Origin of the sequence: Pseudomonas sp. N2-3-1-14, from assembly GCF_041228395.1 — a bacterium.
Lineage (GTDB): Bacteria > Pseudomonadota > Gammaproteobacteria > Pseudomonadales > Pseudomonadaceae > Aquipseudomonas.
In genome coordinates, this window is record NZ_CP166199.1 from 1,882,697 (window position 1) to 1,992,522 (window position 109,826).

The 109,826-nt window shown below is 59.9% G+C and carries 115 protein-coding genes and 3 pseudogenes (2 of these 118 running past the window's edge); 72 read left to right on the forward strand and 46 right to left on the reverse strand.

Annotated features, from left to right (window positions below):
• The 10 genes from AB5I78_RS08720 to AB5I78_RS08765 form a co-directional block, all read left to right on the forward strand.
• Positions 1–708, forward strand: partial view of a hypothetical protein gene (locus AB5I78_RS08720; RefSeq protein WP_369300570.1) — the 3' portion only. 171 nt of this gene lie to the left of the window's left edge; only the last 708 of its 879 coding nucleotides appear in the window; the start codon falls outside the window, past its left edge; it ends in the stop codon at positions 706–708.
• Positions 689–1,102, forward strand: a complete 414-nt coding sequence (locus AB5I78_RS08725) for a hypothetical protein (RefSeq protein WP_370004356.1) — start codon at positions 689–691, stop codon at positions 1,100–1,102. The genes AB5I78_RS08720 and AB5I78_RS08725 overlap by 20 nt, the downstream gene beginning before the upstream one ends.
• Positions 1,081–1,377 (forward strand): DapH/DapD/GlmU-related protein, encoded by a 297-nt coding sequence (locus AB5I78_RS08730; RefSeq protein WP_370004358.1) that lies wholly within the window; start codon positions 1,081–1,083, stop codon positions 1,375–1,377. Before AB5I78_RS08725 ends, AB5I78_RS08730 begins: the two co-directional genes overlap by 22 nt.
• A gap of 10 nt (positions 1,378–1,387) precedes the next feature.
• Positions 1,388–2,482: a glycosyltransferase family 4 protein gene (locus AB5I78_RS08735; RefSeq protein WP_369300567.1), complete on the forward strand. Its 1,095-nt coding sequence runs from the start codon at positions 1,388–1,390 to the stop codon at positions 2,480–2,482.
• Positions 2,472–3,578: a DUF1972 domain-containing protein gene (locus AB5I78_RS08740; protein ID WP_369300566.1), complete on the forward strand. Its 1,107-nt coding sequence runs from the start codon at positions 2,472–2,474 to the stop codon at positions 3,576–3,578. Before AB5I78_RS08735 ends, AB5I78_RS08740 begins: the two co-directional genes overlap by 11 nt.
• A 2-nt stretch (positions 3,579–3,580) precedes the next feature.
• Complete coding sequence (locus tag AB5I78_RS08745; protein ID WP_369300565.1) at positions 3,581–4,591, forward strand: UDP-glucose 4-epimerase family protein; 1,011 nt, start codon at positions 3,581–3,583, stop codon at positions 4,589–4,591.
• Complete coding sequence (locus tag AB5I78_RS08750) at positions 4,584–5,696, forward strand: acyltransferase family protein (RefSeq protein WP_369300563.1); 1,113 nt, start codon at positions 4,584–4,586, stop codon at positions 5,694–5,696. The genes AB5I78_RS08745 and AB5I78_RS08750 overlap by 8 nt, the downstream gene beginning before the upstream one ends.
• Positions 5,697–5,716: 20 nt before the next feature.
• A complete protein-coding gene (locus tag AB5I78_RS08755; RefSeq protein ID WP_106576857.1) occupies positions 5,717–6,277 on the forward strand; it encodes a sugar transferase in 561 nt (186 codons plus the stop codon).
• Between the two features lie 118 nt (positions 6,278–6,395).
• Positions 6,396–8,393 carry a nucleoside-diphosphate sugar epimerase/dehydratase gene (locus tag AB5I78_RS08760; protein WP_242193844.1) on the forward strand — a complete coding sequence of 666 codons (1,998 nt, stop codon included), beginning with the start codon at positions 6,396–6,398 and terminating at the stop codon, positions 8,391–8,393.
• Positions 8,394–8,551: 158 nt separating this feature from the next.
• Positions 8,552–8,884 carry a ComEA family DNA-binding protein gene (locus AB5I78_RS08765; protein WP_369300561.1) on the forward strand — a complete coding sequence of 111 codons (333 nt, stop codon included), beginning with the start codon at positions 8,552–8,554 and terminating at the stop codon, positions 8,882–8,884.
• 27 nt (positions 8,885–8,911) lie between these two features.
• Here the strand turns inward: AB5I78_RS08765 and AB5I78_RS08770 are convergent, their stop codons facing one another.
• A complete protein-coding gene (locus AB5I78_RS08770; protein ID WP_369300559.1) occupies positions 8,912–9,490 on the reverse strand; it encodes a TetR/AcrR family transcriptional regulator in 579 nt (192 codons plus the stop codon).
• Positions 9,491–9,622: 132 nt separating this feature from the next.
• Between AB5I78_RS08770 and AB5I78_RS08775 the strand changes: the two genes are divergently transcribed.
• Together AB5I78_RS08775 and AB5I78_RS08780 are read left to right on the forward strand one after the other, a co-directional pair.
• Entirely contained in the window at positions 9,623–10,267 is a 645-nt protein-coding gene (locus AB5I78_RS08775; RefSeq protein WP_369300578.1) for a GntR family transcriptional regulator, read from the forward strand.
• A gap of 14 nt (positions 10,268–10,281) precedes the next feature.
• Complete coding sequence (locus AB5I78_RS08780; RefSeq protein WP_369300557.1) at positions 10,282–11,130, forward strand: urea carboxylase-associated family protein; 849 nt, start codon at positions 10,282–10,284, stop codon at positions 11,128–11,130.
• Positions 11,131–11,138: 8 nt separating this feature from the next.
• Here AB5I78_RS08780 and AB5I78_RS08785 read toward each other — a convergent pair whose 3' ends face one another.
• Together AB5I78_RS08785 and eat are read right to left on the reverse strand one after the other, a co-directional pair.
• On the reverse strand, positions 11,139–11,306 hold the full coding sequence (locus AB5I78_RS08785) for a DUF2897 family protein (RefSeq protein WP_083359476.1): 168 nt from the start codon (positions 11,304–11,306) through the stop codon (positions 11,139–11,141).
• Between the two features lie 110 nt (positions 11,307–11,416).
• Positions 11,417–12,781 (reverse strand): ethanolamine permease, encoded by a 1,365-nt coding sequence (gene eat / locus AB5I78_RS08790; protein ID WP_369300556.1) that lies wholly within the window; start codon positions 12,779–12,781, stop codon positions 11,417–11,419.
• A gap of 393 nt (positions 12,782–13,174) precedes the next feature.
• Between eat and kdpF the strand changes: the two genes are divergently transcribed.
• The 6 genes from kdpF (at position 13,175) to AB5I78_RS08820 (ending at position 21,155) form a co-directional block, all read left to right on the forward strand.
• Positions 13,175–13,264, forward strand: coding sequence for a K(+)-transporting ATPase subunit F (kdpF, locus tag AB5I78_RS08795; RefSeq protein ID WP_369300555.1), 90 nt, complete (start codon positions 13,175–13,177; stop codon positions 13,262–13,264).
• A 9-nt stretch (positions 13,265–13,273) separates the two neighbouring features.
• On the forward strand, positions 13,274–14,968 hold the full coding sequence (gene kdpA / locus AB5I78_RS08800; RefSeq protein WP_145163185.1) for a potassium-transporting ATPase subunit KdpA: 1,695 nt from the start codon (positions 13,274–13,276) through the stop codon (positions 14,966–14,968).
• A gap of 20 nt (positions 14,969–14,988) precedes the next feature.
• A complete protein-coding gene (kdpB, locus tag AB5I78_RS08805) occupies positions 14,989–17,040 on the forward strand; it encodes a potassium-transporting ATPase subunit KdpB (RefSeq protein WP_370004737.1) in 2,052 nt (683 codons plus the stop codon).
• A 64-nt stretch (positions 17,041–17,104) separates the two neighbouring features.
• Positions 17,105–17,650, forward strand: a complete 546-nt coding sequence (gene kdpC / locus AB5I78_RS08810; protein ID WP_369300552.1) for a potassium-transporting ATPase subunit KdpC — start codon at positions 17,105–17,107, stop codon at positions 17,648–17,650.
• A 126-nt stretch (positions 17,651–17,776) separates the two neighbouring features.
• Positions 17,777–20,428 (forward strand): ATP-binding protein, encoded by a 2,652-nt coding sequence (locus tag AB5I78_RS08815; protein ID WP_369300551.1) that lies wholly within the window; start codon positions 17,777–17,779, stop codon positions 20,426–20,428.
• 37 nt (positions 20,429–20,465) lie between these two features.
• A complete protein-coding gene (locus AB5I78_RS08820; protein ID WP_242193825.1) occupies positions 20,466–21,155 on the forward strand; it encodes a response regulator in 690 nt (229 codons plus the stop codon).
• Between the two features lie 122 nt (positions 21,156–21,277).
• On the opposite strand, the gene AB5I78_RS08825 is transcribed toward AB5I78_RS08820, so the two are convergent.
• Positions 21,278–22,315: a patatin-like phospholipase family protein gene (locus AB5I78_RS08825; RefSeq protein ID WP_262207617.1), complete on the reverse strand. Its 1,038-nt coding sequence runs from the start codon at positions 22,313–22,315 to the stop codon at positions 21,278–21,280.
• Positions 22,316–22,530: 215 nt separating this feature from the next.
• Here AB5I78_RS08825 and AB5I78_RS08830 point away from each other — a divergent pair, with 215 nt between their 5' ends.
• From AB5I78_RS08830 to AB5I78_RS08840, 3 genes are all read left to right on the forward strand, one after another.
• Positions 22,531–22,809 (forward strand): hypothetical protein, encoded by a 279-nt coding sequence (locus AB5I78_RS08830; protein WP_010176194.1) that lies wholly within the window; start codon positions 22,531–22,533, stop codon positions 22,807–22,809.
• 43 nt (positions 22,810–22,852) lie between these two features.
• On the forward strand, positions 22,853–23,614 hold the full coding sequence (locus tag AB5I78_RS08835; protein ID WP_145163194.1) for a CHAD domain-containing protein: 762 nt from the start codon (positions 22,853–22,855) through the stop codon (positions 23,612–23,614).
• A gap of 89 nt (positions 23,615–23,703) precedes the next feature.
• Complete coding sequence (locus tag AB5I78_RS08840; protein ID WP_369300550.1) at positions 23,704–24,501, forward strand: acyl-CoA thioesterase; 798 nt, start codon at positions 23,704–23,706, stop codon at positions 24,499–24,501.
• A gap of 6 nt (positions 24,502–24,507) precedes the next feature.
• Here the strand turns inward: AB5I78_RS08840 and AB5I78_RS08845 are convergent.
• The 3 genes and pseudogenes from AB5I78_RS08845 to AB5I78_RS08855 form a co-directional block, all read right to left on the reverse strand.
• A pseudogene (locus tag AB5I78_RS08845) lies at positions 24,508–24,756 on the reverse strand (terminase); the annotation flags it as partial.
• A 109-nt stretch (positions 24,757–24,865) separates the two neighbouring features.
• Complete coding sequence (locus tag AB5I78_RS08850; protein WP_369300549.1) at positions 24,866–26,347, reverse strand: methyl-accepting chemotaxis protein; 1,482 nt, start codon at positions 26,345–26,347, stop codon at positions 24,866–24,868.
• Positions 26,348–26,443: 96 nt separating this feature from the next.
• Positions 26,444–27,250 carry a TatD family hydrolase gene (locus AB5I78_RS08855; protein WP_369300548.1) on the reverse strand — a complete coding sequence of 269 codons (807 nt, stop codon included), beginning with the start codon at positions 27,248–27,250 and terminating at the stop codon, positions 26,444–26,446.
• 236 nt (positions 27,251–27,486) lie between these two features.
• Here AB5I78_RS08855 and AB5I78_RS08860 point away from each other — a divergent pair, with 236 nt between their 5' ends.
• The 3 genes from AB5I78_RS08860 to AB5I78_RS08870 all read left to right on the forward strand — a co-directional run bounded on the left by AB5I78_RS08860 (position 27,487) and on the right by AB5I78_RS08870 (position 30,014).
• Positions 27,487–28,908, forward strand: a complete 1,422-nt coding sequence (locus AB5I78_RS08860; protein ID WP_145163202.1) for a transglycosylase SLT domain-containing protein — start codon at positions 27,487–27,489, stop codon at positions 28,906–28,908.
• Between the two features lie 104 nt (positions 28,909–29,012).
• Entirely contained in the window at positions 29,013–29,447 is a 435-nt protein-coding gene (locus AB5I78_RS08865) for a DoxX family protein (RefSeq protein ID WP_145163204.1), read from the forward strand.
• A gap of 258 nt (positions 29,448–29,705) precedes the next feature.
• Entirely contained in the window at positions 29,706–30,014 is a 309-nt protein-coding gene (locus AB5I78_RS08870; RefSeq protein ID WP_262207631.1) for a class I SAM-dependent methyltransferase, read from the forward strand.
• 4 nt (positions 30,015–30,018) lie between these two features.
• Here AB5I78_RS08870 and AB5I78_RS08875 read toward each other — a convergent pair whose 3' ends face one another.
• The 3 genes from AB5I78_RS08875 to AB5I78_RS08885 are packed head-to-tail and all read right to left on the reverse strand — an operon-like array spanning position 30,019 to position 33,428.
• A complete protein-coding gene (locus tag AB5I78_RS08875; protein WP_369300546.1) occupies positions 30,019–31,764 on the reverse strand; it encodes a Gldg family protein in 1,746 nt (581 codons plus the stop codon).
• A gap of 15 nt (positions 31,765–31,779) precedes the next feature.
• On the reverse strand, positions 31,780–32,505 hold the full coding sequence (locus tag AB5I78_RS08880) for an ABC transporter permease (protein ID WP_369300545.1): 726 nt from the start codon (positions 32,503–32,505) through the stop codon (positions 31,780–31,782).
• The gene (locus tag AB5I78_RS08885) at positions 32,502–33,428 is read right to left on the reverse strand and encodes an ABC transporter ATP-binding protein (protein WP_369300544.1); all 927 of its coding nucleotides are present in this window, start codon (positions 33,426–33,428) and stop codon (positions 32,502–32,504) included. The genes AB5I78_RS08880 and AB5I78_RS08885 overlap by 4 nt, the downstream gene beginning before the upstream one ends.
• Before the next feature lie 241 nt (positions 33,429–33,669).
• On the opposite strand from AB5I78_RS08885, the gene AB5I78_RS08890 reads away from it, so the two are divergent.
• Together AB5I78_RS08890 and greB are read left to right on the forward strand one after the other, a co-directional pair.
• Complete coding sequence (locus tag AB5I78_RS08890) at positions 33,670–34,668, forward strand: hypothetical protein (RefSeq protein WP_369300543.1); 999 nt, start codon at positions 33,670–33,672, stop codon at positions 34,666–34,668.
• 130 nt (positions 34,669–34,798) lie between these two features.
• Positions 34,799–35,272, forward strand: a complete 474-nt coding sequence (greB, locus tag AB5I78_RS08895; RefSeq protein ID WP_369300542.1) for a transcription elongation factor GreB — start codon at positions 34,799–34,801, stop codon at positions 35,270–35,272.
• A 45-nt stretch (positions 35,273–35,317) separates the two neighbouring features.
• On the opposite strand, the gene AB5I78_RS08900 is transcribed toward greB, so the two are convergent.
• Both AB5I78_RS08900 and AB5I78_RS08905 read right to left on the reverse strand, forming a co-directional pair.
• The gene (locus tag AB5I78_RS08900) at positions 35,318–37,828 is read right to left on the reverse strand and encodes an ABC transporter permease (protein WP_369300541.1); all 2,511 of its coding nucleotides are present in this window, start codon (positions 37,826–37,828) and stop codon (positions 35,318–35,320) included.
• Positions 37,828–38,511, reverse strand: a complete 684-nt coding sequence (locus AB5I78_RS08905; protein WP_016972350.1) for an ABC transporter ATP-binding protein — start codon at positions 38,509–38,511, stop codon at positions 37,828–37,830. Before AB5I78_RS08905 ends, AB5I78_RS08900 begins: the two co-directional genes overlap by 1 nt.
• Before the next feature lie 10 nt (positions 38,512–38,521).
• Here AB5I78_RS08905 and AB5I78_RS08910 point away from each other — a divergent pair, with 10 nt between their 5' ends.
• From AB5I78_RS08910 to AB5I78_RS08920, 3 genes are all read left to right on the forward strand, one after another.
• Positions 38,522–39,127 (forward strand): arylesterase, encoded by a 606-nt coding sequence (locus tag AB5I78_RS08910; protein ID WP_369300540.1) that lies wholly within the window; start codon positions 38,522–38,524, stop codon positions 39,125–39,127.
• 58 nt (positions 39,128–39,185) lie between these two features.
• A complete protein-coding gene (locus AB5I78_RS08915) occupies positions 39,186–39,479 on the forward strand; it encodes a hypothetical protein (protein WP_016972348.1) in 294 nt (97 codons plus the stop codon).
• Positions 39,480–39,574: 95 nt separating this feature from the next.
• Complete coding sequence (locus AB5I78_RS08920; RefSeq protein WP_145163219.1) at positions 39,575–40,546, forward strand: L,D-transpeptidase family protein; 972 nt, start codon at positions 39,575–39,577, stop codon at positions 40,544–40,546.
• Positions 40,547–40,680: 134 nt separating this feature from the next.
• On the opposite strand, the gene oprI is transcribed toward AB5I78_RS08920, so the two are convergent.
• The gene (gene oprI / locus AB5I78_RS08925; protein WP_003172710.1) at positions 40,681–40,932 is read right to left on the reverse strand and encodes an outer membrane lipoprotei OprI; all 252 of its coding nucleotides are present in this window, start codon (positions 40,930–40,932) and stop codon (positions 40,681–40,683) included.
• A gap of 612 nt (positions 40,933–41,544) precedes the next feature.
• Between oprI and AB5I78_RS08930 the strand changes: the two genes are divergently transcribed.
• Entirely contained in the window at positions 41,545–41,826 is a 282-nt protein-coding gene (locus tag AB5I78_RS08930; protein ID WP_122539620.1) for a GNAT family N-acetyltransferase, read from the forward strand.
• A 66-nt stretch (positions 41,827–41,892) separates the two neighbouring features.
• Here the strand turns inward: AB5I78_RS08930 and AB5I78_RS08935 are convergent, their stop codons facing one another.
• Both AB5I78_RS08935 and AB5I78_RS08940 read right to left on the reverse strand, forming a co-directional pair.
• Positions 41,893–42,969, reverse strand: coding sequence for a 3-deoxy-7-phosphoheptulonate synthase (locus AB5I78_RS08935; protein ID WP_145163221.1), 1,077 nt, complete (start codon positions 42,967–42,969; stop codon positions 41,893–41,895).
• A gap of 131 nt (positions 42,970–43,100) precedes the next feature.
• Positions 43,101–43,535, reverse strand: a complete 435-nt coding sequence (locus AB5I78_RS08940; RefSeq protein WP_106576830.1) for a PilZ domain-containing protein — start codon at positions 43,533–43,535, stop codon at positions 43,101–43,103.
• Between AB5I78_RS08940 and AB5I78_RS08945 the strand changes: the two genes are divergently transcribed.
• The 5 genes and pseudogenes from AB5I78_RS08945 to cysB all read left to right on the forward strand — a co-directional run bounded on the left by AB5I78_RS08945 (position 43,534) and on the right by cysB (position 47,456).
• Positions 43,534–43,920 (forward strand): thioredoxin, encoded by a 387-nt coding sequence (locus AB5I78_RS08945; protein ID WP_119739477.1) that lies wholly within the window; start codon positions 43,534–43,536, stop codon positions 43,918–43,920. The genes AB5I78_RS08940 and AB5I78_RS08945 overlap by 2 nt on opposite strands.
• Positions 43,917–44,879 carry a putative 2-dehydropantoate 2-reductase gene (locus AB5I78_RS08950; RefSeq protein ID WP_242193801.1) on the forward strand — a complete coding sequence of 321 codons (963 nt, stop codon included), beginning with the start codon at positions 43,917–43,919 and terminating at the stop codon, positions 44,877–44,879. The genes AB5I78_RS08945 and AB5I78_RS08950 overlap by 4 nt, the downstream gene beginning before the upstream one ends.
• 15 nt (positions 44,880–44,894) lie before the next feature.
• Positions 44,895–45,812 (forward strand): 5'-nucleotidase, encoded by a 918-nt coding sequence (locus AB5I78_RS08955; protein ID WP_145163225.1) that lies wholly within the window; start codon positions 44,895–44,897, stop codon positions 45,810–45,812.
• 66 nt (positions 45,813–45,878) lie between these two features.
• Positions 45,879–46,379: a universal stress protein gene (locus tag AB5I78_RS08960; protein ID WP_369300537.1), complete on the forward strand. Its 501-nt coding sequence runs from the start codon at positions 45,879–45,881 to the stop codon at positions 46,377–46,379.
• Positions 46,380–46,482: 103 nt separating this feature from the next.
• Positions 46,483–47,456, forward strand: a pseudogene (cysB, locus tag AB5I78_RS08965) (HTH-type transcriptional regulator CysB).
• 5 nt (positions 47,457–47,461) lie between these two features.
• Here the strand turns inward: cysB and AB5I78_RS08970 are convergent.
• Together AB5I78_RS08970 and AB5I78_RS08975 are read right to left on the reverse strand one after the other, a co-directional pair.
• The gene (locus AB5I78_RS08970) at positions 47,462–47,944 is read right to left on the reverse strand and encodes a GreA/GreB family elongation factor (protein ID WP_200623094.1); all 483 of its coding nucleotides are present in this window, start codon (positions 47,942–47,944) and stop codon (positions 47,462–47,464) included.
• Between the two features lie 5 nt (positions 47,945–47,949).
• Positions 47,950–48,321, reverse strand: a complete 372-nt coding sequence (locus AB5I78_RS08975; protein ID WP_369300536.1) for a hypothetical protein — start codon at positions 48,319–48,321, stop codon at positions 47,950–47,952.
• 132 nt (positions 48,322–48,453) lie between these two features.
• On the opposite strand from AB5I78_RS08975, the gene earP reads away from it, so the two are divergent.
• Together earP and AB5I78_RS08985 are read left to right on the forward strand one after the other, a co-directional pair.
• Positions 48,454–49,587, forward strand: a complete 1,134-nt coding sequence (earP, locus tag AB5I78_RS08980) for an elongation factor P maturation arginine rhamnosyltransferase EarP (protein ID WP_369300534.1) — start codon at positions 48,454–48,456, stop codon at positions 49,585–49,587.
• Positions 49,588–49,636: 49 nt separating this feature from the next.
• Positions 49,637–50,209 (forward strand): elongation factor P, encoded by a 573-nt coding sequence (locus AB5I78_RS08985; RefSeq protein WP_003218698.1) that lies wholly within the window; start codon positions 49,637–49,639, stop codon positions 50,207–50,209.
• A 266-nt stretch (positions 50,210–50,475) separates the two neighbouring features.
• Here AB5I78_RS08985 and AB5I78_RS08990 read toward each other — a convergent pair whose 3' ends face one another.
• The 3 genes from AB5I78_RS08990 to AB5I78_RS09000 form a co-directional block, all read right to left on the reverse strand.
• The gene (locus AB5I78_RS08990; RefSeq protein WP_223016187.1) at positions 50,476–50,895 is read right to left on the reverse strand and encodes an organic hydroperoxide resistance protein; all 420 of its coding nucleotides are present in this window, start codon (positions 50,893–50,895) and stop codon (positions 50,476–50,478) included.
• A 255-nt stretch (positions 50,896–51,150) separates the two neighbouring features.
• Positions 51,151–51,603, reverse strand: a complete 453-nt coding sequence (locus tag AB5I78_RS08995) for a MarR family winged helix-turn-helix transcriptional regulator (protein WP_179606946.1) — start codon at positions 51,601–51,603, stop codon at positions 51,151–51,153.
• A gap of 80 nt (positions 51,604–51,683) precedes the next feature.
• Positions 51,684–52,634 (reverse strand): LysR family transcriptional regulator, encoded by a 951-nt coding sequence (locus AB5I78_RS09000; protein ID WP_145165132.1) that lies wholly within the window; start codon positions 52,632–52,634, stop codon positions 51,684–51,686.
• A 108-nt stretch (positions 52,635–52,742) separates the two neighbouring features.
• Between AB5I78_RS09000 and AB5I78_RS09005 the strand changes: the two genes are divergently transcribed.
• Complete coding sequence (locus AB5I78_RS09005) at positions 52,743–53,492, forward strand: sulfite exporter TauE/SafE family protein (protein WP_145165129.1); 750 nt, start codon at positions 52,743–52,745, stop codon at positions 53,490–53,492.
• Here the strand turns inward: AB5I78_RS09005 and AB5I78_RS09010 are convergent.
• Positions 53,482–54,336: a LysR family transcriptional regulator gene (locus tag AB5I78_RS09010; protein WP_145165127.1), complete on the reverse strand. Its 855-nt coding sequence runs from the start codon at positions 54,334–54,336 to the stop codon at positions 53,482–53,484. The genes AB5I78_RS09005 and AB5I78_RS09010 overlap by 11 nt on opposite strands.
• A 97-nt stretch (positions 54,337–54,433) precedes the next feature.
• Between AB5I78_RS09010 and AB5I78_RS09015 the strand changes: the two genes are divergently transcribed.
• Together AB5I78_RS09015 and AB5I78_RS09020 are read left to right on the forward strand one after the other, a co-directional pair.
• Entirely contained in the window at positions 54,434–54,640 is a 207-nt protein-coding gene (locus AB5I78_RS09015; protein ID WP_234452476.1) for a DUF1127 domain-containing protein, read from the forward strand.
• Positions 54,641–54,685: 45 nt separating this feature from the next.
• Positions 54,686–55,903, forward strand: coding sequence for a winged helix-turn-helix domain-containing protein (locus AB5I78_RS09020; protein WP_369300533.1), 1,218 nt, complete (start codon positions 54,686–54,688; stop codon positions 55,901–55,903).
• A gap of 188 nt (positions 55,904–56,091) precedes the next feature.
• Here the strand turns inward: AB5I78_RS09020 and AB5I78_RS09025 are convergent, their stop codons facing one another.
• Positions 56,092–57,438: a class II 3-deoxy-7-phosphoheptulonate synthase gene (locus tag AB5I78_RS09025; protein WP_078047560.1), complete on the reverse strand. Its 1,347-nt coding sequence runs from the start codon at positions 57,436–57,438 to the stop codon at positions 56,092–56,094.
• A 124-nt stretch (positions 57,439–57,562) separates the two neighbouring features.
• On the opposite strand from AB5I78_RS09025, the gene AB5I78_RS09030 reads away from it, so the two are divergent.
• Positions 57,563–58,318 (forward strand): spermidine synthase, encoded by a 756-nt coding sequence (locus AB5I78_RS09030; protein WP_369300532.1) that lies wholly within the window; start codon positions 57,563–57,565, stop codon positions 58,316–58,318.
• A gap of 101 nt (positions 58,319–58,419) precedes the next feature.
• Here AB5I78_RS09030 and AB5I78_RS09035 read toward each other — a convergent pair whose 3' ends face one another.
• On the reverse strand, positions 58,420–59,211 hold the full coding sequence (locus tag AB5I78_RS09035) for a crotonase/enoyl-CoA hydratase family protein (protein WP_369300531.1): 792 nt from the start codon (positions 59,209–59,211) through the stop codon (positions 58,420–58,422).
• A 421-nt stretch (positions 59,212–59,632) separates the two neighbouring features.
• On the opposite strand from AB5I78_RS09035, the gene AB5I78_RS09040 reads away from it, so the two are divergent.
• On the forward strand, positions 59,633–61,306 hold the full coding sequence (locus AB5I78_RS09040; protein WP_053255160.1) for a DEAD/DEAH box helicase: 1,674 nt from the start codon (positions 59,633–59,635) through the stop codon (positions 61,304–61,306).
• A gap of 111 nt (positions 61,307–61,417) precedes the next feature.
• On the opposite strand, the gene AB5I78_RS09045 is transcribed toward AB5I78_RS09040, so the two are convergent.
• A complete protein-coding gene (locus tag AB5I78_RS09045) occupies positions 61,418–62,185 on the reverse strand; it encodes a class III extradiol ring-cleavage dioxygenase (protein WP_369300529.1) in 768 nt (255 codons plus the stop codon).
• Between the two features lie 104 nt (positions 62,186–62,289).
• Between AB5I78_RS09045 and AB5I78_RS09050 the strand changes: the two genes are divergently transcribed.
• Positions 62,290–62,946: a thiopurine S-methyltransferase gene (locus AB5I78_RS09050; protein ID WP_369300527.1), complete on the forward strand. Its 657-nt coding sequence runs from the start codon at positions 62,290–62,292 to the stop codon at positions 62,944–62,946.
• 172 nt (positions 62,947–63,118) lie between these two features.
• Here the strand turns inward: AB5I78_RS09050 and htpX are convergent, their stop codons facing one another.
• Positions 63,119–64,006: a protease HtpX gene (gene htpX / locus AB5I78_RS09055; protein WP_145165111.1), complete on the reverse strand. Its 888-nt coding sequence runs from the start codon at positions 64,004–64,006 to the stop codon at positions 63,119–63,121.
• Between the two features lie 304 nt (positions 64,007–64,310).
• The gene (locus AB5I78_RS09060; RefSeq protein ID WP_027607001.1) at positions 64,311–65,522 is read right to left on the reverse strand and encodes a pyridoxal phosphate-dependent aminotransferase; all 1,212 of its coding nucleotides are present in this window, start codon (positions 65,520–65,522) and stop codon (positions 64,311–64,313) included.
• Between the two features lie 202 nt (positions 65,523–65,724).
• On the opposite strand from AB5I78_RS09060, the gene msrB reads away from it, so the two are divergent.
• The 3 genes from msrB (at position 65,725) to AB5I78_RS09075 (ending at position 67,327) form a co-directional block, all read left to right on the forward strand.
• Entirely contained in the window at positions 65,725–66,117 is a 393-nt protein-coding gene (gene msrB / locus AB5I78_RS09065; protein WP_214246443.1) for a peptide-methionine (R)-S-oxide reductase MsrB, read from the forward strand.
• A 236-nt stretch (positions 66,118–66,353) separates the two neighbouring features.
• Positions 66,354–66,839, forward strand: a complete 486-nt coding sequence (locus AB5I78_RS09070; RefSeq protein WP_176998239.1) for a glutathione peroxidase — start codon at positions 66,354–66,356, stop codon at positions 66,837–66,839.
• Positions 66,836–67,327, forward strand: coding sequence for a MarR family winged helix-turn-helix transcriptional regulator (locus AB5I78_RS09075; RefSeq protein ID WP_369300524.1), 492 nt, complete (start codon positions 66,836–66,838; stop codon positions 67,325–67,327). The genes AB5I78_RS09070 and AB5I78_RS09075 overlap by 4 nt, the downstream gene beginning before the upstream one ends.
• On the opposite strand, the gene AB5I78_RS09080 is transcribed toward AB5I78_RS09075, so the two are convergent.
• The gene (locus AB5I78_RS09080) at positions 67,281–69,590 is read right to left on the reverse strand and encodes a response regulator (RefSeq protein ID WP_145165102.1); all 2,310 of its coding nucleotides are present in this window, start codon (positions 69,588–69,590) and stop codon (positions 67,281–67,283) included. The two genes, AB5I78_RS09075 and AB5I78_RS09080, sit on opposite strands and share 47 nt — an antisense overlap.
• 172 nt (positions 69,591–69,762) lie before the next feature.
• On the opposite strand from AB5I78_RS09080, the gene AB5I78_RS09085 reads away from it, so the two are divergent.
• Both AB5I78_RS09085 and AB5I78_RS09090 read left to right on the forward strand, forming a co-directional pair.
• Positions 69,763–70,653: an ATP-binding protein gene (locus tag AB5I78_RS09085; protein ID WP_369300522.1), complete on the forward strand. Its 891-nt coding sequence runs from the start codon at positions 69,763–69,765 to the stop codon at positions 70,651–70,653.
• Entirely contained in the window at positions 70,650–71,132 is a 483-nt protein-coding gene (locus AB5I78_RS09090; protein ID WP_145165098.1) for a GAF domain-containing protein, read from the forward strand. The genes AB5I78_RS09085 and AB5I78_RS09090 overlap by 4 nt, the downstream gene beginning before the upstream one ends.
• Positions 71,133–71,169: 37 nt before the next feature.
• On the opposite strand, the gene AB5I78_RS09095 is transcribed toward AB5I78_RS09090, so the two are convergent.
• The 8 genes from AB5I78_RS09095 to AB5I78_RS09130 all read right to left on the reverse strand — a co-directional run bounded on the left by AB5I78_RS09095 (position 71,170) and on the right by AB5I78_RS09130 (position 79,959).
• The gene (locus tag AB5I78_RS09095; RefSeq protein WP_369300520.1) at positions 71,170–74,808 is read right to left on the reverse strand and encodes a transporter substrate-binding domain-containing protein; all 3,639 of its coding nucleotides are present in this window, start codon (positions 74,806–74,808) and stop codon (positions 71,170–71,172) included.
• Between the two features lie 8 nt (positions 74,809–74,816).
• On the reverse strand, positions 74,817–75,440 hold the full coding sequence (locus tag AB5I78_RS09100) for a response regulator transcription factor (RefSeq protein WP_106576804.1): 624 nt from the start codon (positions 75,438–75,440) through the stop codon (positions 74,817–74,819).
• A 255-nt stretch (positions 75,441–75,695) separates the two neighbouring features.
• Positions 75,696–76,091: a response regulator gene (locus AB5I78_RS09105; protein WP_145165094.1), complete on the reverse strand. Its 396-nt coding sequence runs from the start codon at positions 76,089–76,091 to the stop codon at positions 75,696–75,698.
• A gap of 171 nt (positions 76,092–76,262) precedes the next feature.
• The gene (locus AB5I78_RS09110) at positions 76,263–77,594 is read right to left on the reverse strand and encodes a deoxyguanosinetriphosphate triphosphohydrolase (RefSeq protein ID WP_106576802.1); all 1,332 of its coding nucleotides are present in this window, start codon (positions 77,592–77,594) and stop codon (positions 76,263–76,265) included.
• Between the two features lie 71 nt (positions 77,595–77,665).
• Positions 77,666–78,829, reverse strand: coding sequence for an EAL domain-containing protein (locus AB5I78_RS09115; RefSeq protein ID WP_145165092.1), 1,164 nt, complete (start codon positions 78,827–78,829; stop codon positions 77,666–77,668).
• Between the two features lie 92 nt (positions 78,830–78,921).
• Complete coding sequence (locus AB5I78_RS09120; protein WP_145165090.1) at positions 78,922–79,257, reverse strand: hypothetical protein; 336 nt, start codon at positions 79,255–79,257, stop codon at positions 78,922–78,924.
• Positions 79,254–79,640, reverse strand: coding sequence for a phage holin family protein (locus tag AB5I78_RS09125; protein WP_064451560.1), 387 nt, complete (start codon positions 79,638–79,640; stop codon positions 79,254–79,256). The genes AB5I78_RS09120 and AB5I78_RS09125 overlap by 4 nt, the downstream gene beginning before the upstream one ends.
• 4 nt (positions 79,641–79,644) lie before the next feature.
• On the reverse strand, positions 79,645–79,959 hold the full coding sequence (locus AB5I78_RS09130; RefSeq protein WP_106576799.1) for a YqjD family protein: 315 nt from the start codon (positions 79,957–79,959) through the stop codon (positions 79,645–79,647).
• Between the two features lie 361 nt (positions 79,960–80,320).
• Here AB5I78_RS09130 and AB5I78_RS09135 point away from each other — a divergent pair, with 361 nt between their 5' ends.
• The gene (locus AB5I78_RS09135) at positions 80,321–81,529 is read left to right on the forward strand and encodes an ammonium transporter (protein ID WP_369300516.1); all 1,209 of its coding nucleotides are present in this window, start codon (positions 80,321–80,323) and stop codon (positions 81,527–81,529) included.
• Here the strand turns inward: AB5I78_RS09135 and AB5I78_RS09140 are convergent.
• On the reverse strand, positions 81,516–83,234 hold the full coding sequence (locus tag AB5I78_RS09140) for a cation:proton antiporter (RefSeq protein WP_369300515.1): 1,719 nt from the start codon (positions 83,232–83,234) through the stop codon (positions 81,516–81,518). The genes AB5I78_RS09135 and AB5I78_RS09140 overlap by 14 nt on opposite strands.
• Positions 83,235–83,578: 344 nt before the next feature.
• Between AB5I78_RS09140 and AB5I78_RS09145 the strand changes: the two genes are divergently transcribed.
• From AB5I78_RS09145 to AB5I78_RS09155, 3 genes are all read left to right on the forward strand, one after another.
• On the forward strand, positions 83,579–83,815 hold the full coding sequence (locus AB5I78_RS09145) for a glutaredoxin family protein (protein WP_145165084.1): 237 nt from the start codon (positions 83,579–83,581) through the stop codon (positions 83,813–83,815).
• Positions 83,816–83,889: 74 nt separating this feature from the next.
• The gene (locus AB5I78_RS09150; RefSeq protein ID WP_017529348.1) at positions 83,890–84,225 is read left to right on the forward strand and encodes a hypothetical protein; all 336 of its coding nucleotides are present in this window, start codon (positions 83,890–83,892) and stop codon (positions 84,223–84,225) included.
• Between the two features lie 72 nt (positions 84,226–84,297).
• Complete coding sequence (locus AB5I78_RS09155) at positions 84,298–85,188, forward strand: pseudouridine synthase (RefSeq protein ID WP_369300513.1); 891 nt, start codon at positions 84,298–84,300, stop codon at positions 85,186–85,188.
• Positions 85,189–85,244: 56 nt separating this feature from the next.
• On the opposite strand, the gene AB5I78_RS09160 is transcribed toward AB5I78_RS09155, so the two are convergent.
• Positions 85,245–85,466 (reverse strand): YgdI/YgdR family lipoprotein, encoded by a 222-nt coding sequence (locus AB5I78_RS09160; RefSeq protein WP_065901933.1) that lies wholly within the window; start codon positions 85,464–85,466, stop codon positions 85,245–85,247.
• A 79-nt stretch (positions 85,467–85,545) separates the two neighbouring features.
• Complete coding sequence (mobA, locus tag AB5I78_RS09165) at positions 85,546–86,148, reverse strand: molybdenum cofactor guanylyltransferase MobA (protein ID WP_262207475.1); 603 nt, start codon at positions 86,146–86,148, stop codon at positions 85,546–85,548.
• A gap of 76 nt (positions 86,149–86,224) precedes the next feature.
• Between mobA and moaB the strand changes: the two genes are divergently transcribed.
• On the forward strand, positions 86,225–86,764 hold the full coding sequence (moaB, locus tag AB5I78_RS09170) for a molybdenum cofactor biosynthesis protein B (protein ID WP_242193761.1): 540 nt from the start codon (positions 86,225–86,227) through the stop codon (positions 86,762–86,764).
• Between the two features lie 22 nt (positions 86,765–86,786).
• On the forward strand, positions 86,787–87,974 hold the full coding sequence (gene glp, locus AB5I78_RS09175) for a gephyrin-like molybdotransferase Glp (RefSeq protein ID WP_262207488.1): 1,188 nt from the start codon (positions 86,787–86,789) through the stop codon (positions 87,972–87,974).
• 238 nt (positions 87,975–88,212) lie between these two features.
• On the opposite strand, the gene AB5I78_RS09180 is transcribed toward glp, so the two are convergent.
• Both AB5I78_RS09180 and AB5I78_RS09185 read right to left on the reverse strand, forming a co-directional pair.
• Complete coding sequence (locus AB5I78_RS09180) at positions 88,213–88,542, reverse strand: EscU/YscU/HrcU family type III secretion system export apparatus switch protein (protein WP_145165073.1); 330 nt, start codon at positions 88,540–88,542, stop codon at positions 88,213–88,215.
• Positions 88,539–90,116 (reverse strand): flagellar hook-length control protein FliK, encoded by a 1,578-nt coding sequence (locus AB5I78_RS09185; RefSeq protein WP_369300510.1) that lies wholly within the window; start codon positions 90,114–90,116, stop codon positions 88,539–88,541. The genes AB5I78_RS09180 and AB5I78_RS09185 overlap by 4 nt, the downstream gene beginning before the upstream one ends.
• Before the next feature lie 200 nt (positions 90,117–90,316).
• Here AB5I78_RS09185 and ccmA point away from each other — a divergent pair, with 200 nt between their 5' ends.
• From ccmA to AB5I78_RS09235, 10 genes are all read left to right on the forward strand, one after another.
• Positions 90,317–90,952, forward strand: coding sequence for a cytochrome c biogenesis heme-transporting ATPase CcmA (gene ccmA / locus AB5I78_RS09190; protein ID WP_369300509.1), 636 nt, complete (start codon positions 90,317–90,319; stop codon positions 90,950–90,952).
• On the forward strand, positions 90,949–91,617 hold the full coding sequence (gene ccmB / locus AB5I78_RS09195; RefSeq protein ID WP_003189951.1) for a heme exporter protein CcmB: 669 nt from the start codon (positions 90,949–90,951) through the stop codon (positions 91,615–91,617). Before ccmA ends, ccmB begins: the two co-directional genes overlap by 4 nt.
• Before the next feature lie 81 nt (positions 91,618–91,698).
• Positions 91,699–92,454, forward strand: a complete 756-nt coding sequence (locus AB5I78_RS09200; protein ID WP_145165067.1) for a heme ABC transporter permease — start codon at positions 91,699–91,701, stop codon at positions 92,452–92,454.
• On the forward strand, positions 92,451–92,627 hold the full coding sequence (gene ccmD, locus AB5I78_RS09205; protein ID WP_369300508.1) for a heme exporter protein CcmD: 177 nt from the start codon (positions 92,451–92,453) through the stop codon (positions 92,625–92,627). Before AB5I78_RS09200 ends, ccmD begins: the two co-directional genes overlap by 4 nt.
• Entirely contained in the window at positions 92,624–93,079 is a 456-nt protein-coding gene (gene ccmE / locus AB5I78_RS09210; RefSeq protein WP_106576791.1) for a cytochrome c maturation protein CcmE, read from the forward strand. Before ccmD ends, ccmE begins: the two co-directional genes overlap by 4 nt.
• A 4-nt stretch (positions 93,080–93,083) precedes the next feature.
• Entirely contained in the window at positions 93,084–95,072 is a 1,989-nt protein-coding gene (locus AB5I78_RS09215; protein WP_145165063.1) for a heme lyase CcmF/NrfE family subunit, read from the forward strand.
• The gene (locus AB5I78_RS09220) at positions 95,069–95,605 is read left to right on the forward strand and encodes a DsbE family thiol:disulfide interchange protein (RefSeq protein WP_369300506.1); all 537 of its coding nucleotides are present in this window, start codon (positions 95,069–95,071) and stop codon (positions 95,603–95,605) included. The genes AB5I78_RS09215 and AB5I78_RS09220 overlap by 4 nt, the downstream gene beginning before the upstream one ends.
• On the forward strand, positions 95,602–96,075 hold the full coding sequence (locus tag AB5I78_RS09225) for a cytochrome c-type biogenesis protein (protein WP_065901641.1): 474 nt from the start codon (positions 95,602–95,604) through the stop codon (positions 96,073–96,075). The genes AB5I78_RS09220 and AB5I78_RS09225 overlap by 4 nt, the downstream gene beginning before the upstream one ends.
• Positions 96,068–97,258 carry a c-type cytochrome biogenesis protein CcmI gene (ccmI, locus tag AB5I78_RS09230; RefSeq protein WP_369300504.1) on the forward strand — a complete coding sequence of 397 codons (1,191 nt, stop codon included), beginning with the start codon at positions 96,068–96,070 and terminating at the stop codon, positions 97,256–97,258. Before AB5I78_RS09225 ends, ccmI begins: the two co-directional genes overlap by 8 nt.
• A 16-nt stretch (positions 97,259–97,274) precedes the next feature.
• On the forward strand, positions 97,275–97,670 hold the full coding sequence (locus tag AB5I78_RS09235) for a hypothetical protein (protein WP_145165056.1): 396 nt from the start codon (positions 97,275–97,277) through the stop codon (positions 97,668–97,670).
• 315 nt (positions 97,671–97,985) lie between these two features.
• On the opposite strand, the gene AB5I78_RS09240 is transcribed toward AB5I78_RS09235, so the two are convergent.
• Positions 97,986–98,261 (reverse strand): DUF3077 domain-containing protein, encoded by a 276-nt coding sequence (locus AB5I78_RS09240; RefSeq protein WP_369300503.1) that lies wholly within the window; start codon positions 98,259–98,261, stop codon positions 97,986–97,988.
• Between the two features lie 382 nt (positions 98,262–98,643).
• Here AB5I78_RS09240 and AB5I78_RS09245 point away from each other — a divergent pair.
• The 3 genes and pseudogenes from AB5I78_RS09245 to phnP form a co-directional block, all read left to right on the forward strand.
• Positions 98,644–99,008, forward strand: a pseudogene (locus tag AB5I78_RS09245) (alpha-D-ribose 1-methylphosphonate 5-triphosphate diphosphatase); the annotation flags it as partial.
• A complete protein-coding gene (phnN, locus tag AB5I78_RS09250; RefSeq protein WP_369300502.1) occupies positions 99,008–99,580 on the forward strand; it encodes a phosphonate metabolism protein/1,5-bisphosphokinase (PRPP-forming) PhnN in 573 nt (190 codons plus the stop codon). The pseudogene AB5I78_RS09245 and the gene phnN, both read left to right, overlap by 1 nt.
• Positions 99,571–100,320, forward strand: a complete 750-nt coding sequence (phnP, locus tag AB5I78_RS09255) for a phosphonate metabolism protein PhnP (protein ID WP_369300501.1) — start codon at positions 99,571–99,573, stop codon at positions 100,318–100,320. Before phnN ends, phnP begins: the two co-directional genes overlap by 10 nt.
• Positions 100,321–100,433: 113 nt before the next feature.
• Here phnP and AB5I78_RS09260 read toward each other — a convergent pair whose 3' ends face one another.
• Positions 100,434–101,129: an ArsR/SmtB family transcription factor gene (locus AB5I78_RS09260; RefSeq protein ID WP_369300499.1), complete on the reverse strand. Its 696-nt coding sequence runs from the start codon at positions 101,127–101,129 to the stop codon at positions 100,434–100,436.
• 75 nt (positions 101,130–101,204) lie between these two features.
• On the opposite strand from AB5I78_RS09260, the gene AB5I78_RS09265 reads away from it, so the two are divergent.
• Positions 101,205–102,323 carry a cytochrome P450 gene (locus AB5I78_RS09265; protein ID WP_369300498.1) on the forward strand — a complete coding sequence of 373 codons (1,119 nt, stop codon included), beginning with the start codon at positions 101,205–101,207 and terminating at the stop codon, positions 102,321–102,323.
• 324 nt (positions 102,324–102,647) lie between these two features.
• Positions 102,648–104,687, forward strand: a complete 2,040-nt coding sequence (locus tag AB5I78_RS09270) for a M10 family metallopeptidase C-terminal domain-containing protein (RefSeq protein ID WP_369300497.1) — start codon at positions 102,648–102,650, stop codon at positions 104,685–104,687.
• On the opposite strand, the gene AB5I78_RS09275 is transcribed toward AB5I78_RS09270, so the two are convergent.
• Both AB5I78_RS09275 and AB5I78_RS09280 read right to left on the reverse strand, forming a co-directional pair.
• A complete protein-coding gene (locus tag AB5I78_RS09275) occupies positions 104,644–105,558 on the reverse strand; it encodes a LysR family transcriptional regulator (protein WP_369300496.1) in 915 nt (304 codons plus the stop codon). The two genes, AB5I78_RS09270 and AB5I78_RS09275, sit on opposite strands and share 44 nt — an antisense overlap.
• A 14-nt stretch (positions 105,559–105,572) precedes the next feature.
• Positions 105,573–106,229, reverse strand: coding sequence for a peroxiredoxin-like family protein (locus tag AB5I78_RS09280; RefSeq protein WP_262206091.1), 657 nt, complete (start codon positions 106,227–106,229; stop codon positions 105,573–105,575).
• Between the two features lie 225 nt (positions 106,230–106,454).
• Here AB5I78_RS09280 and AB5I78_RS09285 point away from each other — a divergent pair, with 225 nt between their 5' ends.
• Together AB5I78_RS09285 and AB5I78_RS09290 are read left to right on the forward strand one after the other, a co-directional pair.
• Positions 106,455–106,643: a type II toxin-antitoxin system HicA family toxin gene (locus AB5I78_RS09285; RefSeq protein WP_065901605.1), complete on the forward strand. Its 189-nt coding sequence runs from the start codon at positions 106,455–106,457 to the stop codon at positions 106,641–106,643.
• Between the two features lie 11 nt (positions 106,644–106,654).
• Positions 106,655–107,059, forward strand: coding sequence for a type II toxin-antitoxin system HicB family antitoxin (locus AB5I78_RS09290; RefSeq protein ID WP_159955072.1), 405 nt, complete (start codon positions 106,655–106,657; stop codon positions 107,057–107,059).
• A gap of 6 nt (positions 107,060–107,065) precedes the next feature.
• Here the strand turns inward: AB5I78_RS09290 and AB5I78_RS09295 are convergent, their stop codons facing one another.
• Positions 107,066–108,262: an MFS transporter gene (locus AB5I78_RS09295; protein ID WP_242193729.1), complete on the reverse strand. Its 1,197-nt coding sequence runs from the start codon at positions 108,260–108,262 to the stop codon at positions 107,066–107,068.
• A 178-nt stretch (positions 108,263–108,440) separates the two neighbouring features.
• Here AB5I78_RS09295 and AB5I78_RS09300 point away from each other — a divergent pair, with 178 nt between their 5' ends.
• Positions 108,441–109,055 carry a DUF5666 domain-containing protein gene (locus AB5I78_RS09300; RefSeq protein ID WP_145165032.1) on the forward strand — a complete coding sequence of 205 codons (615 nt, stop codon included), beginning with the start codon at positions 108,441–108,443 and terminating at the stop codon, positions 109,053–109,055.
• Between the two features lie 136 nt (positions 109,056–109,191).
• Here AB5I78_RS09300 and AB5I78_RS09305 read toward each other — a convergent pair whose 3' ends face one another.
• Positions 109,192–109,826: the 3' portion of a sulfate ABC transporter substrate-binding protein gene (locus AB5I78_RS09305; RefSeq protein WP_262206088.1), read on the reverse strand. 370 nt of this gene lie beyond the right edge of the window; only the last 635 of its 1,005 coding nucleotides appear in the window; its start codon lies off the right edge, out of view — the gene reads right to left on this strand; the stop codon is at positions 109,192–109,194.

Genomic DNA, 109,826 nt, shown 5'->3' on the forward strand with positions numbered 1-109,826 from the left:
AATTTGACGTGGTTTGAGGGTGATAATAACGGTTTGGCTTATATTTATAATCGCGTTGCGGACATAGCTTTTGCAGGGGGCGCAACGCATTTCATGATCTCGGATGATGATACGGATTATTCAAACCAGAATTATGTTGAGGCGATTTCCCGAGCGCTTGAATATGAAGCCGCGTCGGCAGTTGATTTGTTTGGCGTCATGTTGCCAAAAATTTATTCAAGAGAGAAATTGGTAAGTCCGGGACTACGCTTCTGGTTCTTCGGCCGATTGTCCGACCACGTTGACAGTGGCATTAATTCATCACGTAATAAGTTGGCTATCAATAGTGGTGTGATTTTCAATAAGTCTTGTTACGAAAAAATGTCGCCGCTGTTTGATGAGCGTCTTAAGTTTTACGCGACGGATACCGCATTCTTTGTAAGGTACGAATCCTTTTATCCTCATTTTTATGTGTTGGACACTTGCCTGCAGCACGACCTTTCCGAACATACATCGGACAGCGCTGAACGAGCCATTTTTCGCTTTCAAGAAATGATCCGGGGGCTGCGCGTCATCTTTGAGCATAAGGGTTACCTCTTTCGTTGTGTCATGGAGGCCTATTTGCTTGTCTCATCGTTAAGAAAGAGCTTCTCGTATAAGAACGCAGGATTTTTCCATTCCTACTATTCGTCGTTTAAAGGAAAAAATAATGCTGATAGAATTAGTTGAATTTCTTTCTTTTAGAGTGAGAAAGCGTGGCATCAAAATTGACAAGCGTATTTCTGATGCCTATCTTTTGAATTTCGTTGTTTCAAAAGCGCTAATGGCATTTAACGGGTTTTTAAAATTCAGGAGGTTGTCAGTTATTCTTGTAGGAAAAGGCGTCACTTTAAAGGCCCGATCAATGATCACTGCAGGTAAAGGCTTGGTCATTGACGATGGATGCTTTATCGACGCATTAGCGGTCAAGGGCATTGTCTTTGGGCGGGGGGTTTCCTTAAAGAAAAATGTTACTATCGAGTGCACGGGTAGTTTGACCCAATTAGGCGAAGGACTCTCGGTAGGCAATGATGTAGGCATCGGCAGCGGTAGTTTTTTGGGTTGCGCCGGGGCGTTACTATAGGGAGTGACACAATTATCGGGAATTATGTTTCGTTTCATTCGGAGAATCATAATTTTTCTGATCCCGCACTACCTATTCGCCTTCAGGGCGTTAACAATGAAGGGATCCACATCGGCAATAATTGTTGGATAGGGGCTAAAGTGACTGTTCTGGATGGTGTTGTACTTGAGGACGGGTGCGTTGTAGCCGCAGGAGCAGTTTTGAAGGCTGGACGATACGCTGCCAACTCCATATACGCGGGCGTTCCGGCAAAGCGTATAAAAGAACGCAGTTAAAGGACTTGCAGTGAAAAAAATTATATTTTTCCATTTGTTGAATGACTATAGCGGGAGCCCAAAGGTTCTTTTGCAGGTTATTGAGGCAGTGGCAAAGAAAGGCTTCGAGGCCGAATTGTATGTGGGAGGAGGCGCGGAAGGTGGTTTTCTCTCCTTAGCGCCATGCGTACAAAAGCGCTATTTTTATAAAAGATTTGAAAATAAGTATTTGACGCTGTTGAGTTATACTCTTTCGCAGTTGATTCTGTTTATAAAATTATTACGCTATCGTCACGCCTCTGCGATTTTCTATGTCAATACGCTACTTCCCTTCGGCGCGGCGTTAGCAGGGAGAGTGCTCGGCATACAGGTTATTTATCATATTCATGAAACCTCCATCCGCCCTAAACCACTAAAGCTGTTTTTGCGGTGGATGGTTGAAAGGTGCTCCAGCAAAAATATTTTCGTCTCGCGCTTTCTAGCCAAGGCTGAATGTTTTTCAAACATAGAAAGCCGTGTGATTTATAATTCGATTCCACAGGATATGGCGAGTAGTGGTGCGAGTCACGTATATCCCTACGCGTCGGATAATAAATTCTGTGTGCTGATGATCTGTTCCTTAAAGTCTTACAAAGGTGTGAATGAGTTCGTACGTATAGCTGATCTGTTAAACGATCAAAAAGATATTGAATTCAGTCTGGTGCTCGGTGCCAGCGATTCTGAAGTGGACGATTTTTTTTCGACGGTCACATTGCCTGATAACTTGACTATTATTTCCCGGTGCAAGGATGTGATTCCTTATTATCAGAGGGCGAGTGTTTTACTGAGCCTTTCGAAGCCGCAGGAGTGGGTGGAAACGTTTGGCTTGACGATTCTCGAGGCGCTTTCCTTTGGCGTACCCTGTATTGTTCCTCCGGTAGGTGGACCTGTCGAACTGGTGTCGGAGGATAAGGAAGGTTATCTCATTGATTCAAATCGTGTGGAGGACATAGCCGCCAAACTGGCGTTTCTTCATAAAAATCCTGAGGTGTGCTTTCGCTTGTCTGAGGCTGCGAGAGTGAAGTCACTTAGTTTCTCAGTTGATAACTTTGAAAGTGACGTGATTGAGGTGTTTAATGGAGTTTAAGATAGCAGTGATCGGCACGGTCGGTCTCCCAGCCCAGTATGGTGGGTGGGAAACGTTATCGGAGCAATTGGTCACTTACCTGGATCGTGAATACGGGATCTCGGTCTATTGCAGCGCAACGTCATATCCAACGCGGCCTGCAAAGTATCGCAATGCCGATTTGATTTACCTTCCGCTAAAAGCTAACGGCGTGCAAAGTATTCCTTACGATATTGTCAGTATGTTACATGCCTACCGAAAGAATGATATTTTGGTGTTGCTGGGCGTTTCGGGTTGTATTGCGCTTCCTTTTTTAAAGCTGCTTACCAAGAAGAAAATTGTAGTCAATATTGACGGGTACGAGTGGAAGCGCGCCAAGTGGTCGACCCTGGCGAAAAAATTCCTGAAATTTTCAGAAGCCATGGCAGTTAAATACGCCGATGCGATTGTTACCGATAATAAAGTGCTTCAGGACTATGTCCGCGATGAGTATTCATGTGAAAGTACTCTCATTGCCTACGGCGGCGATCAGGCGGCTACCAGTGCACTGGGAGAGGCGGACTTTGAGCATTATCCGTTCCTTCGTAAGCCTTACGCATTCTCAGTCTGTAGGATCGAGCCGGAGAATAATATTCATATTATTCTCGAGGCCTTCAGTATGGGTTGTTTGCCGTTGGTGATTGTGGGGAACTGGAAACAAAGCGAATACGGTGTAGCGCTGCAGGATAAATACGCGAGCGTTGGACATCTTCACTTATTGGATCCTATCTACAAAAGTGAGGAACTAAGCCCGCTGCGCAGTAACGCGACCGTCTACATTCACGGTCATAGTGCCGGTGGCACCAACCCGTCTTTGGTTGAGGCCATGTGGCTGAGCTTGCCTGTGATTGCATTCGACGTGTCTTTCAATCGTGCGTCTACCGAGGACGGTGCAAAGTTTTTTTCGTCCAGCGAGGCACTGGTCGATTGCGCGTCACGTCTTTTTGCAAATGAAACCGAGCGCGCTGAGCTGGGCGTAAAAATGCATGAGATTGCGGTGCGTCGTTATCGTTGGGAAGGCGTCTCTTCTCAATACGACAAGTTATTTAAAACGCTTCTTTCATCTGAGAGGACTTAACAGTGTTGGATGAAATTAGCGTTGGTTCCGCTGCAGGCGCGCCCACAGTGCTTCTTACGGGCGGAACGGGTTTTGTAGGGCGCTCAGTGCTGGATGCGTTGGTTAAGGCTCAGTATCAAGTGGTGAATGTAACCCGCAAGACGAACACTTCGCCGCGCCCTGGCGTGCAGGATTTTGTTATTGAGTCGTTGACCGGGGACATTGACTGGACAGCGCCCCTGTCGGATGTTGACGTAGTCATTCACTCTGCCGGTCGAGCGCACATCATGAACGAAACCCATAGCAATCCGTTGCAGGCGTTTCGGGAAGTTAATGTGAACGCTACGCTCAATCTGGCTCGGCAAGCAGCTGACGCCGGCGTGCAGAGATTCATTTATATAAGCTCTGTTAAAGTCAATGGTGAAGAAACCAGCGCTGGCCGTGCGTTTACGTCAAAGGATGCCCCTGCGCCGCTTGACGATTATGGAGTGTCCAAGCTGGAGGCTGAGCAAGCGCTTTTAGAGCTGGCGCGTCACACCTCAATGGATGTCGTCATCATTCGGCCTGTCCTGGTCTATGGGCCTGGCGTGAAAGCCAATTTTGAACGAATGCTTTCTGTCGTTAACAGGAAGCTGCCACTTCCTTTTCGCACGATTGATAACCGAAGAAGCCTCGTCTTCATTGATAATCTGGTCGATCTGATTTGCGTATGCATCAAACATCCTGCCGCGGCGAACCGTGTGTTCCTGGTAAGCGATGGTCACGATCTGTCTATTGGACAGATTCTGAAAAAGCTTGCCGTGGCGATGAACAAGCCATCCTATGTTTTTGCTTTTCCTTATACGTTGTTGAATGTTGCAGCAGCGTTAGTGGGCAAGAAAGAGTTTTTGCAACGGTTGTGTGGTTCGCTTCAGGTCGATATCACGGACACGCGGGAATGTTTAGACTGGACACCTCCAGTCAGTATTGACGAGGCTTTTGCAATCACGGCTCGGCATTATCAAGAAAAACAGAGCGGACCGTCGCATGGGTAATTTGGCTGAGCTGCTTAAGTCCAGAGATAATAATTTCAATTTTATCCGGATGGTTGCGGCATTTTTCGTGTTGGTGTCACATTCGTTTCCGCTATCCCGAGGCGCTACCGAAGTTGAGCCGTTGATGGCTCAGCTCGGAATAACACTCGGCGGCTTGGGCGTATTCACTTTTTTTTGCATATCCGGATTTTTCATATCGCTGAGTTATGAGCGGTCCAAGACAAAGATTGATTTTGTCGTGGCCAGGTTTTTAAGGTTGTACCCTGCGCTGTTGGTGGTTTTGGTATTAAGTGCTTGGGTAATCGGTCCGTTGTTCACCGATTTTAGCTTGCATGATTATTTTTCTTCTAAAGAAGTACATAAATACATCACAGGAAATCTGAAGCTGAAGGATATTCACTTTCAGTTGCCAGGCTTGTTTCAGGACAATCCCTACCCCGGAATCAATGGTTCGCTATGGACGTTGTATTATGAGGTGCTGCTGTACGCGATGGTGTTCGCGCTCGGTGTAATCGGTTGTTTGACACATACTCGCCGGGTTTCGATATTTTTCGTGCTGTATTTTGTGTTTTATGCAGTATTTAACCTGTTGCAAAAAAATGAATACTTGATTGCAGGTTTTCAGTTTCGCACGTGGGTGCAGTGGAGCTTTGCGTTTGTTATTGGCATGGTATTTTATGCCTACCGAACCAAGGTTCAGCTGAGCGTCTGGATGTTAACCCTCAGCTGGTTGGCCGCGCTGTGTTCCTACAAGTCCCCTTTGTTCGTAGAAGTGTTCGTGATCGCATGGAGTTATTCCGTCTTTTTCGTTGCCTTCAACACCCAGTGGTTCGCACGCCAATACAATAAGCTCGGGGATTACTCTTACGGTCTGTACATATATGCTTTTCCTACCCAGGAGATCCTTGCGCACACGTGGAAAGGAATATCGCCTGTTGAAATGATTTTCGTGGCGCTTCCCGTTGCACTGGTTCCGGCTGTCCTGTCGTGGCATTTGATAGAACACCCTTGTATTCTGCGCAAAAAAGCGCTGGCGTCCTGGTTGTCCGTTTCAATCGCCAAATATTCAGGAAAGTTCGCTAAATATTCGTCTAAACGGTTGTGAATTGAAAGGTTGGTGGAAACATGAAGCGTTTTTTTGATCTAGTACTGAGCCTCTTTGCCTTGCTCATACTTTTGATCCCGATCTTGCTTGTTACGGTGGCGGTTAAATTGACGTCAAAAGGACCCGCACTGTATTGGTCTGACCGCGTAGGGGTGAACAACGTATTGTTCAGGATGCCAAAGTTTCGCTCGATGCGTATTGGTACGCCTGCTGTGGCCACGCATTTGCTGCTCGACCCGTCTAAATACTTGACGCCTATTGGCAACTTTTTAAGAAAGTCCAGCCTGGATGAATTGCCTCAGCTGTGGAGTATCATCGCAGGTGATATGAGTTTTGTAGGGCCCAGACCCGCGCTTTTTAATCAGGCCGATTTGATTGAGCTGCGTACCGAGCAAGGCGTACACCTTATCCGTCCAGGTCTTACGGGGTGGGCGCAGGTCAACGGCCGTGACGAGTTGCCCATACCGGTTAAGGTTGGCTATGATGCTTTTTACGCGAAAAACATGAGTGTTCTTTTCGACCTCAAAATCTTGTTTTTAACGGCCTTGAAGGTCATCAAACGTGATGGTGTTTCACATTAATACCGTAGCAAGTGTTTGATTGGCCGATTCAGGTTGATTATACAAAGTATGTTTTTTGTTCTGCGTTGTAATGCGATCAAGAAATTTTTTGATCTGACGCATAGGCGATAGGTGAATCATGATAAACCGGTTGCGTACGTGGCTATTGAAATTGCCTCGTCATCAAAAACGACTGATTCAAGTATTGGCGGACGTCATACTCGTATTTTTGGCACTGTGGATGGCGTTTTTAGTCCGTCTCGGAATCGACGAAATGATCAACCCGGTCAAAATGCACTTGTGGTTGTTCCTGGCGGCGCCGGTGGTTGCGATACCCCTGTTCATTCGCTTCGGTATGTACCGCGCTGTCATGCGTTATTTTGGCAACGATGCGTTGGTCGCAATTATCAAGGCCGTCAGCCTTTCTTCTTTAATCCTGGGTGTGGTCGTTTATTGGTATAGCAACCATCAGAACGTGGTGCCCCGGTCGATCATTTTCAACTATTGGTGGTTGAGTTTGATCATGGTCGGTGGCTTGCGTTTGACCATGCGTCAGTACTTTTTAGGCGATTGGTTTGCCGCTGCCCAACACGTCCCGTTTACCAGCCGTGACGATGGTCTTTCACGTGTTGCCATCTATGGCGCCGGTGCGGCGGGGAATCAGCTGGTGGCAGCGCTTCGCATGGGCCGAGTGATGCGCCCGGTTGCGTTCATTGACGATGACGCGTCTATTTCGGACCGTGTCATCTCGGGCCTCCAGGTCTATAAGCCCAAGCATATCCAGAGGATGATCGACGCTACGGGAGCACAGGAAATTCTCTTGGCAATCCCGTCCTCCAATCGCGGGCGGCGCCGGGAGATTCTCGGTTTTCTCGAAGGTTTTCCGCTACACGTTCGTAGCGTCCCGGGTTTTATGGACCTGGCCAGTGGACGGGTCAAGGTTGACGATATTCAAGAGGTCGATATTGCGGACTTGCTGGGACGTGATTCGGTGCCTGCGCAAGGCGATCTGCTTGAGCATTGCATCAAGGGGCAGAGTGTCCTGGTCACGGGGGCGGGTGGCTCGATCGGTTCAGAACTCTGTCGGCAAATTCTGGAGCTTAAACCTAAAACCTTGCTCTTGTTTGAGCACAGCGAGTTCAATCTCTACAGTATTCTTTCAGAATTGGAACAGCGTATTACTCGTAAATCGTTACCGGTAAAACTGCTGCCTATCCTGGGTTCAGTGCGGGACCCGTCAAAGCTGCTGGATGTCATGAAGGCCTGGCGGGTAGATACCGTTTACCACGCTGCCGCCTATAAGCATGTACCCATTGTCGAGCACAACATCGCAGAGGGTGTGCTGAACAATGTTATCGGCACGCTGAACGCGGCGCAGGCGGCGGTTCAAGCGGGCGCATCGAATTTTGTGTTGATTTCCACCGACAAGGCCGTGCGTCCAACAAACGTGATGGGCAGCACCAAGCGTCTTGCCGAGTTGACCCTGCAGGCATTGAGCCGCGAACCTGCCCCCGTGCTGTTTGGGGACAAAACCAACGTGTCGCGGGTGAATAAAACCCGTTTTACGATGGTTCGATTTGGCAATGTATTAGGCTCCTCCGGTTCGGTGATCCCGCTGTTTCACAAGCAGATAAAGTCTGGTGGACCGCTGACGGTCACGCACCCGAAGATCACCCGCTACTTCATGACCATTCCTGAAGCGGCTCAGTTGGTCATTCAAGCGGGTTCCATGGGGCTTGGCGGAGATGTGTTCGTGCTGGACATGGGTGAGCCCGTCAAGATTGTCGAACTGGCTGAAAAAATGATCCATCTCTCAGGGCTGAGTGTGCGGTCCGACAAAAATCCTCACGGCGATATTGCCATTGAGTTTTCCGGTTTGCGCCCGGGCGAGAAGTTATATGAAGAGTTGCTTATCGGGGACAATGTTGTTGCAACACAACATCCGATGATCATGAGCGCTAACGAGGACTACTTGCCGTGGGAAGTGTTGAAGGTCAAGCTTTCTGAGCTACTCGCCGCAATTGATCAAGACGATTTCAGTCGGGTTCGCCAGTTGTTGCGCGACACCGTCAGCGGTTATACGCCGGATGGGGAAATTGTTGACTGGATATATCAGCAGCGTCGACTTGAACCATGAGTTTAAAAGTTACAAATCTACGAGTGAGTCGTTCTGCCGGAATAGAAAAACACACGCTGTAACTGACTCACTTTTGACTCCCTCCAAACATCACCTAAGTTAGAAAGGCAGCTTCGGAAAAGCTGCTTTTCTTCTACCGATGTCATGGAGCGTCACCTATGCAAAACACCTATATCTCTTCCCTGATCTTTGCCTTCCTCGCGAGTGTCTCCGTCGCCACCACCGCAGCCCCATCCGCCAAACCCGAAGCCCCTACGCCCATCGTCGCCCAGATGGCGAAAGTTGAAGAAACGACCAAGGTCAATCTCAACACCGCCGACGCCGACGTCCTGCGCCGCGATCTGTTCGGCATTGGTGCCGCCAAGGCCAAGGCGATTGTCGCCTATCGCGACAGCAATGGGCCTTTCACTGCAGTAGACGAGTTGCTGGAAGTCAAAGGCATCGGTAAGGCATTGCTGGAGAAAAACCGCGACAGGCTGGCTATTAATTGAGTCTGTAAACGTTGCCCAAGAGGCCGGTCATTGACCGGCCTTTTCTTTGTCTGAGATCTGATCTTTCAAGTTCTCGCGCACGACTTTCATGATCCGCATTGCCAATGACTGGCTCTCTACGCTCCTGGCCAGCACCAATGCCCCTACCAACGTCGACATCAGTACCAGGCTTCGTTCGTCGGCATTCGCGTGATCCAACGTTGATTCAACCTGCCTCAATCGCGCTTCAAGCACAGCATCCGTGGTCGGACTCTGCTTTCCCCTCTGGCCCAATTCCGAAGACATGGTCGGCAGCGGGCAGCCTTCAGCGGGAGAGGTCTGGTGCCAGTCAGACAGATAGTTGTCTATGAATGCATCCAGCGGCCGCTCCTGGCTGAACAGAGTTTCGCAATGTGCATCCAGTTCTGCAGCGGCAGCCTGCAGGGCCTTTTCCACCAGATCATCCTTGGATTTGAAATGCGCGTAAAAGCCACCGTGTGTCAGATTGAGTGCTTTCATCAGGGGTTGCAGGCCGGTCGCGCTGATGCCGTCGCGGCGAAAGCGCACTGAGGCTTCCTTGATGATGCGTTGATGGATCTGGGCTTTATGGTCTGCTGAATAACGCATGGGCGGCCTCGTGGACGAGCGGGCATGTTAACGGAGTTAAGCTTTTTTACCCATCCACACATCGTTCAGCGGTACTGGCATGAAAAGTGATTACATCTGGTTCAGGGATTGTTCAACAATCGTGAGGTGATGATGACGCTCAGCTTGTCTCTGGCGGATCAGATTGCACTTGAACTGCGTGCCGACATCATTGGCGGGCGGCTGTTGCCCGGCATGGCGTTGGTCGAGGTGGACCTGGTCAAAATTTATAACGCATCGCGCAATACCATTCGCGAGGCCTTGCACCGTTTGGGGCAGGAAGGGCTTACCCGTTATGTGCGCAACAAAGGCGTGGTGGTGCGGCGGCTGGATCGAGATGAGGTGCGTGACCTGTTCGTTGTACGCCGAACCCTCGAATTGCAGGCTATCGCCCAGAGCGGTGGGCTGACGGATGCTCAGTCCGAGCACATGCAAAACGCAATCGAAGCCACCTCCCTAGCCAGGGAGCGCGAGGACTGGCGCGCAGTGGCGACTCACAGCCTGACGTTCCACCAACGGATTGTCGGGCTGATGCGCAGCCCACTGTTTGATGAGTTTTTTGCCCAGGTCATAGCTCAACTGCGGCTGGTGTTTTGCGCGGCACCCGATGAGCAGCGTTTCCAGTCGCCCTGGCTGGAGCGCGACCAGGAGATCTATGCGTTGCTGACGTGCGGCAACAAAGCGGCTGCGCAGGAGGCGATGAGTCTGTACCTGGACGATTCCGAACGCCTTTCCCTGGCCTTGTTTGATCACCCCTGATGGAGGATTGCCCCATGTATAAAGACTATCCGGCCGCGTACCAGGTCAGTAAAGGTTCTGCGCTGCAGGTTGATACCGCGTTCTATGAGCGCATTCGTGATCGTGCGGACCAACGCACATTGATCGAGCAGTTCGACGTGCCGATTCGCACGGGCAGGGCGTGGAAGGTGCCGGCCGGGCAAGTGTTCCGGGTTACCACGCCGGTTGGGCCACAAGTGGGTGACTTCAACGTGTGGAATGCCAACGATCCTCGCGAACGTCTTTGGGCCGCACGTACCCGCCAGTTACAAGGCGCACATGTCAGCACTCATGATCGACTGTGGTCGAACCTGCCGTTTCTGCGGCCGCTGGTGACCATCACCGATGACAGCCTGGCGAGTTATGGCATCGATGAGCATGGCGGGCGCCTGCACGACTTGCTTGGCACACGCTGCGATCCGTATGTGAATCGCATGCTCACCGGCGAAGACTTTCATCACCATTGCCACTCAAACCTGACACGCGCGGTGCTGCCCCACGGTCTGACGGAATTCGACGTGCACGACGTGCTGAATATTTTCCAGTGCACCGGCCTCAATCACGATGACATGTACTTCATGAAAGCCTGCCCGGCGCAGAAGGGCGACTACCTGGAGTTTTTTGCCGAGATTGATTTGCTCTGCGCGCTGTCGACGTGCCCGGGCGGGGATTTGTCGCTGCCGATGTGGGGGCCTGACGCGCAGGATCCGTTGACGGTGTGTCGCCCTTTGGGTGTGGAGATTTATCGTCTGGAGGAGGAGTTGCTCAATGGCTGGAGCCAGCCCGAACGTGCGGCCTATAAAGGCCAGCACGGGTTGCATATCGCCAAGGCGGCGTGGGAGTAGCGCCAGGTTCAGCGGTCCTGGGCGTCCTTTGAGTCTGCCTGGGCGTTGCGCTCGGCCACGCGTTTGCGTTGTTCGTCGGTGAGTTCCACCTTGTTGGCGCTGTCACGCAGCATCAATAAACCACCGACGATCGAACCGATCGCGACCACTAAAATCAACCAGGCATACCACGGCATAGGGCTCTCCTTGAGGCAGCAAACCGTGGGGAAATTTCCCACGGTAATAGCTGCTTTGAGTCACGGGCTTTCTTAGTAGTTCATTGTAGGCCCGTTCTGCCCCAGTAGCCTCACAGCCCCGTCAACATCGCATCGGCCGGTGCGTCGGCGCGGTCCTGCGCGGTCAGTTGGAAGTACACAAAACCCACCACCATGAAGCCCAGGAAAATCAGCCCGATCAGCGCGTTGAACCAGGCCATGGCCACCAGGCAGACCACCGCCAGCACCAGCGCTATGCCGGGCACGATCGGATAGCCCGGTGCACGAAAGGTGCGCTCCAGCAGCGGCTCGGTCTTGCGCAGTTTGAACAGGCTGAGCATGCTCATGATGTACATCACGATGGCACCGAACACCGCCATGGTGATCATCGCGGCGGTCAGCGTCATGCCGCCCAGGTTGATCAGGCCGTCTCTGTAGATGGCGGCGATGCCGACCACACCGCCGGCAATAATTGCCCGGTGTGGTGTCTGAAAACGCGACAGTTTGGCGAGGAAAGAGGGCAGGTAGCCGGCGCGCGCGAGGGCGAAGAACTGGCGCGAGTAGCCGAGGATGATGCCGTGAAAACTCGCCACCAGGCCGAACAGACCGATCCACACCAACATGTGCAGCCAGCCGGAGCTGTCGCCCACCACGGTTTTCATCGCTTGCGGCAACGGGTCATTGATATTCGACAGCGTGCGCCAGTCGCCCACGCCGCCGGCAAAGAACATCACGCCCATGGCCAGCACCACCAGCGTCAGGATCCCGCTGATGTAGGCTTTTGGGATGGTGCGCTTGGGATCCTTCGCTTCCTCGGCAGCCATCGCTGCACCTTCGATGGCAAGGAAGAACCAGATGGCGAAAGGAATGGCCGCAAACATCCCGGCTATCGCCGGCGCGCCGAAGGTGTCGGACCCGGCCCAGCCATTGAGGGCGAAGTTGCTGAAGCTGAACGCCGGCGCTACCACGCCCATGAATACCAACAGTTCGGCGACGGCGAGCACGCACACCACCAGCTCGAAGGTGGCCGCGAGTTTCACCCCGAGAATATTCAGGCCCATGAAGACGATATAGGCACCGACGGCCGCGTGTTTGGGGTCGAGTGCCGGAAACTGCACATTCAGATAAGCGCCGATGGCCAAGGCTATCGCAGGCGGGGCAAAGACAAATTCGATCAACGTTGCCAGGCCGGCGATCAGGCCGCCTTTCTCACCAAAGGCGCGACGGCTGTAGGCAAATGGGCCACCCGCGTGAGGAATCGCCGTCGTCAGTTCGGTGAAGCTGAATATAAAGCAGGTGTACATGGCGGCGACCATCAGCGAGGTCACCAGAAAACCGAGCGTGCCTGCGACGCCCCAGCCGTAGCTCCAGCCGAAGTACTCGCCGGAAATCACCAAGCCGACGGCAATGCCCCACAGATGCAGGGTGCCCAAGGTGGGTTTGAGTTGTGTGTTCATCGTGTTGCGCTCCCTGAACGGTTTGGAATATTTCAGGGTGTTGCAGCGGCCATGCCAGTGCGCCATTCATTGTCGTAAAGACGCCGAACTGTCGTCGAGGAGACGGTTTGGCGTTTGAAATCTTCTGTCATTGCACCAGTTGAGTGCAGGGGCGTTTGAGCTGCCGTCATCGCGGGCAGGCCCGGCTCCCACAGGGGATTGCGGTTACCTGTGGGAGCCGGGCTTGCCCGCGATGAGGCCCCAACAGCCACCACCGACCTCTGTAAACCCCGCATAAATCCACTCTTTACGCCGTCTTTACGCCCGGCCCCCAGCGTCGCTCTCGTTCCTTTACGCCACTCCTGCGGACAATTGCCTCACACGCGGCAATCGCCGCAAAACGGAGAGACTTCCATGAGCGTTCTGGACGGGGTGTCACTGCTATTGGCCGTGGCGCTGTTCATTTATCTGCTGGTTGCGCTGTTACGCGCGGATCGGCACTAGGAGCAGGCTATGCACAGTTATGACTATTGGCTGATCATCGCCTTCTTTGCCGTGGTGCTGGTGCCGGCACCGTTCCTGGGAAGGTTCTATTACAAGGTGATGGAAGGCCAGCGCACCTGGCTCACGCCGGTGCTCGGCCCGGTTGAGCGCGCGTGTTATCGCCTGTCTGGCGTGGACGAACACCAGGAACAGAGCTGGCAGAAGTACACGCTGGCGCTACTGGCGTTCAATCTGGCCGGTTTCGTGTTGCTGTTCGCTGTGCTGTTGTTCCAGGAGTATCTGCCACTCAACCCGCAGAAATTGCCAGGTCAGGAATGGACGCTGGCCTTCAACACCGCGGTCAGTTTCATGACCAACACCAACTGGCAGAACTACAGCGGTGAAGCCTCCCTGAGCTACCTCAGCCAGATGATTGGCCTCACCGTGCAGAACTTCGTCAGCGCCGCCACCGGCCTGGCTGTGCTGGTCGCGCTGTGCCGTGGTATCGGTCGCAAATCCACCAAGACCCTGGGCAACTTCTGGGTCGACATGACCCGCGCTACCCTCTACGGCTTGTTGCCGTTGTGCCTGGTATTCGCGTTGTTCCTGGTGTGGCAGGGCGTGCCGCAAACCTTCGCGCACTACGTGAATGCCGTGACGATGCAGGGCGTGGACCAGGTGATCCCACTCGGCCCGGCAGCCAGCCAGATTGCGATCAAGCAACTGGGCACCAATGGCGGCGGCTTCTTTGGCGTCAACTCGGCGCACCCGTTTGAGGACCCGACGGCCTGGGCCAACCTGTTCGAGCTGTCGGCAATCATCCTGATCCCGGTGGCGTTGGTGTTCACCTTCGGTCACTACGTGAAGGACCTGCGTCAGAGCCGCGCGATTCTCGGCTGCATGCTGGCGCTGTTCCTGATCGGCGGCGCGACGTCGCTGTGGGCCGAGTACCAACCCAACCCGACCCTGAACAACCCGGCCGTTGAGCAAACCGCACCGCTGGAAGGCAAAGAAGCGCGCTTCGGCACCACCGGCACGGTGTTGTGGTCGGTCACCACCACGGCGGCGTCCAACGGTTCGGTCAACGGCATGCACGACAGCCTCAACCCGCTGAGCGGCATGGTGGCGCTGGTCAACATGATGGTCGGTGAAGTGATCTTCGGCGGCGTCGGTGCCGGTATGTACGGCATGTTGCTCAACGTGTTGATCGCGGTGTTCCTCGCCGGCTTGATGATCGGCCGCACCCCGGAATACCTGGGCAAGAAGCTTCAGGCCAAGGAAGTGCAATTGCTGGTGGTGACCTTGCTGGTGATGCCGGTGGGCACGCTGGTACTGGGCGCCATTGCCGCCAGCCTGCCAGGCCCGGCAGGTGCCATCAGCAACCCTGGGCCGCACGGTTTCAGCCAGTTGTTGTACGCCTACACCTCGGCCAGTGCCAACAACGGTTCGGCGTTCGGCGGCTTCAGTGGCAACACCGCGTTCCACAACCTGATGTTGGGCCTGGGCATGTTGATCGGCCGCTTCGGCTACATCCTCCCGGTACTGGCTCTGGCTGGCAGCCTGGCAATGAAAAAGACCGCTCCGATTGGCCAGAACAGCTTCCCCACGCATGGCCCGCTGTTCGTGACCCTGTTGACCGTGACCATTTTGCTGGTGGGCGGCCTGACTTTCCTGCCGACACTGGCACTGGGCCCAATCGCTGAACACCTGAGCATGGGCTTCTAAGAGGGGATATGAAAATGAATATGCCTGCAAAAAACGCCGCCCCTGTGACAACTCAGGAGTCGCCAAAAACCGCCATCTCTTCGCTATGGCGCCCGGCGCTGGGCCAGGCGTTCGTCAAGCTGGACCCGCGCCAGCTGCAACGTTCGCCGGTGATGCTGGTGGTCGAACTGACCGCCATCCTCACCACCGTGTTGTGCTTCGTGCCCGACACCGCCGTGCCGACGTTCGTCGCCGTGCAGATCGCCGTGTGGCTGTGGTTCACCGTGCTGTTCGCCAACTTCGCCGAAGCCTTGGCCGAAGGTCGCGGCAAGGCCCGCGCCGACAGCCTCAAGGCTGGCAGTGAAGGCCTCAGCGCGCGTCGCAAGGAGGCCGACGGCAGCTTCAAGGTCGTGCCGGCCACCAGCCTGCGCAAAGGCGACGTCGTACGCGTCGCCGCCGGAGAAATGATCCCTGGTGACGGCGAGGTCATCGAAGGCATCGCGGCAGTCAACGAAGCGGCGATCACCGGCGAATCCGCACCGGTGATCCGTGAGTCCGGCGGCGACCGTTCGGCCGTCACCGGCAACACGCGGCTGGTGTCGGACTGGTTGCTGATCCGCATCACCGTCAACCCGGGCGAGTCCACGCTGGACCGCATGATCGCCCTGGTGGAAGGTGCCAAACGCCAGAAAACCCCCAACGAAGTCGCGCTGGATATCCTGCTGATCGGCCTGACCCTGATCTTCCTGCTGGTGGTGGTCACCCTGCAGCCGTTCGCGCACTTCGCCAATGGCAGCTTGCCGCTCGTGTTCCTGGTCGCACTGTTGGTGACGCTGATTCCTACGACCATCGGCGGCTTGTTGTCGGCCATCGGTATCGCCGGCATGGACCGTCTGGTGCGCCTCAATGTGATCGCCAAATCCGGGCGCGCGGTGGAAGCGGCGGGTGACGTGCATGTGTTGCTGCTGGATAAAACCGGCACCATCACCTTTGGTAACCGTCGCTGCGCGGCGGTGATCGCCGCGCCTGGCGTCAGTGGTCGGGATTTGGCCGAGGGTGCGCTGCTCGCATCGCTGGCAGACGACACCGCAGAGGGCAAATCCATCGTCGAATACCTGCGCGCCTTGCACCCGCAGGCTGAGCCGACCCTGGATCAACTGACCTCGGTGCCCTTCAGTGCTGAAACGCGTTTGTCCGGTGTCGATTACGAAGGCCGTGTGTTCCGCAAGGGCGCGGTGGATTCGCTGCTGGCGTTTATCGGCCAGCAACGCCGCGACCTGCAACCGGCACTGTCGCGGGAAATCGACAAGATCGCCCAAAGCGGCGGCACACCCTTGCTGGTGTGCGCCGACGGCAAATTGCTCGGTGCGATCCACCTCAAGGACGTGGTCAAGCCTGGCATCCGCGAACGTTTTGCCGAGCTGCGCAAACTGGGGATTCGCACCGTGATGGTGACGGGCGATAACCCGCTGACCGCTGCGGCGATTGCTGCCGAAGCCGGCGTGGACGATGTGCTGGCCGAAGCCACGCCGGAGAAAAAACTCGCGCGCATTCGCCACGAACAGAACGACGGTCGTCTGGTTGCCATGTGTGGCGACGGTGCCAACGACGCGCCGGCACTGGCCCAGGCCGACGTCGGCATGGCGATGAATGACGGCACCCAGGCGGCTCGCGAAGCGGCCAACATGGTCGACCTCGACAGCGACCCGACCAAGCTGCTGGACGTGGTGCAGATCGGCAAGGAGTTGCTGGTGACCCGCGGCGCGCTGACCACGTTTTCCATCGCCAACGACGTGGCCAAGTACTTCGCAATCCTGCCGGCGCTGTTCGCCTCGATCTACCCGCAATTGGGCGTGCTCAACGTGATGCACTTGCAGAGCCCGCAGAGCGCGATTCTCTCGGCCATTGTGTTTAACGCGTTGATCATTGTGGTGCTGATCCCGCTGGCGCTGCGCGGTGTGCGCGTGCAGGCGGCGAGCGCGGCTGCGTTGCTGCGTCGCAACTTGCTGATCTACGGGCTGGGCGGGATTGTGGTGCCGTTCGTGGGCATCAAGGCGATCGACATGCTGCTGACCGCGCTGCACCTGGTTTGACCCGATTCCTGGGGGCGCCACGTCGGTGCCCACAGGTTGCAATGACTCACGTGAGGAATCTGAAATGTCCACCATGATCCGCCCGGCCTTGAGCCTGCTGGTACTCATGACCCTGATCACCGGCGTCGCCTACCCATTGGTAGTGACCGGTGTCGCGCAAGTCGCTTTTCCTGACCAGGCCAACGGCAGCCTGGTGCGCGATGTCGACGGCAAGGTGCGCGGTTCCAGCCTGATCGCCCAGGATTTTACCGGCGATCAGTGGTTCCATCCGCGCCCGTCGGCTGGCGCATTTGCGACGGTTTCCAGCAGCGCGAGTAACCTGGGCCCAAGCAACCCGGCGTTGGCCACGCGCGTCTTCGATGATGCCAATAAACAACTGGTGCCAGGCCAGGGGCCGGTGCCGTTGGCCTCGCTGACTACCTCTGGCAGCGGTCTTGATCCACACTTGCCTCCACCGGCGATTGCCTATCAACTGGCGCGGGTGGCAGCCGCACGAAATGTGCCGGTGGCAACCCTGCAGCGCTTGCTGGATGAGCACATCGAAAGCCCGCTGGTGGGGCCGCCGGTGGTGAACGTGTTGGCGCTGAACATGGCGCTGGAAAAGTTGTAAGTCGTGGTGCCGCCATCGCGGGCAAGCCCGGCTCCCACAGGGGAATGCACTCCAACTGTGGAAGCGAGCTTGCCCGCGATGGCGGCCTGAAGGACTCCAAATAAACACCTGAAGGAACCGCAACGCATGAGCGACTCCGGCCGCGCCGACGCCCTGTTAGCCGATCTGCCCCGGGACGGCCGTGGCCGGCTCAAAGTCTTTCTCGGCGCCGCGCCGGGCGTGGGCAAGACCTACGCCATGCTCCAGGCCGCCCACACCCAGCTGCGCCAGGGCGTGCGGCTGATCGCCGGGGTGGTCGAAACCCACGGCCGCGCCGAGACCGAGGCCTTGCTCAGCGGCTTGCCGCAGCAACCGTTGGTGCGTACCGAATACCGCGGCGTGATGCTCGAAGAAATGGACCTGGACGGCCTGCTCGCCGCCAAGCCCAAGCTGGTGCTGGTCGACGAACTGGCCCACAGCAACGCCCCCGGCAGCCGGCATGAAAAACGCTGGCAGGACATTCAGGAACTGCTCGCCGCCGGCATCAATGTGTTCACCACGGTCAACGTCCAGCACCTGGAAAGCCTTAACGATCAAGTGCGCGGGATCACCGGCGTGCAGGTGCGCGAAACCCTGCCGGACTGGGTGCTGCAAGAGGCAGACGAGTTGCTGCTGATCGACCTGCCATCACGCGAACTGCTGGAGCGTCTGCGCGAGGGCAAGGTGTACGTGCCGGAGCAGGCCCGTGCGGCCATCGACGCGTTTTTCACCCAGACCAACCTGATGGCCCTGCGCGAACTGGCGATGCAGACCGCCGCCGCTCACGTCGATGACGACCTGGCCCAGGGCTATCGGCAACTGGGCCAGGCTGCGCCGGCGGTGCGCGGCCGCTTGCTGGTGGGCGTGGATGGCGATGCGCAGGCCGAACGCCTGGTGCGTCATGCCAGCCGCGTCGCTCAACGCCGACATTTGCCCTGGAGCCTGGTGCATATCGACAACGGCCGCGCGCGCGATGAGCAAGCGCGCCTGCGCCTGCAAAACGCCCAGCAACTGGCCGAGCGCCTTGGCGGCGAAGTGGTGTTGCTGCGGGCGGGCGAGGTGGCGAAGACGCTGATCCAGCATGCCGCCGAACGCCGCGCGAGCCTGCTGCTGGTCGGGCAATCGCGCATGCGTTGGCGGCGTCGGTTGTTCGGCGGTGGGCTGGCGGCGCGCTTGCTGCGTAATGCGCGCGGTCTGGAAATCAACGTCCTCGACAGCGACGACATGCCCGCACCGCCGCGACTGCCGGATGTGCGCGGGTTGGTGTGGTTCGATTATGGCCTGGCAGTCGTCGCGACGATCGTGGCGGCGGCGCTGGCCTGGGCGGTTGCCAGCGTGTTGCCGTTGCCGAATATCTCGCTGGTGTTTCTCGCGGCGGTATTGCTGGTGGGCGTGCGCAGCAGCCTGGGGCCGTCGCTGGTGTGTGCGGCGCTGTCGTTTCTGACCTACGATTTTCTGTTTATTCCGCCGAATTTCTCCTTCGCCATCCAGCGCGAAGAGGACGTGTTGACGCTGCTGTTCTTTCTGCTGATGGCGGCGTTGACCGGCAACCTGGCCGCGCGTCAGCGTCGGCAACTGCAGGCCTTGCGCGATACTCAGGAAGAGACCAGCGAACTGCTCGATCTGTCGCGCAAACTCACCGCCGCCACCGATCGCCAGGCGGTGATCAGTGCGGCGGCCCATCATCTGGAAGGCTGGAGCGATCTGGAGCTTTGCCTGGTCAATCGGGACGCGCATGGCGATTGGCAGGTCGAGACCGGTTCCCCGCTGAACCTCACAGAAGCCGAACGCGCCGCCGCCGATTGGGCCTGGCAGCACGATCAGCCGGCCGGCATGGGCACCGGCACGTTGCCGTTCGGGCGCTGGTGGTGGTGGCCGCTGTCGGGCGAGGAGGGGCCGCTGGGTTTGCTTGGCGTGAGCGCCAAACCGGGCCTGGAACTGAGCGGGCAGCGTCGTCGCCTGCTCACCGCATTGAGCCAGCCGCTGGCCCAGGCCTTGGCTCGGGCGCAATTGGCGCAGGAACTTGAATCCGCGCGCTTGCATGGCGAAACCGAGCAACTGCGCAGCGCCTTGCTGGCCTCTGTGTCCCACGACTTGCGTACGCCGTTGACGTCGATGCGCGGCAGCATCGACAGCCTGTTGGCGCTCGGCGAGGCGATTCCTCTGGAGGATCGCCGCGAATTGCTCGAGGGCACCCGCGATGAAGCCGAGCGCCTGGACCGCTATATCCAGAACTTGCTGGACATGACGCGCCTGGGCCACGGTGCGCTGAAACTGGCGCGTGATTGGGTTTCGCCCGGCGATATCGTCGGCAGCGCCCTTGGCCGTTTGCGCGCGGTGCTGGCGCCGCTGCAGGTCAAGACTGACGTGCCGGCCGAGTTGCCGTTGCTGTATGTGCATGCCGCCTTGATCGAACAGGCGCTGGTCAACGTGCTGGAAAACGCCGCGCGTTTCTCACCCGCCCAAGGCCGTTTGGAGGTGAGCGCGGGCGTGGCGGATGACCAATTGTTTTTTGCGGTGGCCGATGAAGGGCCGGGGATTCCCGAAGACGAGCGCGCGAAGATTTTCGATATGTTCTACACCGCCGCCCGCGGTGATCGCGGCGGGCAGGGCACGGGCCTGGGCCTGGCGATTTGCCAGGGCATGGTTGGCGCACACGGTGGGCGTATCAGCGTCGCCGAGGGCATTGAAGGGCGGGGCACGTGCATCACCTTGTTCCTGCCATTGCCGACTCAGCCTGGCCTGGAACGCGAGGCTTGAGCTACCCTCTTTTTTCCACGGATTTTGATTGGACACCATGAGCCAGACCGCGACGATTTTAGTCATTGATGACGAACCGCAGATTCGCAAATTCCTGCGCATCAGCCTGGCCTCCCAGGGCTACAAGGTGATCGAGGCCGGCACCGGTAACGAGGGCCTGGCCCAGGCGGCATTGAGCAAACCGGATTTGCTGGTGCTCGACCTCGGCCTGCCCGACATGGACGGCCAACACGTGCTGCGCGAGTTTCGCGAGTGGTCGACGGTGCCGGTGCTGGTGCTGTCGGTGCGCGCCAGTGAAGTGCAGAAGGTCGAGGCCCTGGATGGCGGCGCGAATGATTACGTGACCAAGCCTTTTGGTATTCAGGAATTTCTCGCCCGCGTGCGCGCATTACTGCGCCAGGCACCGGCGGGGGAGGCTCAGGAAGCGGCCTTGAGTTTTGGCCCGCTGACGGTGGACCTGGCCTATCGCCGCGTGCTGCTGGACGGTGCCGAGGTGGCGCTGACCCGCAAGGAGTACGCGGTACTGGCGCAACTGGCGCGGCATCCGGGGCGGGTAATCACCCAGCAACAACTGCTCAAGGATATCTGGGGGCCGACCCACACTGAAGACAGTCACTACCTGCGCATTGTGGTGGGGCATTTGCGGCAGAAGTTGGCGGATGACCCGACTCAGCCACGGTTTATCGTGACCGAGGCGGGGGTTGGGTATCGGTTGTTGAATGCCTGAGTTTGGCGGCGCCCGTGCAGGCCTCATCGCAGGCAAGCCAGCTCCCACCATTGAATGTGTTCACAGATCAGAATGTGGGAGCGGGCTTGCCCGCGATAGCGCCATCAGCCACAGCACACATTTCAGCCCTGCTCACTCTCATACTTGTCCAACGTATCCCTGGCAATTTCCCGTCCCAAAGCGATCAACTCCGGCGCTTTGTAAAACTCGAAAAACCGGCACACCCGCTTTGGCACGTTGATCAGCACATCCGGCGGGTAACCGGCGATCTTGTACTGCGCCAGCGATGTCTGCATCACCTCGAAACTCTGGTTGATCAGGTCCAGCAGGGACGCCGGGCCGACGTTGTCGATGATGAACGAACCGGTCGCCGACTTTGGCGCCCCGGCTTTCTCCGGCGCCGCCGCGGGTTGCTGGGATTCTGGTTCGGCCGATTCCAGCCATGGGTTGATCTCAGCTGTCTGAGCGTGCAAAGCCTCCTGCTCAAGCTTCATTAACTGTTCAGCTTGTTTGCGGCGAAACGGCAGGTGTGAACCCAACGACTTCGCCAAGCTGTTGAAGCGACTCTTGAACGCCGGCGGACGCTGGATCACGGGCAGTTGGTAATGTTTTTGGTTGGTGGCGTTGAGGTTGACCGCGATGATCAAGTCGCAGTGGCTCGACACCACCGGCACGATCGGCAGCGGGTTGAGCAGGCCGCCGTCCACCAGCATACGGTTGCCCTGCATCACGGGCGTGAACAGGCTTGGAATCGCCGCGGAGGCGCGCATGGCCTGGTGCAGGCAACCTTCCTGAAACCAGATTTCCTGCTGGTTGGTCAGGTCGGTCGCGACGGCGGTGTAGGGAATGCGCAGTTCTTCGATGTTGATCTCGCCGACGATCTTGCGGATCTGGCCGAAGACTTTTTCGCCACGAATCGCACCCAGGCGAAAGCTTACGTCGACCAGGCGCAGTACATCGAGGTAGTCGAGGCTTTCGATCCAGTTGCGGTACTCGTCAAGCTTGCCGGCTGCATAGATCCCACCCACCACGGCGCCCATGGAGCAACCGGCGATACAGGCAATGTCGTAGCCGCGCCGTTCGATCTCCTCGATCACGCCGATATGGGCATAACCGCGGGCTCCACCGGAGCCCAGCACCAAGGCAACACGTTTCTTCATGGTCCATGTCCTTCACAAAGCAGGTGCCCACAATGCACCCATTGAGGGGCAAGCTTCAATCTTCGCCGGGGGCTGTAATATTTTTCCAGGATCAGCGCAGTGCTCGGGTATGCTCTGACGATAGGCGCTCTGATTTCAGGCTGCGAACAAGGCACTTTTCCTTGTAGGCAACGTCTACACCCTACGACTGTTTTTCTTTATTTGAGGTGTCATCGATGAAAGCCTGGATGTGTGTGCCTGTGATTGTGTTGGCCCTGGCCGGCTGTGCCGGGAAAACCGCATACCGCGACAGCTGTGGCACGCAACTGGATGCCGCGTGGCACGAGCTGGACCTGGCCAAGGCTGAAGGTTTTGCCGGCACCGTGAGCTACTCCAAGGCATTGTCCTTGTTGACTGGCGCCAAGACCCAGCAGCAATTCGAAGCGTTTGAAGGCTGCTCCAACAAGGCCGAAAAGGCGCGGTTCTATATTCGTGAGTCGCGCGCCGGACGTTAATTTCTAGCGCCAAACAGGATTTTCATCGTCAAGGGAGGAAGGCATGTCAGCTTTGGTCGATCAGTTAGTCGCTCAGGTCATTGGCCTGGAAGTAGGGTTACTGAGCTGCCAGGCTCGCCTCGCCGCCGTCACCGACGATGAAGCCCTGCACGACCTGCGCACCACCGTGCGGCGCCTGCGCAGTTTGTTGCGCCCGTTGCGCGGGTTGCCGGGAGTCGAACAACTCGAATTGGCCGCCAGCACAGTCGGCCAAATGACTACGCCGCTACGCGACCGCGAGGTCCTGGCGGCGTATCTGCATCAGCACGGCTATCACCAGGCCGCTGAACGGCGCCTGCGCCTGCAACCCGACGCCTATCGCCAGGTGGCGCAGAGCCCGGAAGTGGCGCACCTGCTGCAGATTCTCGATGCGTTCCCACGCTTTATCCGGGCTTCGCAGCATCAGAAACTGCTCAAGGGCCTACGCCCGCGCATCGAGAAGCGCTTGGGCAAGCAATGGCACAAACTCGGTGATGCCCTCAAAGACCCAACCCATGATCGCCACCGCCTGCGGTTGCTGATCAAGCGTGTGCGTTACGCCGCCGAGGCCTACCCCGAACTGGACAAACTGCCTGCCAAAGCCATGTCGCGCCTCAAACAAGCCCAAGGCGCTCTGGGCGATTGGCACGACTGCTGGCAATGGCTGGCGCAGGCCGGGCACCAAGCGGATTTGCAACCGTGCGTGCCCGTGTGGCATCGCACCATGAGCAAGGCAGAAGGCCAGGCGGATCGGGTGCTGGACAAACTCAGCGCGGATTGTTTCTAGGCCGGTCCGGTTTTTGGCCGGAATGGGCGCTGTACCTCACCGGCTCGATGGTTAAGATCCCTCATCGGTTTTCTTGATGTGAGGTCGCCATGCGCTTTAGTGATTTGCTCGACGCAGCCCGTAACAACCCGTTGGACGTGACCATCCCCGCCGAATGGGCTCAGGGCCGCGCGACCTTTGGTGGCCTGGTTGCCGCGTTGCAGTACGAAGCCCTGCGCGCCCAAATGCCGGCAGATCGACCCCTGCGATCTTTGGCCATTACCTTTGTCGGTCCCGTTGCGCCGGATGTGCCGGCCAGTTATCAAGTCGAAGTGTTGCGCGAAGGCAAGGCCGTCAGCCAGTTGCTTGGCCGCGTGGTGCAAAACGGTGAAGTGGCGACGCTGGTGCAGGCCAGCTTTGGCGCGCCGCGTGAGTCAGTGATAGATGTCGCAAGCGAGGCGTCGCCTAGGTTCAAACACTGGGATGAATGCCAGGAACTGCCCTACATCAAGGGCGTGACACCCGAGTTCATGCGCCACTTGGCGATGCGCTGGAGCGTCGGTGGATTGCCGTTCACCGGCAATAAATCCCGCGACATGGGCGGTTGGGTGCGCCTGCGCGGGGACGTCAAGGAAGAGCCGTTGACCGAGGCGCATATCCTCGCATTGGTCGATGCCTGGCCCCCGGCCTTGCTTCCGCACCTGACCCAACCGGCGCCGGGCAGCACGCTGACCTGGACCATTGAATTTATCCAGCCGCTGCAAGATCTGACCACCCTCGACTGGTGCCAGTACTACGTCAACATCGAACACGCCCGCGACGGCTACGGCAATGCCGCGGCCGCGCTCTGGAGCCCGGCCGGCGAGTTGATCGCCATCAGCCGCCAGACCGTGGTAGTTTTCGCCTGAACCTCAGAACCGCTGGCTGCCTTGCGCTTCCAGTTTGCGACCGTGGCGCTGAAGCGCCACGCCTGCCAACACGCCGATCACGCCGACGGCAAAACTGGCCAGGCTCAGGCTGAACACGCCGGATGCCATCAGCAGAAAACCGATGATCAGCAGCGGCACCGCAATTAACTGCAGCCCCAGGTTGGTCGGGTGCTGATGGGTTTGTGGGTGAGTGCGCCATTGCCAGGCGGGGAAGTTGGGGTGACGTTTGCCCATGATGATGAATCCTCTGTCCGTTGAAACAACTTGAACAAAGTTTAGATCGCGGGCGGGCGGGGCGGCGAATCAAGGCTGGCTATGGGGGCTATAGCCAACCTTGTTTGGTTTACAACTTCAACTGCCCAATCGCCTTGCTCAATTCCCCGGCCAACGTCGCCAGCTCATTGCTGGTGGTCGCTGAATCCACGGTCTGCTGCACCGTGTTTTCGGTCACATCACGAATGCTCACCACGGCGCGGTTCATCTCTTCGGCGACATGGCTTTGCTGTTCGGCGGCCACGGCGATCTGGGTGTTGCTTTCGCGCATCTGCGCCACGGCGCCGGTGATTTCGGCGAGAGCCGCGCCGGCTTCCTGGGCTTGCTGTACGCAGTCGTCGGCCTTGAACGAGCTTTCCTGCATGAAGTCCACCGCGTCGCGGGTGCCGGCCTGCAGCGCCGAGACCATGTGGGTGATTTCGTCGGTGGAGCTTTGCACGCGTTTGGCCAGGTTGCGTACTTCGTCGGCGACCACGGCGAAACCACGGCCCATTTCGCCGGCGCGGGCGGCCTCGATGGCGGCGTTGAGGGCGAGCAGGTTGGTCTGTTCGGCGATGCTGTGGATCACGCCGACCACGCCGTTGATTTTCTGGCTGTCCTCGGCGAGCTTCTGAATCATCTCGGCAGTCTGTTGCACGCCGGTGGAAAGCCCGGCAATCGAACGCTGTACCCGGCTGACCACTTCCTGGCCGCTGCCGGCGAGGGTGTCGGCGGTTTGGGACAGGTCGCGAGTGGCGCCGGCGTGCTGGGCGATGTGGTAGACGGTGGCGGTCATCTCATTGATCGCGGTAGCGGCCTGATCGGTTTCGCTTTGCTGGCCGAGCATGCCGTGTTGCACCTCGTTCATGCTGCTGGCCAGGCGCGCGGCGCCATCGTCCAATTGCTGCGCGGTGTGTGCCACGGTGCTGACAACCCGCTGGTAGCCGGCTTGCATGGCGTTGAAGGCGCTGGCCATCTGGCCGACTTCGTCCTTGCAGGCCAGTGGTACGCGGGCTGACAGGTCGCCGGTTTTCTCGACGTGCAGCATCACATCCTTGAGGGTGTTGAGTTGGCTGAGCAGAAAGCGGATCAGCAGTTGCGAGGCACCGAGCATCGCCAGCATCAGGATCAACACCGCCACCGCGTAGTTGGCGAAGCGTTCGCCGAACACTTGGCTCAGGCTGCGTCCGTAGGCCAGCACGGCGACCTGCTGGCCGTCGGCACGCGCGATCACGTCGGCACCGATCAGCGGGTTTTCACCGAACAACGGCATGTGATTGAGCTCGATCCAACCGCTGGCGTTGCCCAGGGCTGACAGATCCTGATCGGCCAGCTGTGGGACTTGTCCACGGGTAAACGTCAGCCAATGCTCGCCCTTGGGCAATGGCTTGTCGGCGGGCCAGGCACTCAGCAACCGCGCCTGCGCCTGTGCCGAAGCCTGGGAGGCATCGTTGCGCGCCTGTTGCTCGAGTTGCACGGCGTAGAGCACGAGCAACAAGGTGGTGATGAAGGCGACCGCGTTGACGGCCCAGAATTTGTATTTCAGCGAGATATTGCTAAGCCAGGCACCCATGGAAGGTTTTCTCTGATAGCGGAAACAGCATTGGCAAGGTGCCATTATTGTGCCGCTACTCAGGAAGCCGGTTTTGACATGGGTCAATGCGCCGCATTAATCCACTTGAGGCAAACCAAAAAACGCGCGCGAACAGGCGGTGCTGTGTGCAGCCAAGTCTTCCAGGGTTTCGTTGCGGTGCAGGGCGACTTCGCGCAGTACTTCCGGCAGGTAGGCCGGTTCATTGCGGCCGTTTTTCGGCTTGGGTCGCAGCGTGCGCGGCAGCAGGTAGGGCGCGTCGCTTTCCAGCATCAGACGGCCACGTGGGATTTCCCTGACCAGCGGGTGCAGGTGCGTCCCACGGCGCTCGTCGCATATCCAGCCGGTGATGCCGATATGCAAGTCGAGGTCGAGGTAGCTTAACAGCGCCGATTGTTCGCCGGTGAAGCAATGCACCACGGCGGCGGTCAGGTGGTCGCGGTAATCCTTGAGGATCTCCAGCAAGCGCTGGTTGGCGTCGCGCTCGTGAAGAAACACTGGCAGTTTCAGCTCGACGGCCAGTGCCAGGTGTTCTTCGAGGACTTTTTCCTGTTGTGGGCGCGGGGAAAAATCGCGGTTGAAATCCAACCCGCATTCGCCCACTGCACGCACGCGGCTTTCGCTGAGCAAACCCCGCAATTGCCGCGCGCTGTCGCCGTTCCAATCGCTGGCGGAGTGGGGATGAATGCCGGCGGTGCTGAACAGGCGCTGGCCGCTGTCATCGAGTTTTATGCAAAGCTCCAAAGCCTGCTCACTGCCTTCGACACTGGTGCCGGTGAGCACCAATTGCTGCACGCCGGCGGCATAGGCACGGTCGAGAACGGCCTGGTGCCTCTCGTCGAAACTGGGGTTGGTCAGGTTGACGCCGATATCAATGAGTTGCATGGTGCTATCTCCGCCTGCGGCCGGAAAGCATATCAGAGCTGTAGATTTATAAGAAAAACGAAGAACTACAACGAGTTATAGCTGTCTTTGAACGTCGCAAGTGACATTGTGGTCGGTCGTACGCCTTCCTCCATGCCACCGTTGCGCGCCTTGCCAGCGCATAAAGCGCTCTGTTTCTGACCTCCAGCCCTTCGCCTTTCGCGAGGGTGCTGGCCAGTATTCTTTCCGGAGAGCGGATGATCCGACCCTCGGCGTTGCTTGTGTTGTGCCTGACGTTACTGCTGCCCATGGCGGCGGTCGCACGTCTGGATGGGCCGCTGGAAGTGACCAAGCCCGGCAAGGTACGCGACCTGGCGCAGATTCGCTCCAGTCGCACGCTGCGTGTGCTGGTCAACCAGAGCCGTAACAGTTCCGGTGAGGTTCAGGGCCAGGCCATCGGTGTTGAGTACCATCGCCTGCGCGCCTTCGAGCAATACCTGAACGGCCACGCCCGTGACGGGGAAGAAATCACTCTCAAAATTATCCCGAAAGCCAAGGACCAACTGCTCGGCGCGTTGGCTCGTGGTGAAGGCGACCTGGTGGCTCCCGGTGAATTGCTTGATGTGAAGGCTGCGCACAAGATCAGCACCAGCGACCCGATTGCCAGTGATGTACCGTTGTGGCTGGTTGGCGTGAAGGGCGAGCGACGCTTTACCAAGTTGGAGCAGTTATCCGGGCGCACGCTGGCCCTGACTACCGGCAGTGCAGCGGCGGATGCGATCAATCAGGTCAACCAGCAACTGGCCCTGCACAAGCGACCGCCGGTGAAGGTGGAGTGGGTCGATCCGACGTTGGCGGTAGAAGATGTATTGGAGATGGTCCAGGCCGGGATCTTCCACCTCACCATCGTCGAGAAACCCATTGCCGAACGCTGGTCGAAAATCCTGCCCAAGCTGCGCTTTGATCGGCAAGTGGCAATCAGCGAGCCGGGCGATGAGTACTGGTTTGTGCGCCAGGATGCCTCAATGCTGCGGGCAAGTATTGACCGTTTCCTCAAGACCTACCGAACCCCGGCCGACCAGGACGTGGCATTCCAGCGTATCTACCGACGCCTTTATCAAGTGCGCAACCCATTGGCTCGCGCCGACCGTCAGCGCCTGGAGAAACTGCGCCCGGTGCTGCAAAAGCATGCGCGAGAGCAGGGCATGGACTGGCTGAACCTGGCGGCGCTGGCGTTCAAGGAGTCGGCCCTGGACCCCGGCGCGCGCAACAGTGGTGGCCCGACCGGGCTGATGCAGATCACGCCTTCGGCGGCGCAGCGAGTGGGCGTCAACAATATCGAGAGTCTGGACAGTAATGTGCAAGCGGGCGCCCGGTATCTGGCGATGATCCGTCGCAAGTTCTTTGCCAGCCCCAAGCTTAACGAGCGCGAGCGTATGGCCTTCGTGCTGGCGGCTTACAACATGGGGCCGGAGCGGGTGCAAGGCATGCGGGCCGAGGCTCGGCGCCGCGGTCTGAACCCCAACCAATGGTTCTTCCAGGTCGAGCGTATTGCCATGGAGCAAGTGGGCATGGCTGGCGTCAGCTATGTTAATAGCGTGAACAAGTACTACTTGGCGTTTGATCGGGAGCGGGAGTCTCTGGAACCGTCAACGCCAAAACTTGCTTCGCGTAAATGATCGGGTTTATAGATTATTATTAAGCGATTTTTGCGCTTTTATCATTGCTTTATCCGATTAATATAGCGGCCAACCCATCCCCTACCTGGAAAAGGATTAGCACCATGAGCCCACTGATCAACCGTATCCTGTCTACCCGCGCTGGTTATGGCCTGACCATCCTGCGAATTTTTGTCGGCATCATCTTCGCTGCCCATGGTTCGCAAAAACTCTTTGGCTGGTTTGGTGGCTACGGCCTGGCGGGCACTGCGCAGTATATGGAAAGCCTTGGGCTGACTCCGGGCACCTTGATGGCGGTGTTGTCGGGCGGCACGGAATTCTTCGCCGGCCTGGCATTGATCATCGGTTTGCTGGCGCGCCCGGCGGCCTTGGGCCTGACCTTCCTGTCGCTGGTGGCAATCTTCTCGGTGCATATTCATAACGGGCTGTTCATGGCTAACAACGGTTATGAATTTGCCCTCGCCTTGCTCGGCGGCTCTTTGGCGGTGCTGCTGGAAGGGGCGGGCAAATTGTCTGCCGACCGCGCCATCGCCCGCTGATACCCAGTTAAAACCCGGAAAAAGCCCGCCCTGTGCGGGCTTTTTCGTTGCTCGGGATTCTTGACACTGCCCCACCGGCTTCTCTAGGATGCTGCTCATGCGCCGATTTAAACAGCTAATTGCGGGGCGCCACTGGGCTCGATACAGCCCGACAGAAGCATGCACTCATCGAGAGGCAGGCTTCGAAATACCGCTAAAGCGCTGGTTCGGTGTTGCCTCTCACCTGCCCGCAGACTTTTGAGGCAGAGACACGACACGATGAATGCACTTCGCCCCCTCATACGCCTGGCCCCGATCACCGCGGACCTGACTCAACGCAATCCGAAAATCCTCCTGGGTGGCAAGCACCAGCCTACGCTGCTGCGTTACCTCGATGGCTGGCCGCGTCGCACCGGGCGACCTTCGGCGTTCCTGATCCAGTTTGTGGAAGATGGCGACTCCCTGGCCCGCTTTGCCGCCAACAGTTTCGACCTTGCAGTGATTCAGGCGCCCAGCGCCGCTGATGCCGATGAAGTCATCCGTCAGCTGACGCGCATTGCCCGTCAGGGACTGATCGCTCGTCGTTGAGTGCTTAAAGCAGGTTGGCGGTCACGGCTGATCGACGTCGCCGGTTGTAAAGCGATACTGTCCACGCGATAAAGCACACCAGCAGCGGTACGGCGCCGATCAGCAGCAGTTTCAGGGTTAGCTCCACTTGATGCACTGATGCGTAAGCCTCGACCTTGAGCGCCTGTAACTCCATGGGCAGTCGCAGGCGTTCCTTGTTCAGTGCTTGCAACTGGGTATTGGTATTCACCGCTTGGGTGCCGAAGCCGGTGTCCGGCGGTTTCAAGCGTTGCCATTCGTGCTCGGTTCGCTCAAGCCGTCGTTCAAGTTCCCCTGCCTTTTGGGCGTAGGCCTGTGCAGCGGCTTCGCGCCTGTCTGAAAGCGGGTTGGGTGATTGGCTGGCCATTGCACGGGGCCGAATGCTCGCGAGAACATCAGGAGCCGCCAGGTTATCCAGGGTATTCAAGACAAACGTAACGTTGCCGTTGGCGGCTGAGCTGATGACAGAGTCCATGAGTAAATCAGTGTCGGCGACCACCACCACCTGAATGTCTGCAGCCTTTTGCAAACCAGCGGGCTGCCCGTCGACACCGTCTGGAAATGCCGAATAGGCGGGGCCGCCAAGGCGAGCCGCAATCACCTGGCGTTGGCTGACAGCAGACGGTTGATCGATTTGTGAGTCGAGTGCGCTGGCTGATGCAAAGCGCGCAGCGTCCAATAGCGCAGACTGCGTGGAGCTTTGCAGCAGCGGGGTGAGCAGCGTGCGGCTTTTCCTGAGGCGAGAAAGTGCGCCACTGCTCGAGACAATCACCGTATTCAGTTTCCACGCGCTGACGTCGTCCGCCGTCATCGCCTGGCGTGGCAGGCTCAATCTGGCCGGATGGAAGACGGTCGGCTCGCCAGCGCCGGAAGACGCGGACGACGCAAAGAGATTATCCACCAGCAGCTTGTCCGTCGGCATCTGTACGCCCCACGCGGCAAGCAGCCCGTCCAGCGTGGGATTTGCCGGCGCGGCGTCTGCCGCGCTCTCGCTCAGAGGGTCGAGAAAGATCATCAACTTTCCGCCCCTGAGTACAAACTGTTCGATCGCGTACAGGGTTCGATCCGGCAGTGCACGCGGGTGGACGACCATCAGCGTCCCGATCGATTCAGGCACCTGTGGAATGTTCGATGCCAGGCTTTCGAGGGTGAAGTGCTGACGCATTTTCGTCAGTAACTGCCCAGCGGACTCGTTCAACGCCAGCCCTGTCAGCACGCCAACAGTGGGTGGCGCTGGGTGCCCCAGTGTGTAGATCAAGTGGCTTATTTCGTATTCGAGCACCGGCTCGTCATCCAGGCTGAATGCGTCAATACGTTGTGCGGCCTGGCCTGCACGCACGCCTATCAGACCGAGGAACCCATGGGTGTCGTCCAGCCCGAACAGGCCCGCTTTATAGGCCTCTTCTGAATAAGGCGCCGGATCAATAACGTGCAAGTTAATCCTGCCCTTGGCGGCTTTTTCGAACTCTTCAAGCAGGTCTCCCACACGCTCGCCATAGCGTTTCAACGCCTGGCTTTTTCGCGGGTCATGGCGTGAGTTGAAGTAATACAAATCCACGGGGGCCTCAAGTGAGGCGAGCAGATGCCGTGCCTGCGGCGACAACGTATGGATTTTGTGTTGTGAAAAGTCCCAACGGATATCGGGAAGGTTGTTTACCCAGACTAGATTAAAGGCCAGAAAGAGTAACGATATGACCGTAAGTGTCATACCCGTGCGAATAGCGGATCGCATGCGGTGCTTTCCTTCTCAACGGGCTTTGTAATTGAGTGTGACTGCTGTTGCCGCAAGAAAGGCAAGGATCACGCTGACGAAGTACAGGCAGTCATGGAGTGTCAGTTTGCCGTTGTCGAGAGCGCCAAAGCGTAAGATCGGGTCAAGCGCGATCAAACTGTCTACTACCCAAATAGGCGCCTGGTGCTCAAGGGCGTCCAGTGCTGAAGAAAGCATGCTGACGGTAAGCAGCAAACCGAGCGTTAGTAGGAAAATAACGATGCGCCGGTGGGTCAGCGCGCAGATAAAGCATCCCACCGATAGATAACTTCCCGCTAGCAACCCGCTTGCCAGAAATTGTGACGTGATAACGGCGTTGTCCGCGGCGCCCAGGTAGTTGGCGACAACCACCAGAGGAAAGGTCAGGGCCAAGGCAATGCCACACACGACCCATGCGGCGAGAAATTTTCCCAGCACGCGTTCGACGGTCGTGATGGGCAGCGTTTTCATCATGTCGCGCATGCCAGGGTGATGTTCGTCCGACCACAGCTGCGTTGACAAGGTTGGAATCAGCAGCAGGTAGAGCCAAGGGTGTAATTGGAAAAACACTTGTAAGTCAGCGCCGCCTTCTTCGAGCCACGGGCTCGTATTCAGCCCCAGTGCCGCGCACAGCAGCACAAACGCAGCAACACTCAAGTACGTGCCTGGCGTACGGGCATAGCTGATGAGTTGACGCTTGAAAATCACCGGCAGCAGTTTCACAGAGATACCTCATGACTCAAATGGCGAACGACTTCGTTCAGGCGCCCTGTTTCCAGTTTCAATGACGTTATGTTCCAGCCGCGGTTGGCGATCAGTGCGTTGATAGGGGGATAGATGCTGTGCCCGGGCAGGGCCAGAACGGTCACGGTGCCGGGTGTATGCCGGTCTTCTTCTATGCCTGCGACGCCGGGTAAGACGGCCAGTGCGAGTAAATCCAAAGGAGTTTCTGCTGCCAGGGTGACTGCCCGGTAGTGTCGGGATTTGCGCTGAAACTCGGACAGCGGCGTGTCAGCCACCAACTGGCCGCGCGCGATGACCAGCGCCCGCGTGCAAAGGCTGGCCAGTTCGTCGCAATGACGCGAGGCGATAATCACCGCCATTTCTTCGGTCAGGGACTGGACCAGTGTTCTGAATTTGAGCCGTTGATTCGGCGCCAGTCCTTCGCTCGGTTCATCCAGCAGAAGCAGGCTGGGTGAATGCAGGATGGCTTGGGCGATGGCTACCTTGCGCTTCAAACCTACGCAAAGCGCACCGATAGGAACGTTGAGCACACGCGACAACTCCAGGCGCATGGCTGCTCGATCCACCCTGCTGCGTTTTTCAGCCCCGCTGAACCCTCGCACGTCGGCAATGAAATTGAGAAAGCCTTTAACGGACATCGTCTGATGGCTGAGCCCGGCCTGGAGCTGATAACCGAGGACTTTGCGTGCTTGAAGTGGATGGGTCTGGGTGTTGAACCCATGGACGGTGATGGACCCGGAGGAGGGGTTAGCGATACCGGAGATCAAGTTCAGCAAGGTTGTTTTGCCGGCGCCGTCTTCCCCGAACAGACCGATACACTCCTGGCGCTGAGCAAACAATGAGAAATTGTTGATTACATTACTTTTGCCCAAGTGCTTAGTCAGGCTGCTTATCTCGAGCATGTTGTTACCGATTAAGTTTGGCTGAGCGAAGGAGAACGTGCGTGTTGTGGTTGGATGAACTTTAAAAAGGTTACGGTTAATCAATACGCTTGGGAACGCGCGGGCGAAGTTATAAGAAAACTCCTACGTCAAGCCGGATAACTTACTGAAACAATTGCGCTGTTTCGAGAATGGTTAACGGTCGGATTTTTTATCTGGCGTTTATGTAAGGTTTGCTCTTTTGTAACGAGACCTGATTATCATGATGCTTCTACGTACCCTTGTTCTTGAACGCAGTGGCCAGGACGCCCCGGTTAACGGTGCGCTGCTCTGCGGGTTTGCTGTTGCCCAGATCGACTGCAACTTTCTCGTCTATAGCCTTGATGAAGAGACTGAGCCGGGCAACTCCAGGGTTTACATCGCTGCGTTGCGTAAAAAACTTGATCGGCATTTTCTGGGCAGTATCGAGTCCAAAGAAGACCTGCAAGTGGCTATGCAAGTCTTCAAGCAAATCCTGATGGCCGCGGCAGCCTCCGGCACTAAAGCCAGCGCAGTGAACGACAGTTCGATTGCATTCCATTTTATTGATTTGAAAGGCTGCAAATTACCGCCAGCCAGGCCCGAGGATCATCATTCGATGATCATCAAGAAGGCATTGGTAATGAAGGTGATTACCCTGGGCATGTCTGCGCCTGTCTTGCCTGCGATCGAAAGTGCTTCCTTGATCGTGCCGTCCATTCGCTTCTCATCACAAATGATCCCGCCCGCCAGAACTTCAAACCCACCCACGCCCGTCGAGCCGCCGGTACTTGAGCCTGTGGTTGCTGAGGCGTTGGATATTCCCGTCGCAACTGCACAGAAGGAAGCGCTGGCAGAGCCCGTTGCACAGCCGGCTCAATTGACACCCAGTGAACCCGCGCCATTGCAGCGCCCCGTTGAAATGGAACATGCATTGATGCCTGAACTGGACAGTACGCTGACCAATCTTGCCAAGGTCGCCCAGGACCTGACGCAACAAAAAAACGCGGTGATTGAGCGAGAAAAAGTGCTTGAGCAGTGGCAGGCCCGACTGCAACAAAAACAGGGCGAACTGGATGAAAAGGATCGTCAGTTGGAGCAGCACGCGACGCAACTGCAGGAGCAGCAAGCATACGTCAGCCAGAAGGCCCAGAAGCTGGCGCTGGCGATGTCTCAGGTGTCGGGTATGCGACAACGTTTGCAGGGTGTGCTGCTTGAGTTGGATCAAACCCTGGAAGGCTAGAGGTGACGCAATGTGCTTGCCGATCTGGCTACTTTTCATAGTTCATTTATCATCACCCCTGCCAGTCGACGCCAAGGCATGATGCTGTGGCGTTTCGGCACCATTGGACATTGTCTGGGGATGCAAGCGTTTGAGTACCAAGCTGATTACCAAAGAAGGTCATGAGGCGCTAAAAAAAGAGCTGGATTATCTGTGGCGTGAAAAACGTCCGGACATCACGCGTAAAGTGACCTGGGCAGCGTCTCTGGGGGATCGCAGCGAAAACGCGGACTACCAGTACAACAAGAAGCTGCTGCGCGAAATTGACCGGCGGGTGCGCTACTTGCGCAAGCGGCTGGAAGATATGCGCGTGGTGGAATACATGCCTGAGCAGGAAGGCAAGGTGTTCTTCGGCGCCTGGGTTGATATCGAAAACGAGCAGGGCGAGACCAAGCGTTTTCGTATCGTTGGCTATGACGAGATTTATGAGCGCATGGACTACATCTCCATCGACTCACCGATGGCCCGGGCGTTGCTCCGTAAGGAGGTCGACGATGAGGCCATCGTGCAAACCCCGACCGGCGAGGTGTGCTGGTGGATTACCGGTATCGAGTATGTGAAATAAACGCTGCTGGCCCGTACTCCGAATAGCGTACGGGCCATCAATGTTTCAACCTTCGCGCAATACCGTCAGTGGGCTGGCATTTAACGCACGGCGCGTGCCGAATACGCCGGCACCGCCGATCAGCACGGCACCGATCACCGGCAGCAGCAACAGCCACGGGTGAGGGTGCCAGGCCAGGTCGAACGCGTAGCGGTACAACACCCATGTCACCAATTCCGTACCCAGCGCTGCCAGCAGGCCGCTGACTGCGCCGAGCAAGCCGAACTCGATGCGGCGTGCCTTGACCAGCAACTTGCGCTCTGCACCCAGTGCACGCAGCAGCGCCCCCTGGCGAATGCGCTCATCCAGGGTGGCCTGCAAGCCGGAAAACAGCACCGCCATGCCGGCCGCCAGTACAAACAACAGTACGTATTCCACCGCCAGGGTCACTTGGGCGAGGATGCTGCGCAACTGCTCCAGCAATGCCTCGACCTGCAGGATGGTGACGGCCGGGAATGCCCGGGACAGGTCAACGATCTGCTGATCATGGCCTGGCGCCAGGTAGAAGCTGGTCAAGTAGGTCGCGGGCAGGTCCTTCAAGGTGCCCGGTTGGAAGATCATGAAGAAGTTGGGCTGGAAGTTATCCCAGTTGATGGTTCGCAGGCTGGTGACGCGCGCTTCACGATTTTCTCCGCCGACGGTAAAGATCAGATGATCGTTGAGTTTGAGCTTCAGGCTTGCAGCGACCTTGGCTTCCACCGAAACCCCGGGGACGTCATCGCCCGGCTGCTGCGACCACCAGGAGCCGGCTGTCAGCACATTGCCCGGTGGCAGGTCGGCGGCCCAGGTCAGGCTCAAGTCACGCTGCACCGCTCGGTCGCCGCTCGAGTCTTTGCTGACAATTTCCTGCACCGCTTCGCCATTGATGCTGATCAGCCGGCCCGGCACCACGGGGTACAACGGCGCCGATTGCGCCTGTACCTCCAGGAGTCGGGCGCTGAAGGCGTCCTTGTCGGCCGGCAGGATGTTCAGGGCGAAATAGTTGGGCGCATCCTTGGGCAGCTGGTTTTGCCAGATGTCCAGTAACTCGCCACGCAGCAGGGCGATCAAGCCCATGGACAGCAGGATAAGGCCAAACGCCAGCGACTGCCCGGCCGCCGCCAACGGATGACGCAGCAACTGCCCAAGACCCAGACGCCAGGGCAGCGTGGCGCGAGCCAACAAGCGCCGCAGGCTTTGCAGCAACAGCAGCAGCAAGCCGCCGAGGATCAGCGCAGCTACCACGCCGCCGCCCAGCAAGGCGAAGGTCAGCACCAGGTCGAGGCTAAGGCGCCACATAATCAGGCCGAGCGCGAACAGCGCCGCGCCATACACCATCCAGGTACTGGACGGGATCGGCAGCAGGTCACGGCGCAATACCCGCAGCGGTGGCACACGCCCCAGTGCCGCCAGGGGCGGCAAAGCGAAGCCGGCGAGGGCGACCAGCCCGGTGCCGATGCCTGCGACCGCCGGCAGCAGCCCGCCGGGCGGCACGTCCGCCGGCAGCAGGTCGTGCAGGAAATAGAACAGACCAAACTGCGCCAGCCAGCCCAGCAGGGCGCCGGCCAGGCTTGCCGCCACGCCCAGCACGCTCAGTTGCAGGGTGAACAGCAACATCGCTTCGCGGCGCGACAGCCCAAGGCAGCGCAACAGTGCACTGGCATCGAAGCGTCGGCTGGCGAAGCGATTGGCCGACAATGCCACCGCCACGCCGGCCAGCAAGACCGCCACCAGGCTGGCCATGTTCAGGTAGCGCTCGGCCTTGCCCAGCGCGCCGCCGATCTGCTGGTTGCCGTCTCGCGAATCCTGCAGGCGCTGGTTGGCGGCGAGGCCCGGCTTGACCAGGTCGCGATAGGTTTGCAGCGCCGTGCTGCCTTGAGGCGCGCGCCACAGTTCACGGTAACTCACGCGGCTGCCGGGCTGCACCACGCCGGTGGCATCGAGGTCGGCAAGGTTGATCATGACGCGGGGTGTAAGGCTATAGAAGTTACCGGCGCGGTCTGGCTCGTAGGTCAGTATGCGCGTCAGTCGCAGGGTCTTCATGCCGACATCGATGCTGTCGCCGACTTTCAGGTCCAGCGCCGTCAGCAGCCTTGCTTCCACCCAGGCCTCACCGGGCTTGGGTCCACCGCCAGGAGTTTCAGTGCCGAACGGTTCTGCCGCACTTTTGAGCTCGCCACGCAGCGGGTACTGCTCGTTGACCGCCTTGATGCTGGAAAGCTGAATGCCATTATCCGTGGCGATGACGCTGGAAAACTCAACGATGCGGGCATGATCCAGGCCCAGTTCAGTCCCGGACTTGATTTGTTCGGGACGGGCAGGCGAGCTGCCTTCAAGCACCAGGTCGGCGCCGAGGAACTCGGTGGCACGCAACAGCATGGCGCCATTGAGACGCGCACCGAAGTAACCGATGGCAGTGCTGGCCGCCACGGCCACCACCAGCGCGAAGAACAATACGCGCAACTCGCCGGCGCGGGCATCGCGCAGCAATTGACGCATGGCAAGGCTGAACAGGCGCAACAGCGGCAAACGGGCCATCAAGGCTCCAGGGGCGCGACCATCAGGCCGGCTTCAAGGCGGATCAGGCGTCGGCAACGGTGGGCCAGGCGCTCGTCGTGAGTGACGAGTACCAGGGTCGTGCCGCTTTCTTTATTAAGTTCGAACAGCAGGTCGCTGATGCGTTCGCCGGTGTGGCTGTCGAGGTTGCCGGTGGGTTCGTCGGCAAACAGCACATCCGGTTCGGCGGCGAAGGCTCGGGCGATGGCAACCCGTTGTTGCTCGCCACCGGAAAGCTGGCGCGGCGAGTGGGTCAGCCGTTGGCCCAGGCCGACGCGCTCGAGCAGGTGTTTGGCGCGCTCGCGGGCGTCCTTGCGGCCGTCCAGCTCCAGCGGCAGCATGACGTTTTCCAGGGCATTGAGACTGTCGAGCAGCTGGAATGACTGGAAGACGAAGCCGACGTGCTCGGCGCGGATGCGTGCGCGTTGGTCTTCATCCAGGGTGCTCAAGGCTTGGCCTGCCAGTGTGACTTCGCCACTGCTGGGCAGATCGAGGCCGGCCAACAGGCCCAGGAGGGTGGATTTGCCGGAGCCGGAGCTGCCGACGATAGCCAGGCTATCGCCCTTGTTCAGTTCCAGGCTAAGTTCGTGCAGGATAGTCAGTTCACCTTCCGCGCTGGGAACCACTTTGCTAAGGTTCCGCGCGGTGAGAATGCTTGCGCCCATGGAGAATCCGATGCGAATGTGGTTTTTGAGTGCTGGCCTGGCCTTGATGTGCATGGCCCAGAACGCAGCGGCGGGTACAGTCCTGATCGTTGGCGATAGTATCAGTGCCGGTTTCGGCCTGGATACCAGCAAAGGGTGGGTGGCCTTGCTGCAGCAGCGGCTCAAGCAGGAAGGTTTTGACGACAAAGTGGTCAATGCGTCCATCAGCGGCGACACCAGCGCAGGTGGCCTCGCGCGGCTGCCGGCGGCGCTTGCAGAGCATAAGCCGGACCTGGTGATTCTCGAGCTGGGCGGTAACGACGGCCTACGCGGTCAGCCGCCAGCGCAATTGAAACAAAATCTTGCGTCGATGATTGACCAGTCCAAGGCCGGCGGCGCCAAGGTGCTGCTGCTGGGCATGCAGCTGCCGCCCAACTACGGTCCTAAATACACCACGGCGTTTGCCGACGTGTATGGCGCCTTGGCCAAGGAAAAAAGTATCCCGCTGGTGCCGTTTTTCCTTGAGGGTGTGGGCGGCCATCCGGAGTTGATGCAGGCCGATCAGCTGCACCCGGCGGTCGGTGCCCAGGGCAAGTTGCTGGAAAATGTCTGGCCAACGCTAAAACCGCTGCTATGACGCTTTTATACCGGCAGGCTTTCGGCTAAGGTGGCGCCCCCCCGATCTGGAGCCCCCGATGTCGCGCCCTGCCTGGTCCCTGTTCAATTACCAACTGATCGAGCCTGACGAGCAGCTGGACCTGTTCGCCTGCCAGGAAGTTCGGGTGCATCTGGTCGCGCGTCAATTGGAGCTGGGCGGCTCGATCGATCGCACGCTTTGCGGGACTTTATTGCCCGCACAACCGCGTTGGTCATCTGTCGACCGCTCGATCTTTCAAGACCAGCGACTGTGCCCCCTGTGCCGAGCCATCCTCGAATCGCAGAAGCGTGGCACACCGCCGATCTGGCCGGAGCTGCGTTTCGAGCTGTAAAGGCTTGCGCACGGTCGCAGGCCCTCTGCCTTCCCCTCTGACACCCGTGTACAATCAGTTTTTTCCTACCCGTCGTTCTGCGAAGGATTTTTCGGATGTTGTCGCGCCTTTCCGTCGTTTCCTGCTGCCTGTCCCTCGCTGCGCTCTGTGCAGCCGGTTCGGCATCAGCGCTGCAGTTGCCCTTGCCGCCGCCCGGTGAAGACATTGTCGGTCAGGTTCAGGTGATCAAGGCCAAGTACGAAGACACCTTCGCCGACCTTGGCACCACCTACGACCTGGGTTATTCGGAAATGGTCGCGGCCAACCCTGGCGTCGACGCCTGGTTGCCGGGGGCCGGTACCGAGATCGTGCTGCCGACGCGCTTCATCCTGCCGCCGGGTCCTCGCGAAGGCATTGTGATCAACCTGGCGGAATACCGGCTTTACTATTACCCCAAGGGCCAGAATGTGGTTTACACGTTCCCCTTGGGCATCGGCCGTGAAGGCTGGGGTTCGCCGGTTGCGCACACCACCATCACCGGCAAGATCCCCAACCCGACCTGGACGCCGCCCGCGTCGATCAAGGCCGAGCACGCTGCCAATGGTGACCCGCTGCCTAACGTGGTGCCTGCCGGACCGGACAACCCACTGGGCCCGTTCAAGTTCACCTTGGGCACGCCGGGTTACTTGATTCACGGTTCCAACATGAAATTTGGTATCGGCACGCGTACAAGCCACGGCTGCTTCCGCATGTTCAACAACAATGTGCTGGAGATGGCCGACATGGTGCCGGTCGGCACATCGGTGCGCATCATCAATGATGCCTACAAGTTCGGCAGCAGTGGCGGCAAGGTCTACCTTGAGGCGCATACACCGCTGAACGATGACGGCACGCCGTCCGTGGTCGACAAGCACACGGCGGTCATCAATGCTTTGCTCAAGCGTGAAGACTTGGCCAATAACCTGCGGGTGAACTGGGATCAGGTGCGCGATGTGGTGGCGGCCGAAGACGGTCTGCCAACGGAGATTGGTGTACCAGGCGCCACTGCGCCGGTGGCGTCCAGCACGCCGGTCGATCTGCAGCAGTAAGCCTGCTCGATCCCTGGCCCGCCTCAGCCTTGCGCTGCGGCGGGCTTTTTATTGCGCGGGCTTCAGGGCCGAATCCCGGGCAATAAAAAGCCGACCCAAGAATGGATCGGCTTGATAACAACCCCGAAGGATTATTACTTGCGGCTTGCTTTTTCAAGCATGCGCAGAGCGCGCTCGTTAGCTTCGTCAGCAGTCTGTTGTGCTTTTTGAGCAGCAGCCAGAGCTTCATCAGCTTTACGGTAGGCTTCGTCTGCACGAGCCTGGGAGCGAGCTGCTGCGTCTTCAGTTGCAGTCAGACGAGCTTCGGTTTCTTTGGAGACGCTGCTGCAACCGGTAGCCAGAACTGCGGCCAGAGCCAGAGCAGAGAATTTCAGAACGTTGTTCATCGTGTTCCCCTTCAAGGACTTTCTATTAAATGGCTACTTTCTCAGAGTGAGCGGATAGCCGGCGTACATACTACTCATTACTTGTAGTAAGTAAACTGACGTAGCGCAAGAAGCAAAAAAAATTCTTGCGCCGAATCTGTTTTGGCTAATCTTTAGGAGGTTTGTATAAAAACCCTCCAGATTTTTTCATTTCCCTGGGAACTCGATCCAGGCTGAGAGGTCCGGCCCGCATGTGCCGGGTCCGGTAAACAGGTAAAGATTTATATATCGAGGTTGACACTTTTTTTCAGTGGGCCGTTACCGCCTCGCGCATCTTTTGCGTATGTAGAGGTGACTTTAAGAGCGGCAGTTCGTCTCAAGATTCAACTGCCGGCAATGTTCAGGCTATCGATCACTGATTGATCGAGGCCCTTTCTGTAACCGCCAGCGGCAAGGGATGACGAGTGCGCCTTGAGCTATTGCAGCATTGGTGACTACTATTCCCTACGTGCTGGTTGTGAGCGCTATAGGTTTTCTCGTTGTCGAAACCGGCACGGGGTGGCGTAGATGTTCCTTCGCCGGAAAAACATCGGTAAGGTAGGGGTCAAAATCCAAGACCCGCGAGGAGTAGTGATGAGCGAGGCGTTGTCCATCCACCATGACCAGGCAGGTCATCAGTTCGAGACCAGTGTGGACGGTCATCGTGCCTATCTGACCTATATGGACCTCGGTAAACAGACCCTGGATATCTATCGCACCTTCGTGCCCAACGCGTTGCGGGGCCGTGGCATTGCTGCGGCGTTGACCGAAGAAGCGTTGAAGTTCGCCGAAGAGGCCGGCTACACGGTGATCCCCTCGTGCTCTTATGTAGAGCGCTACATGGAGCGCCACCAGCGCCATGCCGCGAAGCTGTAACTGAGCGACCGCACCACGAAAAACGCCGGGCTAAGCCCGGCGTTTTTGTGTGCGCGATTCAGCGGTTCAAGTGCGTTTGCGTTTCGGCAATACGTCCTTGAGCTTGGCGTGCATGCTGCGCAGGGTGGTTTCGGTGGCGGACCAGTCGATGCAGGCATCGGTGATCGACACGCCGTACTGCAAGTCGGCCAGGTCTTTTGGAATCGCCTGGCAACCCCAGTTCAGATGGCTCTCGACCATCAGGCCGATAATCGACTGGTTGCCTTCGAGGATCTGGTTGGCGACGTTTTCCATCACCAGTGGCTGCAGGGCCGGGTCCTTGTTGGAGTTGGCGTGGCTGCAGTCGACCATGATGTTCGGCTTGATGTTGGCCTTGTTCAGCGCCTGCTCGCACAGCGCAACGCTGACCGAATCATAGTTGGGTTTGCCGTTGCCGCCGCGCAAGACCACGTGACCATAGGCGTTGCCCTTGGTGGTGACGATGGACACGCCACCTTCCTGGTTGATACCCAGGAAGCGGTGGGGGCTGGACACCGATTGCAGCGCGTTGATCGCGACGGTCAGGCCGCCATCGGTGCCGTTTTTGAAACCCACGGCCGAAGACAGGCCGGACGCCATTTCGCGGTGAGTCTGGGATTCGGTGGTGCGCGCGCCGATGGCCGACCAGCTGATCAGGTCCTGCAGGTACTGCGGGGAGATCGGGTCGAGGGCTTCGGTGGCGGTGGGCAGGCCCATTTCGGCCAGGTCCAGCAGCAATTGACGACCGATGTGCAAGCCGTCCTGAATCTTGAACGAGTCGTCCAGGTACGGGTCGTTGATCAAACCTTTCCAGCCGACGGTAGTGCGCGGTTTCTCGAAGTAGACGCGCATCACCAGGTACAAGGTGTCGGACACTTCAGCCGCGAGCACTTTGAGGCGCTCGGCGTATTCGTGGGCAGCCTTGAGGTCGTGGATCGAGCAAGGGCCGATCACCACAAAGAGGCGGTGGTCGGTGCCGTCGAGAATGTCACGGATGACTTCGCGGCCCTTGGTGACGGTCTGCAGGGCAGCGTCGCTCAAAGGGATTTCGCGCTTGAGCTGATCGGGCGTGATCAGGGTCTCGTTGGATTCGACGTTAAGGTCATTGATCGGTAAATCAGCCATCGTGTTACTCGTCAGGGTCACGGGTGCCGGCCGCCAGCCATCCCCGTGCGGCGGAGCACAGCATGATTTGAATGCAGGGGGGAGGAACCTTAGCGCGTAACACGGGCCCGCGACAATGGGCAAAACCGGCTTTAATCCAGCGCCGGCGCCACAAAAGTCTCGCGGGAGAACTCACCGGCATGGCGCGAGACCCACTCGCGAGCCATGGCTTCGAGTTGCGCAGGCGTCGGCTCGGCGTCTTCATGCAAGCGGCAGTAGCGTTCGATCTGGCACACTTGCTCGCCCATTCGCGCACCGAACAAGGCGTGCTCATCGGTAAAAGAGATGCCGATGCGATAGCCTTTTTCAAGCTTGCGACACCAGGCTACATAGCCCGGATAACGGGCGCTGGCGCCCAGGGAAGGGATGCGCAGATCAACCGCCGTACCCTGGCGCCAGGCACGCGGGCAATTGCAGGCGACGCCGCCCAGGCCGATAGTGTGCAGGCGTTGGCGGGGAATGGCAGGAGCGGGGCGTTGGATTAACTCGACAGCGACATCATCAGGGTGAGGTAAAAAACGACCCATGTACACGGACTCCGAGCACCGTCCAGTTGACGGCGGTGGCAGCAGTATAGTGAAGGAACTGGAATTGACCGACCTGGATATTGACCAGCAACTGCTGGGATTGCCAGGTATTTCGTTGGTGGTATTTACCAGTGTCGGTTGTTCCAGTTGCCGCTGGGCACGCCAGCAGCTGCCCGGCTGGCGTTTGCCGGTCGACCGCGTGTGCTGGGTGGATGCCGGGCACAACGGCGGTGCGGTCGAGCGCTACCAGATCTTTCATTTGCCCGCGTTATTCCTCGTGTGCGAGGGTCAATTTCTTGGGCAGTTGCACACCCGTCTTGCACTTGCCGACCTCACCGAGGCAGTGAATCAAGCACTTACCCGCACACCAGAGGATTTGCCATGACCGCAGTTGCATCCCCGTCGCCACGCATTGGCATTATCGGCACCGGTGCTATCGGTGGGTTCTACGGCGTGATGCTGGCGCGTGCCGGGTTCGACGTGCACTTCCTGTTGCGCAGCGAATACGCGGCGGTCAGCGAGCACGGCCTGCACCTCAACAGTACGCTGCATGGCAAGTTGCACCTGCACCCGGTGCAGGCCTACGCCCGCGCTGCGGACATGCCGGCGTGCGACTGGCTGCTGGTGGGCACCAAATCCACCGGCAACGTGGACCTCGCGCCGACCATCGCCCAGGTCGCTGCGCCGGACGCCAAGGTGGTGCTGTTGCAAAACGGCCTCGACGTCGAGGACAGCCTGCGCGAACACCTGCCGCCGTCGCTGCACTTGCTGGGTGGCCTGTGCTACATCGGCGTGCACCGCTCTGCGCCGGGCGTCGTCGAGCATCAGGCCTTGGGCCGGGTCAATCTTGGTTACCACAGCGGCACAGCGGCCAACGATGAATCGCGCCAGCAGGCGATTGTCGAAGAGGGCGCCGCGCTGTTTCACCAGGCCGGTATCGAGTCCCAGGCCATGGCCAATGTGCACCAGGCTCGCTGGCACAAGCTGGTGTGGAATGTGCCGTACAACGGCCTCTCCGTGTTGCTGGGCACTGGCACCACCGCGCTGATGGCTGATGAATCGAGCCGCGAGTTGATCCAGGCATTGATGGCTGAAGTGGTCAAAGGCGCGCACGCCTGCGGCCATGAAATCCCTGCCAGTTACGCCGAGCAGATGTTCGCCATGACCGAAACCATGGACGACTACCTGCCCAGCATGTATCACGACCATGTGCACAAACGTCCGTTGGAACTGGCGGCGATCTACGCCCGGCCATTGGCCGCGGCAAAAGCGGCGGGTTGCGAATTGCCACGCATGCAGGCGCTTTACCAGGCCTTGAGTTTTATTGATCGGCACAACCGCTGATTCGGGGGAAACACCATGGCGAAGGGATTGGGCGACAAACTGGTGCTGGCGATTTCGTCGCGTGCACTGTTCGACCTGAGTGACAGTCACAAGGTCTACCTGGCCGAAGGGGTAGAGGCGTACCGCAAGTACCAGATCGAGCACGAGGAAGAAACCCTCGAGCCCGGCGATGCCTTCCCTTTGGTCAAGAAGCTCTTGAGCCTTAACGCCAGCCTGGGCCGGGCCCGCGTCGAAGTGGTGCTGGTGTCGCGCAACAGTGCCGACACCGGCTTGCGCGTGTTCAATTCGATCCAGCATTACGGCCTGGATATTTCCCGCGCCGCGTTCGTTGGCGGGCGCAGTCCCTATCCTTACCTGGCCGCATTTGGCTGCCACCTGTTTCTGTCGACCCATGCCGAAGATGTGCGCAGTGCACTGGATGCCGGGTTTGCCGCGGCGACGATTCTGTCGGGCGGCCCGCATCGGGCCTCGAGTGAGGAATTGCGGATTGCGTTCGACGGCGATGCGGTGCTGTTTTCCGATGAGTCCGAGCGTGTCTATCAATCAGGCGGGCTGGAGGCGTTTCTGGCCAACGAGCGCGAGTCGGCGCGCCAGCCGTTGCACGGTGGTCCGTTCAAGGGGTTCCTGGCGGCGCTTAACGTGTTGCAGAGCGAGTTCGCAGACGAGGCGTGCCCGATTCGCACAGCGTTGGTTACCGCGCGTTCGGCGCCGTCCCACGAGCGGGTGATTCGTACCCTGCGCGAATGGGATATCCGTCTGGACGAGTCGTTGTTCCTCGGTGGCCTGGAGAAATCCGCGTTTCTGGAGGCGTTCGCCGCCGATGTGTTTTTCGATGACCAGGCCGGTCATTGCGAGAAGGCCAGGGAGGTGGTGGCCACCGGGCATGTGCCCCACGGCATCAGCAATGAGTTGAAAATCCACACCGAGAGCTGAGCCCCAGTCCCGCAGGCGCTGCTAAGCTCATTCAATCCCCGCCATCCTGGCCGTCCAGGAGGTTCTATGATTCGTTCGATGCTGTACGCCACGGACCTCGGTCTGTATGCGCCCTATGTCATGCAGCATGCGCTGGCACTGGCCCGAACGTTCAAGGCGGATTTGTATGTGATTCATGTGGTCGAGCCGATCGGGCTGTTCGCCGAATCGGTGTTGCAAAGCTACCTTGATGAGAAAGCCCTGAACGAATGGCAGAGCCAGGGGCTGACCACGGTGATGGCAACCATCGAGCAGCGGGTGCTGGACAGTTTTCGCGAGGAGCTGGGGGAAGGGGAGCAGGACCTGAAATTGATTCGCTCGGTGCGCGTGATCCAGGGCGACCCGTGCGAGGTGATTCTCGACCAGCTGCGAAAACTTTCCGTCGACTTGTTGATCGTAGGAAGTCACAGCCACGCAACGGCCGCTGCCACGCCGCTGGGGCGCACGGCCGCCAGGGTGCTGCAGTTGGCGACAGTGCCGGTTTATATGGTGCCCTCGCTGCAGCGCCGGCGCAGTGACGATGCCTGATCGGTAAAAACGATAAAAAGTTCTAGATTTATCCGTCTAACCTTTAATATAGTTATATACCGTCGCTGATACCCGTGGCGTCTATCTGCTTTGAGGGACACATATGAAGCTTCAACAACTGCGCTACATCTGGGAAGTGGCGCACCACGACCTCAACGTTTCCGCTACCGCTCAAAGCCTTTACACCTCGCAACCCGGTATCAGCAAGCAGATCCGCCTGCTCGAAGACGAGCTGGGCGTCGAAGTGTTCGCGCGCAGCGGCAAGCACTTGACCCGCGTCACCCGGCCGGCGAGCGCATCATCACCACCGCCGGCGAGATCCTGCGCAAAGTCGAAAGCATCAAGCAGATTGCCCAGGAATTCTCCAACGAGAAAAAAGGCACCCTGTCGATCGCCACCACGCATACCCAGGCGCGTTATGCCTTGCCGCCGGTGATCCGCGATTTCATCAAGCAATACCCGGACGTCGCCCTGCACATGCACCAGGGTTCGCCGATGCAGATCGCCGAGATGGCCGCTGACGGCACCGTCGATTTCGCCATCGCCACCGAAGCCCTCGAGCTGTTCGGCGACCTGGTGATGATGCCGTGCTACCGCTGGAACCGTTGCGTGGTCGTGCCCCAGGGTCACCCGTTGGCCAAGCTGCCGAAGTTGACCCTCGAAGCCCTGGCCGAATACCCGATCGTGACTTACGTATTCGGTTTCACCGGCCGCTCCAAGCTCGACGAAGCCTTCAGCCATCGCGGCCTTACGCCGAAAGTGGTGTTTACCGCAGCCGACGCCGACGTGATCAAGACTTACGTCCGACTGGGCCTGGGCGTGGGTATCGTGGCCAAGATGGCGGTCGATACCAACCTCGACAAAGACCTGGTGGTGCTCGACGCCAGCGAGCTGTTCGAGTCCAGCGTGACCAAGATCGGTTTCCGTCGTGGCACGTTCCTGCGTGGCTTCATGTGCGACTTCATCGAGAAATTCGCGCCGCACCTGACCCGCGAAGTCATGGCCAAGGCGATTCAGTGCCACAACAAGCAAGAACTGGAAGAGCTGTTTGACGGCGTAGAACTGCCCGTCCACTGAGTGGCTTATCGGGCCTCGGTAACCGTGAAGTGTTGCCGGGCGCCCGCCACCAGAATCTCCACCTCATCACCCTCGAACTTGCCCAGCAGGCTTTTGCCCAGCGGCGAGCGCGGGGTGATGACGGTCACCGGTTGCCCCACTACGTCGACTTTCAAGCCCGCCGCATCCGGCGCCAGGAACAGCCACTGCTGGCGACCGTTCTCGTCTTCCAAACCCAGTAGCGCGCCGACCTCTATGCCGCGCTGATCGTCGTAAGCACGCAACTGCAGGTTCTGGCACAGCGCCAGCGATTGCTTGATTTCTTCGACGCGCTTGGCTTGCCCGGCCGCGAGGTAAGACGCTTCCAGCCCCAGCGTGTCGTATTTGTTCTCGGCGATATTCTCTTCGTGGGTCGCGGTCTCGTAGGCGGTCTGCGCGGCGCGCTGGGCAATGTCGAGGTCGACGGTGAGTTTTTCCAGGATCAACTGGAGGACGGCGTGCTTATTCATGGGCATCAATCGCAGAATTGCAGGACATTCGCCTTGCTCTTTTCATTGGGCGCGTTCTGGTCCTGTTGCAGCCAGAACTGGCATTTGGGATTGGACAGGTTGCGCGCGTTGTTGCGCGCCTGGTCCAGGGTTTGCTGTTGTTCCTGCTTGCGAAGGTTTTCCTGGTACTGCTCGAACATACGGTTCGGCGGCTCTGACGCAACAACGCTGGCGGGCTTGCCCAGTTGCTGGACGGCCTGCGCCACCGGCGCCAGGCTTTGCGGGAACACGTAGCGCGACGCCAGCCAGGTGGTCAGCACAATGGCGATAAACCCCAGCCACAGGCCGAACGCCACTGCGATACTGAGCTTGAACAGCGACAACGAACGATCAGACATAGTGGCCTCCTGGCGGGCATTTGCGGCGTGGCGGCAATTGTCGCACAGCCACTGTGCAGAATAATCGCGATCAAGCCTTCTGCATCGGCGCATTTATGCGGACAATCGAGCCTTTGAGTGTTGGAGCCCGGAATGAAAGCCCGCTGGGATATTTTTTGCAGCGTCGTCGACAACTACGGCGACATCGGCGTGACCTGGCGCCTGGCCCGGCAATTGGTGGTGGAGCACGCCTGCGACGTGCGCTTGTGGGTCGATGACTTGCGTGCTTTTGAACGCATGTGCCCAGAGATTGATGTGCAACTGAACCAGCAATGGCAGGAGGGCGTAGAGGTGTGCCATTGGCCTGCACAATGGCGCGACACGCCTTGCGCCGATGTAGTGATCGCAGCCTTTGCCTGCCAGTTGCCACCTGAGTACATGGAAGCCATGGCCGCGCGCGACCGCACGCCGTTGTGGATGAACCTGGACTACCTCAGCGCTGAAGACTGGGTGGTGGGTTGCCATCGCCTGCCGTCGGTGAAGTTCAAGGGCGTACAGAAGTATTTCTTCTTTCCTGGCTTTCGGCCGGGCACTGGCGGGCTTTTACGCGAAGGCGGCTTGCTGGAGCAGCGTCAGGCTTTTCAAGAGGATCGCGCCGCACAGCGACAATTCCTGCAAGCGCTGGGCGTATTTCCGGCAGATGGCGCGCGTTTGATGTCGCTGTTTGCCTACGAAAACGCCGGGCTCGCCGGTTGGCTGGACGTGCTGGCGACGGACGGGCGTGCCACTCATCTGTTGGTGCCGGAAGGGCGCATCCTTGGCGATGTGCAGCGCTGGCTCGGCGTGGAAGGGCTGGCGGTGGGGGCGGTGCATCAGCGCGATGCCCTGACGGTGCAGGTGTTGCCGTTCGTACGCCAGGAGCAATATGACCGCCTGCTGTGGTGCTGCGACTTCAACGCCGTGCGCGGCGAGGACTCGTTCGTACGGGCCCAATGGGCCGGGCGGCCGATGCTGTGGCACATCTATCGCCAGGACGAAGACATCCATCTGGACAAGCTCGATGCCTTCCTGCAGCTGTACACCGGCGCCTTATCGCCCGCCGCCAAGGCAGCGGTGGTTGCCCTTTGGCAAGCCTGGAACGCTGATGGCGATATGGCACAACCGTGGAAAATGCTGCTGGAGCACTGGCCAGAGGTGTGTCAGAACGCCCAGGCGTGGTGTCTGGAACAAGGCTTGCAGGCTGATCTTGCGACGGCGCTGGTACAGTTTTATGAAAGTTGGATATGATACGCGACCTTGATTTTTGTAAATCCCATCCAAATTTCGGATATACGCAATGAAAACTGGTAAAGAACTGAAACCCGGTACAGTGATCCGTCTCGAAAACGACCCTTGGCTGGTTCAGAAAGCTGAGTTCACCAAGTCTGGTCGTAACAGCGCAATCATGAAGACCAAGCTGAAGAACCTGCTGACCGGTTACAAGACCGAGATCGTTTACAGCGCCGACGACAAACTGGACGACGTGATCCTCGACCGCAAAGAAGCGACCCTGTCCTTCATCAGCGGCGACACCTACACGTTCATGGACACCACCGACTACACCATGTACGAGCTGAACGCTGAAGATATCGAAGCTGTTCTGCCGTTCGTTGAAGAAGGCATGGAAGACGTCTGCGAAGCGATCTTCTTCGAAGACCGCCTGGTTTCCGTAGAGCTGCCGACCACTATCGTGCGTAAAGTTGCCTACACCGAAGGTTCCGCTCGCGGCGACACTTCGGGCAAGGTCATGAAGCCTGCCAAACTGGCTAACGGTACCGAGCTGCAAGTGGCTGATTTCATCGAAATCGACGACCTGATCGAGATCGACACCCGTGAAGGTGGTTCGTACAAAGGTCGCGCCAAGAAGTAATTCTGGCCCCGCCGATACGAAAAAAAGCCCGACCTTGAGTCGGGCTTTTTCATGGGCGCCTGTTTAGTTCAGGTGTTGCTTGAGCGCTTGAGAGGCCTGCTGCAAGGCTGAACGGACTTCCGGCACCTAGGGTCGCGCCTTAGGTCTGGTTGATCGCCACCGGGTAATGCGCTTGCGGCGAACGCGGTGTTGATCGACAGCGCGAGCAGGGTGCCGAGGGCTTTACCCATTATGTTCATGGCCTTCTCCAGTGGCGGCAAAGGGCATCAGACAGTCACGTGCAGGCGCACATCGACGTTGCCACGGGTGGCGTTGGAGTACGGGCAGACTTGGTGAGCCGCGTCGACCAGGCTTTGCGCATCATCCTGCGCCAGGCCCGGCAGGCTCACGTGCAAGTCGATGTCCAGGCCGAAACCGCCGGGGATTTGACCGATGCCGACGTGGGCAGTGATCGAAGCGTCATCCGGGATTTTGCGTTTGGTCTGGCTGGCGACGAACTTCAGCGCGCCGATGAAGCAGGCCGAGTAGCCGGCCGCGAACAGTTGCTCAGGGTTGGTGGCTTGGCCGCCGGCGCCGCCCAGCTCTTTGGGGGTGGAGAGTTTGACGTCGAGGATGTTGTCGTTGGAAACAGCACGACCATCACGGCCGCCGGTGGCGGTGGCTACTGCGGTATAGAGCGTTTGCATGGTGTCGTCCTCTTGGTTTTTTAGCGCTAAATGTTTGCGCGTTAAGTAGTTGGTGAGGGCGAATGTATAGCGCTAATGTTTAGTGCGCAAGGTAAATTTACAAAAATCTTTTCCGGACGTTATTTTCTGGCACACACCCAAACAAATGTGGGAGCTGGCTTGCCTGCGATTGCGCAGTGTCAGCCAATGTATTCATGACTGATGTACCGCGATCGCAGGCAAGCCAGCTCCCACCTTTTTACTGCGTGAATGCCTTTAAATGGCGTCTTGCAGATTTCCCCGCAAGGCAATCAAATCACTTTGCAACTTGCGCAACTGCTCCAGCTGTAACCCGCTGGCGCCGAGGATGCACTGCGGGATGCCCATGGCTTTTTCCTGCAACGCACGGCCTGCCTGGGTCAATTCCACCACCACCACACGTTCATCTTCGCGGCTGCGGGTCCGGCTGAGCAGGCCTTCGGCCTCTAACCGCTTAAGCAGCGGCGTCAGCGAACCCGGATCGGTCAGCAGGCGAGTGCTGATTTCGCCGACGGTCAAACCATCCTCTTCCCACAGCACCATCATCGCCAGGTACTGCGGATAGGTCAGGCCGAGGGCTTGCAGCAGCGGCTTGTAGACCTTGGTCATCAGCAACGAAGTGGAGTGCAGGGCGAAACACAACTGGTTATCCAGCATGAGGGATTCGCAAGGGTCGGGATTTTTGCGCATGACAGTGCCTCGAAAAAGCGTATATGGGCTGGAATCTAGCGATCAAACCTTTAATGCGCCAGATAATTCTGGCTATTGGGTCAGACCAGGCCGCTTTGTAATGCCAGATCCCAGGGCGGTACCGGGCTGAAGCGGGACTTGAGGTATTCCAGCAGCAGGCGGCTGCGTGCATTGGCCTGCTGTTCCAGACGCAGCGCGTAAATGCCGGTGGTTTCCGGGCTGGGCAGGCCGTTTTCGCAAAACAGCGGTAATAACTCACCACGCACCAGGTATTCACTGGCCAGCCACGTCGGCAAATGCGCGATGCCCAGCCCGGCGAGCGCGCCGCACAGCAGTGCTTCGGCATTATTGGCACTCAGACGAATGCGTTGCGGGCGATAGGTGGCGCGGCGCCCGTCCAGCTCGAAGCGCCAGGCGAACATCGGCGCCAGGCCGTCCCAGTCGAGGCCATCATGCTCGCTCAGGTCCCGAGGATGGGTCGGCGTGCCACGGCTTTTGAGGTAAGCGGGACTGGCGCAGGCGATGCGCACGATGCTGGCCAATGGCGTGGCAATCAAGCGGGTGTCGACGATGTGCCCGGCGCGCAGCACCAGGTCGACCTTGCCCAAGTGGGCGCCCTGCATGTCGACAAAGCTGTCGATCAAATGCAGGTGCACATCCAGCCCCGGATACACGTTCAGAAAGTCGGCAATCACCGGCGCCAAGTGCCGTCGGCCGAAGGCTGCCGGCGCGTCCACGCGGATCAGGCCCTCCGGCGCGTGGCTCAACGACACCGCCTCGGCCCGGGCCAGTTGCAACTCGCTGACAATCCGTCGCGCCCGTTCGGCAAACGCCAGGCCTGCCGGTGTTGGTACCACGGCATGGGTGCTGCGCTGAAACAAGCGGCTGCCGACCGAGCTTTCCAGGCTGTCAATGCGCCGAGCCACCGCTGAAGGGGTCAGCGGATGGCGGCGGGCGGCGGCGGAAAAACTGCCGGTTTCCAGCACATCAAGAAACAGGCTCAGTTGGTCGGTCAAGGTATTGGGGTTCATGAGGAGGCGCTTATGCGAGTTCGGCACAGCCATTGTGCGTTGCTGTGCGTTTCCACGCCACAGGCGACTGCGTAGCATGCTTCGCCTGGGCTTTTGGAGTGATGCGCGGTGTTGGATTTAGCGATTTACCTGGTATTGGGCGCAGCCCTGGGCACGGTCGGCGGCCTGTTCGGCATTGGCGGCGGGCTGATTGCCATCCCGGTGTTGGGCGTGTTGTTTGGGCTGGATCAACAGCTCGCCCAAGGCACCGCGCTAGTGATGGTGGTGCCCAATGTGATGCTGGCGCTTTGGCGTTATCACCAGCGTAACCGTATCGAATTGCGCCACGCGTTGCCGTTGGGTGTCATGGGTTTCTGCTTTGCCTGGCTGGGCTCCATCTGGGCGGTGGGCCTGGACGCCGGCGCGATGCGCATCGGTTTTATTGCATTCCTGCTGACGCTCTCCGCCTACAACTTGCTGCGCATGTTCACTCGCAATGCGCCGCCGACTGCGCAGATGCGTTATTCCTGGCCTTGGCTCGGCGTGCTCGGCGCCGCCTCGGGTTCCATGGGCGGCTTGTTTGGCGTGGGTGGCGCAGTGGTGGCGACGCCGGTGCTGACCAGTCTTTTCGGTACCACCCAAGTGGTCGCTCAAGGCTTGTCGCTGGCGTTGGCGCTGCCCAGCACCAGCGTGACCCTGGTCACCTACGCCTGGCATCAGGAGGTGGATTGGATGATCGGCGTGCCGTTGGCGGTCGGTGGCCTGCTCAGTATCAGTTGGGGGGTAAAAGTCGCCCACGCGCTGCCGGAACGGGTATTGCGCGGCCTGTTCTGCGGCTTTCTGGCGGTGTGCGCGGTGATGCTGACGTTTAAAGTCTGAAGCCTTCGAGGATGTATTCGGCCAGGCATTCGGTGATGGGCGAGGCCATCGCCGGGTTGCGCAGCAGGCGCAGGCTCATCGACGGCAGAGGCGGAAAGCCTTCATCGCTGCCCAGGATCCGTAAGTCGTCGGTCACCAGGCCTTCCATGCTGACCATCACCGCCAGCCCCGAGCCGACCACGGCCTGAATCGCCGCGACGTTGGAACTGTGGTACGCCAGGCGATAATCGATGCCGGCAGCATCCAGCGCGGTGCGGGTCCATTGGGTGCAAAAGCTGTCGACGCCGGAAATGGCCAGGGGCAGGGTCTCGTGCTCATCCACGCAGAAGCACGGCGCCGCCACCCAGACCATGCGCTCACTGCGCAGCAATTCGCCGATTTCATTGCCGGGCTCGCGGCTGATCACGGTCAGCGCCAGGTCGCGCCGCTGCATCAACACCGCCGACGACTCGCAGTGCATTTCGATCTGGATCAGCGGGTAGGCCTTGGAAAACCGTTTGAGAATCCCCGGCAGGAAACGCATCACGTAATCATCCGGCGTGCCGATGCGCACCAGCCCGACCATATGAGGTTCGCGCAGGGTGTTGAACACCTCACTGTGCAGTTTCAGGATGCGCCGCGCATAACCCAGCAATACCTGGCCTTCGGCCGTCAGCCGCACTTGACGACCGTCGCGCTCGAACAGCTTGCGCTGCAGCACGTCTTCTTCGAGGCGCTTCATTTGCATGCTCACCGCCGACTGTGTGCGGTTGACCAGTTCACCGGCGCGGGTAAAGCCGCCCTGATCGGCGATGGCGACGAAGGTGCGCAGCACTTCAGTGTCGATGCTTGGGTAGCCGGACAATTGATCAATCTCCGAGATGTATTACATAAGAAACATTCGTTGGATTGATCATAGTGCCAGGCACACACTCTCGTCATCCCCATTGGAGGGCGAGAAGATGAAAGGTCAGAAAGGTTTTGTGTTGATGACGAAACGTCCGTTTTCCGGATTTTTCCAGCGGGTTGCCCGGTGGCAGGCGCTGCACCATGAGCGCCAGGCGCTGGCGAGTTTGAGCGACGATGCGCTCAAGGACATCGGGCTTAATCGGGGCGATGTGGAGCAGGACAGTCACCTGCATTTCTGGCAAGACCCGCTGCGAAAGTAACCTGGAATGCAGTAGGGTTGTCGGCGAGCCCATACGGAGAGACTCATGCCCGCCGACCTGTCTTTTTCACTCAAGCACGCTCGACGCATGGCGCTGGCGGCCCAGGGTTTTTCCGGGCGCCAGGCGCCGGCACTGATCAAGGCTACGCATCTCAATCGTTTGATCGAGCGCTTGGGTGTGCTGCAGATCGATTCGGTCAACGCCGTGGTGCGCTCGCATTACCTGCCGCTGTTTTCCCGCCTTGGCCAGTACTCCCCGCTGATCCTCGAACAAGCTGCCTGGAGCCAGGGGCGGCGGCGCTCGCTCTTTGAGTATTGGGGCCATGAGGCCTCGTTGCTGCCCATGGCGCTGTACCCGTTGATGCGCTGGCGCATGGAGCGGGCCAAGCAGGGCCAAGGGATTTATGCGCAAATGGCGCGTTTCGGGCGTGAACAGCAGGCCACCATCCAGCGCGTGCTGCAGACCGTCGAGCAACAGGGCGCGGTGGGTGCTGGCAGCTTGTCCACCCGTGAGGAGCGCGCCGGCCCGTGGTGGGATTGGAGTGATGAAAAGCACGCACTGGAATGGTTGTTTGCCGCAGGGTTGGTCACGGTGGCGGGGCGGCGCGGGTTTGAGCGGCTCTATGATTTGCCCGAGCGCGTCATCCCCGCCGACCTCATTCTGGCCACCGTGAGCGAGGCCGAGGCCCAGCGCGGTTTGTTGCTGCACAGCGCGACTGCCTTGGGCGTCGGTACCGAAAAGGATCTGCGCGATTATTTCCGCCTGGACCCTGCCGACAGTCGTGGCCGCTTGGCCGAGCTGGTCGAGGATGGGCAACTGCGTGTGTGTCAGGTGCAGGGCTGGAAGCAACCGGCGTACTGCCTGCCAGAACCGAAGGTACCGCGCAAAGTACCGGCCAGTGCCTTGTTGTCGCCGTTCGACTCACTGATCTGGGAGCGCAGCCGAACCGAGCGATTGTTTGATTTTCGCTACCGTCTGGAGATCTACACCCCGCAAGACAAGCGGGTGTACGGCTATTACGTGCTGCCGTTTTTGCACAATGAGCGGATCGCCGCGCGTGTCGACCTGCGCGCCGAACGCGCCCATGGGCGGCTGGCTGTGCATGCGGTGCACGAAGAAGAGCCGGGGCTGGACGAGGAGGGGATGCAGGCGCTGGCCTTGAACCTGCGGCAGATGGCTGATTGGTTGGGGCTGGAACAGGTCCAGCTCAACTGCCAGCGGCCGAGTGCTGCCCGCTTAAGGGTGGCGATGCTGCAAACCTGAGTTGCAGCTGGTTTTTGTGGCAAGCGGGCTTGTTGTGGCGAGCGGGCTTGCCCCGCGTTGGGTGGCGAAGCCGCCCCAAAACCATCCACCTCATTCTTCCAGACACACCGCAGTGGTTGTAGTGGGGCGGCTGCGCCACCCAACGCGGGGCAAGCCCGCTCGCCACAGGAAGCCCGCTCGCCCAAATCTCAGCGTTTGACTTGCTTCAAGGTCTCGGCAATCAAAAATGCCAATTCCAGCGACTGATCGGCATTCATCCGTGGGTCGCAGTGGGTGTGATAGCGGTCCGACAGGCCATCTTCGGTGATCGGTCGCGCGCCGCCGATGCATTCGGTGACGTTCTGCCCGGTCATTTCGATGTGAATCCCGCCGGCATACGAGCCTTCGGCTTGATGCACCTGGAAGAACTCTTTCACCTCGCCAAGAATCTGCGCAAAGTCGCGGGTCTTGTAGCCGCTGCTGGCCTTGATGGTGTTGCCATGCATCGGGTCGGAGCTCCACAGCACCTGCTTGCCCTCGCGCTGCACGGCGCGGATCAGGTTGGGCAGGTGGTCGCCCACCTTGCCGGCGCCCATGCGCGCGATCAGGTTGAGGCGGCCGGGGTCGTTGTCCGGGTTGAGAATGTCGATCAGGCGGATCAAGTCGTCGGGGTTCATGCTCGGGCCGACCTTGACGCCGATCGGGTTGTTCACCCCGCGCAGGAATTCGACGTGGGCACCGTCCAGCTGACGGGTGCGGTCGCCGATCCAGAGCATGTGCGCCGAGCAATCGTAGTAGTCGTTGGTCAGGCTGTCGCGGCGCACGAAGGCTTGCTCGTAGTTGAGCAGCAGCGCTTCGTGGGCGGTGAAGAAGCTGGTTTCGCGCAGTTGCGGCGAGCTGTCCATGCCGCAGGCGCGCATGAAGGCCAGGGTTTCGTCGATACGGTCGGCCAGCTGGCTGTATTTTTCGGCCAGTGCGGAGTTGGCAATGAAGTCCAGGTTCCACTTGTGCACTTGATGCAGGTCGGCAAAACCGCCCTGAGCAAACGCGCGCAGTAGGTTAAGCGTGGCGGTGGACTGGTGGTAAGACTGCAGCAGGCGATCCGGGTCCGGAACGCGGCTTTTCTCGTCGAAACCGATGCCGTTGACGATGTCGCCACGGTAGGCGGGCAGGGTGACGCCGTCGATGGTTTCATCGTTGGCCGAGCGCGGCTTGGCGAACTGGCCGGCCATGCGCCCGACTTTGACCACCGGGCAGCCGGCGGCGAAGGTCATCACGATTGCCATCTGCAGCAGCACCTTGAAGGTGTCGCGGATTTTTGCCGCGGAGAACTCGGCAAAGCTTTCGGCACAGTCACCGCCCTGCAGCAGGAACGCGCGGCCCTGGGTCACTTCGGCGAACTGACGGCGCAACTCGCGGGCTTCCCCGGCAAACACCAGTGGCGGGTAGCTGGCCAGGTTCTGCTCCACTTGCAGCAAGTGTGCAGCGTCCGGGTACTGGGGTTGTTGCTGGATCGGCAGGGCGCGCCAGCTGTCGGGGCTCCAGGGTTGGCTCATCGTGAACTCGATTGGTTGATTGACGGTGGGGCGCCAATGTTATCAGCAATTAGTGCGTGACCTGTTGCCGCCGGTTGGCCGACAATCGCGCCTTTGCCGTGCGGTAAACCCTTTAGGAGTAGTGATGACCGAGGAGCGTGTCGAGCGCCTGCTGGCCGAAGTCCATGATGATTTCGGCATGATCCGCGTGCTTGAAGTGGCCGATTATCGCTTTCTCGAGTTTGGCGACGCCATCGAGCAAAGCTGCGTATTCACCGCTGACCCAAGTTGGCTGGAGTACGACTACACCCGCGCGATGCTGATTGGCGCGTTGTGCCACGAGCAACCGGAGAGTGCGCTGTTCCTCGGGCTGGGCGCCGGCACGCTGACCCAGGCGTGCCTCAAGTTTCTGCCGCTGGAAGACGTCGAAGCCATTGAGCTGCGCCCGGACGTGCCGCGCCTGGCCATTGAGTACCTGGGGCTGGATGACGATCCGCGCCTGTACATCCGTATTGGCGACGCGCTGCAGTTGCTCGACACCGCCGAATCGGCGGACCTGATTTTCGTCGACCTGTATACCGACGTCGGCCCGGGCGTGGGGCACCTGGCCTGGACCTTCCTGGAAAACTGCCAGAAAAAACTCAACCCTGGCGGCTGGCTGGTGATCAACCAGTGGGCCACCGATGATGGCAAGCCACTGGGTGCGGCGTTGTTGCGCGGGTTGTATCACCGGCATTACTGGGAGCTGCCGGTGAAGGAGGGCAATGTGATTTTGCTGGTGCCTTCGGAGCTGGATCAGGCACTGGACCTGGGTGCGCTGACGGCGCGTGCCGAAGCATTGGCGCCGCGGTTGGGGTACTCGTTACAGGCGTTGATCAAGGCGATTCGGCCGGCGACTTAGTTGCTTGTACTGGCGCCATCGCGGGCAAGCCCGGCTCCCACAGGGGATAGGCGATCAAATGTGGGAGCGGGCTTGCCCGCGATGAGGCCGACACTGTTCACTCAAATCCCTTTGAACACCCCCGGCCGCTTCTCAACCATCGCCCGCACACCCTCTTTGGCATCTTCACTGTTGAGCAGCTTCTCCACCACCACCTGCAACCCGGCGGCGGCAACGGTTTCGCCTTCCATCCGTGCCTGGCGCGCCGACATCAGCGTCGCTTGCACACCCAGCGGCGCCTGGCGGGCAATACGGCTGGCTAGCTCAATGGCGCGCGGCAGCAAATCTTCGCTGGCCATCACTTCCTGCACCAAGCCCAGCCTGAGCGCCTCGTGTGCATCAAATTCATCGCCGGTGAGCAACCAGCGCATGGCGTTGCCCCAGCCGGCCACCTGATGAAAACGTAAGGTCGCGCCGCCAAACGGAAAGATCCCACGCTTTACTTCCATTTGCGCAAAGCGCGTATTGCTCGCGCAAATATTGATATCGGCTGCCAGCATCAACTCGATGCCGATGGTCAGGCAGTAGCCCTGGGCCGCGACGATCACCGGTTTATTGACCCTCGGCCCGGCGAACACACCCCATGGATCGCAGCCGCCCAGTGGCGGTTGCCAGCCTCCGGACATCACGCCGCTGATATTGGCTAGGTCCAGCCCGGCGGTGAAGTGGTCGCCGTGGGCAAACACCACGGCCACCCGGGCCTCGTCGTTTCGATCAAATTCGCCATAGGCCAGGCTCAGCTCATTGAGCAGATCCAGGTCAAAGGCATTGCGCTTGGCCACTCGGTCCAGACCCAACAGCAGGACATGGCCCTGCAACTCACGGCTGACGCGACTGCTGCTGGCTTGATTCATCGGATGTGCCCTCAGGGCTTGGGTGGGTTTCAGACCAAAGGTCTTGATGGGCAGGTGAACCGTTTAAGCGTTATGACCAACAGGGCCGGGCCTTTGAAAAATAGACCCTGGCGCGGCTATCCGCAAAGGCTTTGATGCAGCGCGGTTTATCGGCGCTTTGCGATAAAAAAAGCTCCCTTTTTCAGCTATTTCCGGTATAGTGCGCGCCGGCCTTTAACCGGGCCGCGTTTAGGTAGCGCAATTCCCCGAAGTCAGCTTCGGCTGCACGTCCGCACAGCGGACTCTTCCTTGACGAATCTTTTTCATTCATTCGTTTTCGCAAATCCCCGCCGACAAAGCAGCCAGGGCGACTCTTGAGTCTCAACACGGCATGCGCAGCTTTGGAGCATGGGTCTTTGCGGATGCACTTAGAGGCAGACCCATGACCCAGGAAACCGGCGGCTTCGCCGCTTTTAATCTTAACCCGAACATTCTCGCTGCCGTCATCGCGACCGGCTACGAAGAACCTTCGGCTATTCAGCAGCAATCGATCCCGATCATCATGGCCGGCCAAGACATGATTGGCCAAGCGCAAACCGGTACCGGTAAAACCGCCGCGTTCGCCCTGCCAATCCTGCACTGCATCGATCCTGCCAAGCGCGAGCCGCAAGCCCTGATCCTGGCGCCAACCCGTGAGTTGGCGCTGCAAGTAGCAACCGCTTTTGAAACCTACGCCAAGCAAATGCCAGGCGTAACCGTTGTGGCCGTTTACGGCGGCGCGCCTATGGGCCCACAACTGAAAGCAATCCGTAACGGCGCACAGATCGTTGTCGCCACTCCGGGCCGTCTGTGCGACCACCTGCGTCGTGACGAAAAAGTCCTGTCGACCGTGAACCACCTGGTTCTGGACGAAGCTGACGAAATGTTGAAGCTGGGCTTCATGGATGACCTGGAAGTCATCTTCAAGGCGCTGCCACCAACCCGTCAGACCGTATTGTTCTCGGCCACCCTGCCACAGTCGATCCGTGCCATTGCCGAACGCCACCTGCGCGATCCGCAACACGTGAAGATCCAGACCAAGACTCAGACCGTTACCGCGATCGAACAGGCCCACCTGTTGGTTCACGCTGACCAGAAGACCTCGGCTGTATTGAGCCTGCTGGAAGTCGAAGACTTCGACGCCCTGATCATGTTCGTGCGCACCAAGCAAGCGACCCTGGACCTGGCCAGTGCCCTGGAAGCCAAAGGCTACAAAGCCGCTGCGCTGAACGGTGACATTGCCCAGAACCAACGTGAGCGCGTGATCGACTCCCTCAAGGATGGCCGTCTGGACATCGTTGTGGCGACCGACGTTGCTGCCCGTGGTCTCGACGTTCCACGTATCACCCACGTGTTCAACGTTGACATGCCGTACGACCCAGAGTCCTACGTTCACCGTATCGGCCGTACCGGCCGTGCCGGTCGCGAAGGTCGTGCACTGCTGCTGGTGACTCCGCGTGAGCGCCGCATGCTGCAAGTGATCGAGCGTGTAACCGGTCAGAAAGTTGCCGAAGTCCGCCTGCCGGATGCTCAGGCCGTTCTCGATGCTCGCATCAAGAAACTGACCAACAGCCTGTCGCCGCTGGTGGCTGACGCTGAATCGACCCACGGCGAACTGCTGGACCGCCTGACGGCCGATATCGGTTGCACCCCGCGTGCCCTGGCTGCAGCCCTGCTGCGCAAGGCTACCAACGGTCAAGCGCTGACCCTGGCTGCGATCGAGAAAGAACGTCCACTGGTGCCGAACAACGCTCCGCGCGGTGATCGTCCAGAGCGTACTGGCGACCGTCCAGACCGTGGTGATCGTGAGCGTCGTGCTCCGGTTCCATTGGCTGAAGGCCGTGCTCGTTGCCGTACCGCGCTGGGCGCGCGTGATGGCATCGCGGCCAAGAACCTGCTGGGCGCTATCCTCAACGAGGGTGGCCTGGCACGTGAAGCGATCGGTCGTATCCAGGTTCGTGACAGCTTCTCCCTGGTGGAGCTGCCGGAAGACGGTCTGGAAAAACTGCTGGCCAAGCTCAAAGACACTCGCGTTGCCGGTAAGCAGCTGAAGCTGCGTCGCTACCGCGAAGATTGATCCGCCCTTGGGCTGATTGATCGCACATAAAAAATCCCCGACTGGTTCGGGGATTTTTTTTGCCTGGATTTCAGGTTTGGATTAGCACTCAATCCCACATTTAGATCTGCGTTAGCCGAAGCGGTAGATGTCCATCCCGAGCGCACCCATGGTGAACCCCTGATGCGCCACGCTGAATGCGCCACCCGCGCCGCGCGCAAAATACAGCGGCAACAGGTGCTCGTCACTCGGATGGCTGCGCACGGCATGCGGCGCCTGGCGGCGATAATCGTGCAAGGCCGCCTCGTCGTTGGCGGCGAGTTTGTCCACTACCCAGTCGCGGAAATCGCGCGCCCAAGGCTCAATGCTCTCAGGTCCGGCATGCCAGTCCAGTTCGCCCAGGTTGTGGGTGATGCTGCCCGAACCGATCAACAGCACGCCTTGCTCACGCAAACTGGCCAGGGCATGCCCGACGCGGGTTTGCAGGGCAGGGCCCATACGGCTTGGCAGCGACACCTGCACCACCGGAATATCGGCGGCCGGGTACATCAGTGAAAGGGGCACCCAGGTGCCATGGTCGAACGGGCGCTGGTCATCGACGCGAGCCTCAAGGCCATCAGCCTTGAGCAGTTCGACTATCTGGGCTGCCAACTGCGGGTCACCGGGTGCGGGGTACTGCACGGCGAACAAATCCCGTGGGAAGCCGCCGAAATCGTGCCAGGTCTCGGGTGCGGCGCTGCCGGTAACCAGCAGGCCCTGGCTTTCCCAGTGCGCTGAGACCACCACAATGGCCTTGGGCCGTGGCAACTCGGCCGCCAGGCGCTTGAGTGCCGGGCCGCTGGCACCGGGTTGCAGGGCGAGCATGGGCGAACCGTGGGAGATAAACAGGCTGGGGAACATAAGTAGGGTCCTGAGCGTTAACATGGGCCCATCTTCAATCAGATCATTGATCTAAATCTAATATAAGTTTTAGCGCCTTTTGATCGAATTTTCAGGGTGATTCCATGGAGCCTAAGTTTTGGCAAGAGCGTTGGGCACGCAACCAGATCGGTTTTCATCTGCCCGAGGTCAACCCCTACCTGCAACGCCACTGGCCAAAACTGGCCTTGGTTGAAGGGGCAAAGGTGTTGGTGCCGCTGTGCGGCAAAAGCCTGGATCTGATGTGGCTGGCAAGCTTGGGTTATCGCGTGCTGGGTGTGGAGCTGTCCGAGCAGGCGGTGCAGGCGTTCTTCAGTGAGCAAGGGCTGGTGCCCAGGATCAGTCAGCGTGGCGTGTTCAAGGTGTACCAGGCGGATCTGATCGAGGTGTGGTGCGGCGATTTCTTTGCCTTGGACGCCGAAGCGCTGGCCGATTGCTCCGCGCTTTACGATCGCGCGGCATTGATCGCGTTGCCGCCGTTGATGCGGGCGCAGTACGCCGAGCATCTGAATGCCTTGTTGCGCCCGGGCTGTCAGGGTTTGCTGATCACCCTCGACTACGATCAGACACAAAAGGCTGGCCCGCCGTTTGCGGTAACCGATGATGAGGTGAAGGTGTTGCTGGGCTCGCACTGGACTGTGCAGGTGGTGGAGGAGCAAGACATCCTGGGTGAGAGTTGGAAGTTTGTGCAAGACGGTGTCACGCGGCTGGAAGAGCGCGTGTACCAACTGACAAAGTACTGACCCTGCTATAGCCATCGCGGGCAAGCCCGGCTCCCACATTGACCGCGTCGCTCACCGTGTATGTGAACCTGAGCAGATCCTTGTGGGAGTCGGGCTTGCCCGCGATGGCGATTCAAGCACTCAAAAAAAAGGGGCGATCAGATCGCCCCTTTTTTGTGTTACCGCGCAGCTATCAGCCCCGGCGACGCAATGCGTCGATCCGCTCTTCCAGCGGCGGGTGGCTCATGAACATGCGTGCAAAACCTTGCTTGATGCCACCGTTGATACCAAACGCGGTCAGGCTGTCCGGCATGTGCACGGGCAGGCCTTGTTCGGAGCGCAAGTGTTGCAGTGCCGCAATCATCGCCCCGGTACCGGCCAGGCGGGCACCGGCTTCGTCCGCGCGGAACTCGCGTTTGCGCGAAAACCACATGGTGATCGCGCTGGCCAGGAAGCCCAGCACCACCTCGGCAAAGAGGGTCGCCACGAAGTAGGCAATGCCGCGGCCTTCTTCGTTCTTGAAGATCACCTTGTCGACGAAGTTGCCGATGATCCGTGCAAAGAACATCACGAAGGTGTTCACCACGCCTTGTACCAGCGCCAGGGTGACCATGTCGCCGTTGGCCACGTGGCCGATCTCGTGGGCCAGTACCGCTTTCACTTCGTCGTAGGAGAAGCGTTCGAGCATGCCCTGGCTCACCGCAACAAGGGCGTCGTTCTTGTTCCAGCCGGTGGCAAAGGCGTTGGCCTCATACGCCGGGAAAATCCCGACCTCAGGCATCTTGATGCCAGCCTCGCGGGACAACTGCTCAACGGTCTGCAGCAACCATTGCTCATGGCGGGTGCGTGGCTGGGTGATGACCTGGGTGCTGGTGCTCATCTTCGCCATCCACTTGGAGATGAACAGCGAGAAGATCGAGCCGGCAAAACCAAAGACTGCACAGAAGACCAGCAGCTGATTGAGGTTCAGATCAACCCCGTTGGCCGCCATGAACCCGTTGAAGCCGAACAGGCTCAGGGTGATGCTGGCAATCAGCACGACCGCCAGGTTAGTGGCCAAGAACAGCAGGATGCGCATCATGGTTGTAGAATTCTCCTCATGCTTAATATGTCGCGTACTGCGGGGTATATAAGGTGCGGCCTGGGGCTATTCAACCGAGCGACTATTTCAAACTGTGTCCTACAGCCTGAATGTAGAGCCTTGAAAGGATTTTCCGAGCCGAAAAGCCAGCCGCGATCACCCCATTCAAGCCTTCGCGCCCTGCAATTATAGGAGGCTGACCGGTCCGTGGCGTGCAGCGGCAGGGAGGAGGGGACGGCGGGTAGAGAAGTGTTGCCAGATACTCGCCGTACGACCGAATGTCGATCGTACGGCGGCATGTGCGTTATTGGCGATAGGACTTGAGGAAGTTGCCGATGCGACCAATGGCCATGTCCAGGTCGTCCACTCGCGGCAATGTCACCACGCGGAAGTGATCCGGCCACGGCCAGTTGAACGCCGTTCCCTGTACCACCAGCAGCTTTTCCGACAGCAGCAGGTCGAGCACGAATTTCTCGTCGTTGAGGATCGGGCAGACTTTCGGGTCGATCCGTGGGAACGCATACAGCGCGCCCATGGGTTTCACGCAGCTCACGCCGGGGATCGCGTTGAGCAACTCCCAGGTACGGTTGCGCTGCTCCAGCAGGCGGCCCTGAGGCAGTACCAGGTCGTTGATGCTCTGGTAGCCGCCGAGTGCGGTCTGGATTGCATGCTGGCTCGGCACGTTGGCACACAGGCGCATATTGGCCAGCATGTCGATGCCTTCGATGTAGCTCTGGGCGTTGTGCTTGGGCCCGGAGATGGCGATCCAGCCAGAGCGGAAACCCGCCACGCGGTAGGATTTGGACAGGCCGTTGAAGGTCAGGCATAGCAGGTCCGGCGCCAGGGAGCCGGTGCAGATGTGCACGGCGTCGTCGTAAAGGATCTTGTCGTAGATCTCGTCGGAGAACACCACCAGGTTGTGCTGGCGTGCCAGCTCGAGCATGCCCAGCAACACTTCCCTGGAGTACACGGCGCCGGTCGGGTTGTTCGGGTTGATGATCACCAGGGCCTTGGTGTTCGGCGTGATCTTGGCCTTGATGTCGGCCAGGTCCGGGAACCAGTCGGCGCCTTCATCGCACAGGTAGTGCACCGGGTGGCCGCCAGCCAGGGTCACGGCAGCGGTCCACAGCGGGTAGTCGGGCGCCGGCACCAGCACTTCGTCGCCGTTGTTGAGCAAGGCCTGCATGGACATCACGATCAGCTCGGACACGCCGTTGCCCAGGTAGATGTCTTCGATGCCGACACCTTCCACCTGCTTCTGCTGGTAGTACTGCATCACGGCTTTACGCGCGCTGAACAGGCCCTTGGAGTCGCTGTAGCCCTGAGCGGTCGGCAGGTTGCGGATCACGTCCTGGAGGATTTCGTCCGGCGCTTCGAAACCAAACGGCGCCGGGTTGCCAATGTTCAGCTTGAGGATGCGATGGCCTTCCTCTTCCAGGCGTTTGGCGTGCTTGAGCACTGGGCCGCGAATGTCGTAGCAGACGTTGGCGAGCTTGTTCGATTTGCTGACCTGCATGGCGATGTGATCCTGAAAATGAACGATCCAGACGGCGTGGACACTACCGTACTGCGAATCCTGCGAGGCCTGCACCCATAAATACGTTTGAATGCCGGTAGCGCGGGTGCCAGACTGGCGTTTTTAAGAGGCGCAATCATACGTGCCGCCTGTTCCGTGGAAAAGATACAGATCAGGCTTTTTCAGTTGCCGAGGTGGATTGATGGATAAGTTGCAGAAAACCCTGGATGAGTGGCGGGACATGCTCGACCCCGCGCAGTATCAGGTGTGTCGTCTCAAGGGCACCGAGCGCCCGTTCAGCGGCAAATACAACGAAACCAAAACCGACGGTGTGTATCACTGCATCTGTTGCAATGAGCCGCTGTTCGATTCCAGCACCAAGTTCGACTCCGGCTGCGGCTGGCCGAGCTTCTACGCGCCGATCGCCGACAGCGCGATGATCGAGATCCGCGACGTCAGCCACGGCATGATCCGCACCGAAGTCACCTGCGCCAAGTGCGATGCGCACCTGGGGCATGTGTTCCCGGATGGTCCGCCGCCGACTGGTTTGCGCTACTGCATCAACTCGGTGTGCCTGGACCTCGTCCCGCGCTAGGGCCGGCAGCACCTTCCAAGTGTGGGAGCGGGCTTGCTCGCGAATGCGGTGTGTCAGCCAGCTTATTGGTAGCTGACCCACTGCATTCGCGGGCAAGCCCGCTCCCACTTTTGTATCGGACGTGAATGAAGGAATTGATGTGAGCAAATAGGGCCTCATCAATGCGGTCAATTAAATTGCACACAATTGAATTGCCTACTATCTTTTCAGGTCTTTCCCCTGTTTGAGGCACTGCCATGAGCAACAACCTGCTGAGCATCCCGTGCACCACCATCAAAGGTGAGCAAAAGACCTTGGCCGACTTCGCCGGCAAGGCCATTTTGGTGGTCAACACCGCCAGCAAATGTGGCTTCACCCCGCAGTACAAGGGGCTCGAACAACTCTGGCAGCAATACAAGGACCAGGGCCTGGTGGTGCTGGGGTTCCCCTGCAATCAATTCGGCAAGCAGGAGCCCGGCAACGAAGGCGCGATTTCCGAGTTCTGCGAGTTGAATTTCGGTGTCAGTTTCCCGCTGTTCAAGAAGATCGACGTCAACGGCAGCGAGGCCCACCCGCTGTTCGTGCAGCTTAAAAAACAAGCGCCGGGCTTGCTGGGTTCCAAGGGCATCAAGTGGAACTTCACCAAGTTCCTGATCGGTCGTGACGGTCAGGTGGTCAAGCGTTTTGCCCCGACCACCAAGCCTCAGGACCTGACCCAAGAGATTGAAGCCCTGCTCAAATGATCGATGTATCCGGCGTGTCCCTGGCACTGGACGACCAGCTGTGTTTCAAGCTCTACGCTGCCTCACGGGCGGTGACGCGTGCCTATAAGCCAATGCTTGACCGGCTGGGCCTGACCTACCCGCAGTACGTGGTCATGCTGGTGCTGTGGGAGTGGCACGAGGCAACGGCCCCGCAGCCGACCGTCAAGGCCTTGGGCGAGCGGCTGATGCTCGATTCGGGCACATTGACGCCGCTGCTCAAGCGTCTTGAGCAACTGGCTCTGGTGAGCCGCCAACGCAGCGCACGGGATGAGCGGGAAGTGCACCTGGGTCTGACTCAGGCCGGTGTGCAGTTACGCCACCAGACTCACCGCCTGAAAACCCGCTTGCTGTGTGACAGCGGCATCGACCTGAACCAGGCCGATGCCTTGCGCGAAGGCCTGGACCAGTTGCTGGCGCAGATCAAAGGGTTGTCGTCTGCGGCACCCACAGGTCCAGCAGAGCCTTGAGTTCTTCGCGGCGGAACGGTTTGGCCAGGTAGTCATCCATGCCCGCGGCCCGGCAACGCTCGCGCTCTTCCGAGAGCGCGTTGGCCGTCAAGGCGACAATGGGCAAATCGGGCCAGCGCCCGCTGCGGCGAATCTGCCGGCTGGCTTCGTAGCCATCCATTACCGGCATGTTGCAGTCCATCAGCACCATGTCAAAGCGCTGCTCTTCAAGAAACTTGAGCGCTTCGCCACCGTGCGCGGCCACCACCACTTCGCAGCCGAGCTTGCTGAGCATGCCTTTGGCCACCAGTTGATTGACCGGGTTGTCCTCCACCAGCAGGATGCGCGCCCGGTGCGTAAACGGCGCGGCTTCCATCTGGATCGGGTCGAGGATCAGTGGCGCGTCGCTGCGCAAATTGCGTTGCAGGATCTGATACAGCGCGTTGCGGCTCAAAGGGCGCGCCTGTTGCTGCAGCGGCGCCAGGGCTGCCACTTCCTCACTGGGCATAAAGTTGCCGTAGGCGGTGACCAGCAGAATGGGCGCCTTGATGGCTGGGCGCAGGCGGAACAGGCACTCCGGGCAATCGGTGATCAACAGGTCGGGATTTTGCCCGCTCAGGTCGTCGTCTTGAGAATAAACGCGCGGCGCCAGCCCCCAGTGAGGCAACAGGGTTGTGAGCAATTCCGTCAGGCCGCTGCCGGCGTTGGTGATGGCAATGACTTCGCCTGCCAGTGGCGCGTAACGCGTCGCGGGCAAATGCGTGGGCAGTGGCAGGTCGGCGCAGAACTGGCTGCCAAACCCGACTTCCGAGCTAATGCTCAGCCGGCCCTTCATCGCTTCACACAGATTGTGCGTCAACGCGAGCCCCAGCCCCGTGCCACCAAACTGGCGGGTGATGCCTGCGCCGGCCTGGGTGAACGGCTGGAATATTTTTACCTGCGCATCCTGAGCGATGCCGATACCGGTATCACACACTTCAATCTTCACCCGGCCCTCACTGGCGCTCAGGCGCACGTCGACTCGGCCAAAGCGCGTGAACTTCAAGGCGTTGGAGAGCAAGTTGCTGACGATTTGCCGCACGCGTGTCGGGTCGCCAATCACTTGGGCGGGAAACAGTGGGTCGATCAAGCACGTCAGTTCAACGCTCGGTGCTGCGTTCTGCGACAGCAGGTTGGCGGTGTCTTCCACCAGCGAGCTAAGATCGAACGGGATACGCTCCAGCTCCAGCTGGCCGGCATCGAACTTGGACAGGTCGAGGATATCGTTGAGCAATTCCACCAGCACTTTGCCGGAGTCATGGGCAATCGACAGTTGCTGGCGCTGCTCGGCATTCAACGGGCTGTCCAGCGAGAGGGCGATCATGCCCAGCAGGCCATTGAGCGGCGTGCGAATCTCGTGGCTCATGTTGGCCAGGAACGCCGCCCGTGCCTGGGCCATGCCCAGCGCCGTCATCTTCGCAGCCTCCAACTCATCATTGGACTGGCTCAGGCGTTGGTTGCTGGCCTTGAGCTCCAGCGTGCGTGCGGAGACGATATCTTCCAGTTGGCCCAGGTACTCGGTGAGTCGGTCCTCGGCGTGGCGGCGCTGCTGGATTTCGGTCTCCATGTTTTCGAACTGCTGGTTGGCGACACTGACCAGCACGCCGATTTCGTCGTTTTCGTGCCCTGGCGGGCAATCCAGATGCGCCTGCTTGCTGGTGCTCAGCGCGCGGATGATGCGCACCAGCGGCTGGGTCAGCATCACGTAAAACAGGCCCAACAGGATGCCGGTCAGCAGCAGGCTGCGGGCAAAGCCGTTAAGCAGTGTGATCTCGGCGCGGTGCAGGAAACGGCTGCCGAAGGCGTAAGTGTCGACGTCCAGGCGCAGAACGCCCAAAGAGTCATTAGGCATGTGGCTGAGGAACAACCGATCCTCAAACTGGCGGTTGGCGCCAAACAGAAAATCGCTGATGGGCCGGTACGTGCTTTCCTTGCGCGGGCGATCAACGTCGGCCAGGACCACGCCATTGTTGTCGACCAATTGCGCACGGGTGATCGCCGGGGAGTGCAGCAGGCCCAGCGTCAGTTCCTGGGCGAGTTCGGCGTCGATGTTGTAGGCGATACGGGAGGCGGGGTTATGGCTGATTTCGATCAGCGAGCGGATTTCACGGTTGATGGATGCGTCTTCGCTGGCATAATCAATGCCGATTTGGATCAGACTGAGCAAGGTTCCCAAGACGAAACCGACCAGCACAGTCAATCGAGCTTGTTTATAAGACAAGCGGTGGGCGAACTTGATATCCATCGGGTGTTGAACCACTTCACGTTTCCCTTCGCCCGGCAAGCATAGCTGAACATCCACCGGCTTTGGCTTGCTCGGCATAATCATTGATTTTTTTACAGGTGCAGCCCTGTCGCGGTCTGCCGCAGGGTTGCCAATACGCCATCTTTTGCAAGAACTTGCCAGAGGAATAGTCGTGGATAATCGATTGAATGCCTTTCTTGAGCGTGCCGACGCGGTACTTGCACGCCTGGAACCGTTGTTGCCGGCGCCCCGCCAAGCCATCGACTGGGACCAGTGCCTCGCCGCCCGCTGGCAGCGCGAAGGCCGCAGTGGCTTTTTGCTGCCCCTGGAAGTCAGCCTGGACATGCGCCTCAGCGACCTGATCGGTGTGGACAAGCAACGCGAACAACTGGCCCGCAACACCCAACAGTTTCTCGATGGCTTGCCCGCCAACCACGCGCTGCTGTGGGGGTCGCGCGGCACGGGCAAATCGTCCATGGTGCGCGCCTTGCTCGCCCAGCACGCCAAGGCCGGCTTGCGCCTGATTGAAATCGAGCGCGATCACCTGGCCGACTTGCCGCGCGTGGTCGAGCAACTGCTCAAGCTGCCGCAGCGGTTCATCCTGTTCTGTGATGACTTGTCGTTCGAGGCCGGCGAGGGCGACTACCGCGTGCTCAAGAGTGTGCTGGACGGCTCGCTGGAGCAGGCGCCAGAAAACGTGCTGTTGTATGCCACCTCCAACCGCCGTCACCTGGTGCCGGAAAACCAGAGCGACAATGACAACTGGAAACGCGTGGACGGCGAGCTGCACCCCAGCGAGGCCGTCGAAGATAAAATCGCCTTGTCCGACCGGTTTGGCCTGTGGTTGTCGTTCTACCCGTTCTCTCAGGAACATTTCCTGGACGTGGTCGAGCACTGGATTGGCGAACTGGCCAGCAAGGCCGGTTTGCAATGGCAGCGCGATGAAGCGCTGGATATTTTGGCCGTACGTTGGGCCACCGGGCGCGGCAACCGCAATGGCCGGTGCGCGTATCAATTCGCCCGTTACTGGGTGGGTCTCAAGTTGTTGGAGCGTCAACCATGATCGATTTGCAACAGGCCGGCACGGGCCTGGATGGCTATGCAATGCTGTGTGCGCAACTGGAATCGCTGCTGGCCGATGAACGCGACTTCATCGCCAACAGCGCGCAGTTCTCTGCGTTTCTGTTCAACCAGCTGGATGACCTTAACTGGGCCGGCTTCTACCTCAACCGTGACGAAGAGCTGGTGCTTGGCCCGTTCCAGGGCCAGATTGCCTGCGTGCGCATTCCGTTCGGTCGTGGCGTGTGCGGCGCGGCGGCGGCATCGCGGCAAACCCAGCGGGTGGAGGACGTTCACGCGTTCCCTGGGCATATCGCCTGTGACAGCGCTTCGAACAGCGAACTGGTGGTGCCGCTGATCAAGGACGGCCAACTGATTGGCGTCCTTGATCTGGACAGCCCGTCGCTGGCGCGCTTTACCGCGCAGGACCAGGCGGGCATCGAACAGCTGGCAGCGATTTTCCTGCGTCTGACCGACTGCTGACCGGTGGCGGCAGGGGGAGTGCAAACACTCGCCCTGCCTATTGCAAGACGTCCAGTTCATTAAGGCGCATCTGCAGCATCCTCTCCAATTCAAGCATGCATTTTTCCAGGCTCTTGATGCCGGTTTCGATCTTCGGCCGATCCTCACCCTGGGCGCAGGCGTGCTCCAGCGCTTCACATTCGCCGGCCAGCGCAGCGGCCTGCACGATGCGCGCAGCTCCCTTGATCTTGTGGGCCTGGTCAATGATGGCCTGGAGCGATGCCTGTTGCGCCAACATGGCGGTCAGTTCCTGACGGTCATGACGGCTGCTGTTGAGCAATTCTTCAAGCAGGCGGCGACTCAGCTGTGGGTCGCCGCCCGTCAGCGCCTCCAGGCTGCTGAGGTCGAGCCTCACACCGCCGGGTGGCTGGCCGATCTGCGCCAGTTGCCGCTCCAGCACCGTCAGGCTGATTGGCTTGAACAGGCAGTCGTTCATGCCCGCTTGCGCGCAACGCAGTTTCTCTTCCGGCTGGGCATTGGCGGTGAAGCCCAGCACGACGCAGGCCGGCAGCTGTTCGCGCTGTTCATACTCACGGATCGAGCGGGTCAATTCGTAGCCGTTCATGATCGGCATGTTGCAGTCGGCGATGACCAGGTCGAAGCGTTCCTGACGCCATGCCTTGAAGCCGGCGGCACCGTGCTGGGCTGCGGTGAACTGATGGCCCAGATAACCCAGTTGCTGACACATCAGCAGGCGGTTCGCGGGATGGTCATCCACCACCAGTACGTTGAGCACCGGCGCAAGCGCCGGGGGCGCGGGTTTGAGTTCGCCCACGGGCTGGACCGGCTGCAGGCGGGGCATTTTCAAGTTGACATGCACTTGGGTGCCCACCATCGGCACACTGCTCAGGCTCAGTTGCCCGCCCATCATTGCGCACAGGCTTCGGCAGATCACAAGCCCCAGGCCGGCACCGCTCCGGGCCAGGTGCCCGGAGTTGTCGGCCTGGGCAAACGGCTCGAACAGGCGCAGCTGGTCGTCGCGACTGATACCAATGCCGGTGTCCTCGACCACCAGTTTCATCTCGACCTGCTGCGGTTGATCGGTGGGTTGCACGTCCACTTTGATGTGCACCCGCCCGCGCTCGGTGAACTTGATCGCATTACTCACCAGGTTGGACAGCACCTGTTTGAAGCGTAACGGGTCGATCAGCACCTCGGTGTCATCCAGCTCGGGCTTGAACTCCAGCAGCAGGCTGAGGGTTTTCTGCCGTGCCAGGCCATCGAACACGCGCACCACCGACTCGATGACTTCGCGCAGGTTCACGCGTTCCGGCGCCAGGCTCAAACGGCCGGACTCGATGCGCGCGATGTCCAGAATATCGCCGATCAATTCCAGCAGGTCTTTGGCCGAGTTGTAGGCCACTTCAATGGCCGGGCGGTCGAGATGGCCCTGGTCAGCCCGCTTGAGGGTCAACTCCAGCATGCCGATCACGGCGTTCATCGGCGTGCGGATTTCATGACTCATGGTGGCGAGGAAAGTACTTTTGGCCCGGTTCGCTTCATCGGCGCGTTCCTTGGCGGCGCGCAACTCGTCGAACAGCTGGCGCCGCTCACTGATGTCGATCCAGCCCCCGATGATGCCCTGGACTTCACCAACGGAGTCACGGTAGGGAAGAATCCAGTGATAGATCGTCAGTTTTTTTCCATGCAGGTGCAGGGTGCGGTCGAGAATCAGCGTGTTGCCCTGCGCCACGACTTGCTGGTAGTCCGCGTGGTATTGCGCCGCCTCCGATTCCCGGGCCATGTCCATCTGGATCACGCTCTTGCCGATCACGTCTTCACGCTTGACGCCGAAGACCTGCAAGTAACTGTCATTACAGGTTTGCAACAGGCCGTTTCGATCACGCACATAGATCGGGTGCGGGGTTTCGTTGACCAGTGCGCGCATGAACTCGAACTGATCGTTGAGGGCGCGCTCGGCCATTTTCCGATGCTTGATCTGGCGGCGCATGTGGGCGTTCCAGGTCAGTGAAATCAGCAGCAACAGCCCGGTGCCAACGATGATTTGCGCGATCAACTGGTGGTAGTTGCGCCAGTAACTGTCGGAGGCGGCGGTGTAGCCGCGCCAGCGACTGTTGATCACGCCCATTTCGTCCGGAGCAATGCTCAGCAGGGCCTTGTCCAGGATTGAGCTCAGTTCGACGGCGCGGCGTGGCGTCGCCAGGGCGAACGTGGCGGGAAGGGTGCCGATACTGGTGCTGATCTGCAGTTTGTCCTGGAAAACCTGCGAGGACAGGAAGTAGTTGGCGATCACCAGCGAGTTGACGGCACCTTCCACATTGCCTTGGGCCAGCATTTCGGATGCTTTGAAAGTGTCGCCGACCTCCACCAGGCGAATCTGCGGGAAGTCCTGCGTGAGGATTTTTTCCAGTGGGTTGCCCACGGTGATAGCCAGGCGCTTGCCTGCCATCTGCTCCAGGTTTGAGGGTGCGCCGGGCTCTTTGCGGGTGAGCAGGACGTAGGAGTTTTCCAGGTAAGGGCGACTGAAACTCAGCGAAGCCTCCCGTTCAACGCTGGGGACAATGGCCCCGATGATATCGGCTTTCCCGGTGGTGACCTGTTCGATCATCGCGTTGACTTCGCGACTGCGCAGGATCTTGAAACGTAACCCGGTGCGCAGGCGTATCAGTTCCAGCAAGTCTGCGGTGATGCCGCGAAAATTGCCTTCGGCGTCGAAAAACGTCAGCGGCGCGAAGGTCTCATTGACGACGACTGTTACCACCGGATGGTCTTTGAGCCAACGCTCTTCGCGCTGGGTCAGCTGCAGCTTCTTGTCGGTCAGCAAGATATCGCTGCCGGCGCTCCAGCGCTTGGCGATGCTGTCGCGCTCATTGATGGGGATGGCGGCCAGCACCGAATCGACGATGCTCAGCAAAGTGCGCTGTTCCTGGCGCAGCGCAAAGCTGAAGCCATAGGCTTCATGCTTGCCGAAGTTGGCCATGCGGATGTTTTTCAGGTAGCCCTTGTTGATCATGTAATGGGTGGAAATGGTATCGCCCAAAAACACGTCGGCCTGGTCGAACGCCACTGCATTCAAGGCGTTTTGGTACGAGGGATAGGCGCGGATGTTGGCCTTTGGGTACAGCTTCTGCACTTCATTCAACGGCAGGTAGTGGTAGACCAGGCTCAAGCGCAGTCCGGCCAGCCCATTGCCCAGATTGTAGTTTTCCCCCTCACGGGTCACGAGTACGGGTTGGTCCACCGCGTATGGCTGCGACAGGATGAGATTCGGGTTGGCGGCTTCAAAGCCGTTGGAGGAGCCCAACAGGTCGATTTCACCTGTTTCAAGCGCGTGGATCGATGCTTCTCGGGTGGGGTAGCGCACCACTTTCACGGGCAATGCCAGGGCTTGGGCCAACAGCCCTGCGTAATCGGCGGTCAGGCCCTCGTAGTCGCGGCCGCTGGAGGTCAGGTCGAAGGGCGGGTAGTCCGGTGCCGAAGTGCCGAGCACCAGCTCGCGTTTGTTCTGTAACCACTGGCGCTGGGCCTTGTCCAGTTGAACATCCAGTTGTACCGCACTTGCACGGCTCAACAGCGTGAAGTGTTCCGGGCCGGGAGCGGGGTCCGCAGGCACCGTCGTGCTGAAACACACACCGGCGATTAATATAATCAAATAGTCCTTTATACGGCTGGGCATCCGCTTTCTCACACTAGCGCGTTTCGTTTTGCCATCTCGATAAGTTCTACCAAGGACTTGGCTTTAAGTTTTTGCATTAGCCTTTTTTTGTAAGTGCTTACTGTTTTGTTACTTAGAAACATCCCTTTGGCGATTTCCTTATTGGTGCGACCTTGTGCGAAAAGTTGTAATACCATCAGTTCCCGGTCGTTCACTGTTTTAAACAGTTCAAGTTCCAGCGTGTCTGTGCCGTCTGCATTACCATTGAGGGCCTGGCTGGGAAAATAGTTATAACCCGACAGCACGGCGCGGATGGCACTCAGCAGTTCGCTGAGGTCGCCTTCCTTGCACACATAGCCATCTGCGCCCGAGCGCATGCAGCGGGTGGCAAACAGCGTCGGGCTCTGAGCGGTCAGAATCAGGGTTTTCATCGATGTGTTCATGGCGTTGAACCGGCACAGCACTTCGAGGCCGTCAAGTTTGGGAATGCTGATATCCAAAATGATCAAGTCCGGCAGGCATTCGCGAACCATTTGTATCGCATCACAACCGTTGTCCGTTTCACCGACGACTTTATAACCCTCATGTTCCAGCAACATGCGGATCGCCAGCCTGATAACGGGGTGGTCATCAATGATAAAAACCGTGTTCATAATCACATTCCATGCAAGTGCAAATAAAGCGGGCACATTAGCTCAGAAGGAGAGGGAGGAGCATGAACCATGGTGGGAACAGGTATAAAACAGGAGAATTCCTACATGAAAAAAGGTAGTTACCTACCAGTTGTTAAGGCTTTGTGACGCTGGATGTAAGCAAGTTTTAATTCGGTGCAGTCATTGACAGTGCCAGCGATTCAGCGATTGGCCCAGGTATATTTTCGTAGGTAGGCAGAGTTTAAAGTCCTACATTTATAATCGGATCAGGGGCGCAATCAACTTTGCAAGTTCGTCTTTATTCAGCGGTTTGGATAAATAACCAAGCAGCGGCAAACCACGCTGCAGGGCTTGGGTGGTCAGGTTGAAGAGTTCCGAGGAAGGCAGCCCGCTCAGCAGAATGGCGCCGGTTATAAAGTGTTGGCGACTGGCAATTTCCACCAGCTCCAGGCCGAGTAAATCAGGCAGGCATTGGTCGCACAGCATCAGGTCAAACGGCCTTTTGGATTCAGACATCGCGCGGATCGCCTGTTCGGCATTTTCTGCCAGCGTCAGGTGGTCGAAGCCGAAGGTGTTAAGCAGGCACTGAGTGGCCAGAAGCTGAAAGGGGTGATCCTCCACCAATAGGATTCGAAGAGGGTGTCTGGGCATAGGGGCACACGGGTCAGTCAAGCGTCGATGGGTGGCGCGTAGGAATTGCTCGCCAGGTCCGCCAGAAGCGGGCGTGATTATTCCTTGAATGAGTGTACGAATTCGATCAGGCAGCTCTGTTCCCGTCGTAGGCAGATTCTGTTCGGGGAACAGGCGGCGTGATCGCAAGCGTCATTGTGGGCTTGAACGCCCGGTCATCTCCCGCGCCATCTCGGTGGCGTAGCTGTCGGTCATGCCGGCAATAAAGTCGATCATGCGCATGAACGAGGCGTGTAACGGCCACGCCGGGTCCGGTGCGCTGTTGCCGAGCAGGTCGAGGATGCGCCGGTTCTTGAACGACGGCGTGCGCCCGCCATGCTGCTCCAGCGCGGCACCGCAAAACGCATTCAAGAGGATTTCCAGGGTGGTGTAGGCGCCGATTTCATGCAGGGTCTTGCGCTTGTCCTGGAAGATTTTCTTGCGGGCCATGTCCTTGGCATCCAGCACGCAACGCTTGGCGGGGCCATGCATGTGCTCCACCAGATCGCCCGGCAGTGTGCCGGCAAGCAACGCATCCTGCTGTTCCACGAAAGCCCGGGCGGCGGCATTGGTCAGGTGCTCGATGGCCTTGCCGCGCAAAATCGCCAGCTTGCGCCGGCGCGAGTCCTGTGCCCCCAGTTGCCGATAAGTCTGGGGCAGGTCGTCACCCACCAGGTCGAGCAACAGCGACTCGACCTCGGCGTATTCGAGCAACTCCATTTCCAGGCCGTCTTCGAGGTCGATCAAGGCGTAGCAGATATCGTCTGCCGCCTCCATCAGGTACACCAGCGGGTGACGGGCCCAGCGTTGTTCTTCCAGTTGCGGCAGGCCAAGCCTGTGGGCGATCTGTTCAAGAATCGGCAGCTCGCTCTGGTAACAGCCGAACTTATGCTTCTTGTACCCAAGCGAGTCGGCGTGGCGGGCGGTCCAGGGGTATTTCAGGTAGGTGCCCAGGGTGGCATAGGTCAGGCGAGTGCCGCCGTCGAACTGGTGGTACTCAAGCTGGGTCAGCACCCGAAAACCCTGGGCGTTGCCTTCGAAATTGAGGAAATCATTGCGCTCGGCACTGCTCATGTCGTCCAGCCAGCCGCGCCCGGCCGCCTGTTGAAACCAGTGGCGGATGGCATCTTCGCCGGAATGCCCGAACGGCGGATTGCCGATGTCATGGGCCAGGCAAGCCGATTGCACGACCATGCCCAGATCGCTGGGGTCGCACCAGTCGGGCAGGGCGCTGCGCAGGGTTTCGCCCACGCGCATGCCGAGCGAACGGCCGACGCAACTGACTTCCAGCGAGTGGGTCAGGCGCGTATGAATATGATCGTTGCTGGACACCGGGTGCACTTGGGTCTTGCGGCCCAGGCGGCGGAAGGCGCCGGAGAAAATGATACGGTCATGGTCTTTGTGAAACGGGCTGCGGCCGAGTTCTTCCGGGCTGTGCAGAGGCTTTCCAAGACGTTCGCGGGTAAGCAGGGTGGGCCAATCCAAGGCGGGTACTCTCCGTGCGGTGAATGACCCTCCCAGCTTCCCGGTTCAGCTGCACCGGGGCAAGCGAAAATCTACAAGCCGACCGCGTCTATATCGATTAACAGCAAACGCTGACCGTTATCGAAGAATTGTCCGGCGGTCAGGCAATACTGATTGGTGGTGGCGTCGCGGTAAGTCGAAGAGAGGGTCAGACGCCGCTCCTCCCAGCCTTCGGCCAGCAGGTGATAGAAGTAGGGGCGCCACGACCAGTTGTGCCCCAGGTAGCGGCTGTCGGCCTGCCAGGCGTCCTGGCGCCATTCGAAGTTGGGCGTCAGCTGGGTGCCATGCCGGTCGCACTGATAAAAGCGCAGCAGCCAGGGGAAATCCGGCAATTGAGGTAACTGGTCCAGCGGCGCCTGGCCCTGCGCCCAGTTCTGCAGGATCTTCATCAGTTCGGCCAGTTGCAGGCGCAACTGCATGATGCGGCCGCGTTCAGCCAGTTTCTGCTGCACGTAAACCGTACGCAGGCGAGCAAACTGCGGTACGAAGGCATCGGTGGCAAACCAGTCGAGTTGCGCCTGGGCAAACAGGTAACCCTGCACATACCGCGCGCCGCATTCCAGGGCGAAGCTCAGCTGCGCCTCGGTTTCCACGCCCTCGGCGATGATCCAGCAGCCAGTCTTCTCAGCCATTTGCGCCAGCGCACGCACGATCTCACTGCTCGGTCCGCCCTTGGCGGCTTCCTGGAACAGGCGCATGTCCAGCTTGAGGATATCCGGCTGCAGCGCGAGTACGCGGTCAAGCTGGGAGTAGCCGGCACCGAAGTCATCGATGGCAATGCGTGCACCGGCCTCACGATAGCGCGCCACCACCTCGGCCAGACGCTGGATGTCTCCGCCCAGTTCAGTGATCTCGAACACAATGCGCTGCGGATCGACGCCATGCGCATGCACCTGCTTCAGGCTGGGCAAGGCTTGGCCGGGGCGCAGACGGTTGATCCAGCGGGGCGAGATGTTCAGGCTCAAAAACCAGTCTGCGGGCGCTTCATGCAGGCGGCTCAAGGCATTGTCGCGGATCTGCCGGTCGAGGCAGCGCAAGGCCACGCCCGGTGTGCGCGGGTCGGCAAACAGCGGGCCGACTGACAGCAAGCGCCCATCAGCCTGGCGCAGACGGCCGAGTGCCTCGACGCCGGCGATGCGCCCGGTGGCAGTGTCGATAAATGGCTGGAAGCAGGCGAGCGGTTGCCCGTCGATCACGGGGCCTCCTTAAGAGAGCTGGCGAAAAAAGGCCCGGCCCTCAGTAACGAGGGCCGGGCCAATTCTGTTTGCAAGAATGCAGCCAGTCGCGCTTAACCCTTGCGCCCTGCCATGGCCAATTTGATCAACGGGATCAAACCGGCCCCCAGCCGCACCAGGCGCGTCACGCTGCTGATACTGCCGCCCTTGGCGCCCTTGCCGGTAAAAAAGCCCATCAGCGTCACTGCGGCCACGCCCCACAGCGGCGCGTGCTTGATGCCCAGGCTGTCCTGCCAGTTATGGCGCAGGTCACGCACTTTGTTCAGCGGGACCATCAGTTGATGGGATTCATGGCGGATTTCCTGACGGTGCATTTCCATGCGCAGGCGGATCAACGCCTTGCGCATTTCCCGACGGGAGGTGTTTTGCGGGATTTCAGTCATGCTCATGGCAGCAGGCGCTCCCGATCATTGGCCAGCTCTTCGAGGGTGGCGTGGAAGGGCGTGGATTCATCGAATATCGCCGCTTTCAAGCGCACTCCGCAAAACGCTGCGGCCAGGCTGTAGAACACGCAGAGGCTGATAATCCCGGTAAGACGGTAGGTGTCCCAGACCAGAATCATCACCAGCGCCGATAACCCCACCAGTAACAGTAGGGCAAATACCAGCGCCAGGCCTGCAAACAGCAGCAAGCTGACCGTGCGGGATTTCTGCTCCTGCAACTCGATGCCAAACAATTCGACGTGGCTGTGCAGCAAGCCCAGAACGGCCGCGCCCAGGCGTCGGGAAGTGGAGCTTGAGCTCGTGGACGAGCCGGATTCGCCGATAGACATGGTATTAGCGCCTTGTAGCCAGCAGACCGATCAGAAAGCCAACGCCGGCGGCAATGCCGACTGACTGCCAAGGGTTGGCTTGCACGTAATCTTCGGTGGCGGTGACAGCCGCCTGGCCGCGTTCACGCAGGGAATCTTCGGTCAGTTGCAGGGTTTCACGGGCCTTGAGCAGGCTGTCGTGGATCTTGGTGCGCAGCTCGTCGGCCTGGTCGCCGGCCAATACCGCTGTGTCGTCCAGCAACCTTTCAGTGTCACTGACCAGGGTTTGAAAATCCGCCATCAGTATTTCTTGAGCAGTCTTTGCAGTTCTTCGGGCCATGGTTATCTCCGTGATTGGCTGATCTGTGCGTCTGGTGCGTTACGTTTGTTTTCGAGTCACCGCTAACGGTGAAGGTTCACTGCAATTGTCTGGTACAGCTTTTGCTTTGCCTTGGTGCGCCTGCCCCAGGGTATGCGCTGAATCCGGGCGACCCGAGGCTAATGCCTTGAAAAACCTTACCCTAAATAAATAAAACCCGCGGAAAAACCCTGTCGGCAAAGGCCTTTTGTGTTGATCGCTGCGCTAAAGCGGTTCACACCTTCTGCACAGAGGTGGGGCCGGTGGTACCAATTTAGTGCGCGACACCCTGGCTTGAACCGCTTTGGTGCTTTTTGCCTTTAATGCAGGCCTGCCAACCTCCATGGAAAATTTGCAAAGTGCAGTGGACACGCTTGTTCACAGCTCCAACACCCTGTTCATCCTGATCGGTGCGGTCATGGTTTTGGCCATGCACGCCGGCTTCGCGTTCCTGGAAGTCGGCACCGTGCGCCAGAAAAACCAGGTGAATGCCCTGTCGAAGATCCTCAGCGACTTCGCCATCTCGACCCTGGCCTATTTCTTTATAGGCTATTGGATCTCCTACGGCGTGAGCTTCATGCAACCGGCGGCCGTGATCAGCGCCGATCATGGCTACGGCCTGGTGAAGTTTTTCTTCCTGCTGACGTTTGCAGCGGCGATTCCGGCGATTATTTCCGGGGGCATCGCCGAGCGCGCCAAGTTCGCTCCGCAGCTGTGTGCCACCGCGCTGATCGTGGCGTTTATCTACCCGTTTTTCGAAGGCATGGTGTGGAACGGCAACTTCGGCCTGCAAGCCTGGCTGCTCGCAACCTTTGATGCCAGCTTCCATGATTTCGCCGGTTCCGTGGTGGTGCATGCCATGGGCGGCTGGCTGGCGCTGGCGGCGGTGCTGCTGCTGGGACCGCGCAATGGTCGATACCGGGAAGGGCGCTTGGTGGCCTTTGCGCCGTCGAGCATTCCGTTCCTGGCGCTGGGCTCGTGGATCCTGATTGTCGGCTGGTTCGGCTTCAACGTGATGAGCGCGCAGACCCTCAATGGCGTCAGCGGCCTGGTCGCCGTGAACTCGTTGATGGCCATGGTCGGCGGCACCGTTGCCGCGTTGGTGATCGGCCGCAATGACCCAGGCTTCCTGCATAACGGCCCGTTGGCCGGGCTGGTGGCGATCTGCGCCGGTTCCGACCTGATGCACCCGGTGGGCGCGCTGGTCACGGGTGCGGTGGCAGGTGGTTTGTTTGTGTGGTTCTTCATCGCGGCGCAGGATCGTTGGAAGATCGACGACGTACTGGGTGTATGGCCGCTGCACGGCTTGTGCGGCGTATGGGGCGGCATTGCGTGCGGCATCTTTGGCCAGACGGCCCTTGGCGGCCTGGGCGGCGTGAGCCTGATCAGCCAGTTGATCGGTACGGCATTGGGCGTGTTGGTGGCGCTGGTCGGCGGGCTGGTGGTGTACGGCGTGATCAAGCGTGTACACGGGCTACGCCTGAGCCAGGAGCAGGAGTACTACGGCGCAGACCTGTCGATCCACAAGATTGGAGCGGTCAGTCAGGACTGAGCGGTTTTTCGGTCTGCGCATCAAAGCCGTGCAATAGGCGATAACGGCTCTGGCGCACCTCATCCACCCGCGCCTGCACCTGGTGGTCCGGCAGGCCCAGCAGGATCAAGGCGTGGGAGGCGAGCATCAGGCTCGATTCCAGTAGCTCGGGCACCACTTCGCTGGCGCCCGCCGTTTTCAACTCGGCCAGTTGGCTGTCATCGCGCGTGCGCACCAGCACGGGGACGTGCGGGTTGATCCTTCTGGCCTCTTTCAGGACCGTGAGGGCCACATCGCTGTTGTCCACGGCAATCACCACCAGCCGCGCGCGCTCCAGGCCGACCGCACTGAGCAGCGCCCCACGGCGGCAGTCGCCGTAATGCACGCTGCTGTCTTCGGTGGCGGCCTGCGTCACGCGCTCGGGGTCGTCATCCAGGGCGATGAATGCCTGATGTTCCCGACGCAGAAAGCGCCCGATGGATTGCCCGACGCGGCCATACCCGCAAATCACCGCGTGGCCACGTAAATCGGCATTGAGCGCGGTGATTTCCTCCAGTTGCACCTGTTGGTTGGGCTTGCGGTGCAGGCGCAAGGCGATGCCCGGTGCGGCGCGCAGCAACAGCGGGGTCAGCAGCATCGAGCAGAAGGTGGCGGCCAGCAGCAAACCGTTGAACTCGTCCGGGATCAGCCGGCTCTGTTGCATCTGCGCCATCAACGCGAAGCAGAATTCGCCGCCTTGCGCCAGGGCAAGGCCGCTTCGCCACGCGGTTTCACTGTCGCTGCCGCGCAGCTTGACCAGGGCTGCCACCACGCAGCCCTTGATCAGCATCAGCGCGAGGGTCAGGCCGAGGATCAGCAGGCTGTGGCTGACAAACAGTTGCAGGTCGATAAGCATGCCGATGCTGACGAAAAACAGCCCGAGCAGAATGTCGCGAAATGGCCGTATGTCCGCTTCAATCTGATGCCGGTAATGGCTTTCGCCCAACAGCATGCCCGCCAGAAAAGCCCCAAGGGCAGGGGACAGGCCGAGCAAATGCGTGAGCCAGGCGGTGAGCAAGACGATCACCAGCGCCAACAGCACAAACAGCTCAGCCGAATGGGACGCGGCAACTTCGTGGAACAGGCGGGGCAGCAACCAGCGACTGGCAAACAGCAGGCCGACGAACAACAGCACGGTTTTGCCCAGCGTCAGCGGCAGCGCCCAATACCAGGCGTGTTCGCTGCTGCCGGCAAACACCGGCACCAACGTGAGCAGCATTACCGCCACCACATCCTGGAACAGCAACACGCCAATCGCATTCTGGCCGTGACTGCTGAAGATTTCCCCAAGGCTGCTCAGCTCCTTGCTGACAATCGCGGTGGAGGACAATGCCAGCCCCGCGCCGAGCAACAGCGCGACGCTTGGCGACAGACTGAAGCCCATCAACAGGCCTCCCAGCAAGGCTGCGCACCCCAGCACCTGCAAACTGCCCAAGCCAAACACCACGCTGCGCAGGGCAAGCATCTTGGTCAGGGAAAACTCCAATCCCAAAGAAAACAGCAGGAACACCACCCCCAGTTCGGCAAGGTCGGGCAGCTCTTCGCTGTCATTCACCCAGTCCAGAGCGGTGGGCCCCACCGCCAGGCCCACGCACAGGTAACCCAGCACGGGCGGCAATTGCAGGCGTCGAAACAGCGCTATCACCACCAGGGATGAGGCCAGAATGATCAGCAAATTGGCAAACACGGGCAGCTTCCTTGCAGGTTGAGCGGACAAAAAGGCGCGAGAATCGCTGAATCAGTTATAGGCCATGGTGATCTGGGTCAGGCTTTCAATGCCCAGCGGGCGATTTGTAGCAAGCGGGCCTCCTGTGGCAAGCGTGCCTGTCGTGGCAAGCGGGCTTGCTGTGGCGAGCGGGCTTGCCCCGCGTTGGGGCGCGAAGCGGCCCTAAAACCTCCCACCCACGTCCATTCCGAACAAACACACCCGCTTCCTGAGCCCTTTCGCCAATCAACCCGGATCGCCCCGCTCGCCACCGGTATTTGGCAGGCTTAGAATGATTGCCTGTTTCCTGATCAGGCCCATTCGCCATGCTTCCTGAATGCCAGTTATTCGGCACCCTGGGTTGCCATCTTTGTGAGATTGCCGAAGTCGAAATCATGCCGCTCGTCGAACACGGGTTGCTGGTGGAACTGGTGGACATCACCGACCCCGATGACCTGACCGACGCCTACAGCCTGCGGATTCCGGTGCTTCGCCGGGTGGATACCGGGGCAGAGCTGGACTGGCCATTCGACACCGGACAGGTTGTTGCCTTCCTGTCCTAGGCTTTCTCCGATGGCGAGTTTCCAAATATTACGTTACTGTATGTTTGTACAGCGATTGAATAGAGGGAACGCCCGTGGTGAATGTTGAACAACTGAAAAGCAGCGTCAATCGCATGTCCGCCGACGTCGTGCGCGACGCGGTGAACGAGCTGCGCCTCGATGGCCTGGTCACGGAAGGCAAGACGCCTTTTAACAAAGTGCACTTCAATACCTGCTTTGCCGAGATCGAAGCGTTGTTCCAGCGCGCCGGTTATCACAAGCAGTTGGATGTGGTGGGTTACCAAGGGTTGTTGTACGCGCTTTACGATCCCGGTCGCTGGGAAGCGGTGGACGTACTGCGTTGGCTCAAGGAGTTCACCGAGGCGGCCAGCGCTTCGCCGATCCTGCGTGCGCAATTGGCCAAGGCCTGAGATCCGCCCTAGGCTCCATCGCGCTCCATGCGGGATAATGCCCGCCTGATTTTCCAGGCTTCGAGCATTGTCATGTCATCTTCCGGTTTTTCCGCGTCGCAACACCAAGCCAGCACGTTGTATTTGCCACCTGGCAATTGGGCGACGGTGCTGGAGTGTCTGTGCGAGCATTTCCCTGCAATCGGCCGCGAGCACTGGCTGGACCGCATCGCCCGTGGCCGTGTACTCGACATCAACGGCACGCCGATCAGAATGGATTTGGCCTACAAGCAAGGCCTGTGTATTTACTACTTCCGTGAAGTGCCGAATGAGAAGGTCATTCCGGTTGAGGAAACCATCCTGTATGCCGACGAGCACCTGGTGGTCGCCGACAAACCGCATTTTCTCCCGGTGACCCCAGCGGGCGAGTACGTTGAACAGACGCTGTTGCGCCGCTTGATCCGGCGCCTGGATAACCCTGCTCTGGTGCCCTTGCACCGCATCGACCGGCACACCGCAGGGCTGGTGCTGTTCTCGGCCAACCCGCACAGCCGTTCAGCTTATCAACAGCTGTTTCCAACACGGCGCATCGACAAATTCTACGAAGCCATCGCTCCAGCGTTGCCTGATTTGACCTTCCCCATGGTTCACAAAAGCCGTCTGGTGGAGGGCGAACCGTTCTTTCGCATGCAGGAAGGTCCCGGCGTCAGCAATACCGAGACGGCGGTGGAAGTCCGTGAGAAAAACGCCGACCTGTGGCGCTACGGCCTGTTCCCCGTAACCGGCAAGAAGCACCAGTTGCGCGTCCACATGACCGCGCTGGGGGCGAGTATCTGCAATGACCCGTTCTACCCCGACGTCATCAAGGACGCCGAGGACGACTACGCCAACCCGCTCAAGCTGCTGGCCCAGGGCGTGCGGTTTATCGACCCGGTCACCGGTGAGCAACGCGATTTCCGCAGCCGGATCACCCTCGACTGGTAAACCCCGGAAACGACAAGGCCCGCGCGAGGCGGGCCTTGTGGGTCCAGCGTTAAGACTTACAGGTCTTTAACGGTGCGAACCTGATCCTTGTTGATGCGGGTCTGCTTGCCGTCAAGTTGTTCGAACTCGTAGAAGCCCGAAGCCTTATCGAATTTAGGGGTGTCGACGGCCTGGATTTCGCGACCGTCATTCAGGGTGATCACTGTAGGCGAGGCGCAACCGGCGAGAGTAGCGAGGCCCAGTGCAAGCATGAGAGCGGCGATGGTCCGTTGAGTCATGAGTGTGTCTCCGAGAGAATGCTTTTAAATTGCTGACCTTGTGACGCGCTGCGCGTCGACAAAGTTCCTTGTGCGAGGTTCATTCTGACACGCCGAAGGCTGCGTGCAACAGTTCAGGTGTATTCAGGTTGGCCAGGCGCGGGTCATTCGCCGGGCACTCCAGGCCCACGCCGCCCAGTTGCAGCAGAATCTTGCGCGGGCTGCGTTCGCCGGCGTTCCAGGCCCGTTCTACTTCGGTTTGCAGGTGGGTCGGGATGATGCAGATCAAGGGTTCCCAGAATTCGCCCTGACGTACCATCACCGGCACCAGCGGTGTGCGGCGTGCAGTTTCACGCAGATCGGCGAGCAGCGCCGCGTCGATGTTTGGCACGTCGCAGGGCAGGATCAGCAGCTGTGCATGGCGCGCGGCGGCCAGCCCGGCGCGAATGCCTGCCAACGGGCCGGGAAAGTCCGGGCTGTCGTCGCTCACCAACTGGTCGGCGTAGGGCGCATACAGGTCATGGTTGCGATTGCACGAGATAATCAGGTCATCCGTCAGCGCCCGGGTCAGGCGCTGCAGGTGGGCAATCAACGGCTGGCCATGCCAGGGCAGCAGGCCCTTGTCCTGACCACCCATGCGCTGGCCGCGGCCACCGGCCAGCAGCAGAATCGAACAGGGCAGGGGCGAAGAATCGAGAGACATGGCGGTTCCGCTGCGGCAGGTAAATAGGGCCCTGTGATATAACATCGGGCTGTTCCTTCGACAACCGGACCGAGCCATGAAAGCCAAGGCTGATGCGCCCTTCGTACCCCTGAATATTGCTGTACTGACTGTCAGCGACACCCGCACCCTGGACACCGACACTTCAGGCCAGGTCTTCGTCGACCGCCTGACCGCCGCCGGCCACAACCTGGCCGAGCGCGCACTGCTCAAGGACGACCTCTACAAAATCCGCGCGAAAGTCGCCCACTGGATCGCCGAAGACGTGGTGCAAGTGGTGCTGATCACCGGTGGCACCGGCTTCACCGGCCGCGACAGCACGCCCGAAGCGGTGAGCTGCCTGTTGGATAAACAGGTCGACGGCTTTGGCGAACTGTTCCGCCAGATCTCCGTGGCCGATATCGGCACCTCCACCGTGCAATCGCGCGCGCTGGCCGGGCTGGCCAATGGCACGCTGGTGTGCTGCCTGCCGGGTTCGACCAACGCGGTGCGTACCGGCTGGGACGGCATCCTCGCCGAGCAACTGGACAACCGTCATCGCCCGTGCAACTTCGTTCCTCACTTGAAGCAGGCCGAACCCTGCGAATCCCGTGGATAAGCCCGGCAAAACTGGCGCCCTGATGCCAGTGGAAGACGCGCTGCGCCAACTGCTGGACATGGCCGAAGCCGCGCCTATCCGTGAGCCGCATGTGGTGCCGCTGGCCGACTGCGATGGCCGCGTGCTCGCGCACGACCTGATCTCTACCCTCGACTTGCCGCCCTGGCCCAACAGTGCCATGGACGGTTACGCCCTGCGCCAGGCGGACTGGACCGGCGAGCCCTTGCCCGTCAGCCAACGCATCTTCGCCGGCCAGGCGCCGCAGCCGTTGGCCGCTGGCACCTGTGCGCGCATCTTTACCGGTGCGCCAGTGCCCGAAGGCGCCGATTGTGTAGAGATGCAGGAAAATGCCGTGGTCCACGCCGATGAGCGCGTGAGTTTCAGCGAACCTTTGCAGGTGGGCCAGAACATCCGCCCGCAAGGCCAGGAAACCACCGTCGGCGAGTTGGTGTTGAGCGCCGGCACTCGCCTGGGCCCGATCGAGCTGGGCCTGGCCGCCTCCCTGGGGCACGACCGCTTGAGCGTGGTGCGCCGCGTGCGCGTGGCCGTGTTGTCCACCGGCGACGAGTTGATCGAGCCCGGTTTGCCGCTCGGCCCGGGGCAGATCTACAACAGCAACCGACGCGTGCTGTGCAGTTGGCTGGCGCGCATGGGCTGCGAGGTGATCGACGCCGGGATTCTGCCGGATGACCTGGAAAAAACCCGCAAACGCCTGGCGGACCTGGGCAGTGTCGACCTGATTCTGTCGACCGGCGGAGTGTCGGTGGGCGAGGCTGATTTTCTCGGCATCGCCCTGCGCGAAGAGGGCGAGTTGGCCCTGTGGAAGCTGGCGATCAAACCGGGCAAACCGCTGACCTTCGGGCATTTTCGCGGTGTGCCGGTGATCGGCCTGCCCGGCAACCCGGCGTCGACCCTGGTGACGTTTGCGTTGCTGGCGCGGCCCTATCTGCTGCGCCGCCAAGGCGTGCAAGAGGTGGAGCCGTTGCGTTTCGAAGTGCCGGTGGGTTTCACCTGGCCCAAGCCGGGCAACCGCCGCGAATACCTGCGCGGCCGGATCGAGCAGGGCAGGGCGATCATCTACCGTAACCAAAGCTCCGGCGTGCTGCGCAGCGCCGCGTGGGCAGAAGGGTTTGTGGAAGTGCTGGAAGGCACCACGCTGGCTATCGGCGACAACGTCAATTTCATTCCGCTGAGCGAAGTGCTGAACTGACAATAGCGATCTAAATGTGTGAGGGCTCCCTGTGGCGAGCGGGTTCGTTGTGGCGAGCGGGCTTGCCCCGCGTTGGGGCGCGAAGCGGCCCTGATAAAGCCACCACGTTTTTTCAGAAAGATGCAATCGGTGAGGTTTTGGGGCTGCTGCGCAGCCCAACGCGGGGCAAGCCCGCTCGCCACAACTAGCCCGCTCGCCACGACATGCCCGCTTACCGCAAGGGGCATGAGGTCTGCGTCTAGTAATCATCCCCGCGCTCAGTCACATCCCTTTCCACTGGCTCGGCGTTCGGGTCGTACCCCGCCGGAAACTTGCCCTTCAGCGTCCACGCAAAGGCAATGATCTCCGCCACCGTGCGGTACAACTCTTCCGGAATGCTGTCGCCCAGCTCCATGCGCGCCAGCAGCTTGACCAGCTCGGCGTTCTCATAGATCGGCACTTCATTGTCCCGCGCCAGCTTCAAAATGGCTTCGGCCAGGGCATCGTCGCCCTTGGCCGTCAGGGTCGGCGCTTGCTGGCCGTCGTACTTGAGGGCAATCGCCTGGCGTGGTGGGGCTGGATTTTTCATGCGGTTTCATCCACCCAGCGTTGTTCCAGGCCGGTTCTCGGGCCGCGCGGTGGCGTGCCGAGGTGGCAATCCAGGTCGCCGACGTTGAGGCCCGAGGTTACCAGGCGCTCGCGCAAATGGCCCAAATGGCTTTCGATCAAACTGGCGGTAAAGGGCCGGGTTGCCCACAGCTGGCTGGACAGTTTGCCCTGGGTCAGTTGCGCCTGAACCTGCAATGGCCCCAGCGGCTCCATGTCGAACGCCAACTCGACGCGCCAGAGCATCTGCTTGGGGTCTTTCTTGTCTTTGCGTTCGGGCTGATCCTTGTCCGGCGTCGGTTCCTCGCGCTGGAACTTGACCTGCAACGGCACAATGTCCTGCAAGGTGCGCATGGGAATTTCCAGTTGCCAGGTGGTTTGCAAGCGGCCATCGGCGGTGGTGCCGGTTTGCTCCAGGCTCGACAGCTGATGGCTCTGCAGGCGCGAAATCGCACCGGCGGCCAGGCGCAGCAGGTTTTCCAGGTCGCTTTCGCCTTCCAGGCGCTGCATCAGCCGATCCGGCAGCGGAAAGCCGGCGGGCGTCTGGCGCGCGCCGATCTGGCCGAGCGTATTCAGCGGGTTACGCACAAAATTGGGCAATACCTGGGCCAGGGTATTGGCGGCGAGGATGGCGTTGAGATTGGTGGCACTGGGCAGCGCCGGCAGCAAGTCGGCGACCAGGCGCAGCAACGCGCCTTTCATGTCCAGCGGCGGGATTTGCGGGTTTTGCCCGGCGAGCAACTTGGCTTCAAGAAACGCGCCGCTGTTCTGTACCAGCTGCGCCAACACCTTGGGATTGCTCACTTGTGCCAGGTCGGGCAACGCCGCCAGCAACCGCGCGGCCGCGGCGCGCAGGTCGGTGGACGTGCTGTCGTCGGTGGGCAGGTTTTGCAGGGCGGTGAAAACCACGTCCAGCGAGCCTTGGCGACTTTGCTGAGTAGAAAGCTGTTGGGCCACGGCCAATTGATCCTTGAGCCCGCTCAACGGCACGAAGTTCAAGGTCTGCGCATTTTGCACCACGGCGCTGAGCAAGCTGCCCACCCGCAGTGGCTGCGGGCTTTCCAGCGTCAGCGTGGTGCCGGCGAGGGCGTTGTTGAGCACCGTCACCAGCGAGCGGTAGATCGCCGGTTGCGTGGTGCCTTGCGGCAACATCTGGGTGGTCAGCACCTTGGCTTGCAACAGCGTGCCCACCGGCATTTGCGTGGTGTCGATACGGGTGAGGGCGGCCACGTTGGCGCTCAAGGCCTGCTGCAACGAGAGCGTCAGGTTGCCGGCTGGCGTCTGGCTCACCGCTACATTGCTGCCCAACGGCAGAGGCTGGGCGCTGCTGGCTTGCACCAGGGTCTGACGGCCGCCTTCAAGGGTCAATTTGAGCAGCAGCTGAAACGCATCGCCGCCTTGTTTAAGCGCGATCACCTCGGCGTTGGCGGTTTTCCCAGGGTCGATCAGTCCGGCCTGCGGCTCCAGCAGTTTGAGCAACTCGCCGGTCGGCGGCAGCGGGGCAGGCCCGGGCGCCGGGGCAGGAGGCAGCGTAGGAAGGTTGATCTCACCGGTCATCGTGCGCATCGTCTCTGGGGAAATTGCCCTCTTTAGAGTAGGGCATCACATGTATAATGCCGCCCGTCTGCAAAGAGAGCGGTAAAAACCTCACAACTATTTGATCCAGCTCTCTAAAATCGGTCGCCAAAGCCGTTATTGTGCATCTCTCTATAACGGCCGCTGCACCGCCGACTTGAACCGTAAAGGCCCGCGATCTCTTGACCAGCCCTCTTCTTGAAGCCGTAGCGCTCGCCTGTGAACGCGACCTGCGGATGCTGTTCGAACACCTCGAACTGCGTCTGACGGCCGGCGACATGGTGCAAATCAGCGGCCCCAACGGCAGCGGCAAGACCAGTTTGCTGCGCCTGCTGGCCGGCCTGATGCAACCGACGGCAGGGGGGGTGCGGCTCAACGGCCAGCCGCTCAACGAACAACGCAGCGAACTGGCCCGCAACCTGATCTGGATCGGCCACGCCGCCGGCATCAAGGACGTGCTCACGCCGGAAGAGAACCTCAGCTGGCTCAGCGCCCTGCATCACCCGGCCGCCCGTGATGACATTTGGCAAGCCCTGGCGGCCGTCGGCCTCAAAGGCTTTGAAGATGTTCCCTGCCATACCCTGTCCGCCGGCCAGCAGCGCCGCGTCGCCCTGGCGCGTTTGTACCTGCCGGGCCCGCCGCTGTGGATTCTCGACGAACCGTTCACTGCCCTCGACAAACAAGGCGTCGCCCAGCTCGAAGGACACCTGGCCCGGCACTGCGAGCAGGGCGGTTCAGTGGTGCTTACCACTCACCACACGCTGACGCGCATGCCCGCCGGTTACCGTGATCTGGATTTGGGCCGGTGGTCGCTATGAGTGTGTTCGCGCTGCTGGTCGCCCGTGAAGCACGGCTGTTGTGTCGTCGCCCGGCTGAATTGGCCAATCCGCTGGTGTTCTTTGCCATCGTCATCGCCTTGTTCCCGTTGGCGGTCGGTCCCGAGACTAAACTGTTGCAAACCTTGTCCCCAGGGTTAGTGTGGGTAGCGGCGCTTTTATCGGTGCTGCTCTCGCTGGACGGGCTGTTTCGCAGCGATTTCGAAGACGGTTCCCTCGAACAGTGGGTCCTTTCGTCGCACCCGCTGCCACTTCTGGTTCTGGCCAAGGTACTGGCACACTGGGCTTTTTCCGGCTTGGCGCTAGTCTTGCTCTCACCGTTGCTGGCGATGATGCTGGGCTTGCCCGTCGAATGCCTGCCGGTATTGTTGCTGTCCTTGTTGCTCGGTACGCCGGTGCTCAGCCTGTTGGGGGCGGTGGGCGCAGCGTTGACCGTCGGTTTGAAGCGGGGCGGCCTGTTGCTGGCCCTGCTGATTCTGCCTTTGTATATCCCGGTGTTGATCCTGGGCAGCGGCGCCTTGCAGGCCGCGCTCATGGGCATGCCGGCGACCGGTTACCTCCTGTGGCTTGGCAGCCTGACCGCCCTGGCGGTAACCCTGACACCCTTTGCTATAGCGGCTGGCCTGAAGATCAGCGTCGGCGAATAATGAGGTCTGGTTAAGCGTTATTAACCAGTAAAGACCCTGAGTTTCTCGCCAAGACGAGAAACCACCGTGATGGAAACAGCAATGAACTGGACCTGGTTTCACAAGCTCGGCTCGCCCAAATGGTTTTACGGCATCAGCGCCAAGCTGCTGCCGTGGTTGAGCATTGCCGCCGTGTTGCTGATCGGCATCGGCCTGGTCTGGGGCCTGGCCTTCGCCCCGCCGGACTACCAGCAAGGCAACAGCTTTCGCATCATCTATATCCACGTGCCCGCCGCGATGCTGGCGCAGTCCTGCTACGTGATGCTGGCCGTGTGCGGCGTGGTCGGGCTGGTGTGGAAGATGAAACTGGCCGACGTCGCCCTGCAATGCGCCGCGCCCATCGGTGCGTGGATGACCGCCGTGGCGCTGGTCACCGGCGCCATCTGGGGCAAGCCGACCTGGGGTTCATGGTGGGTGTGGGACGCGCGCCTGACCTCGATGCTGATCCTGCTGTTTCTGTACTTCGGCCTGATCGCCCTGGGCAATGCCATCAGCAACCGCGACAGCGCCGCGAAGGCCTGCGCGGTGCTGGCGATTGTCGGCGTGATCAACATCCCGATCATCAAATACTCGGTGCAGTGGTGGAACACCCTGCACCAGGGCGCCACGTTCACCCTTACCGAAAAACCGGCGATGCCCGTGGAAATGTGGGCGCCGCTGCTGCTGATGGTGCTGGGGTTTTATTGCTTCTTCGGCGCCGTGCTGCTGATGCGCATGCGTCTGGAAGTGCTCAAGCGTGAGGCCCGCACCAGCTGGGTCAAGGCCGAAGTGCAAAACAGCCTGGGAGCGCGGGGATGAGTTTCAACTCTTTCAGTGATTTTCTCGCCATGGGCCACCACGGCCTGTACGTCTGGACGGCCTATGGCATCTGCCTGGCGGTGCTGGCCCTCAACGTCACCGCGCCGATCCTGGCCCGCAAGCGTTACCTGCAACAAGAGGCGCGTCGTTTGCGCCGGGAGACCGATAAGTGAATCCGCTGCGTAGAAAGCGTCTGTTGATCATCCTGGCCATCCTGGTCGGTGTGAGTGTTGCCGTGGGCCTGGCGATGAGCGCCCTGCGGGAGAACATCAACCTGTTCTACACCCCGACCCAGATCGCCAACGGCGAAGCGCCGGTAGACACGCGCATTCGCGCGGGCGGCATGGTGGAGAAGGGCTCGCTCAAGCGTTCCGGCGATTCCCTCGACGTCACCTTCGTGGTCACCGACTTCAACAAGGCCGTGACCATCACCTATCGCGGCATCCTCCCGGACCTGTTCCGCGAAGGCCAGGGCATCGTCGCCCTCGGCAAGCTCAATGCCGACGGCGTGGTGGTCGCCGATGAAGTGCTGGCCAAGCACGATGAGAAATACATGCCGCCGGAAGTCACCAAGGCCCTGAAAGACAGCGGCCAACCCGCTCCAACCCCGGCAAAGGAGGGCTAAGTTGATGACGTCCGCACTGTTTATTCCCGAGCTGGGCCAGTTGGCGATGATCCTCGCCCTGTGCTTTGCCGTCGTCCAGGCCGTGGTGCCCTTGCTTGGCGCCTGGCGCGGCGACCGCCTGTGGATGAGCCTGGCCCAGCCGGCCGCCTGGGGCCAGTTTGCCTTTCTGCTGTTCGCGTTTGGTTGCCTGACCTACGCCTTCATGACTGACGACTTTTCAGTCGCCTATGTCGCCAACAACTCCAACAGCGCGTTGCCCTGGTACTACAAATTCAGCGCCGTGTGGGGCGCCCACGAAGGCTCGTTGCTGTTGTGGGCCTTGATCCTCGGCGGCTGGACCTTCGCCGTGTCGGTGTTCTCGCGCCAACTGCCGCAAGTCATGCTGGCGCGGGTGCTGGCGGTGATGGGCATGATCAGCATCGGCTTCCTGCTGTTCCTGATCATGACCTCCAACCCGTTCAGCCGCATCCTGCCGCAGATCCCGGTGGACGGGCATGACCTCAACCCCTTGCTGCAAGACATCGGCCTGATCGTGCACCCGCCGATGCTCTACATGGGTTACGTGGGTTTCTCGGTGGCCTTTGCTTTCGCCATCGCCGCCTTGCTCGGCGGGCGTCTCGATGCCGCCTGGGCGCGCTGGTCGCGGCCGTGGACCATCGTCGCCTGGGCCTTTCTCGGGATCGGCATCACCTTGGGCTCGTGGTGGGCCTATTACGAACTCGGCTGGGGCGGCTGGTGGTTCTGGGACCCGGTCGAAAACGCCTCGTTCATGCCGTGGCTGGTGGGCACCGCGCTGATTCACTCGCTGGCCGTCACCGAAAAACGCGGCGTGTTCAAGAGCTGGACCGTGTTGCTGGCCATCGCCGCGTTTTCCCTCAGTTTGCTTGGCACGTTCCTGGTGCGTTCGGGCGTGCTGACGTCGGTGCATGCGTTTGCGTCCGACCCGGCGCGCGGGGTGTTCATCCTGATCTTCCTGCTGTTTGTCGTCGGCGGCTCGCTCACCCTGTTTGCGTTGCGCGCGCCGGTGGTCAAGAGCCAGGTCGGCTTCAACCTGTGGTCGCGTGAAACCCTGTTGCTGGGCAATAACCTGGTGCTGGTGGTGGCCGCGTCGATGATCCTGCTCGGTACCTTGTACCCGCTGGTGCTGGACGCGCTGAGCGGCGCCAAGCTGTCGGTGGGCCCGCCATACTTCAACGCGTTGTTTATCCCGCTGATGGGCCTGCTGATGGTGGTGATGGCAGTCGGCGTATTGGTGCGCTGGAAAGACACCCCGGTGAAATGGCTGGCTGGCATGCTGATGCCGGTGCTGCTGGGCAGTGTGGCCTTGGCGGTGATCGCAGGCTTTGCCTACGGCGACTTCAACTGGGCGGTGCTCGCGACCTTCCTGCTTGCCGCCTGGGTGTTGCTGGCCGGCGTGCGCGACATTGTCGACAAAACCCGCCACAAAGGCCTGATCAAAGGCTTGCCGACATTGACCCGCAGCTATTGGGGCATGCAGGTGGCGCACCTCGGCATCGCGGTGTGCGCCCTCGGCGTGGTGCTCTCCAGCCAGAACAGCGCCGAGCGCGACCTGCGCCTGGCACCGGGTGAGTCCATGGACCTGGCCGGTTACCACTTCATCTTCGAAGGCGCCAAGCACTTTGAAGGCCCGAACTTCACGTCGGACAAAGGCACCATCCGCGTGGTGCGCAACGGCAAGGAAGTGGCCGTGCTGCACCCGGAAAAACGCCTGTACACCGTGCAAAGCTCGATGATGACCGAAGCGGGCATCGACGCCGGTTTCACCCGCGACCTGTATGTGGCGCTCGGTGAACCCCTGGGCGACGGCGCCTGGGCGGTGCGCGTGCACGTCAAACCGTTTGTGCGCTGGATCTGGTTCGGCGGGTTGCTCACCGGCTTTGGTGGTTTGCTGGCTGCGCTGGACCGGCGTTATCGGGTCAAAGTAAAAAGCCGCGTGCGTGAAGCCCTCGGCCTGCAAGGAGCGCCGGCATGAAGCGTTGGTTGATGGTGTTACCGCTGGCGGCCTTTCTGGTGGTGGCGGTGTTTTTGTATCGCGGCTTGTACCTGGACCCGGCCGAGCTGCCTTCGGCGATGATCGGCAAGCCATTCCCGGCGTTCAGCCTGCCGACGGTGCAGGGTGACAAAACCCTGACCCAGGCTGATCTGCTGGGCAAACCGGCGCTGGTCAACGTGTGGGGCACCTGGTGCATCTCCTGCCGCGTCGAACACCCGGTGTTGAACAAACTGGCCGAGAAGGGCGTGGTGATCTACGGCATCAACTACAAGGACGACAATGCGGCGGCCTTGAAGTGGCTGGCGGAGTTCCACAACCCGTACCTGATGGATATCCGCGATGAAGACGGCAACCTCGGTTTGAACCTCGGCGTGTACGGCGCCCCGGAAACCTTCTTTATCGATGCCAAAGGTGTGATCCGCGACAAATACGTCGGCGTGATCGACGAAGTGCTGTGGCGCGAGCAACTGGCCGCGAAGTACCAGGCGCTGGTCGATGAGGCCAAGCCATGAAGCGTCTGTTAGCCGCTGCTGTTCTCGCTCTCGGATTGGCCGGCGTAGCCCACGCTGCCATCGACACCTACGAATTCGCCAAGGACGGTGACCGTGAGCGTTTTCGCGAACTGACCAAGGAACTGCGCTGCCCCAAGTGCCAGAACCAGGACATCGCCGATTCCAACGCGCCGATTGCCGCCGACCTGCGCAAAGAGATTTTCCGCATGCTGGGGGAGGGCAAGGACAACCAGCAGATCATCGACTTCATGGTCGACCGCTACGGTGATTTCGTGCGCTACAAACCGGCCCTCACCGGCAAGACCGCGCTGCTCTGGTTCGGCCCCGCCGGGCTGTTGCTGGCCGGTGTGGTGGTCATGGCCGTGATCGTCCGCCGCCGCCGCGCCGCGCCTACCGATGGCTCCGACGCGTTATCCCCTGAAGAGCGCAAACGCCTCGACCAATTGCTGGACACCAAGACTGATGATTGATTTTTGGCTCGCAGCAGGGTTGCTGCTCCTGATTGCCCTGAGTTTTCTGTTGATCCCTGTGTTGCGCGGCCGCCGCGCCCAGCGTGAAGAGGACCGCACCGCGCTCAACGTGGCGCTTTACCAGGAACGCGTCGCCGAGCTGCAAGTGCAGCAGGACGAAGGCGTGCTGAATGCCGCGCAACTCGACACCGGCCGCGCCGAAGCGGCCCGTGAACTGCTGGCCGATACCGAAGGCGTGGAAACGCCTCGCGAATCGCGCCTGGGCAAACCGTTGCCGTTTTTGGCGGCGTTTCTGGTGCCGGTCCTGGGCGTTACGCTGTACCTGCATTACGGGGCCAGTGACAAGGTCGAGCTGACCCGCGAATTCTCCCAGCCGCCGGTGTCGATGCAAGACATGACCCAACGCCTGGAACGCGCCGCCGCTGCCCAGCCGGATTCGCCGGAAGGCTTGTACTTCCTCGGTCGCGCCTACATGGCCCAGGACCGTTCCGCCGATGCGGCGAAAGTCTTCGAGCGCACCGTGGCTTTGGCCGGCCGCCAGCCGGAACTGCTCGGCCAGTGGGCGCAGGCGCAGTACTTTGCCGACAACAAACAGTGGTCGCCCAAGGTGCAGGCGCTGACCGATGAAGCCTTGAAGCTGGACCCCAAGGAAGTCACCAGCCTTGGCCTGTTGGGTATTGCCGCCTTTGAAGGCCAGCGTTATCAGGACGCCATCGACTATTGGAACCGCCTGTTGGCGCAGCTGCCACCGCAAGACAATTCCCGGGTCGCGCTGCAAGGTGGTATCGACCGAGCGGCGGAAAAGCTCAGGGAGAGCGGTGGTACTGTCGCTCAAGCGCCCAAGGCTGTTCTGAAAGTCCGTGTGGATTTGTCCGCCGAGGTGAAGGCCAGAGCCCAGCCCACCGACAGCGTGTTCATTTTTGCCCGCGCCGTCTCCGGCCCGCCTGCACCCCTGGCGGCCAAGCGCGTGACCGTCGCCGAACTGCCAGTCACCGTCGAACTGGGCGATGCGGACGCGATGATGCCGCAGTTGAAACTGTCGAACTTCCCCGAAGTCCAACTGGTTGCGCGCATATCCCGGGCAGGTCTTCCGACCGCTGGCGAGTGGATCGGCCGCAGCCAACCCTTGGCCAGCACTACCACTGCGCTGCAGCAGCTGACCATCGACAGTCCGGACAAGTAAATCGAGGAAAACGCCTATGCCCGCATTTGCACGCATTACCCTGCTCAGCCTGGTACTCGGCCTGAGCGCTTGTGCGGTCCACCGGCCACCTCCGGCACCCACCGGCCCGACCATCCCACCGTCGGGCCCTTCGACCCAGCCGAGCACCCAACCGTCCGGCCCAGTGACCCCGCCGCCGAAACCGCTGCCAAGCAAATCGCCAACCTTCGCCCCGCCCCCGGGCGCCGCCAGCCACTGGGACGGCAAGATGCAGGTGTACGTGCTGGAAGAACAGCCCGACACCTTCTACCGCCAGCGCACCTATTACCGCTGGAGCAACGGCTGGAGCCGCTCCATCAGCCCGAACGGGCCGTGGGAAGAAACCGACGTGCACGGCGTGCCGCCGGGGTTGAGCAAGCAATACGCGCAATGAAAAAAGGCGACCTTCGGGTCGCCTTTTTCATGCGCGCTAAATGCAGTCTTGCATCCACTGAAGACCAACTGTGGGAGCGGGCTTGCTCGCGAAAGCGGAGTGTCAGCCAGCCTATCAATCACTGAACCACCGCCTTCGCGAGCAAGCCCGCTCCCACAGGAGACCTCTGTACAGCCCGCAAATGCATTCCCACCAACACCAAAGCCCAAGTGTGGGAGCCGGGCTTGCCCGCGATGGCGGTGTGTCAGGCGCCGACTCAATTGCAGTTATAGCGCCATCGCAGGCAAGCCAGCTCCCACAGGAATCACCGCGCTATCAAGCTACGGGACACTCCCGATTCAGCGCTTGATCCACCAACAACTGCGCAATCTCAATCATCTGCACCACCGCCAGCACCTGCTTGCGGCCTGTGCCCTTCAAGTGCTCGGCACAGTCGTACGCACACACGGTCGCCGATTCGAGCATCTCACTGGCATTGCTCAAGGCAACTTCGGTGCTGAGGCCTGGGCGGACGGTGAATATGAGGTTGGGCGGGGGTTGTGGGGTGTCATCCGAATGGGATGGCGGGGGGTTAGGCGTGACTTTTTTCATTGGGAAGCTCCTATGAATGAGCACCTCCATCTCGCTACCACACGATGTAAGGAGGCGACTGTACACGGGGTGGTAGACCGGTCATAGAAACCCGGCAGGCCGAAGCCTCCCGTGCACAGCCGCCACAAAGCAGCCCGCACAAAAAACGCCCTGGAGCGTTTTGGGGATCTATGAAAGAACCGGGCTACCACACCCGTTCGCTGATTTTGCAGCGACCCGCGAAGGTTAGCGGCGAGGTTACTCGGACGCAACCCGAAAACTGTGTAGGGCAGGTCCTAAAGGTCGAATGATTATATAGAGGCGAACCCTTGTGGCGAGCAGGCTTGCCCTGCGCTGGGCTGCGCAGCGGCCCCAAAACCTAACGGCGCGTTCTGCCTGAGTTCGTGGGTTGTCGGTGGCCAGCCACGACGACGCAACGTTGGCGCATGTTGAAGAGTCCGCGCGCTACGGCATGACCATCGCCGAATTCCCCACTACGCTTGAAGCAGCCCAGGGCTGCCAGGCGCTGAACATGAAAGTGTTGATGGGCGCGCCGAACGTGGTGCGCGGCGGGTCACACTCGGGTAATGTGGCCGCCGCCGGCCTGGCCCGCGCGGTCAAGATGATCAGCCTGGCGCGCGCGCGGCGGGCCTGACCGATCGCGGTGAAATTGCGGTGGGCCTGCGCGCCGACCTGGTCCAGGCCAAACGCCGTGAAGGGCTGCCCGTGGTGCAACAAGTGTGGCGACAAGCGAAGAGGGTGTTTTGATGGCAGGCAGGTTGATCTATCTCATCGGGCCATCGGGTTCGGGCAAGGACAGCCTGCTGGATGCCGCCCGCCCGCGCTTGGCCGAGCGCGGCTGCCGCATTGTGCGGCGGGTGATCACCCGTTCGGCCGAAGCCGTGGGCGAGGCGGCTCAAGGTGTGAGCCCGCAGCAGTTCGCCGCGATGCAGGCCGAGGGCGCGTTTGCCCTCAGCTGGCACGCCAATGGGTTGTCGTACGGCATCCCGCGTGTGATCGACGATTGGCTGGCGGCGGGGGACGACGTGCTGGTCAATGGGTCCCGCGCGCACCTGGCGCAAACCCGCGAACGGTATCCCTCGTTGCTGGTGCTGTTGCTGACGGTCGATCAAACCGTGTTGCGCCAGCGCCTGATCGCGCGGGGGCGTGAGTCGCTGGCCGATATCGAGGAGCGCCTGGCACGCAATGCGCGGTTCACCGCAGACCTGATCGCCGGCAATGGTGCGGGGCTGCTGGTGCTGGATAACTCCGGCCCGCTGGTGCATACCGTTGAGCGCTTGCTGTGCTGCCTGGACCACGGGCACTCGGCATGCGCCTGACCTTGCTTGGCACCGGTGACGCGCGGCAAGTTCCGGTGTACGGCTGCGAATGCGCCGCCTGCGCCCTGGCGCGCAGCGATGAAGGGTTACGCCGCCGACCGTGCTGCGCGTTGATCGAATGCGGCGACCAGCGCTGGTTGATCGACAGCGGTTTGCCGGACCTGACCGAACGCTTCCCGCCGCGCAGTTTCAACGGGATTTTCCAGACGCACTACCACGCTGACCATGCGCAAGGTTTGCTGCATTTGCGCTGGGGCCAGGGGCTGGTGATTCCGGTGCATGGCCCGGCGGATCCGCAGGGGTTGTCCGACCTTTACAAGCACCCGGGGATCCTGGATTTCAGCCAGCCGTTTGGCGCATTCGAAACCCGCGAATTTGGCGAGTTGCGCGTGACGGCGCTGCCGTTGCAGCACTCCAAACCCACCTTCGGTTATCTGCTGGAAGGCGAAGGTCGGCGCATCGCCTACCTCACCGACACGGTCGGCCTGCCACCTGCCACCCTGGCCTGGCTGCAACGCGCGCCGCTGGAAGTGTTGGTGCTCAATTGCTCCATGCCACCGCAGCCGCAGGCACCGCGCAATCACAACGACGTGACGCTGGCGTTGCGCAGCATTGAGGAGTCAGGTGCGCAATTGGGCGTGCTGACGCACGTGGGGCATACGCTGGATGCGTGGTTGCTGGAACATCGGCGCGAGTTGCCCAGGCATGTGACAGTGGCGTGGGATGGCCGAGTTCTTTGAGCACGGCATGACCCGTGTGGGAGCGGGCTTGCTCGCGAATGCGGTGTGTCAGTTGAGGGATTCTTCACTGACCCAGCGCATTCGCGAGCAAGCCCGCTCCCACAGTGTGATCTTTATTGTTTGCACGTCTCCATTCCAAATCGGCTTGCCAACGCCTTGCGTCCCTTGGCCGTTAACGCCAATGCGCGACTGTCCAGGTCCTGGGTCACCCATTCACGGCGGATAACGCTTTGCAGCAATGCCGCGCCCAAAGCACCGGCGAGGTGCGGACGGCGCATACTCCAGTCCAGGCACGAACAGGCGAAGCGTCGGCGCTGCGTGCGCAGTGCGGGCACATCGATGCCCAATTCGGTCATGGCTTGTTCACCCGCCGCGCTGAGTTGGTAAGCGCCGTCGCCGACCAACCAGCCGGATGCGATGAAATGGTCGTGCAGGTGCACCGCCAGGGTACCGGCCATGTGGTCGTAGCAGGTGCGCGCAAACTGCAAACGCGTGGGCGTGGTCGGGACGAAACCCTTGCTGGTGTTGCGGCTGATCACCATCAGGCCCTCGATGGCCTGGGCCACGTGCGGCCCAGCCAGGCTGTAATAGCGATGACGTCCCTGGGTGTGCAGCGTAAGCAGGCCATCGTTCTTGAGCCTGGCCAAATGGGCACTGGCGGTCGAGGCGCTGACCTGGGCAATCGCCGCCATCTCGGTGCTGGTACGTGCGTGACCATCCATCAGCGAACAGAGCATTTTCGTGCGCGCGGGCTCCGCAATCGCCCCCGCCACGTGTGAAAGCGCCGTGTCCTCGTCCTGAGCGTGCATATTTCGTTCCTGAGCGAATCGTTGCCGTGTGAGAGGGCAAATAGTAACGCTTCTTTTGCAAACAGGACGTGCCCGATGACACCGCTGCAAGCCGCTACCCATGCCGACCCTTACGCCTATTACGCGGCCCTTCGGCGTAACGATGGGCTGTCGTTCGATGCTGAACTGGGACTGTGGATCGCTAGCAGCGCCAGGACTGTCGAGGCCGTGCTGACGCACCCTGACTGCCGGGTACGCCCGTCACACGAGCCGGTGCCTGCGGCGATCGCGGACGGTGCGGCGGGGCAGGTGTTCGCCAAGTTGATGCGCATGAACGAGGGCGCGGCCCACCAGTGCCCCAGGGCGGTGGTCGAACCTGCTCTGGCCAGGTTGGACGCAGGGCATATCGCCAGGGTGGTGAGGCAAGTCAGCACGCGCCTGCAGAGCCTCGATGAGTGGATGTTCACGTTGCCGGTCGCTGTGGTCGGCTCGCTGCTGGGTCTGCCTGGCGAGCGATTGCACAGTGTCGCCGCGCTGACCCGGGATTTTGTCGCGTGTCTTTCGCCGCTGAGCAGCCAGGCTCACTTGCGCGCCGCCGATGCTGGCGCTGTGCAACTGGGGCAGGTGTTCAGTGCGGTGCTCGAGCAGACCGGGTTGCTCAAGCAGCTTCTCCACGGCGAGTGGGGTGACCCAAAGGCACTGACGCCTAACCTGATCGGCTTGCTCTCCCAGACGTGTGATGCGAGTGCCGGCCTGATTGGCAATACGCTGGTCACACTCGCCCGGCGGCCTGACCTGCTGGCGCACATCCTGCGCGTACCGGCCCTGGTGCCAGCGCTGGTGGAGGAGGTGGCCCGCTATGACTCGCCGGTACAGAACACGCGGCGATTTGCGGCCGGGCCCTGCTCGATTGGCAGTAGCCTTCTAGAGCCGGGCGATACCGTTCTCGTGCTGCTGGCCGCCGCGAACCGGGACCCCGAAGCGAACCCTGACCCAGACAGCATTCTGCTTGAGCGACCCCATCGACGCTTGTTCAGCTTTGGCGTTGGTAGGCACCAATGCCCGGGCCAAACGCTCGCGTTGAACATCGCGTCGCAAGCGCTGCGCGAATTATTGCGCCAGCCGAGCGCCTGGGCCGATGCTCGCCAGTGCGGTTACTGGCCGTCGCTGAATGGGCGAATCCCGCGGTTTGAATCTGCAGGGATATATCAGTAACGCGAGCCACTTCCAGACTATTAAGTGTGTAGGGTTTTGTTTCCATGCTGAGTTTAAAACGTGAGGTAATTCTAAACTTTATATGTTTTATAGTGTTTTAAAGTGCCTGTTTTCGGGCGAGGGTTTGATTGTGCAGTGCGCGTAAATGAATATTCTTGTGTGTGGATGTTAAGTTTATGTATCCAGTTGTTATATGTTTGGGTGTGAAACATTGTCAGGGCTGGCGCTCGGTTTTTTGATGTGGGAGGTTAGTTTGGCGGTTAAGTAAGTTGCCGCGTCTTGGGCCCTGTTTCGGGTCGACTTAACGTTTTCAAAGGATGTTATATGCGCGTTGCCACTTCATTTGTTGGTCATCATCCACATCACCCTCCATTAGCTGCGTCCAGTGCACCTGCTTTCACACACCCTGCGCACGTTGCCACGGCAGCGGCCCAGAAACCTGCTTTCGGCACGGATGAGGCTGCCAAACAGATCCTGCGACGAGGCTATCGCCATTACGATCGCGATGGCGACGGTAAAATCGAGTTGTCTTTTACCCTTGACGAAAAGTTCTCTGCACAACAAAAAGTGTCCATTCGCCAGGCACTTCAAATGTGGCAAGACGTGACTACTATCATATTCAAAGAGAATTCAACCTGCGCAGACGGCTCAATAACCATTGCAGCCGATCCTCGTACCAGTGGTGGCGTGTCACAGTTACCCAATCAGTATTACGGTGACATAAACGCCACCATTGGAACGCAGGGTGCTCGCGAAGTCCCCGCGCACGGCGATTACTTTTTATTTACCGCAGTTCATGAGTTGGGTCACGCCCTGGGCCTTGGTCACCCTGGCGAATATGGCAAGCAAGTGCACAACTATGCCCAGACCCCCTACGAGCAAGACACCAAGGCGTGCAGCGTAATGAGTTATTGGGATGAAACCAATCAGCCGGGCCATGACTTCCAACGGCGCCATCCGTGTGTGCCCATGAAAGATGACATTGCCGCGATACAAAAACTCTACGGCGCCAATTTCAATACGCGATCGACCGATACGACCTACGGGTTCAACTCCAACACGGGCCGTGATCACTTGAGCCTTGAGTCCGCGAACGATGCGCCGATCTTTTGCATTTGGGACGGGGGCGGCAATGACACGCTGGACGTTTCCGGGTTTTCCCAGGATCAGACCATCAACCTGCAAGCTGAGTCGTTTTCCAGCGTGGGCGGCCTGAAGGGCAATGTATCCATCGCCAAGGGCGTTACGCTGGAAAACGCTGTCGGCGGTTCGGGCGACGACCAAATCAACGGAAACGAGGTGGGCAACAGGCTTCGCGGTGGGGCGGGTGCGGACAGGTTGCGCGGCGGTGGCGGCGCGGATGTCTTTGTGTACGACAGGGCGAGCGACTCTACCCTGGGTCAGCCAGACGAGATTCTGGATTTCACCAGCGGTACCGACAAAATCGATCTTTCCGGCCTGTTGAGAAATACCTCCATCAGGCATTTTTACGTGGTTGAGCAGTTCACGGGACGGCCCGGCGAGATCGTCCTCAGCCATGACCAGAGCAGTGGCGCTGGCAGTTTGAGCCTTGACCTGACGGGCCAGGGCATAGCCGATTTGTTTCTCAAAAGTGCAGGGAGGATTCGCGCCAGTGACATTGTCACGGGTGCCGGGGCCGTGCGTGGGCTGACGAACCTCAAACGCCAACGCAGCTCCACGTCGGGGTTTGTATCTGGCCTCAAGGCGCACGATACGGTTTATGGCTTCAACGCCAACAGCGGTGATCGCGCAAGCAGCCTGCATGCCGGCAGCGGCGCGCCGCGCTTCCTGGTACAGGACGCGGGCGGCAACGATACCCTGGATTTTTCCGGTTTCGAGCATCACCAAACCATCGATTTGCGCCATAACTCCGCCTCCAGTGTGGGCGGTCTGCGCAACAACGTCGCCATTGCCAGAGACGTTGTCGTGGAGAATGCGATTGGCGGCTCCGGCCAGGACACGCTCATCGGCAACGCGGTGGACAACGTCCTCACTGGCGGTGCTGGCGGCGATGTGCTCTGGGGCGTGGGCGGTAGAAACACGTTCAAATATGACCAGGCCAATGACTCGACCTGTCACGATGCCGATGTGCTCATGGATTTCGCCAGTGGCGAGGACACTATCGATCTGAGGGCACTGGCCAAGCAGTACGCGACCCCCTTGCGCCTGGTGCAAGACTACACGGGGCGCGTTGGCGACACCGTGGTCAAATACCACCCACAGAGCGGCCGCTACTTTGTCGGCATCGACCTATTGGGCGACCGCCAGTCTGACTTCCTGATTAAGAGCCCGCGTTTGATCAAGCCCCAGGATGTACTTGGCCTGACTGCGCATCGGCGCTGATCAGGGTTTGCACGTACTCCACAAACGCGCGTGTCTTGGCACTCGCCATCCTGCCGGTGGGGAACACCGCCCATAAATCAATCGGCGGCAGTTGCCAGTCGGTCAGCACGGGCTTGACCTCACCACTGGCCAGTTCCGGGGCAAACATCCAGGTCGATGCCATGGTCAGGCCCAAATGGTTCAGCACCGCGGCGCGCACGCCCTCTGCGGCGGTGACGCGGATGCGGCCGCGGGCGACGACCGGGTAGTGACTGTCGCCCTGGCTGAACGTCCAGTTTGAGCCGCCGCCCAGGCTGTAGATGATTGCCTGGTGTTGCAGCAAATCCGCTGGCGTGGCCGGCTCGCCACAGCGTTCGAAGTAGGCCGGGGTGGCGAGGATTTGCCGCGGGGATTGGCCGATCTTGCGTGCGGTAAGGCCCGAGTCGCTCAAGTTGCCCATACGCAGGGCGACGTCGATGCCTTCTTCCACCAGGTTGAGGCTGTGGTCGTTGAGCACCACTTCGACGTTCAAGGCGGGGTATTGAGCCAGGAACGAGCCCAGGTGAGGAATGATGTGCAACCGCGCGAAGGTGGTTGCAGCGCTGATGCGCAAGTTGCCCGACAGCCCGGCGCCTGCACCGCGTGCGGCGTCATCGGCCTCGTTGGCTTCGTCGATGGCGCGCTTGGCCTTTTCGAAAAACGCCAGGCCCGCCTCGGTCGGTGTCAGGCCGCGCGTGGAGCGCAACACCAACCGCACCGCCAGGCGCGCCTCCAATTGCGCGATGCTTTTGGAGACAGCGGGCTGGCCTATCCCCAAGCGTTTGGCGGCAGCTGAGAACGAGCCGGTTTCGACCACGTTCACGAAGGTTTCCATGGCGGTGAGGCGGTCCATCGGGTGTCCTTGGGTTATTGGGTGAGGGCGTCGAGCATCGCCGACGGTTCTGGGCGTTGAGTGTAATCCGGGTTGACCTCGGCGTAACGAATCACGCTGTCCTGGCCGATCACGTAGCGCGCTGGCATCGGCAGGGTCCAGGCTGGGTCGTCATTGATCAGCGGCAAGTTGTTGCCCAGGGCCTTGTAGAGCTCGATCAGGTAGTCCGGCAGCTGAAAGCGCAGACCGAATGCATCGGCAACGTCGTTGTGGGTATCGCTGAGGATCGGGAAACCCAACTCGGTGATGCGTTCGGATTTACGGCTGTTGGCGGCAGTCTGCGGCGACAGGGCCAGCAGGCTTGCGCCGTGGCCTTTCAACGTCGGCAAAAAGGTTTGCAGCGCTTGCAGCTCCATATTGCAATACGGGCACCACACGCCGCGGTAGAACGTCAGCACCAAGGGGCCGTTGGCCAACAGATCGGCTGAGGACACCAACGTACCGTTGGCATCCTTGAGACTGAACAACGGCGCCTTGTCACCCACCTTCAACGCACGCTGTGCGGCGCCGGACGCGATCAGCTCGGCTGTGGCGCGTTCCATGATCGGATGGATATGCGCTGGCGCGTTGTAGGGAGGCTTGCCGGCTTTGAAGTCAGCACGGAAGGCATCAAGTGTGGCTTGAAGTGTCATGGTGATATTCCCTCAGGAGATGAGCCGAGTTGGCTGGAGGGATAATGGGTGTGGCAGAGCGGGCGAAGAAGCAGGGTAAGGCGCATATGAATTATGCCCTGCTGGAATAAACACCGTTTATTTCCAATATTTAGACATACAGCCGTCACTCCTGTTGAAGCAATCTGTGCTTGAGTAAATATAACTCTAGGGTTACTTTTATCAAGCCAGGCCAAGGAGGCTGAGGTGCAAAGCAGGTTATTGATCAAGGAGCTGCAAGAGGCGGGTTGGGTGCTGGATCGGGTTACGGGCAGTCATCATATTTTCACTCACCGCTATAACCCGTACACGATCCCGGTGCCGCACCCCAAGAAAGACTTGCCCCTGGGCACCGTCAGAAGCATCAGGAAACGCGCCGGGCTGTTTCAGTTTTAAGGAGAGCACTCATGCAATACCCAATGTGTATCGAATGGGGCGATGACTTTACCGCCACCGGTATTCAGATCCCCGATATTCCAGGCGCGGTCACCGCCGGGGACAGCTTCGAAGAGGCGTACAACGCCGCCGTGGAAGTCGCGCACATCATGCTGCAAGAGATCGCCGCCGAAGGCGGGCCGATTCCGATGCCCACCTCGGTGGCTAACCACCACGCGAACGAAGACTACGCCGGGATGGGCTGGGGGATGTTGGAATTGGACATCTCGCCCTATCTGGGCAAGACCGAGAAGGTCAATGTGACCTTGCCCGGTTATGTCATCCAGCGAATCGACCGCTATGTGCGCGAGCACAAGGTCAAAAGCCGCTCGTCATTTCTGGCGGATGCGGCCTTGGAGAAGTTGGTGCGCTCCTAGTCGCGATCAGGCCGTGGCAACGGCCACCGTGCGCGAAGCACTCAGGAACCGCAACAACGCCACCAGTGGGAACGCACTGCCCACCAGCATCACGCCCAGCCAGCCGCCGTGTTCATACACACTGCTGGCAATCGCCGAGCCGAAGGCGCCGCCGATGAAGATGCTGGTCATGTACAGCGCATTCAGGCGGCTGCGGCTGTTGGCGTCGAGCGCGTAGATGGCGCGTTGGCCGAGGACCATGTTCATCTGCACGCAAAAGTCCAGCACCACACCGGTGACGGCCAGGCCGATCACGCTGTACAGCGGGTGCACGAAGGCGGGCAAAAAGCTCAAGGCGGCAAACAGCATCGCCAGCAGTGAAGCGCGGTGCGTGTGGCCGGCGTCGGCCAGGCGGCCGGCGATTGGGGCGGCGATCGCGCCCAGTGCACCGACCAGGGCGAACAACGCGATCTCGCTTTGGCTCAGGCCATGATTGCGTGCCAGCTCAAGCGGCGCGGCGGTCCAGAACAGGCTGAAGGTGGCAAACATGCAGCCTTGGTAGAACGCCCGCTGGCGCAATACCGGTTGCTTGCGCAGCAGCGTACCGAGTGAGCGCAGCAGTTGGCCGTAGCTGGCGCTGTGGTCGGGCTGGCGCTTGGGGATGGTCATCAGCAAGACCACGCTGATGAAGGCCATCAAGGCCGCGGCGGCCATGAACATCGCGCGCCAGCCGAAGTGGTCGGCCACCACGCTGGACACCGGCCGTGCCAGCAGAATGCCAAGCAACAGGCCGCCCATGATGCTGCCAACCACGCGGCCACGGGATTCGGCGGGCGCCAGGTGCGCCGCCAGCGGGATCAGGATCTGCACCGAGACGGAACTGAATCCGATCAACAACGACACAAGCAGGAACAAATTCGGCTGCTCGGTGAAGGCGGCACCCAGTAGGCTGGCGATGGCCAATACGGTGGTGGCGATCATCAGCTTGCGGTTTTCCAGCAAGTCACCCAGCGGTACCAGGAAGAACAGGCCCAAGGCGTAGCCGATTTGTGTCAGCGACACGATCAGGCTGGCCATCGCCGGAGTCAGGCCAATGTCGGGTGCAATCAGTTCGATGATCGGTTGGGCGTAGTAGATGTTGGCAACAATGGCGCCGCAACAGAACGCAAACAGCATCACCATGCCTCGGGTCATGGTGCTTGAAGCGTGTGGGGTAGCGTTCATGGTGTTCTCGTTAAAGCGAAGGAAGATGGCGTGCGAGAGTAAAGACAACCGCACGGCCGGAGTAGGGCGCTATGGGTGATAACACTCATGCCGCAAATTAATGACTGAATCGTTAACTGTTGAGTCGAACGGCAATGATACATTCAGTCACAACTGCCGAAACAGGAAATCCACTTTCATGAAAATTTCGCTGAACAAGATGATCCTGGCTTCAACCTTGGCCGCCGCCATGGCCATCGGGTTGGCCAATGCCGCCGACGCGCCGCGGGTCGGTGTGCGCGGCGCTATTACGGCAATCGATGGCGACGCAATGCACGTCAAGGTCAACAGCGGTGAAGACGTCACCGTGCACCTGACCAAAGACACCCAGGTCCGCGCCGTTACCCTGGCCAAAATTGATGAAATCAAGCCCGGCAGCTACATCGGGTCGGCCGCCATGCCGAATGCCGATGGCACCCTGACTGCCCTGGAAGTTCACGTGTTTCCACCGGCCATGGCCGGCACGGGCGATGGGCACCGTGCGTTTGACTTGAAAGAAGGCAGCAGCATGACCAACGGCACCGTCGGCGACCTGGTGGTCAGCAACGGGCGCACCTTGACCGTGAAGTACAAAGGCGGCGAGCAGAAGATTGTAGTGCCGGATGATGTGCCGATCGTCAACCTGGAGCCAGGGGATCGCAGTTTGTTGAAGCCCGGCGTGAAGGTGGTGATGTTTGCATCGCAGGCGGCGGATGGGACGGTTACCGCTCAGGCGATTTCGGCCGGTAAGGACGGCGTGACACCGCCGATGTAACCGCCAAACACTCAACCAAATGTGGGCGCTGGCTTGCCTGCGATGCAAGCACCTCGGTGTTTCAGGCATTGCGAGGTGATGCTGTCGCAGGCAAGTCAGCTCCCACACTTGACTGCATTTCTTCAGTTAAAGCGGTTTACTGACCGCTGTAGATCTGATCAAAAATCCCACCATCATTGAAGTGGGTTTTCTGCACGGTGCGCCAGTCTCCAAAGGTCTTCTCCACCGACAGGAAGTCGACTTTCGGGAAGCGGTCGGTGTACTTGGCCAACACCGTCGGGTCGCGGGGACGCAGGTAGTTGTTGGCTGCGATTTCCTGACCTTCAGGCGACCACAGGTACTTCAAGTAATCTTCGGCCGCCACGCGGGTGCCTTTCTTCTCGACGACTTTGTCGACCACCGACACCGGTGGTTCCGCCTCGGCAGAGACGCTTGGGTAGATCACTTCGAACTGATCACGGCCAAATTCACGCGCGATCATTTCTGCCTCGTTTTCAAAGGTCACCAGCACGTCGCCAATCTGGTTGGTCATGAACGTGGTGGTGGCTGCACGGCCGCCGGTGTCCAGCACTGGCGCGTGTTTGAACAGTTCGCCAACGAACTTCTTCGCCTTGTCTTCATCGCCGCCGTTCTTGAGCACATAACCCCAGGCCGACAGGTAGGTGTAGCGGCCGTTGCCCGAGGTTTTCGGGTTGGGCACGATCACTTGCACGCCATCTTTGAGCAGGTCTGGCCAGTCTTTGAGGGCCTTGGGGTTGCCCTTGCGCACGA

Bases quoted from the DNA above. Each gene is read 5' to 3' on its own strand.
- AB5I78_RS09130 (WP_106576799.1), bottom strand. From the start codon at position 79,959: ATGGCCCGAAGAACTGCAAAGACTGCTCAAGAAATACTGATGGCGGAT.
- glp (WP_262207488.1), top strand. From the start codon at position 86,787: ATGCCAGTGGAAGACGCGCTGCGCCAACTGCTGGACATGGCCGAAGCC.
- AB5I78_RS08910 (WP_369300540.1), top strand. From the start codon at position 38,522: ATGCGAATGTGGTTTTTGAGTGCTGGCCTGGCCTTGATGTGCATGGCC.
- AB5I78_RS09280 (WP_262206091.1), bottom strand. From the start codon at position 106,229: ATGACACTTCAAGCCACACTTGATGCCTTCCGTGCTGACTTCAAAGCC.
- ccmD (WP_369300508.1), top strand. From the start codon at position 92,451: ATGAGTTTCAACTCTTTCAGTGATTTTCTCGCCATGGGCCACCACGGC.
- AB5I78_RS09020 (WP_369300533.1), top strand. From the start codon at position 54,686: ATGCCCGCCGACCTGTCTTTTTCACTCAAGCACGCTCGACGCATGGCG.
- AB5I78_RS09270 (WP_369300497.1), top strand. From the start codon at position 102,648: ATGCGCGTTGCCACTTCATTTGTTGGTCATCATCCACATCACCCTCCA.
- ccmB (WP_003189951.1), top strand. From the start codon at position 90,949: ATGAGTGTGTTCGCGCTGCTGGTCGCCCGTGAAGCACGGCTGTTGTGT.
- kdpB (WP_370004737.1), top strand. From the start codon at position 14,989: ATGCCTGCAAAAAACGCCGCCCCTGTGACAACTCAGGAGTCGCCAAAA.
- AB5I78_RS09220 (WP_369300506.1), top strand. From the start codon at position 95,069: ATGAAGCGTTGGTTGATGGTGTTACCGCTGGCGGCCTTTCTGGTGGTG.
- AB5I78_RS09180 (WP_145165073.1), bottom strand. From the start codon at position 88,542: ATGAAAAATCCAGCCCCACCACGCCAGGCGATTGCCCTCAAGTACGAC.
- mobA (WP_262207475.1), bottom strand. From the start codon at position 86,148: ATGTCTCTCGATTCTTCGCCCCTGCCCTGTTCGATTCTGCTGCTGGCC.
- AB5I78_RS09215 (WP_145165063.1), top strand. From the start codon at position 93,084: ATGACGTCCGCACTGTTTATTCCCGAGCTGGGCCAGTTGGCGATGATC.
- AB5I78_RS08855 (WP_369300548.1), bottom strand. From the start codon at position 27,250: ATGCAACTCATTGATATCGGCGTCAACCTGACCAACCCCAGTTTCGAC.
- AB5I78_RS08835 (WP_145163194.1), top strand. From the start codon at position 22,853: ATGTCAGCTTTGGTCGATCAGTTAGTCGCTCAGGTCATTGGCCTGGAA.
- AB5I78_RS09200 (WP_145165067.1), top strand. From the start codon at position 91,699: ATGAACTGGACCTGGTTTCACAAGCTCGGCTCGCCCAAATGGTTTTAC.
- phnP (WP_369300501.1), top strand. From the start codon at position 99,571: ATGCGCCTGACCTTGCTTGGCACCGGTGACGCGCGGCAAGTTCCGGTG.
- AB5I78_RS09090 (WP_145165098.1), top strand. From the start codon at position 70,650: ATGATCGATTTGCAACAGGCCGGCACGGGCCTGGATGGCTATGCAATG.
- eat (WP_369300556.1), bottom strand. From the start codon at position 12,781: ATGAACACACAACTCAAACCCACCTTGGGCACCCTGCATCTGTGGGGC.
- kdpF (WP_369300555.1), top strand. From the start codon at position 13,175: ATGAGCGTTCTGGACGGGGTGTCACTGCTATTGGCCGTGGCGCTGTTC.
- AB5I78_RS09045 (WP_369300529.1), bottom strand. From the start codon at position 62,185: ATGTTCCCCAGCCTGTTTATCTCCCACGGTTCGCCCATGCTCGCCCTG.
- AB5I78_RS09075 (WP_369300524.1), top strand. From the start codon at position 66,836: ATGATCGATGTATCCGGCGTGTCCCTGGCACTGGACGACCAGCTGTGT.
- AB5I78_RS08930 (WP_122539620.1), top strand. From the start codon at position 41,545: ATGAGCGAGGCGTTGTCCATCCACCATGACCAGGCAGGTCATCAGTTC.
- AB5I78_RS08785 (WP_083359476.1), bottom strand. From the start codon at position 11,306: ATGCCGTGGTATGCCTGGTTGATTTTAGTGGTCGCGATCGGTTCGATC.
- AB5I78_RS08975 (WP_369300536.1), bottom strand. From the start codon at position 48,321: ATGTCTGATCGTTCGTTGTCGCTGTTCAAGCTCAGTATCGCAGTGGCG.
- AB5I78_RS08770 (WP_369300559.1), bottom strand. From the start codon at position 9,490: ATGCGTTATTCAGCAGACCATAAAGCCCAGATCCATCAACGCATCATC.
- AB5I78_RS08885 (WP_369300544.1), bottom strand. From the start codon at position 33,428: ATGCTCGAGATAAGCAGCCTGACTAAGCACTTGGGCAAAAGTAATGTA.
- AB5I78_RS08815 (WP_369300551.1), top strand. From the start codon at position 17,777: ATGAGCGACTCCGGCCGCGCCGACGCCCTGTTAGCCGATCTGCCCCGG.
- AB5I78_RS09275 (WP_369300496.1), bottom strand. From the start codon at position 105,558: ATGGACCGCCTCACCGCCATGGAAACCTTCGTGAACGTGGTCGAAACC.
- AB5I78_RS09265 (WP_369300498.1), top strand. From the start codon at position 101,205: ATGACACCGCTGCAAGCCGCTACCCATGCCGACCCTTACGCCTATTAC.
- msrB (WP_214246443.1), top strand. From the start codon at position 65,725: ATGGATAAGTTGCAGAAAACCCTGGATGAGTGGCGGGACATGCTCGAC.
- phnN (WP_369300502.1), top strand. From the start codon at position 99,008: ATGGCAGGCAGGTTGATCTATCTCATCGGGCCATCGGGTTCGGGCAAG.
- AB5I78_RS09260 (WP_369300499.1), bottom strand. From the start codon at position 101,129: ATGCACGCTCAGGACGAGGACACGGCGCTTTCACACGTGGCGGGGGCG.
- oprI (WP_003172710.1), bottom strand. From the start codon at position 40,932: ATGAACAACGTTCTGAAATTCTCTGCTCTGGCTCTGGCCGCAGTTCTG.
- AB5I78_RS08960 (WP_369300537.1), top strand. From the start codon at position 45,879: ATGATTCGTTCGATGCTGTACGCCACGGACCTCGGTCTGTATGCGCCC.
- AB5I78_RS08870 (WP_262207631.1), top strand. From the start codon at position 29,706: ATGAATGCACTTCGCCCCCTCATACGCCTGGCCCCGATCACCGCGGAC.
- AB5I78_RS08985 (WP_003218698.1), top strand. From the start codon at position 49,637: ATGAAAACTGGTAAAGAACTGAAACCCGGTACAGTGATCCGTCTCGAA.
- AB5I78_RS08970 (WP_200623094.1), bottom strand. From the start codon at position 47,944: ATGAATAAGCACGCCGTCCTCCAGTTGATCCTGGAAAAACTCACCGTC.
- AB5I78_RS09060 (WP_027607001.1), bottom strand. From the start codon at position 65,522: ATGCAGGTCAGCAAATCGAACAAGCTCGCCAACGTCTGCTACGACATT.
- AB5I78_RS08935 (WP_145163221.1), bottom strand. From the start codon at position 42,969: ATGGCTGATTTACCGATCAATGACCTTAACGTCGAATCCAACGAGACC.
- AB5I78_RS09015 (WP_234452476.1), top strand. From the start codon at position 54,434: ATGAAAGGTCAGAAAGGTTTTGTGTTGATGACGAAACGTCCGTTTTCC.
- AB5I78_RS08940 (WP_106576830.1), bottom strand. From the start codon at position 43,535: ATGGGTCGTTTTTTACCTCACCCTGATGATGTCGCTGTCGAGTTAATC.
- AB5I78_RS08920 (WP_145163219.1), top strand. From the start codon at position 39,575: ATGTTGTCGCGCCTTTCCGTCGTTTCCTGCTGCCTGTCCCTCGCTGCG.
- AB5I78_RS08820 (WP_242193825.1), top strand. From the start codon at position 20,466: ATGAGCCAGACCGCGACGATTTTAGTCATTGATGACGAACCGCAGATT.
- AB5I78_RS09035 (WP_369300531.1), bottom strand. From the start codon at position 59,211: ATGAATCAAGCCAGCAGCAGTCGCGTCAGCCGTGAGTTGCAGGGCCAT.
- AB5I78_RS09070 (WP_176998239.1), top strand. From the start codon at position 66,354: ATGAGCAACAACCTGCTGAGCATCCCGTGCACCACCATCAAAGGTGAG.
- AB5I78_RS09030 (WP_369300532.1), top strand. From the start codon at position 57,563: ATGACCGAGGAGCGTGTCGAGCGCCTGCTGGCCGAAGTCCATGATGAT.
- AB5I78_RS08865 (WP_145163204.1), top strand. From the start codon at position 29,013: ATGAGCCCACTGATCAACCGTATCCTGTCTACCCGCGCTGGTTATGGC.
- AB5I78_RS09100 (WP_106576804.1), bottom strand. From the start codon at position 75,440: ATGAACACGGTTTTTATCATTGATGACCACCCCGTTATCAGGCTGGCG.
- AB5I78_RS09105 (WP_145165094.1), bottom strand. From the start codon at position 76,091: ATGCCCAGACACCCTCTTCGAATCCTATTGGTGGAGGATCACCCCTTT.
- earP (WP_369300534.1), top strand. From the start codon at position 48,454: ATGAAAGCCCGCTGGGATATTTTTTGCAGCGTCGTCGACAACTACGGC.
- AB5I78_RS09145 (WP_145165084.1), top strand. From the start codon at position 83,579: ATGCTTCCTGAATGCCAGTTATTCGGCACCCTGGGTTGCCATCTTTGT.
- AB5I78_RS09135 (WP_369300516.1), top strand. From the start codon at position 80,321: ATGGAAAATTTGCAAAGTGCAGTGGACACGCTTGTTCACAGCTCCAAC.
- AB5I78_RS08905 (WP_016972350.1), bottom strand. From the start codon at position 38,511: ATGGGCGCAAGCATTCTCACCGCGCGGAACCTTAGCAAAGTGGTTCCC.
- AB5I78_RS09040 (WP_053255160.1), top strand. From the start codon at position 59,633: ATGACCCAGGAAACCGGCGGCTTCGCCGCTTTTAATCTTAACCCGAAC.
- AB5I78_RS08750 (WP_369300563.1), top strand. From the start codon at position 4,584: ATGGGTAATTTGGCTGAGCTGCTTAAGTCCAGAGATAATAATTTCAAT.
- AB5I78_RS08850 (WP_369300549.1), bottom strand. From the start codon at position 26,347: ATGGGTGCCTGGCTTAGCAATATCTCGCTGAAATACAAATTCTGGGCC.
- AB5I78_RS09050 (WP_369300527.1), top strand. From the start codon at position 62,290: ATGGAGCCTAAGTTTTGGCAAGAGCGTTGGGCACGCAACCAGATCGGT.
- AB5I78_RS09120 (WP_145165090.1), bottom strand. From the start codon at position 79,257: ATGAGCATGACTGAAATCCCGCAAAACACCTCCCGTCGGGAAATGCGC.
- AB5I78_RS08990 (WP_223016187.1), bottom strand. From the start codon at position 50,895: ATGCAAACGCTCTATACCGCAGTAGCCACCGCCACCGGCGGCCGTGAT.
- AB5I78_RS08780 (WP_369300557.1), top strand. From the start codon at position 10,282: ATGTATAAAGACTATCCGGCCGCGTACCAGGTCAGTAAAGGTTCTGCG.
- AB5I78_RS09300 (WP_145165032.1), top strand. From the start codon at position 108,441: ATGAAAATTTCGCTGAACAAGATGATCCTGGCTTCAACCTTGGCCGCC.
- AB5I78_RS09095 (WP_369300520.1), bottom strand. From the start codon at position 74,808: ATGCCCAGCCGTATAAAGGACTATTTGATTATATTAATCGCCGGTGTG.
- kdpC (WP_369300552.1), top strand. From the start codon at position 17,105: ATGTCCACCATGATCCGCCCGGCCTTGAGCCTGCTGGTACTCATGACC.
- AB5I78_RS08825 (WP_262207617.1), bottom strand. From the start codon at position 22,315: ATGAAGAAACGTGTTGCCTTGGTGCTGGGCTCCGGTGGAGCCCGCGGT.
- AB5I78_RS08725 (WP_370004356.1), top strand. From the start codon at position 689: ATGCTGATAGAATTAGTTGAATTTCTTTCTTTTAGAGTGAGAAAGCGT.
- AB5I78_RS09225 (WP_065901641.1), top strand. From the start codon at position 95,602: ATGAAGCGTCTGTTAGCCGCTGCTGTTCTCGCTCTCGGATTGGCCGGC.
- AB5I78_RS08945 (WP_119739477.1), top strand. From the start codon at position 43,534: ATGTACACGGACTCCGAGCACCGTCCAGTTGACGGCGGTGGCAGCAGT.
- AB5I78_RS08755 (WP_106576857.1), top strand. From the start codon at position 5,717: ATGAAGCGTTTTTTTGATCTAGTACTGAGCCTCTTTGCCTTGCTCATA.
- AB5I78_RS08915 (WP_016972348.1), top strand. From the start codon at position 39,186: ATGTCGCGCCCTGCCTGGTCCCTGTTCAATTACCAACTGATCGAGCCT.
- AB5I78_RS08875 (WP_369300546.1), bottom strand. From the start codon at position 31,764: ATGCGATCCGCTATTCGCACGGGTATGACACTTACGGTCATATCGTTA.
- AB5I78_RS09160 (WP_065901933.1), bottom strand. From the start codon at position 85,466: ATGACTCAACGGACCATCGCCGCTCTCATGCTTGCACTGGGCCTCGCT.
- AB5I78_RS09125 (WP_064451560.1), bottom strand. From the start codon at position 79,640: ATGTCTATCGGCGAATCCGGCTCGTCCACGAGCTCAAGCTCCACTTCC.
- AB5I78_RS09185 (WP_369300510.1), bottom strand. From the start codon at position 90,116: ATGACCGGTGAGATCAACCTTCCTACGCTGCCTCCTGCCCCGGCGCCC.
- AB5I78_RS08995 (WP_179606946.1), bottom strand. From the start codon at position 51,603: ATGCGCAAAAATCCCGACCCTTGCGAATCCCTCATGCTGGATAACCAG.
- AB5I78_RS09290 (WP_159955072.1), top strand. From the start codon at position 106,655: ATGCAATACCCAATGTGTATCGAATGGGGCGATGACTTTACCGCCACC.
- AB5I78_RS08955 (WP_145163225.1), top strand. From the start codon at position 44,895: ATGGCGAAGGGATTGGGCGACAAACTGGTGCTGGCGATTTCGTCGCGT.
- AB5I78_RS09080 (WP_145165102.1), bottom strand. From the start codon at position 69,590: ATGGATATCAAGTTCGCCCACCGCTTGTCTTATAAACAAGCTCGATTG.
- AB5I78_RS08765 (WP_369300561.1), top strand. From the start codon at position 8,552: ATGCAAAACACCTATATCTCTTCCCTGATCTTTGCCTTCCTCGCGAGT.
- AB5I78_RS08950 (WP_242193801.1), top strand. From the start codon at position 43,917: ATGACCGCAGTTGCATCCCCGTCGCCACGCATTGGCATTATCGGCACC.
- AB5I78_RS09000 (WP_145165132.1), bottom strand. From the start codon at position 52,634: ATGAACCCCAATACCTTGACCGACCAACTGAGCCTGTTTCTTGATGTG.
- AB5I78_RS08840 (WP_369300550.1), top strand. From the start codon at position 23,704: ATGCGCTTTAGTGATTTGCTCGACGCAGCCCGTAACAACCCGTTGGAC.
- AB5I78_RS09235 (WP_145165056.1), top strand. From the start codon at position 97,275: ATGCCCGCATTTGCACGCATTACCCTGCTCAGCCTGGTACTCGGCCTG.
- AB5I78_RS09025 (WP_078047560.1), bottom strand. From the start codon at position 57,438: ATGAGCCAACCCTGGAGCCCCGACAGCTGGCGCGCCCTGCCGATCCAG.
- AB5I78_RS09155 (WP_369300513.1), top strand. From the start codon at position 84,298: ATGTCATCTTCCGGTTTTTCCGCGTCGCAACACCAAGCCAGCACGTTG.
- AB5I78_RS08740 (WP_369300566.1), top strand. From the start codon at position 2,472: ATGGAGTTTAAGATAGCAGTGATCGGCACGGTCGGTCTCCCAGCCCAG.
- AB5I78_RS08775 (WP_369300578.1), top strand. From the start codon at position 9,623: ATGACGCTCAGCTTGTCTCTGGCGGATCAGATTGCACTTGAACTGCGT.
- kdpA (WP_145163185.1), top strand. From the start codon at position 13,274: ATGCACAGTTATGACTATTGGCTGATCATCGCCTTCTTTGCCGTGGTG.
- AB5I78_RS08860 (WP_145163202.1), top strand. From the start codon at position 27,487: ATGATCCGACCCTCGGCGTTGCTTGTGTTGTGCCTGACGTTACTGCTG.
- AB5I78_RS09295 (WP_242193729.1), bottom strand. From the start codon at position 108,262: ATGAACGCTACCCCACACGCTTCAAGCACCATGACCCGAGGCATGGTG.
- htpX (WP_145165111.1), bottom strand. From the start codon at position 64,006: ATGATGCGCATCCTGCTGTTCTTGGCCACTAACCTGGCGGTCGTGCTG.
- moaB (WP_242193761.1), top strand. From the start codon at position 86,225: ATGAAAGCCAAGGCTGATGCGCCCTTCGTACCCCTGAATATTGCTGTA.
- AB5I78_RS08890 (WP_369300543.1), top strand. From the start codon at position 33,670: ATGATGCTTCTACGTACCCTTGTTCTTGAACGCAGTGGCCAGGACGCC.
- AB5I78_RS09240 (WP_369300503.1), bottom strand. From the start codon at position 98,261: ATGAAAAAAGTCACGCCTAACCCCCCGCCATCCCATTCGGATGACACC.
- ccmI (WP_369300504.1), top strand. From the start codon at position 96,068: ATGATTGATTTTTGGCTCGCAGCAGGGTTGCTGCTCCTGATTGCCCTG.
- AB5I78_RS08760 (WP_242193844.1), top strand. From the start codon at position 6,396: ATGATAAACCGGTTGCGTACGTGGCTATTGAAATTGCCTCGTCATCAA.
- AB5I78_RS08900 (WP_369300541.1), bottom strand. From the start codon at position 37,828: ATGGCCCGTTTGCCGCTGTTGCGCCTGTTCAGCCTTGCCATGCGTCAA.
- AB5I78_RS08830 (WP_010176194.1), top strand. From the start codon at position 22,531: ATGAAAGCCTGGATGTGTGTGCCTGTGATTGTGTTGGCCCTGGCCGGC.